We start from the raw sequence: 101,955 nt of genomic DNA on the forward strand, positions 1-101,955 counted from the left end.
CCGGGGCAGGGGCGGCTACACTGCTTTTGCCGCCCCTGCCCAGTCCTAAGCGTTAATAATCACGCGGCCTTTTCCAGGTCCTTCTTCCAGTTACCCTTGGCGGCGAGGCTGTTCATCTCGGCGCGGTGGGTGAATTCGCGCTGGCCGGCGGCGACGTTTTCCTGCTTGCCGCTCCAGGCCTTGAGCGCGCTGTCCTGCAGGGCGCGGCCGTAGGAGAAGGTGACGAACCAGGGCAGGCCGCCGGTGGCATTGATCGCCGAAAGGTGGGCTGTTGCTTCTTCGGTCGTCTGGCCACCGGAGAGGAAGGCGATGCCGGGAACGGCTGATGGAACGGTCGCCTTCAACACCTTGACAGTGCGTTCGGCAACTTCCGCGACCGAGGCCTTGCGGGCGTTCTTGCCGTCGATCACCATGTTCGGCTTCAGGATCATGCCTTCGAGGTTGACGCGGGCATCGGCGAGTTCCTCGAAGACGATGCGCAGCGTGAACTCGGTTACTTCGGCGCAGCGGTCGATATTGTGGTCGCCCGGTTTGCCGTCCATCAGGCATTCCGGCTCGACGATCGGAACGATCCCGGCCTCCTGGCAAAGTGCGGCATAACGAGCAAGCGCCTGAGCGTTGGCGCGGACGGAACCGCGGGTCGGCAAGGTCGACGAGATGGCGATGACGCCGCGCCACTTGGCGAAGCGGGCGCCGGCTTCATAATATCTGGCAAGTCGCTCGCCGAGGCCATCAAGGCCTTCGGTGATGGTTTCAGCGGGATATTTGGCCATCGGCTTGGCGCCGGTATCGACCTTGATGCCTGGAATGGCGCCGGCAGCGCGGATGATATCGACGAAAGGCGTGCCGTCCGCGGCCTTCTGGAACAGGGTCTCTTCGAAGAGGATGACGCCGGAGATATATTTCTTCATCGCTTCGTCGGAGCGGAAGAGCATTTCGCGATAGTCGCGCCGGCTGGTTTCGGTCGATTCGAGATTGATCGCGTCGAAACGCTTCTTGATGGTGGAGGTCGATTCATCGGCGGCGAGCAGTCCCCGGCCGCCCGTAACCATCTGCACTGCAATGTCTTCCACTCGTTCGCTCATTTCGTTCTCTCCACAACAATAAACATCGGCACTTCAGGAATATAGAACGCGGATAACAGAAGTTTATAGGGAGGAAAATGGAAGGCTAAGTCATTGAAACGATTGAATTCAATTCAATCGTTTGAAAGTTGGGATTTTTTTCGTCCCCTGAGCAAAAGACCGCGGAAGCTTCTTTTCTTCCGCGGTCTATCCACATGTAAAATCTGCGAAATCAGTCTTGCGGATTATTTTGCAGCGTTGAGGACCGCGACGCCGGGAAGCTCTTTGCCTTCCATCCATTCGAGGAAGGCGCCGCCGGCGGTCGAAACATAGGTGAAATCGTCGGCAACGCCGGCATGGTTGAGCGCCGAGACCGTATCGCCGCCGCCGGCAACGGAGGTGAGCTTGCCGGCTACCGTGCGCCCAGCAGCGTATTTCGCGGCAGCGACGGTTGCGGCATCGAAGGGTTCGATCTCGAAGGCGCCGAGCGGGCCGTTCCAGACCAGGGTTGCGGCGCGCTCGATCCAGGCGTTGATGGCCTCGACGGATTTCGGGCCGACATCGAGCACCATGGCGTCGGCGGGAATGGCGTTAATATCGACCGTCTCGTTGGCGGCGCCTGCCTTGAACTCGCGGGCGATCACGCCATCCTCCGGCAGGATGATGGCGCAGCCGGCGGTGGCGGCCTCGATCATGATCTGCTTGGCGGTTTCGGCGAGATCATGTTCGCAGAGCGACTTGCCGACATTGGTGCCGCGAGCGGCGATGAAGGTATTGGCCATGCCGCCGCCGATGACGAGCGCATCGACCTTCTTCACGAGGTTCATCAAGAGGTCGATCTTGGTGGAGACCTTGGCGCCGCCGACGATCGCGACGACAGGGCGAGCCGGATCGCCGAGACCCTTTTCCAGCGCCTCCAGCTCTGCCTGCATGGTGCGGCCGGCATAGGCCGGCAGGTGGTGGGCAAGACCCTCGGTCGAGGCATGGGCGCGGTGGGCGGCCGAGAAGGCGTCGTTGACATAAATATCGCCGTTGGCGGCAAGCGCCTTGGTGAGGTCGGGGTCGTTCTTTTCTTCGCCTTTGTGGAAGCGGGTGTTTTCCAGAAGCAGGATATCGCCGTCATTCATCGCAGCAACGGCGGAGGCGGCGGCCTCGCCAATGCAATCGGAGGCCGTCAGCACGGCATGATCAAGCACTTCCTCGACGGAAGGGGCGATCAGCGACAGCGACAGCTCCGGCGAAGGGCCATCCTTCGGCCGGCCAAAATGAGCCAGCAGGATCACCTTGGCACCCTTTTCGGACAATTCCATGATCGTTGGCGCCACACGCTCGATGCGCGTCGTATCGGTGACCTTGCCGTCTTTCACCGGGACGTTGAGGTCGACGCGGACGAGAACGCGCTTGCCGCGGATGTCGGAAAGATCGTCGAGGGTCTTGAAAGAAGGCATGGGGAGGATCCTGTCGTGGTTGGCGAAAGTTGCGCCGAACATAGCAAGGATCATTCGAGACGCAAGGCGTTCAACGGCCGTTTTCGCGTGTGCCTTCGTCGCGTCCGGCCGGCGCTTTCGGCGTGCTTTCGGAGGCCTTGGTTTCCCGGTTCCGGCGTCCGTTCAGTCGGTCGCGGATGCGCTGGGTGATGTCCTTGAGATTGATGAAGATCGGCAGCGTAATTGCCGGTTCGACTGCTTCGAGCGACATGCCGACGGAGGTGATGTGGTCGTGCTCGTCGAGATCGCGGACGATGAGGATGATCGAGCCGAGGCGGACGCGGTCGGCATAATCGGCCTTGCCGCCGAGGCGCTGCCGCATCAATTCGGCGATCGTCAGGCCCTTTTCGGATTCGTTGAGCAGGCCCGGGCCATAGGCGGCGTCGAGATCGGCGGCGGGGCGGGCGGGGGAGAGCGCGAAGGCTCCGAAGAATTCGGCATCGTCGTCATCCACCGGCGCCCGGCTGGCGAAGAGACGGTCGAGCAGCCGGGAATAGCTCGGCACGATGAAGAGGTAGACAAGATCGTGCTCGCGCAGCCGCCCGGCATATTGGTAGCGCATCGACTTGCCGTCGCGGATGACGAGCGAGGGTGTCGCCCAGCGCGGAATACGCTCGCCGCGCAGCACCGGGCTATCCTTGATGACGCGGTAGGAGAGCAACTCGTGGTTGGCCGCCCCAGGCAGGTCGACCTCGACCTTATCGACGGCGCCGATGCGCGGCGGAATGATCAGCCCGAGCTTCTTGGCGACGGGCTTGATCGTCCAGCCCTGGAGAAGCAACGAGACCAGCACGATGATGAAGGCGGTGTTGAAATAGATCTGGCCGTTCTCAAGCCCGCCGAGGATCGGCATGATGGCAAGCAGAATGGAGACGGCGCCGCGCAGGCCGACCCAAGCGACGAAGCCGATTTCCTGCTGGGTATAATCGAAGGGAAGCAGTGACAGCCAGACTGCCAACGGTCGGGCGACGAAGATCAGGAAGAGAGCGAGCAGGATGGCGGGCACGATGATGACAGGAAATTGCGACGGCGTGGCGAGCAGGCCGAGCACCAGGAACATGATGATCTGCGCCAGCCAGGTCATGCCGTCCTGGAAGCGTTTGATAGTTCCGATCGCCTGCATCTTGCGGTTCCCGGCGTAGATGCCGGCGACATAGACGGCGAGGAAGCCGCTGCCGCCGACCGCGCCGGTGAAGGAGAAGACGAGAAGAGCGAGCGCCAGCACGAAGATCGGCGTCAGGCCGCGATCGGTATCGAGCTTGCTGACGATCAGCACGATCATCATGCCGCCGAGCAGGCCGAGAATGACGCCGAGGCCCATCTGCTGCACGAACATGGCGAGCATGCCGATATTGATGCCGGCGTAACGCTCGCCGCTCGCCAGCACCTCGACAAGGGCGATGGTGAGGAAGATCGCCATCGGATCATTGGTGCCGGATTCCACTTCCAGCGTCGAGCGCACCTTGTCGCGGATGTTGATGCCGCCGATGCGCAACAGGAAGAAAACGGCGGCGGCATCCGTCGATGCGACGATCGAGCCGAGCAGCAGACCTTCCAGCCAGGTGAAATTCAACAGCCACATGGCGGCCAAGGCAAAGAGCGAGGCAGTGATCAGCACACCGACGGAGGCGAGCGCCAGAGAGGGCACGGCCGCCAGCCGAAAGGCCTGCATAGGCGTGCCAAAGCCGGAATCGAAGAGGATCACGGCCAGCGCAATGGAACCGAGAATATAGGCAAGGTAATTGTTGCTGAACTCGATGCCGAGGCCATCGACGCCGGCCGCAAGGCCGATCATCAGGAAGAGCAGCAGCAGGGGGGCGCCGAAACGGAAGGCGAGCAGGCTCGAAAAAGCGGCAAGAAGCACGAGCGCCGTCGAGACCAGCACCACGATATAGAACGCTTCCATGCCCACCCCTTTCCATCGACTGCTTCGCGAACACAGCCGCCCCGGCCGATCCGCCTTATTTCAAACCCTCCCTCACGCGCGATCCATCAGTAAACGGCAAAACGTCAGAGAAGGGTAGGCCTTGCGGCTTAACCTCGTCGCGATGCTGCTTCATGCTGCTGAACGGCTGCCGGACGGCCAACCGACACGGATGCTACGGGAGAAACTCTCTATAAAGAATGTATAGGAAAATCAGGCGAGAGCAGGGCAAAAGAGACAGGCACGGATTTTTCCTGCCGGTATCTGCGAATGGCAACAGGATAAGACACGCTCCTCCTTTCACGCGGCCCGTTTGCCTTGTCCAATGACGGGAAGAATGGATTGCAGGCGCGGATGCGGAGAGTTGGGAAAATGAACGCGGAGATTTTTCAATATCGGGTAGGACATGCCGGCCGCCCAGCGAGAGCAGCCGGCTGTCGTTTTGTGCCGGCAGCGACCGGCCCTTGCTCTGCTATCCCAACACTGCCTGAAGCACGACGATGGCAAGAAACGAGAGGCCAATGAACGCGGCAACCCAGATGACCAGACGATTAGCCTTTGCCAGCACGGCGGGTCTGACGTCCCGCTTGGGGTGAAACCGCTGCCGCCGTTTCAGGGTGGTGTGGGACAAGCGTTTTTGTGCCTCTACCATTTGTCACCTCCACTTGGCTCATTTTAGCCATTGTGCAGTGCTGTGCACTTCCTCAATCTAGCACGCTTGGCCAGCGGATTGCCAACCCGTGATCCATCCTTGCGGCCAGGGAATTCGTCGACGATGGTTTCGCGCAGGGACGCCTATCGAATTCGAACCCGAGGCAGCCTCAACTGCACCGCCATCCTGTCCTGCGAACGGCGGCGTCATATCGAACCCGTCGCTTCGATATGACGTCGAAACCGAAAAAAGATGCGGATTGTGGTCAGTCTTCTGTGTCCTCGCCCTCGTCGGTCAGATCCGCGACCGGGACCAGGAACACGACGAACTCGTCCTCGATGGTCCGTTCGGGATCGTCGTCGAATTCATAGGCGTGCTCGACTTCGCTTGCTTCCTCGGTGGTCGCCTTGCGCAAGCTCAGGGCCGCTTTGCGGTCCCACAGGGGCTTGCCTTCGGATTCCAGGATGGTCAGATCGTCGCGAAAGTCTTCCGCCTCGAAGAAATGCGTCGCTTCCTCGTGATTTTCCGAGCGAAAACTGGCAACGGCGCGGCCGGCGATTTCAACGGTAAAGTAATCCATCCATCTCTCTCATTTTCATGCGGACGACAGTGCTGCCGCACGGTATTGGCGTGGCCGCGCCTGGCCGGTGGCCAATGCGCGAGGAAACTGGGCATTTCGAATGTCCAGGGTGATGTATTCTAGCAGATCTCATCCGGGCGATGGACGAAAAGATGCCGGAGCGGTTCAGCTTCTCATCGAAGCGCAGAACCGCTCCAACTTTTTGTTTACGCAACTCCGGACGGAAAACCGCTTCGCACTTTTCCTGGGGTTGCTCTGGTGCGGGGAAGGCCGGTTTTGTTCGGAGGCACGGCAACAAAAAGCGGGCTCAGATGAGCTTGGCGAAAGCGACTGCCGTGTCGGACATGCGGCTGGAGAAGCCCCACTCGTTGTCGTACCAGGACAGGACGCGCACGAAGCTTCCTTCCATGACCTTGGTCTGATCGGTTGCGAAGATCGAGGAGTGGCTGTCGTGGTTGAAGTCGCGGGAGACGAGCGGCTCGTCGGTGTAGCCGAGGATGCCCTTCAGCTTGCCGTTTGCAGCAGCCTGGATGGCTTCATTGATTTCGCCAACGCTGGTCGCCCTCTTGGCGACGAACTTGAAGTCGACGACGGAAACGTTCGGGGTCGGAACGCGGATCGAGGTGCCGTCGAGCTTGCCCTTCAGATGCGGCAGAACGAGGCCGACTGCCTTGGCTGCGCCCGTCGAGGTCGGGATCATGGAAAGGGCGGCCGCGCGGGCGCGATACAGGTCCTTGTGCATCGTGTCGAGCGTCGGCTGGTCACCGGTGTAGGAGTGGATGGTCGTCATGAAGCCGTGGTCGATGCCGACGGCGTCGTCGAGAACCTTCACGACCGGCACCAGGCAGTTGGTGGTGCAGGACGCGTTGGAGATGACCAAGTGCTCCTTGGTGAGCTGGTCATGGTTGACGCCGAAGACGACCGTCAGGTCAGCGCCATCGGCGGGCGCCGAGACGATGACGCGCTTGGCACCAGCCGTCAGGTGGGCGGCAGCCTTGTCGCGGGCGGTGAAGATGCCGGTGCATTCCATCGCGATGTCGACGCCGAGTTCGCGGTGCGGAAGCGTTGCCGGATCCTTGATCGCCGTGACCTTGATCGGCTTGCCGTTGCCGACGATCATCGAGTCGCCCTCGACCTTCACCGTTGCCGGGAAGCGGCCGTGGATCGAGTCGTAGCGCAGCAGGTGGGCGTTGGTTTCAACCGGGCCGAGATCGTTGATGGCGACGACTTCGATGTCGGTGCGGCCGGATTCGACGATGGCGCGAAGGACGTTGCGGCCGATGCGGCCGAAACCGTTGATGGCAACCTTGACTGTCATGTTCATTCACTCCCGATAGAGTAGGGCCCGATAGGTGAGGGCCTGGAATTGAGGAGATGGAGAGCGCCTCAAGGCGCCCTCATTAAAGCTTTGCTTCCGCGGCCGCAACGACGGCGTCGGCGGTGATGCCGAAATGCTTGTAGACTTCCTTGACCGGGCCGGAAGCGCCGAAGCTCTTCATGCCGATGAAAGTGCCTTCCGGTCCGATGAACGCATCCCAGCCTTCGCGAACGGCGGCTTCGACGGCGATCTTGACCGGCGAGTTGCCGAGGATTTGCTTGCGATAGGCTTCCGGCTGCTCGAAGAACAGTTCCGTGCAGGGGACCGATACAACGCGGACGGTGACGCCCTTGGCTTCGAGTGCCGTACGAGCCGCAACGGCGATTTCGACTTCGGAGCCGGAGGCGAAGATCGTCACCTTGGCGTCGGCATTGCCGGCGAGCACATAGGCGCCCTGTTCGCAAAGGTTCTTTTCGCTGTATTCGGTGCGGGCTGCGAGCAGGTTCTGGCGCGTCAGAGCAAGGCCCGAAGGACGGTTGTGCGTCTTGATGGCGATCTGCCAGCATTCCGCCGTTTCCGTGGCATCGGCCGGGCGGAAGACCATCAGATTCGGGATGGCACGCAGACCGGCGAGCTGTTCGACGGGCTGGTGCGTCGGGCCGTCTTCGCCGACGCCGATCGAGTCATGCGTCAGGACGTGAATGACGCGGATGCCCATCAGCGACGCAAGGCGGATCGGCGGGCGGCAATAATCCGAGAAGATCAGGAAGCCGCCGCTGTAGGGGATGAGGCCGCCATGCAGCGCAATGCCGTTCATGGCAGACGCCATGCCATGCTCGCGGATGCCCCAATGCATGTAACGACCGGCGAAATCCGTCGGGGTGATCGAATGCATCTGGCTGGTCTTGGTGTTGTTCGACGGAGTCAGGTCGGCGGAGCCGCCGAGCGTTTCCGGCAGGAAGCCGTTGATGACCTCGAGCGCGTCCTCCGAAGCCTTGCGGGTGGCAACCGTCGGCTTGGTCTCGGCGAGCTTCTTCTTGTATGCGCTGATCGCGGCGTCGAAGCCTTCCGGCAGCTCGCCTGCCATGCGGCGGGTGAACTCGGCCCTGGCCGGAGCCTTGGCGAGGCCGTCTTCCCAGGACTTGACGAGCTCGACGGAGCGGGCGCCGGCTGCACGCCAGCTGTCAAGGACATCAGACGGGATGACGAAGGCTTCGGCTTCCCAGTTCAGCGCCTTGCGGGTGGCAGCGATTTCCTCGGCGCCGAGCGGGTTGCCGTGGACCTTGTGGGTGCCCTGCTTGTTCGGGGCGCCGAAGCCGATGATCGTCTTGCAGGCGATGAAGGTCGGGCGGTCGGACTTGTGGGCAGCTTCGATCGCGGCGGCGATAGCGGCCTGATCGTGACCGTCGATCTCGATCGTGTTCCAGTGAACGGCCTTGAAGCGGGCGATCTGATCGGTGGAATCCGACAGCGACACGGCGCCGTCGATGGTGATCGAGTTGTTGTCCCAGAACAGAACGAGCTTGTTGAGCTTCAGGTGGCCGGCGAGCGCGATGGCTTCATGGCTGATGCCCTCCATCAGGCAGCCGTCGCCGCAGATCGCATAGGTATAGTGATCCTGGAGATCGGAGCCGAACTCCTCGCGCAGCTTGCGTTCGGCAATCGCCATGCCGACGGAATTGGCAATACCCTGGCCGAGCGGCCCGGTGGTCGTTTCGATGCCGGTCGCGTGACCATATTCCGGATGGCCGGCGGTCTTCGAGCCGAGCTGACGGAACTGCTTCAGATCTTCGATCGTCATGTCAGGATAGCCGGTCAGATACAGCACCGAATAGAGCAGCATCGAGCCATGGCCGGCCGACAGCACGAAGCGATCGCGGTTCGGCCAGTGCGGCTTCTTCGGATCGAACTTCAGATATTTGGTGAACAGGACCGTTGCCACGTCAGCCATGCCCATCGGCATGCCCGGGTGGCCGGAGTTCGCCTTTTCAACGGCGTCCATGGCGAGAAAACGGATCGCATTCGCCATCCGGTCGTGTTGTTCGGGAGAGGTCATGGCTTTTCCGCAAGTTCCGGGTGTCGGGGGATGGCCTCGAGCCTCCAAGACCATCGAGTGAAAGCGGCAGAGACATAGCAGTTGGGACGGGCAAGTCAATAAATGGCGGGCCAAATCCGGGCGGGCAGCGGCGATTTTTGACATTTGATCGCGCGATTGTACAAATGACGAATTTGATGCGACGAGCATGTGGAAAACGCTCATCCACAGGATAGGCTGGCGGACAAGTGACAGGATTTATTGACGGGCCGTCGGCGAGCTGCATATCCTTTTGAAATCGCAGGATCGGCGCGGCGTGCCGATTCGCGGATCCTGCGCGGGAATCGGAAAGACATGATGCCCACAGGCAAAACCATGGAAGCAGCGCTCAACGAATTGAGACAGGCGATTTCGAGCCTCGAAAACGCCGTCGACATGCGCGTCGAGCGGCAGCGCGAGCAGGGCGAGATCGAGGGCGAGGTGCGGCGCGTGCACGCCGACCGTTCGCGGCTGGCGCAGGAGCTCGATCAGGCCGAATTCCGCGCCAACCGGCTGGAAGAGGTCAATCGCGAGGTATCGCGGCGGCTAGTGACGGCGATGGAAACGATCCGCGCAGTTCTGGATCGCTGATAGAAAGAGTTTGGCATGGCGCAGGTGACTGTAACGATCGACGGCAAGGCCTATCGCATGGCCTGCGAGGAAGGGCAGGAGGATCACCTGACCGATCTCGCCACCCGTTTCGACCGCTATGTCGGCCATCTCAAGGACCAGTTCGGCGAAATCGGCGATCTCAGGATCACCGTCATGGCCGGCATCATGATCGTGGACGAGATTGCCGAGCTGACGCGCCGCGTGGCCGGATTGGAATCCGAGCTCGAGTCGCTACGCGGCAATCGCGATACGGTGCTTGCCGCGACCGCCCGGACCGAAGAAAATCTTGCGGCAGCGCTGAGCGAGGTGTCGAGCCGCATCCGCGGCATCACCGACAAGCTGAATGGCCGGTCCGCCCCGGAACTCAATTGATCTCAATTAAATAGGGGCGGCCTTCCGTCGCCACTGGCGCGTCAGCGCAAACAACCTTATATATCGCCATGCGGTCTGCGCCTCTCGACAGGAACCACAATCCCTGGGGCCATACTCGATCCAAAGGGAGCTGTCCCTGGCCAGGCCCGTGGGCCTGGACACACGGCGCCCACCTACGTTTGTAGGCACCCAGGATCGTAAACATCCATCGGTGGTCGTGGATCGCACCCTTCCCTTTTATCGTCGGCAGGGATCCCGGATATGGCGGGCGAACGCGCGGCTTCCGCGTCCGCCCTTGTCAGTGCGCGACTACTTCTTCAGACCTGGAAGGGTGACCTGAAAGACCTGGAACATGGTGTCGACGTCGGCACCGCCGTCCGCCTTGTAGGCTGCACCCACCCGGAAACCATCCTGCGTCAAGAAGTCGTTGTCATTGGCGACGAACAGGAAGTAGTCGTCCGGCAGGTTCGGGTCGAGAACGCTCGCAAGCCCCATGGCTTCCCATTTTTCCGACAGATTGTTCTTGTCGTTCGGCGCGCCGTTGTGCAGGCCGAAGCGGGCAAGCTCGGCCTTGTCGTTGAGATCGATGAAGGGTGTCAGCGTCGCCGGCGTCAGCGAGGGATCGACGACGCCCTTCGGCGCGATCGGCTTGCCGGCGTCGAAATCGCTGCCGGCGATGTCGGTCGCGGCGGAAACGTCGACAATACCGACCTTGCGGTAGAGCGAGGTGTCACCCTTCAGGCCCTGGCCGTTGCCGCTGTCGCGGGCGAGCATCAGAAAGGTCTTGTCGGAAAGAGCGACGATTTCGCTCTCCGCGGCGATCGTCGTCTTGTCCTTGGCGTCCTTGAAGACCGGCAGCGGCACGACATATTCGTGCACCAGTTTCAGATGATCGGGATCGGCGGCGTCATAGATCATGGCGCGGGTATTTTGGCGGGTCGAGCCGGAATCGCCGCCGTCCTGGCGGGCAGCCGACTGCAGCACTGATATGATGAACTTGCCGTCCGGCGTCATCGCCATGCCTTCGAGACCCTGGTTGTTCTGGCGGCCGGTCTCCGGATCCTTCGGGTCCGGCGCGGATGCGCCGGGGCCGGGATTGTTGGAGGCGAAGCTCAGCGCGCCCTTGCGCATCGGCAAAAGCGCTTTCGGCGGCTGGGTGGCAGACAGCAGGTGGCCGTCGGCCGAGAAGTGATAGATATAAGGGCCATATTCGTCGCTGACGAACATGGTGCCGTCGGCCATGCGGATGATGGCTTCATTGTCGAGCGCGATCTTGCCGTTCGTCGCCTGCGGCAGCGGCGGAAAATCGCCGGCAGCGGGGCGGACGCCGGATTCCGGGTCGAGACCCGTCATGTCGCCCCCCTTGTCGTCGATGAAGAGCGTGGAATCGACGAGCTTTGCGTCGACGCCAGACTGTTCCTTGCCGGCCTCGGGTGCCGCACCCGGAGCGGTGGGTGTCAGGCCGATCGAGATGGTGTTCAGGCGGGGCCGATAGTCGACGGTGCCAACGGCGTTGTAACCGCGGTCGGGCAGCAGGTAGAGCGTGCCCTTGTAGCTGGCGCCGTCGCGACTCCAGGAGGCAGGATCGACTGCCATGCCCGAGCCGGAACCGAAAGTCTCGCCGAATTTGTCACGCTGGTTGGCCGGGATACGCCCGATGCCGACCAGGCCCTTGTTGACGAAGGTGAGGCCACCGACGGTGGCGGAATTCTCGGCACTTGCGACGGCCGGAATGGCGGCGGATGCGGCGAGAACCGCGGCGAACAGCCGCGATGCGTATGGTCTGACATTCTTCATGGAAATACCCTCCCGGTCAAAAGCGCTCTCGAAACGGTTTCCGCCCGCAGGCTGGACACCGCTTCAAATGACACCCCGGCCTGGATTCGATTTCCCGATGGCACAACATGCCCTGGATTTCGTCGCCCCATATCCCCGGCAGACGGTCTATGACGGGATCATGATATCTAGATGACACTTACTTCTCAGTGAAAGCGTCGTGCTGAAGAGGATCTCAGCTTTCGGCTATCCGCATTCCAGCTCGCTGCTCTATCCGACCGGATAGGGCCCTTCGGCAAAGATTTCGTCGTGGTAGCCTTTGGAGCCGATATCCAGTGCCAAGGGGCTTCGCCATTCCCTGTGGTCGCGCAGGCAATCGAGCACGAAACGGAAATCATATCGCGGCTGCCAGCCGAGGTCCCGTCTTGCGCGTTCGTTGACATAGACACGGTCGAGCGCCGGAAACATTTTCCAGCCGCGTGACGCGTAGAGGGCGCCTGCACCCGGGAACAGCCGTTCGACGACATGAGGCGCGTTATGCCTGATCGCGGCAAGATCGCTCGCCGAAAACGGCGTCGTGGCGGAGACGATGTAGCGGCCAAAGCCGATTGCCGGTGCCTTTTCCAGCGCCAGCAGATGGGCGCCGACCACATCGCTGATGTCGACGCGGCGGTGAAGAAGCTCGTTGGCCTGGGCATTCTCCGCCGAATATCTGTTTCGAATGGCGGGATCGTCGTCGTTTTCGGGAAAGAAGCGCGACGTCCTGAGAATGACCACCGGCAGGCCGGATTTGCGGGCAAAGAGTTCGCACAGGCCTTCGGCGGCGAGTTTCGTTACGCCGTAGATGTTTTTTGCGACGGGAAGCACGTCCTCGGTCACCCATGCCGCCGGTTCGCCGGCAACCGGCGTCAATGCCGCGCCGAAGGTGCTGGTGGTGCTGGTGAAGACGAAGCTCGCGACGCCTGCGGCGGTCGCCTCTTCGAGCAGGTGCAGAGCGCCGGCGATATTGGTGTCGAGGAAATCGTAATTGCCGTGGGTCGCTACATGCGGCTTGTGCAGCGTCGCGGCATGGATGACGTGGCTGATGCCTGACATCGCCTGCCGGACGAAGGCGCGATCACTGATCGAGCCGACCATGTCGGTGAAAGCCGAGGGCTTGATATCGATGCCGCGCACCCAGCGGCTTTCCGCCCTCAGGGTTCGCATCAGCGCCTCGCCGAGATGGCCAGCACTTCCGGTCACCAGTATCGTCATCACATCGTCTCCTAACCGTTCGGCGGCGGACGCTATAAAGACTAAGGTTTCCAGACAACGCATAAATTATGCATGGGAATGCAGGAAAGCTGCAGGCTCAGCCGATGGTCGTGACGAGACGGCCGGCGCTGCCATCGGAAAGCATGATCCTTTCCCAGGTCACGCGGCCGGCGGCGATCGGCAGCAGAGCATTGCCGTTGGCGCCGGTATCGAGGGTCAGCGACGAGAGCTTACCCGTGTGCCAGCCGCGCTCCTCCAGCGACTGCTCTGCGGCGGCGATCTCGGCGGAGGCGTAGGAGAACAGAGAACGGCCGAGAAAGGCGCCGAGCGGCGCCCGCCACTCCGCCTGCCGCGGGCGGGAGGCGGAGAGCAGCCGGTGGGTGCGGTCGCAGATCAGATGCACCGGCCGGACGGAATCCTCGACCAGCCGCTTCAGCGCCGCATCGACTGCTGCATGTCGCGGCGAGGCGAAAATCCGTTCCAGCTTGCCGGCCGTTTCGGGTGATAGGGCGAGCTGATCGCGCTCCCAGCGTGAGATCGTCGCCTGGTTGACGCCGAGGAGCTCGGCGAGATGTCCTTGCTTCATGCTGCGCAGCAGCCGCATGCGGCGTATGCCGGCTCCCGATATCGTCATCCGTCTGATCCCGTGCCGTTTTTGCCAGCATAAGGCTTCGGCGGACCGGGCGGCAAGGCGGTTTGACGCCGGGTCATTATTCAGGCTGACCTTCCAGGTCGCCTTTCAGCCGGTCGAGGATAGAGAGCGCATGGCCGGCATAGGCGCTGATCCAGCGGTCATAGATATGCTTGATCGGCAGGTTGTTCAGGTGGTTCCAGCGCTCGCGGCCCTCCTTCCTGGCGATGACCAGGTCGGCCTCCTCCAGCACCTTCAGATGCTGCATCACCGTGCAGCGGTCCATCTGCGGAAACATCTCGCAGAGGGTCCCTGTGGTTCGGGGGGCATCCTTGAGCAGATCGAGGATTTCGCGGCGGCGATGATGCGCCAGCGCCTTGAAGACAGGATCGTCGGTTGATTCGCTTGACATGTTATGTTTTTATAACATAATGAAGCCAAGTACAACGGAAACAGCCACAATGGAGAAGAGGAGAAGTGTCATGTCTCTCGGAATCCGCGTTTCCGGCCGCATCGGCCGCCCCGTCGCAGAGGTGTTCGATGCCGTCGTCAATCCGAAGAAGCTCAGCAGCTATTTCACCACGATTGGCGGGGCGAGCGCGCCGCTCGTGAAGGGCACGACGGTGACCTGGTGGAAGGATGCGCCGGTCGAGGTGGTCGAACTGGTGCCGGAAAGTCGCATCGTGCTGCGCTGGGATGGCGGCACCGGCGAGGACGAAGCAAGGTACAAGACGCTGGTCGAGATGAACTTCAAGCCGTTGGAAGACGGCGGCACCTTGGTGACCATTGCCGAGACCGGCTGGCGCGAAGACAATGCAGGCCGGCGCGGCACCTATCTCAATTGCGAAGGCTGGACGCAGATGCTTTGCTGCATGAAGGCTTTTGTCGAATATGGCATCAATCTGCGCGAGGGCATGTTCCTCAGCGAAATGAAGGGTGAGCCGGCCAGCGCGCCGGACATTTGACAGGACGTCGGTCTCAAGGAGGTCAGTGGCGCAATCGTCGCATTCGCCAATATCACCGAGACTTCGCTTGCCTGTCACACTGCGGGTGCTAATTTCCGGATTCGATACTTCATTTCGGTTTCCAGGAGATTCATTATGCAGCTTGGCATGGTTGGTTTGGGCCGCATGGGCAATTATATGGTCCAGCGCTTGATGCGAGGCGGTCACGAATGCGTCGTCTACGACGCCAGGCCGGAAAGCGTTGCCGAGCTCGCAGGCCTCGGTGCGACCGGCAGTGCTTCGCTCCAGGAATTCGTCTCGAAGCTCACCCATCCACGCGCCATCTGGCTGATGCTGCCGGCGGCGATCGTCGACAAGGTGCTGGCGAGCCTGGTGCCGCTGCTTGAGAATGGCGATATCGTCATTGACGGCGGAAACTCTTATTACCATGACGACATCCGCCGCGGCGCCGACCTCATCACCAAGGGCATCCACTATGTCGATGTCGGCACAAGCGGCGGCGTCTTCGGCCTCGAGCGCGGCTATTGCCTGATGATCGGCGGCGAGAAGGGTATCGTCGAACACCTTTCCCCGATCTTCGCGACGCTGGCACCCGGCGTCGGCAAGACGGAAGCCTCGCCGAACCGGAGCGTTGAAGCGGCTGCGGCCAGCACCGCGGAGCAGGGTTACCTGCATTGCGGTCCGCATGGCGCCGGTCATTTCGTCAAGATGGTGCATAACGGCATCGAATATGGCCTGATGGCCGCCTATGCCGAAGGCATCAACATCCTGAAACACGCCAATATCGGCGCAGCCTCGCATGAGACCGATGCGGAAACCGCGCCGCTCGCCCATCCGGAACATTTCCAATACGACTTCAACCTTCAGGATGTCGCCGAAGTCTGGCGCCGCGGCAGCGTCATCACCTCCTGGCTGCTCGATCTCACGGCCGATGCGCTGCATGCTGACCCCGCACTATCGAAATATGCCGGCCGCGTTTCGGACAGCGGCGAAGGCCGCTGGACGATCATGGCGGCAATCGACGAAAGCGTGCCGACGCCGGTGCTGAGCGCTGCGCTCTACGGTCGCTTCTCCTCGCGCGACAATGACGAATTCGCGAACAAGGTGCTGTCGGCGATGCGTGCGGGCTTCGGCGGCCACGTGGAAAAACCGGCCACGAAATCCTGAAGGCAAGCGACTTCACTCACCGTTCCGACAAAGCCGTCATCCTGAAAGCGAGCGCGGTTTCGTTCGAGGCGGCGGCGACGTTGATCTTTCCTAGCCATCGGTATGGTTTCCCTACTGCTTGCTGGCGGCAACGGTCGCGAGTATCCATTGCAAAGTGTCGGCGCTGCTTTGCACAAGCGACCGACATTTCATTGGAGGCGGTCATGGAGCGTGGCATGGCAGGGGGCTTGAAGGCCGTCATATCAGGCATACTGGCATTGCTTGCGCTTTTTTCGGCGGTTTCGCCTGTCTTTTCCCAGACGCCGCCGGCGCAAGTGTCGGCCGCGGCCGCCCCGCCGGCCGAAGTGCGTCAGATGATGGAGCTCATGCAGACTCCTCAGGTCAAACAATGGATGTCGACGCAAATGGCGACGGCGCCCGCGAGCGATTCGGCGGCCAGCGACCAGATGTCGGTGCTGTCAGGTCTGCTCCAGCACGCTCGCCGGCACGTCTCGATGGTCTCCGACGCGGCGATGACGCTGCCCTCGCAGGTCGGCCATGCTTCCTCGCTGTTCTTCGGTGAAATCGCCGCCACCGGATGGTCGCGCATGGTGGCGCAGTTTCTGGCGATTTTCCTGCTCGGCACCATCGTCGAGCGCATTGCCCGCTATGCCTTCCGCCGCCGCCGCCAGGCGGCGCAGATGGCGGGCATGCATCTCGCCCCGCGCGTCATACCGGCGCTGATCTTCGCAGTGGCGACGGCGCTTGCTCTTCTCAGCGTCAGCTGGCCGCCGGTCAGCCAGAGCATCGCGATCGTTTGCGTTGTCGCGCTTGTGGTCCAGCGCTTCACGATTTGTCTCGGCGGCGTACTGGTCGATCTCATCGGGCTTGCGCGGGTGGAGGAAGAACGGCAGGGTATCACTGATCCGATCATGCCGGCGCGCGCGGTTGCATTCTTCTGGTATCGGCGCTGTGCGACTTTCGTCATCTATTTCATTTTCGGCTGGGCGGTGATCCAGTCGATGGAGCCGCTCCGTTATTCCCCGAGTGTGCGGCTCCTCGTCGGCTACATCCTGGGCATCGGCCTGCTGCTGATCGCCATCGAGGCGGTCTGGTCGCGGCCGCATAAGGACGAGAAGCGTGGTCACGGGACCTCCTGGGCGCTCACCGTCTATTTCCTGTTGCTCTGGAGCCTCTGGGTCGCAGGCTTCAACTGGCTGCTCTGGCTCGGCATTTACGTACTGCTGCTGCCGCGCGTGCTTGCCGTCTCGACGATTGCGGTAAAATCGCTGCAGCAGACCGAAGCGAGCTTCCTTGCCACGCGCCGCATTGCAGCCGTGCTGCTCGACCGTGGCGTGCGGGCGCTGATCATTGCCGTTGCCGCCATCTGGCTTGGGCATATGCTCGGCGTCGGCGCCGATACCATGGCCGCGGGCGAAACGATGATCGACAAGATCGCGCGCGGCGTGATCGGCGGCATCGTCATCCTGCTTGCCGCCGATCTGCTCTGGCATGTCATCAAGGCCTATATCGACGGCAAGCTGCTCGATTCATCCGTGGATGGCGGAGCAACGGATGAGGAGAAGGCCAAGCGCGCGCGGATACAGACGCTGCTGCCGATCTTCCGCAATATTCTCGCCGTCGTGATCGCCGTCATTGCCGTTCTGATGGTGCTCTCCGGCCTCGGTATCGAGATCGGGCCGCTGATCGCCGGCGCCGGTGTCGTCGGCGTCGCAGTCGGTTTTGGCGCGCAGACGATCGTCAAAGACGTCATCAGCGGCATGTTCTATCTCTGGGACGATGCCTTCCGCATCGGCGAATATATCGAAAGCGGCAGCCACAAGGGCGTGGTCGAGGCCTTCAGCCTACGCTCGGTGAAGCTCAGGCATCATCGCGGGCCCCTGACGACTGTACCCTTCGGTGAACTCGGCGCAGTGAAGAACCTCAATCGCGACTGGACGATCGACAAGATCAGCCTCAACGTCAAATACGACACCGATCTCGTCAAGGCGAAGAAGGTGATCAAGCAGATCGGCCAGACGCTGCTCGAAAATCCGGAATTCGGTCCTCATATCATCGAGACGCTGAAGATGAAGGGTGTCGAGCAGTTCGGCGAATTCGCGATCGAAATCCGGCTGTCGATGATGACGAAGCCTGGCGAGCAATTCGTCATCCGCCGCAATGCGCTGGCGATGATCCGCAATGCCTTCCAGGAAAACAGTATCGAATTCGCCGTGCCGACGGTGCAGGTGGCAGGCGATCGCGACGCGGAGGTGGATGCTGCCGTCGCGCGCTACGCCGCCCATGCGCGGGCGGGCGGCGAGCCGGCGGCGTGAACCGCCTCACATCGCGCCGGCGGCTGCGATCAGCAGGCCGCCGATGATCGCCATGTTGGTTTTCCAGGTATTGATCGCGCTGTCGCGTGCCGTTCCCTGCATGTCCCAGAAATTCAGCAGCATGACCGTGGCGGCCAGCGTGAAGATGATGAGACCGAATGCCGCTGCCGCGACAAAAAGGCCGAGCATCAGCAGGATGCCGGCGACGATCTGGAACATGCTGCCCAAGACCAGCACCCATTTTGCAAAAGGGACGCCGCGGGTTTCGATCGCCTCGGTCAGCGGCACGATAACGAAAAAATGATGAATGCCGCCAGCGACATAGAGGCCGCCCAGCAGCAGACGTCCGAGGGCAAGCATCACGAAGGCCGGACCATCCTGCATATCGAACCATTCTCCCGTGTCTCAATTCTCCGTCGAGCGCAAGGCTCTGCCGAAGCTTACTAAAATGCAATGCGCCGCGACGCCTGCCAGCGCAAATTCGCCCCAATTGAGGATGATGGAGGCGCAGGCGGCGGGGCTGGGGTTGCGGCGGCATGGCTTCATAGAGCTTATATGCCGCTCATGTTACGTCTTTCGAAATGATTCCCGCCAAGCTGGAAGTTGCAGCAGGGTACGAGATGTCGGGGCACGGCAATTTGGAAGAGATGGAAGAAACGGACGGGTTTTCTTTTCGCGGGCTTTTCAGGCGTTACAGAACGCCGTTGATGGCAGCCGCGTCACTGGTGGTCTTCTGCCTCGTCGGTTACGCGATTATGCAGCTTACCAACGAGGTGCGTTATGACGACGTCGTCGGTGCGCTGGCGGCGACCAGGCCGAGCGCGATCCTGCTTGCGCTGTTCTTCACGGCGCTCAGTTTCCTCTCGCTGATCTTCTACGATCTCAACGCCATCGAGTACATCGGCAAGAAGCTGCCCTTTCCGCATGTGGCGCTGACGGCGTTCAGCGCCTATGCCGTCGGCAATACTGCCGGTTTCGGCGCGCTTTCGGGCGGCGCGATCCGCTACCGCGCCTATACGCGCCTCGGGCTCTCGCCGGAGGATATCGGCCGAATCATCGCCTTCGTCACGCTGTCCTTCGGACTGGGTCTTGCGGGCGTCGCGGCGATCGCCCTCATCGTCATCGCCGACGAAATCGGCCCGCTCGTCGGCGTGAGCCCCTTCCTTCTGCGGCTGATCGCCGGTTCGATCGTCGCCATTCTGGGCGCGGTGATGATTATCGGCCGTGACGGGCGTGTGCTCGATCTTGGCCCCGTCGCAATCCGCCTGCCGGATTCGCGTACCTGGTCGCGCCAGTTCCTCGTCACCGCCTTCGATATCGCCGCCTCGGCGTCGGTGCTCTACGTGCTGCTGCCGCAGACGGCAATCGGCTGGCCGGTCTTCCTCGCCGTCTATGCGATCGCCGTCGGTCTCGGCGTGCTCAGCCATGTTCCGGCCGGGCTCGGCGTGTTCGAGACCGTGATCATCGCCTCGCTCGGCAGCGCGGTGAACATCGATGCCGTGCTCGGATCGCTGGTGCTCTACAGGCTGGTCTACCATGTGCTGCCGCTGTTGATCGCCGTGCTCGCGGTCTCGGCGGCGGAGCTGCGTCGTTTCGTCGACCATCCGGCCGCCTCCAGTATGCGACGTATCGGCGGGCGACTGATGCCGCAGCTGCTGTCGGCTCTCGCGCTGCTGCTCGGCGTCATGCTGGTGTTTTCGAGCGTCACGCCGACGCCGGACCAGAACCTCGAATTCCTCTCCAACTATCTGCCGCTGCCGATGGTCGAAGGGGCACATTTCCTCTCCAGCCTGCTGGGGCTGGCGCTCGTCGTCGCCGCGCGCGGCCTCGGCCAGCGGCTCGACGGCGCCTGGTGGGTGGCCGTGTTCTCGGCGCTTGCTGCGTTGACTTTGTCGCTGCTGAAGGCGATCGCGCTCGTCGAAGCCGCTTTTCTCGCCTTCCTCATCTTCGGGCTCTTCGTCAGCCGCCGGCTCTTTACCCGCCAGGCCTCGCTGCTCAACCAGGCGCTGACTGCGTCCTGGTTGATGGCGATCGCCGTGATCGTCGTCGGCGCCGTCGTCATCCTGCTCTTCGTCTATCGCGACGTCGAATACAGCAACCAGCTCTGGTGGCAGTTCGAATTTACGGCCGAAGCGCCGCGCGGGCTGCGCGCCGTACTCGGCATCACCATCATCTCGTCGGCGATCGCCGTCTTCAGCCTGCTCCGGCCGGCGAGCTTCCGGCCGGAGCAGGCGACGGACGAGGCGCTGGTGCGTGCCGTCGAGATCGTCATGAAGCAGGGCAACGCCGATGCCAATCTGGTGCGCATGGGCGACAAGAGCATCATGTTTTCGGAAAACGGCGAAGCCTTCATCATGTATGGCCGGCAGGGCCGCTCCTGGATCGCGCTGTTCGATCCGGTCGGCGACCATCGCGCCGTGCAGGAACTCGTCTGGCGTTTCGTCGAAGCGGCGCGTGCCGCTGGCTGCCGGGCCGTGTTCTACCAGATATCGCCCGCGTTGCTGTCCCATTGCGCCGATGCCGGCCTTCGCGCCTTCAAGCTCGGCGAACTGGCGGTGGCCGATCTGAGGACCTTCGAGATGAAGGGCGGCAAATGGGCAAACCTTCGCCAGACGGCAAGCCGCGCCCAGCGCGACGGGCTGGAATTCGCCGTCGTCGAACCGCAGGACGTGTCTTCCGTCATCGATGAACTAGCCGCCGTTTCGACGGCCTGGCTCGAGCTTCACAATGCCAAGGAAAAGGGCTTCTCGCTCGGCGCCTTCGATTCCGATTATGTCTCCTCGCAGCCGGTCGGCATCCTGAAAAAGGACGGCAGGATCGTCGCCTTCGCCAATATCCTCGTGACCGAATCCAGACAGGAGGGCACGATCGATCTCATGCGCTTCTCGCCGGACGCGCCGAAAGGCTCGATGGATTTTCTCTTCGTGCAGATCATGGAATATCTGCGAGGGCAGGGTTTTACCCACTTCAATCTCGGCATGGCGCCGCTCTCCGGCATGTCGAAACGCGAGGCGGCGCCCGTCTGGGACCGCATCGGCAGCACCGTCTTCGAACACGGCGAGCGCTTCTATAACTTCAAAGGCCTTCGGGCATTCAAATCCAAGTTTCATCCGCACTGGCAACCGCGCTATCTTGCGGTCTCCGGAGGGGGCAATCCGATGATCGCGTTGATGGACGCGACATTTCTGATTGGGGGCGGATTGAAAGGGGTAGTGAGAAAATGATCAGGACAATCCTTCTTGCCACGGCATGCGCCTGCATGCTCGCGGCCGCACCGGCTGATGCCGCCGAGGAAACCACGCAAAGCTTCGAAACCGGGCTCATCCCGTCGCCGCACATCTTCCTGCCGGAAGGGGAGGTGAAGGGCACGGTGATGCTGATCTCGGATGCCGCCGGCTGGGGCGACTATGAGAAGGCCGAAGCCGACAGGTTGGTCGCCGAAGGCGCCGTCGTCATCGGCGTCGACTTTCCATCCTATATCCAGGCGCTCAGCCGGTACGACGTCAGCCTCAACGACGGCTGTGTCTACATGGTGTCGGACATCGAATCGCTCAGCCAGCAGGTGCAGCGCGCGACCGGCAACAACGCCTATCACCTGCCAATCGTCGCCGGCATCGGCGAGGGCGGGACCTTGGCGCTGGCGATCGCCGCGCAAACGCCGGATGCGACGATCGGCCAGACACTTGCCGTTAATCCGGTCGCCGGCATTCCGCTTGCCCAGGCGCTTTGCACGCCGGCGTCCAAGCAAGTGGTCGGCGAACGCACCGTATATGGCCTCAGCGACGGCGTCCTGCCGGACCCGATCATTACCGTCTTCACGCCTGATGCCAACAAGGATGGCCGGGCACATGCCGAGGCGCTGAAGAAGGTCCATGACGCGATCGAGATCCGCGACTCCACCGACGATGCGCAGACGGCGTTTGCCGATACGCTCGACGATCTCGTCACTGCCTCCGGCGCCTTCGGCAACCCGCTTGGCCTGCCGCTGGCTGTGCTCGAGGCGACCCCCGCCTTCGATACGATGGCGGTGATCTATTCTGGCGACGGCGGCTGGCGCGACATCGACAAGGAGGTCGGCGGCACGCTGCAGAAGGAAGGTATTCCGGTCGTTGGCGTCGATTCGCTCCACTATTTCTGGTCGGAGCGCAAGCCGGACGAGACCGCCGCCGATCTTTCGAAGATCATCGATTTCTACCGCAAGCAGTGGAAGGTGAAGCATGTGCTGCTCGTCGGTTATTCCTTCGGTGCCGATGTCGTGCCCGCCACCTACCAGCTCCTCAAGCCAGCCGAAAAGTCGGCGGTGGCGCAATTGTCGCTGCTGTCGCTTTCGCACGAAGTCGACTACGTCATCTCCGTTCTCGGCTGGCTCGGCCAGAAGACGGAAGGCGCGGGAGGCGATCCCGTCGGCGATCTGAAGAACATCGATCCGAAGCTCGTGCAATGCATCTACGGCAAGGACGATGATGATGATGTCGCCTGTCCGGCGCTGAAAGATAGCGGCGCCGAGGTCATCGAACTGCCCGGCGATCATCACTTCGACGAGAATTACGACCTTCTCACGAAGACGATCATCGACGGCCTGAAGAGACGACTGCAGGACTAAAGCGCAGCGCGTCCGATAGGACGCTAAGGTCGCTTTAACACTTTGAAATCAGCGCATCAGCGTTTCTTCGTTCCAGCCGAGCGCGGTGAGTTCCGTGCCACGAAACCGCGCATCGTCGGCAACGATGAATTCGTCGAGTTGCGGCGGAGCGACGCTGGTGCCGGAGAGCATCGCATGCACCTGGCCGCGATGATGGGTCTGGTGCTGGAAGAGGTGACCGATCACGTCTTCCATCCGCTCTTCTTGGATGCGGGCGCCGCGATGGAGGCTGATGGTCGAGGTGAGCCTCTGCGGCGTCAGGGCCTCGCAAAGTGCCACCAGGCGCTGATCGACCCTCGCCTGTGCTTCTGCCAGCGAGGAAACGTCATCGAATGGTTCGTCGGCCTCGAAGGCCTTGAGCCCGAGCGTTCCGCCTTCCAGGCCGTCGACATAGAACCAATCGACCGTGATGATGTGGTTCAAGGTTTCCTTGATCGAGGGGAAGAAGCTGGTGCGCGGCGCTTCGAATTCGCCGGGCTTCAATGTCGCGCAGGCTTGAAGCAGCCGGCGGTTGGCAAGGGCGTTGTTGTAGGCAAGTTTTCGGAATGGCCTGACAGGATCGAAGGTCGGCATCGGCGCATCTCCTCTTTAAGCGCTTTTGGCTACAGCGCCGCGCGCCTTTTGAGGCGCGCAAAAGACGCTGTAACACCTTGAATTGCTTGCATCAGTTCTTGTCATCGAGATCGCCGTCCCGCCAGACGAGATGACGTGGCGCAATGGGCAGGCTCTCGATTTCATCGGCGATGAAATAGGGCGGGATGTCGAGTGTGGTCAGGGCACTACGCGTTGCTGGCACCCATTTGAATTCGAGATAGTTGTCGCCGTCCTCGATCCGATGGATGATTTCGCCCGGCCGGAAGGGGAATTCCGCCGGGATGTCCATCAGATAATAGAGGCCGAGTTCATGCCAGTCGCGCTGTTCGTAGTGGAAAAAATTCTCGACGATCCACAGCAGGCGGAAGACAGTGACTTCGACGCCCAGTTCCTCCACCATCTCTCGTTTGAGCGTTTCCTCCGACGTCTCGCCGATTTCCGCCCTGCCGCCTGGAAAGGTCCAGAAGGGTTCATGCACGGCGCGATGAACGAGCACGTGGCCATCGCGAAAGCCGAGGCCGGCGATGCGATAGTTGAAACGCTCAGCGCCCGCATTCAGGCGGATGAGAGTGCGCTTGGTCATGCCATTCTTATCCAAGATCGATCACGACAATTTCCGGCGGCACGCCGAAGCGGACCGGTGCAATCGAGCAGCCGAGGCCACCGGAAACGATGATATTACGCCCCTCCTCGATCATATGGCCATAGGCGTAGCGATTGCCGTATCGCGAGGGCACGATCGGTGAACGGCCGAGGAGACGGATCTGTCCGCCATGGGTGTGGCCCGATAGCGTCAGCGAGACGCGCTCGGGCACGCGCGGAAAGATATCGGGTTCATGGGCAAGCAGGATGACGGGCGCATCGTCCGTCACCTGAGCCATCGTTCCATCGAGATCGTCGAGGCCGAGCATCTGCGTGCGGCCCCACTTCCGGCCCGGCAGCAGCGCCAGTTGATCCTCGAGGCCTGCCAGCCAAAAGCCGCGGCCATCCTTTTCGAGCCGAACGGCGCGGTTGCCATAGACCGGAATGCCCACGTCGGCGAGGGCTCGGTGTCCGAATGTTTCCATCCCGCCGTTCTTCTGAGCGGTCCTGTCCTCCCACCAATCGTGGTTACCCATGATCGCATGGACGCCGAGAGGGGCCTGCAAGGTGGCGAGCGCCTTCGACCATTGGCTCGAATGCACGTACTGCGTCACCATGTTCATACCCGCAGCGTAATCGCCGAGCAGGACGGTGATGTCGCCTTCGAGTTCATTCGCCCTGTGGCAGATCGCGGCAATGCGGCTTGCCGACATCCAGGGTTCACAGGCATGGAGATCGGCGAGCGCGACGACGCGCAGCTTGAGCCCTGGCGTCCAGCCCGGCGGCGTCAGCTGGTAGTGGGTGATGGCGAGACGCGCGAGCGGTTCATAAGCGAAGGCATAACCACCGAGCGACATGACGCCTGCGACACTGCCGCCGAGAACCTTGAAAAATCCGCGGCGGGTGATCACTCAATTGTCCTCCTGGAACAGCCGGAACTGCGCAGCCTCCATATCCTTAGGTGGTTGCATTCCCAGATGTTTCCACGCGATTGCGGTCAGAACACGGCCGCGTGGCGTGCGCTGAATGAAACCCTGCTGGATCATGTAGGGCTCGATGATGTCCTCGATCGCGTCGCGCGGCTCGGAAAGGCCGGCGGCAATGGTTTCGATGCCGACCGGGCCGCCGCCGAAATTGACGGCGATCATGTTGAGGTAACGTTTGTCGAGCTGGTCGAAGCCGACATTGTCGACCAGCAGGCGGGTCAGCGCCTCGTCGGCGATCTCGCGGGTGACGGCCTCTGCCCTTGCCACCTCGGCAAAGTCGCGCACACGCCGCAACAGCCGGCCGGCGATGCGCGGGGTGCCACGGGCGCGTCTTGCGATCTCGCGGGCGCCCTCCTCGGTGATCGGCAGGTTCATCAGCCGCGCGCCACGGCGCACGATCAGTTCCAGCTCCTCGACTGTGTAGAAGCTCAGGCGCACCGGAATGCCAAAGCGGTCGCGCAGCGGCGTCGTCAACAGGCCAAGGCGGGTGGTGGCCGCCACCAGCGTGAATTTCGACAGGTCGATCTTCACCGAGCGAGCCGCAGGGCCTTCCCCGATGATGAGGTCGAGTTGGAAATCTTCCATGGCCGGATAGAGGATTTCCTCGACGGCGGGGTTGAGGCGATGGATCTCGTCGATGAAGAGCACGTCGCGCTCCTCGAGATTGGTGAGCAGGGCAGCGAGATCGCCGGCCTTGGCGATCACCGGGCCCGACGTCGAGCGGAAGTTGACGCCGAGCTCTTTGGCCATGATCTGCGCCAGCGTCGTTTTGCCGAGGCCTGGCGGACCGACGAAGAGCACATGGTCCAGCGCTTCGCCTCGGTTTTTCGCCGCCTCGATGAAGACCTTGAGATTGGCGCGCGCTTCCGCCTGGCCGGTGAACTCGTCCAGCGATTGCGGGCGCAACGTGATATCAAGGTCTTCGCCCCGCTTTTCCGGCGATATCAGGCGGGCGGATTCGCTCATGTCAAAAGTTCCATTCCAGGTATGGTTTTTGCGGCTTGGGCATCGAATGTCCTGGTTGTCACGCAGCCCGCATCACGATTACGAAGGGCGATGAAGACATCTGCAAATTCTGCATTCGTCCGCACCATGATTGCGAGCGTCTCCTCGACTACTCTTTCATCTTCAAGGATCAGGTCGGCCGAGTCCAACAAGTCCGAAATCGCCTCCATGATCTGTTCTCTCTTCAGCTTGATCCGTTGTCTCAAGAACCAGGCGCATTCCATCAGCGTGATGCAACTGATATAGCCGGGTGCCGTATCGGACAGGCTCGCGAAGAGCGTTGTGACCTTCTCCGTCTGGACGACATCGTCCTTCAGGAGGAAGCGCAGCATAATATTGGTGTCGAGGCCAATCATCTTGCACTAGTCGCGTGATCGGCGATGGCTTCCCCAATCGCCTCGTCCATTTCCGTCAAAGTGATCGTCGGTCGGTTCGGATCGTGAAACTTGCCTGCAAGGTCGATGGCGCGTTTGTTCTTGGCTTTCATGATGATTTCGCCATCGCGATTGATGTAGCGGATCCTGTCGCCGGACTTCAGATTCAGCAATTCACGAACTTCAGCCGGAATTGTTGTCTGGCCCTTCGATGTCATCGTACCGTAGTAGATATTCATGCGGATCTCCTTACCATTCAAGTTTAGTAAGGAATAGCGATATATTCAAGGAAATCACCGCGCCAGCTCTTTCAATCCCAGCCTGATCAGTTTGGCGCTGTCGGCGCCATCGCCCGCCGCCTTCATTGCCGCGGCAACCGCATTCGCGGCCTGGTCGCGGGAATAGCCGAGGTTGGTCAGTGCGGACACCGCATCGGCGACGGGTGCTGCCGCGACGCCTTCACCGAGTTCCTGCTTGAGAGCGATATTGATCGCTTCGCCGGCAAAGGCCGGCGCCCGGTTCTTGAGCTCGGTGACAAGACGCATCGCCACTTTCGGACCGACGCCCGGCGCACGCGAGACGGCGGCGCGGTCCTGCAGGGCGATCGCATTGGCGAGTTCGCCTGGCGTCAACGTCGAGAGCACGGCGAGCGCCACCTTGGCACCGACGCCCTGGACGCTCTGGAGCAGGTTGAACCATTCCCGCTCCAGCGCGGTCATGAAGCCGAAGAGCCTCAGCTGGTCCTCACGCACATAGGTTTCGATAAACAGCACGCAGGCCTCGCCGGCCGAGCCGAGCTTGGACAGGGTGCGGGCCGAGCAATGGGCGACGTAGCAGACGCCGTGCACATCGACGAGCACATAGTCTTCGCCGATCTCGTCTATGGTGCCTTTCAGCTTGCCGATCATGGGTCGGGTCTCTCAGCAGATGGGAACAAGTCAAGTATAGATTAACCGGCCAGTGCCTGGCGCATCCGGTTGCTGCCGCGATTGTGCGCATGGCAGATGGCGATCGCCAAGGCGTCGGCGGCGTCGTCGCCCTTGAATTCGACTTTCGGCATCAGGATCTTCAACATCATATGGATCTGGTGCTTTTCGCCATGGCCGACACCGATGACGGCCTTCTTGACGGCGTTCGGGGCATATTCGGAGACCGGCAGCCCGGCACGTGCCGGCACCAGCATGGCGATGCCACGGGCCTGGCCAAGCTTCAGGGTTGCCACCGCATCCTTGTTGACGAAGGTCTGTTCGACGGCGGCTTCATCCGGCTTATAGCTGTGGACCATCTCCGCCAGGCCGTCGTGCAGCTGGCAGAGACGGGAGGCAAGGTCCATGTCTCCATCAGAGGTCACGGTTCCAGATGCCACAAACCGCAGGGAATTGCCTGATGTGTCGATCACTCCCCAGCCGGTGCGACGAAGCCCGGGATCGATGCCGACGATGCGAATCGTATTTTGCATGGTTCAACCTATAGCGATTGCGAAATAAGTGCCATCGATATGTGAACAAAACAAAAACGTTCCTGAATTTCGGCCCTGCCATTTACCGCGAATTAAAACAGATGCCTGAATTCTAGTCATCGAATACGAGAGGGGCTTCTTTTGGCAAAGAGTTAAGCCTCCGATGTTCTGTTTACAGGTCAGTAGATCAGGCATGCGCTGCGTGCCCGCGCTGGCAGGCGCGTTCAGAAGGGGTTCGTTGTACATGGCTCAGAGATTTCAGTCCCTGTCCTTCAAGGTCATCGTCACGTTCATTCTGATGACCGTGCTGTCCATCGCGGTCATCGATGTGCTTGCCTATTTCGCCAGCAGCCGCATTTCCGACGAGCAGGCGCTGAAGGCCAAGGAAAGTGTGCTGATTTTTCGCGGCGACATGCTGCAGGACCAGCTGACGCAGCTTGAAAACCAAGCAAATTCCATCGCGCGCATCGAGGCGCTGCAGATGTCGATCACCAATCTGAAGAGCGGCTGGAAGACCATCGAGAAGACCGCGGGCGATGCCCGCGCCGAACTGAAGAAGGTTTTCATAGCAGGCAACCCCAACCCCGCCGACCAGCGCGAGAAGCTCATCAAGCCGGAAGGGCCGAGCGGCTTTTATTATTCGAGCCACGAGAAGACGCAGGGCGAAGTCGCCCGCGACCTCGAGGATACCGCCTTCAGCGATCTGCTGATTGTCGATCTCGAGGGCACCGTTCTCTATTCCTATAAGAAGGAAGACGACTTCGCCGAGAACCTGAAGTCGGATGCCTGGAAGAGGACCGGCGCCGGCATCGCATTCGCCAAGGCGATCGAGAATACCGCCAAGGCGACCGATGATGCAGCGCCGACAGGCTTTTCCGGCCTTCGTGTCGATGCCGGCAGCGGCAAGTCGGCGATCTTTTATGCCGTGCCGATCGTCAAGCTTGGAGCGGCCAAGGGCGTCATTCTCTTCAAGGTGCGCGACGAGATCGTCACCGGCATCCTCGCCAAGGGCATCGTCCAGGGCAGCACGGCGCGGGCGGCGATCGTCTCCGGCGATGGCTCCGCCGTCGGCCTCGACGCGAGCGGCAAGCTTGCGACGCTCGATACGACGCCCTTCACCTTCATCAAGAGCGCGCTTGCCAGTTCGGCGATGACGGTTGCCGATTTCAGCCGGGCGGACGGCGCGGCCCGCGCCTATGTCCGCGGTATCGACTATCGCGGCGACCGTTTCCTCGTGGCCGAGAGCGTGCTTCTGAGCGAGCTCAATGCCGGCTCGATCGAGATCGCCACCCTGCTGACGATGATTGGCGTCGGCGTGCTCGTCGTCATGGCGATCGCGACCGGGCTCGTCACCAATTTCCTGTTTTCGCCGCTTGCGCGGCTTGCCGGCGTCACCCGCGATGTCGCCGACGGCAAGCTCGACAGCGAGATCGGCAGCCTGAACCGCAAGGACGAGATCGGCACGATGGCCAACGCGCTCGACCGCTTCCGCCACTCGCTGATCGAAAGCCGCGAGCTCGAAGCTGCCAGCGAAGAGACCCGCCTGCAGGCCGAGCACGACCGCCAGCAGAATCTGGCCGAGCGTGAGGCCGAGGCCAAGACGCTGCAGCAGGTGGTCGAGGCGATTGACGAGGGCCTGCATCATCTGGCGAACGGCGATCTCGCCTACCAGATCGATACGCGCTTCCCGAACGAGCTCGAAAGCCTGCGGGTCAATTTCAACGAGGCGCTGGCGACGCTCAGCGAAACCATGACGGCAATCGGCGGCAACTCCATGGCGGTGCGCGCCGGCTCCGAGGAGATGCGCACCGGCGCCGACGAGCTTGCCGGGCGCACCGAGCGCCAGGCCGGCTCGATCACCGAGACGGCAAATGCGATCAGCGCCATCACCCAGTCGGTCCGCCGGCAGATCGAGCGAGCCGAACAGGCCGAGCGCATCGCCCGCGACGCCAAGAAGGAGACGACGGGTTCCGGCCAGATCATGCGCGAGACGATCGCGGCGATGGAGGCAATCCAGGCCTCCTCGCGCCAGATCAACACGATCATCTCAGTCATTGACGACATCGCCTTCCAGACCAACCTCCTGGCCCTCAATGCCGGTGTTGAGGCAGCGCGCGCCGGTGAATCCGGCAAGGGTTTCGCCGTCGTCGCCATGGAAGTGCGCGAGCTGGCCCAGCGCTCATCGAGTGCGGCCAAGGAGATCTCCAGCCTGCTGCAGAAATCGACGCATGAGGTCGAAAGCGGCGTTACGCTTGTGGAAAAAGCGGGCGTTGCGCTGACGGGCATCGGCGCCCATGTCGAGGCGATCAATGGGCAGATCAACGAGATCATGGGTGCGACCCGCGAGGAGGCCAATACACTGCGTGAGATCAATAGCGCCGTCGCAGAACTCGACACGATGACGCAACAGAACGCCTCGATGGTCGAGGAGACGACGGCGGCGATCCACCGGCTGGCGACGGAAGCCCTGGAAATGGACCGCCAGCTCGACAATTTCACGCTACCGCATAGCCATCACAAGCAGAGCGCCGAGGTGCATGTGCTGCGCCGTCAGCGGTAAGCCACACCTTTCCACATTGCATAAGGGTCGCGCTCGCGCGGCCTTTTTTGTTGCGTCCATGGTTTGGAATGGCGCCGGCGCGAACCTACATAGACGGCATCGTCCAACTGCCCGGCAGGTTTCCCATGGTTCCCTTCTCCATACTCGACCTTTCCCCCGTTGCCGAAGGCAGCACCGTGCACCAGTCCCTCAAGGCCTCGGCGCGAATGGCTGTGAAGGCCGAGGAGTTCGGTTACAAGCGCTTCTGGCTTGCTGAACATCACGGCATGCCGGGGATCGCCAGCGCTGCCACATCAGTCGTCATCGGCCATGTCGGGGCCGCGACAAAGCGCATCCGCATCGGCTCCGGCGGCATCATGCTGCCCAATCACTCGCCGCTCGTCATCGCCGAGCAGTTCGGTACGCTGGAGGCACTCTTCCCCGGCCGTATCGATCTCGGCCTCGGGCGCGCGCCGGGAACCGACATGCGCACGGCACAGGCGCTGCGGCGCAACCTCGAGGCCGGTGCAAACAGCTTCCCGAACGACGTGGTGGAGCTGCAGCAACTCCTCGATACGCCGGTCGAGAACCAGGCGATCCTCGCAGTTCCCGGCAATGGTTCACATATCCCGATCTGGCTGCTCGGCTCCAGTCTCTACAGCGCCCAGCTCGCCGCCATGCTCGGGCTTCCCTATGCCTTCGCCTCGCATTTCGCGCCCGACATGCTGCTCGATGCGATCGCGATCTACCGTGACCGCTTCCAGCCCTCGGCGACGCTCGACAAGCCGCATGTGATGGTCGGCGTCATGGGGGCGGTGGCGGCGACGGACGAGGAGGCGCGCTACCATTTCACCTCCGCCCAGCAGCAATTCGTCAATCTGCGCCGCAATGTCCGCGGCCCGTTCCCACGTCCGGTGACCGATATGGGGGATTTCTGGTCGCCGATGGAGAAGATGAATGTCGAACACACGTTGCGTTATGCCGTGGTAGGTTCGCCGAAGACGGCGGAGGCGAAACTGACTGAGTTTCTGCGGGAAACGCAGGCCGACGAGGTGATCATCTCGATGCCGATCCACGACATTGAGGCGCGGCTGACATCGGTGGAACTATTCGCAGGGCTGGGGAGCTTTATGCGAGCCGCCGCTTAGAACAGGATGATTTTAGACCGGGTCGGCCTAAAATCTGAATCCTGTTCTACATTATATATCAGAGCATGATGTCGTCCGAAAACCGCCCACACTTTTCGGTATCATGCTCTAGGATCTACGCAAGGAGCACTCTGACGGCGCCACCTTTCCGGTAAGAAAAAACCCGGCGTTGCAGCCGGGTTTTTATTTTTGACATCTGCCTGAGGAGATCAGGCCGAGAGCTTCGCCAGCACTTCTTCCGAGACTTCGAAGTTGGAATAGACGTTCTGCACGTCGTCATCGTCTTCCAGGCTGTCGATGAGCTTCATCAGTGACTGGGCTTTTTCTTCGTCCACCGGCACGTTGTTCTGGGCGCGCCAGACGGCCTTGACGGTTTCGGCTTCGCCGAGGCTCGATTCCAGCGCTTTCGCCACTTCGCCGAGGGCTTCGAAGCCGCAGGTGATGTAGTGGCCGTCTTCGTCGGTCTCGACGTCGTCGGCGCCAGCTTCGATTGCGGCTTCCATCACCTTGTCGGCATCGCCGACGGAAAGCTTGTAGGTGATTTCGCCGACATGGTCGAAGGAGAAGGAAACGGAACCGGTTTCGCCGAGAGCGCCGCCGGCCTTGGTGAAGCTCGAGCGGACGTTGGAGGCGGTGCGGTTGCGGTTGTCGGTCAGAGCCTCGACGATGATCGCCGTGCCACCGGGGCCGTAGCCCTCATAGCGGACTTCGTCATAATTTTCGCCGTCAGCGCCGGCTGCCTTCTTGATGGCGCGGTCGATATTGTCCTTCGGCATGGACTGGGCCTTGGCGTTCTGGATCGCCAGGCGAAGGCGGGCGTTCATCGTCGGGTCGGGCAGGCCGGCCTTGGCGGCAACGGTGATTTCGCGCGCAAGCTTGGAGAACATTTTCGACCGCACGGCATCCTGACGGCCTTTGCGGTGCATGATGTTTTTAAACTGTGAATGGCCAGCCATGGCACCCCTGTCCACGTCTCATTGTTCGGAATGGGCCGCCTTATAAGAGCGAAACGGCACCCGTTCAAGGAAAAAGCAGTTCGGAACAAAGGCGAGGGGATGGCGTTTCAATCGAACTCCATCCAACGGAAAGGAACGGTCATGGCAAGTCTCAGCGAGGCGCAGGAACATCCAGCACGTCAGCTCTGGGATCAGGTCAACGATGTCCATGCCGGCATGCTCGGAATTTCCGGACTGGATATGCACATGCAGCCGATGGCGCCGCATGCCGATCCCACCACCAACACCATCTGGTTCTACACCAAGACCGATGCCGACATCGTGCGCGCCATCAAGCCCGGCAGCCGCGCGCATTTCTGTGTCGTCGGTAAGGATCACGACTATCACGCCTGCCTCGCCGGTGTGATTGAGGTGCATCCTGACCCTTCCAAGATCGAGGAATATTGGAGCTCGATCGTCGCAGCCTGGTATGACGGCGGCAAGAAGGACCCCAAGCTCACCATGCTGTCCCTCCATGTCGACGATGCGGAGATCTGGGTTTCCACAGGCAACAAGCTGAAATTCGGCTGGGAGATCGCCAAGGCCAATCTCGACGATGACAAGATGCCGGATGTCGGAATCAAGCGTCACCTGCAGTTCGCTTGACGCGCAGTGCCCCTGCATAATTCCTTAAATCGGAATCGATTTAAGGATAAAATTATGCAGCAATTCAAAGTGCTACAGCGTCCTTTGCGCGTCTGAAAAGACGCGCGGCGCTGTAGAAGGAAAACCGCCGGGCCTTTTACTGCACGCCCTTCAGCACATAGATCAGCGGCTTTTTCGGCAGAGTGCGCATGGAGACGATGATACTGGCATCGGGCGCATTGGCGACGTCGAAATCCTTGCCGAACATCGAGACGAAGGCTTCGACTGGCGGGCCGCGTCGGTGCATCGGCAGGATCAACGACGAGCGTAGCCGCTTGATGACGCGGCTCATGCTGTCGGCGCCCATCGTCAGGCCACCGTCGACGGGGACCATGACGACGTCGAGGCGGCCAATCTCGGTATAATGGGCATCTGTCAGCTCGTAGTGCAGGTGGCCGAGATGGCCGATGCACAGGCCAGCGATCTCGAAGATAAATATGGAGTTGCCGTTCTCATGCGCGCCGCCGAGGCCGTAGCTGAAGCGGATATCCGTCGTAACGTTGCGGATATAGGCATCGCCGACGACGAGATTGATGTTGGCCTTTTCGCCCGGAAACTCGCTCCACCCATGCAGCACGTGCTTGATGCCGAGATCGGGGGTCAGGGTATAGTGGGTCGTGTGCGCTTTGTTCATGGTCACGACATCGGGCATCGTCGCCGGCCTGTACCAGCCATTATAGTCTGTCGCGATGACGATGCCGCCCGGGGTCTCGATCTCGAAGGTGGAATGGCCGAGGAAGGTCAGTTTGACGTCCTCGCCCTCGGAAACGGCAGGCATCAGCGGCGGGGCGCCGGAGAAACTTGCGAAGGTCACCTTGGGGATGGTTTGCGCGATCGCCTGGCACTGGCTGACCGGTGGCCGCTGCTCTTGTGCCCCGGCAAGATCGGGCGCGGCGAAGGCCGCAAGGCATGCGATAGCGAGGATAAGATACCGCGGCTTCATGCCACCCCTCCGGCGCTCCATCACCTTCAACCGGCGCATAACCCGGAAAATCGATTCCGATTTGGGGTTATACCCGAGTGGCGGGGAGGATGCGGCATGATGCCGCAGGGGTCCAGACGGCGGGTTCTCACAATTGCGTGTTGGACGGCCGCTCGTCGCCTGTTACCGCCAGAACTCCGGCATCGTTTCGGCCAGCCGCGGTCCGAGCCGGAGCGGCGCGATCTTTTCTGCAAGTCCTGTCGTATCCGAGATCTCCACGCCGACGCCGCAGATCGTCGCGGGGCCGTTCGCGGCTTCCATGCGGCCCTTTGGCATCTTGGAGATGAAGCGGTTGAGCGGCTCCTCCTTGTCCATGCCGAGAGAGGAGTCGTAGTCGCCGCACATGCCGGCATCCGACATATAGGCGGTGCCGCCGTTCAGGATCTGTGCGTCGGCCGTCGGTACATGCGTGTGGGTGCCGACGACGAAGCTGGCGCGGCCGTCGACAAAATGGCCGAAACACTGCTTCTCGCTGGTCGCCTCAGCATGGAAATCGAAGATGATCGCATCGGCCTGCTCCTTCAGCGGGCAGGCGTCGAGGATGACCTCCGCCGATTTGAAGGGGTCGTCGAGTTCGGGATGCATGAAGACCCGGCCCATGACGTTGGCGACGAGCACGCGCGCTCCGTTTCTGGCATAGAAAAGGCCGGAGCCACGGCCGGGCGTGCCTTGGGGATAGTTGGCGGGACGCAAGAACTGATCGTGCCGGCCGGCAAAAGCGACGGCTTCCTTCTGGTCCCAGACGTGGTTGCCTGTCGTCACCACATCGGCGCCGGCATTGATCGTTTCCAGAAAGATGTCCTCAGTGATGCCGAAGCCGCCGGCGGCATTCTCGCCGTTGACGATGACGAAATCGAGCTTGAGGTCGGAAACCAGGCCGGGAAGACGGTCCCAGACCGCCGTGCGTCCCGTCTTGCCGACCATGTCACCCAGAAAAAGCAGCCGCATTCCCTATCCAATCCAAGAGGCAAAAAAGCGAAGGCCGCTTTCTGTCAGGATGGCATCCAGGCTTATGTCGTGCGGCTCAGCGGGCACATGTGCCACTTCCTGGCAGTCGAATGCAATGCCGATCAGCTTCGGATGCAGGCCTTTTTGCCTTAGCCGGCTGATGGCGCGGTCGTAGTGGCCGGCGCCGTAGCCGATGCGGTGGCCGCTGATATCGAAGGCCGAAAGCGGCACCAGCATGATCTCGGGATCAAGAATGGCGGCATTTGCGTCCGGGCCGACCGTGCCGAAACCGGTGTCGACGAGGGGCGCACCTTCCGCCAGCTCGCGAAAGACGATGGTCTGCCGGTCAAGGATCGCCGGCACGCAGAGCCGCGCACCGCGCACGGCAAAGCGCGACATCAGCGGCCTGAGATCGGCTTCCGAACGGATCGGTAGGAAGCCGGAGACGATGGTACCCAGCGCAAAACCGACGGCCTCGCCGGCATGTTCGGCCATTGCGAGGCTTTTGGAGGCGCGTTTCTCGGCGGGGATGGCGTCGCGTGCGGACAGCCGTTCGTTGCGCAGCTGCGCTTTCAATTCTTTCGCGGTCATTCGATCTGCCGGTTCTGAGAGATTTACCCGAGCATAGACGGCTGGATGTCCGATGCAAATGCCGGATGCGACGGTATCACGCGCGTTTCACGCCTCGTCCGACGGCGGCTGCGGATCGTCAGACGACGATGCTTGTCGGTATTATCGTGGCGCCGATGGAGAAGCCTGCCATATCAGGAACAGCATTGGCTCCGGCCTGCCGGTCTTGCTGCCGCAACTCGCGCATCGCCTTTTCGAGCACTTGCTTGAGTTCGCGCACCACCGCCTTGAACTCTTCCATCGTTTCGCGATCATCGGCCGAAATGCCCGAAAATTTCGGGGCATCCTCAGCGACGCTCGCATAGGCGTTGCGGGCGTTGGTGGCGGCGTCCGGTTCCTGCGAGCCGGTCTCGCCGGCCGCAGTTTCTCCTGCGGTATCCGTCAGCGCAGCATCGGTCCCGCTGGTTGCGACGGCGGCAGCACCCGTGGCTGCCTCCATCGAAACCGCTGTTGCCGGGCTGCCGGTCGCGACAGCCGATGCGAATTCGGAGGCGGCGGTGCCGACCTTGCGCGCCAGTTCGGCGGCCAGCCGGGCGACTACCTCAGGAGCCATGTTGGAGCTGCGCAGCATCTCCAATTGCTGTTTTGCTTCTTCGAGCTTGCGTTGCGCCTTCGCCTTGGCCTCGTCTCCCGAGTTCGCCAAGGTCTGGCGCATCTGCTGCAGCGCCTGGGTGGCGCGCTGCAGCTTCAGCACGCCTTGATCGGTCTCGCTTCCGGCGACTGAAATGGCTGCCGTCGAAGACGTGCCGCGCAAGATGATGGAGGCAGACGTGGTTGCGACCTGCATGGACAATCCCCCGATTTTTAATCGGGCCCCCGATTGCAATTCGGGCGCATTCTGTAACGTCAGACTTGCGTGGACCTGTGTCTTGGCGATTGGGGAAGCGCGGCGGCCAGCTGCTGCATCGTCTCCTCGAATAGAGGCGCTCCGCCGGGTGCCCAGCCGAGCGCGCGGATTTTCGCCGTGCTCATGGGGATGAGCGCGGCGCCATCGGCAGGGGCCGGCAGCGTGTGCCGACAGCCCGTCTCGCGGCGGATGGGCGAAAGGATATCGCGTGTGTCGACTGACATGTCCGAGACGTTGAAGACCTCGCCGGAGATGCGGGTGCTTTCCGTCTCCAGCATGAGCCTTACCGCCCGACCGAGGTCGCGGCCGTGAACTTCCGTTCCCCGACGGGCAACAACCGGCCGGCCGGCGAGGTAATCGGCGATGAGGCCGTCCCATTTGTTCGGCGAGAGATCGCCATAGACGCCGGTTGCCCTCAAGCTTACGCCGGCAAAACCCGGCGTGGAGAGGTGGTCAAGCGCGCGTTCGGCATCGAGCTTGACCTGGCCGTAAAGTGTTTCTGGCTTGGCCAGCATCGTCTCCGTCAGTTCGGTTCCCTCGGGATGTTCGCCATAGGCGGCGCGGCTGGACAGGAAGACGCAGCGGCGCGTGCCGGCGCGTTTGGCGGCTTCGAAAAGCCGGACGGTGCCATCGAGGTTCAACCTGTGGAAGGTCTTCGGATCGTCGCCCTCGCCGCCACGATATTTGCCCGGAACATGGCTGAAGGCGGCGTGGACGAAGAAGTAAGCGTCGTCGAAGACGTCGATCTGATCCTTGTCGGGATCGAGCGAAAGCGCCGCGAACTCGACCGGGCGAGAGAAGAGGCGAGGCAGCGGCGCGCGGCGCCCGCCGACGATCACCTGATATCCGGCGGCCAGCAGTTCCTCGACGACATACCGGCCGACGAGACCCGTTCCACCCGACACCAGTACCTTCATGCTGCCCCTTCCGGATTGTCCAGCGCCGAGATCTCAGGCACATCGCCGCCATCGTGGAAACGGTGCCACAGATCGATCAAAGGTTGTAGTCGCGCTGCCTTGGGATGATCCTTTTCCCACGGTTTTTCATACTGGTAGTGCAGGATCGAAATGCTCTTCCAGTCCCAAAGCTCCGGCATGGTGAACCATACATATTGCAGCATGTTGAAATAAACCGGCAGGCCGTGCCAATCCGGGAAGAACGTCTCGAGAAAGGTCTGATCGGTGCGCCGCCAGAAGGCGTCCCGCCTGTCGAGCCTTTCGAGCATGTGCCGGAATGTGTCATGCGAGGGCGTCGCGACGAAAACGCCGGAATTCATGCGGCGGAAGTCGGCGAGGCATTCGTAGACATTGGGGGCGGCTGACAATTCCGGATAGAGGAAGAGCCTGTCGACGTTCTTCAACACGAGGGCGTCGGCGTCGATGAAGACGCAGCGCTGGTATTCGACGAGCTGCCAGAGCCTGAGCTTGCAGAAGTTGTCGAGCGGCGAATGGAAATCCGGTTTGCGACCCTTGGTGAAAGGAGCTGTCGAATGGAGCTGGCCACGCGCATGGCGTTCGTTGAAGGCGGCAGACAGCGGCAGGTGCTCGACCGCGATCAGCCGGCAGTCGAGTGCTTTCAGGGGCAAAAGGGCGGCCGCATCGACGCCGCTGGTGTGGAGAATGACGATGTCAGCCCCGGTGCCGGTTCGGCGCAAGGAGCGGGCAAGCGCGGTTGCGCCCATGGCGTAGTCGGCATTGGTGACGAGTGTGACATAAGCGAAACGGGCGGGGATGCCGCTGGCGCTCGTCATATTGCGGCGCTCACGAGACGGATTTCAGCCGCTTGCCTTCCGGATCGTGATTGATCGTCGCGGCGATGTCCTTGGTCCAGGCGGAGACGGCCGGAACGCGGGCGCGGTCGACGCGATAGGCGAATTTCTTGGCGACGTCGACGATTTCGCCGAGCAGGCCTGCTTCCAGCGTGATCGGGTCGAGGCCGAGATCGCGGAATTTTTCGTTCCGGACGATCAGCTCGTTTTCTGCGGCTTCCTTGCGCGGGTTGGGCAACCAGGCAATGTTGGCGCCGCTCATCCTGGCGATCATCTCGGCGAGGTCGCGCACCCGGTGGGTTTCCGTCATCTGGTTGAAGATCTCGACGCGGGCGCCGCGCGCCGGCGGATTTTTCAGCGCCAGTTCGATGCAGCGCACCGAATCCTGGATATGGATGAAGGCACGGGTCTGACCACCGGTGCCGTGCACCGTCAGCGGATAGCCGATTGCCGCCTGGATGAGGAAGCGATTCAGCACCGTGCCGTAATCGCCGTCGTAGTCGAAACGGTTGATCAGCTGCGCATGGCGGCGCGTCTGCTCGGTATGCGTGCCCCAGACGATGCCCTGGTGCAGATCGGTGACCCTCAGGCCATCATTCTTTGCATAGAACTGGAAGAGAAGCTGATCCAGGCACTTGGTCATGTGATAGATCGAGCCGGGATTGGAGGGGTAGAGGATTTCCTGGTTGACCGTCTCGCCGTCTGAAGTTTCGATGCCGACCGGCAGGTAACCTTCGGGGATCGCCGCGCCGACCGTCGAATAGCCGTAGACGCCCATGGTGCCGAGATGGATGAGATGGGCATCGAGATTGAGTTCCGTCAGCGCGTTCAGCAGGTTGTGCGTGGCGCTGACATTGTTGTTGACGGTGTAGTTCTTGTGGCGGTCGCTCTTCATCGAATAGGGCGCGGCCCGCTGTTCGGCGAAATGGATGACGGCATCCGGGCGGTGTTCGGAGAGCCAATTCTTCAGGAGTTCGTAATCCTTGGCGAGATCGATCAGATTGAAGTGGATGCGGCGTCCGGTTTCGGCATGCCAGATGCGGGTACGTTCCTGGATCGAATCCATCGGGGTCAGCGACTGAACGCCAAGTTCGGTGTCGATCCAGCGGCGCGAGAGATTGTCGAGGATATGGACGTCGTGACCGACATCGGAGAGATGCAGCGAGGTTGGCCAACCAATGAAACCGTCTCCGCCCATAACCGCAATCTTCATCGCATCGTCTCCTGATTGGTCGCTCATTATCGGGAATAGTTAGGAATTGTGACAATCATTCAATGCTTGCCTGTCCGGAAGCGTTGCGCCAAACAGGGCACCTTAGTTTGGAGAAAATTATGACGGAACGCCCTTTTTCCATTTCGGGAGAGCTGACGGAAGCCGGACACCGCCTCGTTCAGCGGGTCTATTATGAAGATACTGACTTTTCCGGCCTGGTCTATCACGCCCGCTACCTGCATTTCCTGGAGCGCGGCCGTACCGATTATCTGCGCTGCCTCGGCGTCGAGCAGCGCGAACTCGTCAGCGCCGATGAGGAGGGCCTCGTTTTCGTTGTCCACCGCATGGAGATCGACTTCAAGAGCCCGGCGCGCATGGACGATGTGCTGACGATCCTGACACACACGGAGAAAGCCGGCGGCGCCAAGATGGTGCTCAATCAGCAGATCCGCTCGGGCGAGACGCTGCTGATCGCCGCCAAGGTGATCATCGCCGTCATCAACGCCCGGGGGCGGCCAAGGCGGTTGCCGGAAACACTGGCAGCGAAATTCCTGGAAGGCAGCATGCCGCTATAGGCCGAATTGCCGAAAAATCGGACCTTGTCAAAACTTGAACTTTATGTGAAGGAATTCCCGCGCCGCAGGATGAGCGCTCTTTCGGCAGCCGGACCTTGCTCCGGTCAAGTAATCCATGGAACGAAATCTTCCAAATACAGGCTTACTGTCACAGTCCGGCACTAACGATCTATTAACCATAATGGTGTCTTACTGGGAAAGTCGGAGTTTGTGCGGTGCACGCCTTCCTTTGACCAAATTTGACGGCAAGAAGGCGGAAGATGAGCTTGGAAGTTTGACCAGGGCTTTGGGCGGCGGCCGCCGGACACTTCTTGCGAGATCAGTTTGTGCCGCCCGGTCCAGCACCGGGCGTTTGGATTCGGGGATTTTGGATCAATGGAACAAGTAGGATTGGCAGCAGCAACGACGGACGTCAGCCTCTGGTCGCTTTTCATGCAGGCCGGCATCGTCGTCAAGCTCGTGATGCTCGGGCTTATCGCGGCCTCTGTGTGGACGTGGGCTATCGTCATCGACAAATACCTGGCCTATGGCCGCGCGCGGCGCCAGTTCGACAAGTTCGAGCAGGTGTTCTGGTCGGGCCAGTCGCTGGAAGAACTCTACCGCTCGCTGTCGGAACGCAACAATACCGGTCTGGCGGCGATCTTCGTGGCTGCCATGCGCGAGTGGAAGAAATCCTTCGAACGCGGCGCCCGCTCGCCGATCGGCCTGCAGATGCGTATCGACCGCGCGATGGACGTGACGCTCGCCCGTGAGACCGAATTTCTCGGCGCTCGCCTCGGATCGCTCGCGACCATCGGTTCGGCCGGTCCGTTCATCGGTCTGTTCGGCACGGTCGTCGGCATCATGACCTCGTTCCAGGCAATCGCCGGTTCGAAGTCGACCAACCTTGCGGTCGTCGCGCCCGGTATCGCCGAAGCGCTGCTTGCCACTGCGATCGGCCTCGTCGCCGCTATCCCGGCAGTTATCGCCTACAACAAGTTCTCTGCCGATGCCGGCAAGCTCTCGGGCCGAATGGAAGGTTTCGCGGATGAATTCTCCGCCATACTTTCGCGCCAGATCGACGAGAAACTGCAGCCGCGCGCTGCCGCTCAGTAACCAACGGAGTATTCTCACATGGGTATGGCTGTTGGAGGCAATGGCGGCGGGGGCGGCGGACGCCGCCGTCGCGGCGGTCGGAACAGGGCCGTGATCTCCGAAATCAACGTGACGCCGCTCGTCGACGTCATGCTGGTGCTTTTGATCATCTTCATGGTCGCGGCACCGATGATGACCGTCGGCGTGCCGATCGACCTGCCGGAAACGCAGGCCAAGGCGCTGAATTCGGAGACGCAGCCTATCACCATCTCCGTCAAGAATGACGGCGAGGTGTTCCTGCAGGAAACACCGATCCCGGCCGCGGAGATCGCCGCCAAGCTCGAGGCGATCGCCACAACCGGTTATAACGAACGTATCTTCGTGCGCGGCGACGCGACCGCGCCTTATGGCGTCATCGCCGACGTCATGGCCCGTATCCAGGGTGCAGGCTTCAAGAATATCGGCCTCGTGACGCAGCAGAAGAAGGACCAATAGCGCGCAAAATGAAGGCCAGTGTCATCACATCTGCTGTTTTGCACGGCCTGGTGCTCACCTGGGCGATGGTGTCGCTTAGCGCTCCGGAATCCTTCAAGGTGGAGGATTTCGAGGCGATGCCGGTCGATCTGGTGCCGGTGGAATCCATTACCCAGATGCAGCAAGGCGACAAGAAGGCTCCGAAGAAGGAGACTTCCGCGCCCGTGCCGACGACACGGCCGCCGATCGCACAGCCCGCCGAGAATGCCGGCGACAACAATGTCGATCTGAAGACGCCGCCGGTTCCGAACGCCAAGCCGAGCAATAGCGAAGCGGCCGCAGCGAATTCGAGCGAAAAGCCGATGCCGAAGACCGATCCGGTCCCGAACGATGTCAAGGATATCGTCAAGGAGGAAACGGAAGTCGAGCAGCCGAAGCAGGTCGCCTCCATTCCACCGCCGAAGCCTGTCGAAGTGACGCCGCCGAAGCCTGAGGAAAAACCGCCGGAAGAGCAGGCCAAGCCTGAGGAACCGCCGAAGCCCGATGCCGAGGCGCTGCCGGACAATGTGCCGACGCCTGTCGCCAAACCGCAGGTGAAGCCGCCGGAACCACAGAAACCCGCCGAAAAGCCGCCGGAAAAAACCCCGGACCAGCCGAAGACTGCCGAGAAGCCGACTGACAAGAAGAAGGCCGATCAGAAGCAGGAAATGGCGAAATCGGCTTCGTCGATGAAAAGCGATTTCAATGCCGATGAGGTTGCGGCGTTGCTGAACAAAACCGATCCTTCCGCAGGCGGTGCGAAGCGCTCGACCCAGGAGGCATCGCTGGGTGCGAAGAAGAGCAATGGTGGCTCGAAACTCAGCCAAAGCGAAGAAGATGCGATGCGCAGCTTGATCGAGGGTAATTGGCTTGTGACGCCCGGAATGGAAGGCCTTTCCGGCATGGTCATCAAAGTGCACATGAAGCTCGACAAAGACGGCAACATTATCGGCCAGCCGGAAGTCGAGTCGTCGGGCGGCAGCAGCAGCGACTCTACACGCCGCGCGTTGGAAGGCGGTGCTTATAGAGCTGTCATGAAGTCTGCACCCTTCTCGACGCTTCCGAAGGACAAGTATGACGCCTGGAATGAGGTCGAGCTTAACTTCGATCCAAGCAGCATGGGAATCTAGATGCTGATGGACCTGTCCCATGGCAACCAGTCTTTTGCAGCCGTCATCGTGCTCGGCGCGATTCTGGCCTGTGCTTCTGAAGCGTTGGCGCAGTCGACCAGCGCGGAGATTTCCGACAAACCGGCCATGGACTTGCGCCAGGCAGTCCTTCCTTATTTCAATGCTCCTTCGGGGCAGGTGGAGGGCGCCAAGGTCGCAGTTAAGATTCGCATAAGGCTCGACAAGACCGGCGCGATTGTTGGCTCGCCCGAGGTGGAAGCCATCGGCGGCAGTGAAGCTGCTCGGAAAAGCCTGTCGGCTGCGGCTCTCCGCGCGGTGCTGCGTTCATCGCCGTTCACCATGCTTCCGAAAGAGAAATACGAATCCTGGAAGGAAGTCGTCTTGCGCTTCGAACCCAGCGATCCGACTCCATAGATGCTGAAAGGCTGTTTGGTATGACAAAGTGTTCTTTTTTTCGCGCCATTTTGGTCGCAGCCGGTCTGATGACCGCTGCCGTCTTCGCGACGCCGGCCAACGCGCTCGTCACCCTCGACATCCGAAAGGGTAACGTCCAACCGCTGCCGATTGCGGTGACCGACTTTCTGCAGGGTGATATGGGTGCGCAGGTCTCCCAGGTCATCGCTGCCGACCTGCAGCGCTCCGGCTTGTTTGCCCCGATCAGCAAGACCGCCTTCATCGAGAAGATAACGAACCCCGATGCCGCGCCGCGTTTCGAAGACTGGAAGGTCATCAATGCCCAGGCGCTGGTCACCGGTCGGGTCACCCAGGAAGCCGATGGCCGCCTTCGTGCCGAATTCCGTCTCTGGGACCCGTTTGCCGGCCAGCAGATGACCGGGCAGCAGTTCTATACCCAGCCTGAGAACTGGCGGCGTGTTGCCCACATCATCGCCGATGCGATCTATAAGCAGATCACCGGTGAGGAAGGCTATTTCGACACTCGCGTCGTCTTCGTCTCGGAATCCGGCACCAAGCAGCAGCGCAAGCGCCAGCTCGCGATCATGGACCAGGACGGCTTCAACATCCGCATGCTGACCGATGGCAGCGATCTCGTTCTGACACCGCGCTTCTCGCCGAGCCGGCAGGAAGTCACCTACATGTCCTTTGCCAACCAGCAGCCGCGCGTCTACCTGCTGCAGCTCGAAACCGGGCAGCGCGAGGTCGTCGGCAATTTCCCGGGCATGACCTTCTCGCCGCGCTTTTCGCCGGACGGACAGAAGGTGATCATGAGCCTGCAGCAGGAAGGCAATTCCAACATCTATACGATGGACCTGCGCTCGCGCACGACGACGCGGTTGACCTCGACGGCTGCGATCGACACCTCGCCCTCCTATTCGCCTGACGGAGCGCGTGTCAGCTTCGAAAGCGACCGCGGCGGAAAGCCGCAGATCTACGTGATGAATGCCGATGGCTCGGGCCAGACCCGTATTTCCTTCGGCGACGGATCCTATTCGACGCCGGTCTGGTCGCCGCGCGGCGATCTCATCGCCTTCACCAAACAGGCCGGCGGCAAATTCTCGATCGGCGTGATGAAACCGGATGGTTCGGGCGAACGCATCCTGACGACTGGCTTCCACAATGAGGGCCCGACCTGGGCGCCGAACGGCCGCGTCCTGATGTTCTTCCGCCAGGCGGCAGGGTCGGGCGGTCCGCAGCTCTATTCGATCGATCTGACCGGTTACAACGAGCAGCTTGTGAAGACGCCGACCTACGGTTCCGACCCGGCCTGGTCACCTCTTCTGGAGTAGGCGATGCACTGCCGCCTTCATGTCGCCCCAAAGTCATGGAAACCGGGCGGCTACGGGACAAATCAGTAAATCGTTAACCATAATCTTTGAGGGGCGGTTAACCGAGTGCGGTTACTGTCCGGAAACCCTGATGAAATCGCAAGGAGACCGGCCATGAGCCGAATTCATACCCCGGCAATGAGCCGCATGCAGAATTTCGCCCGCAACCCCGTCATGATCGCGCTTATCGCCGGCCTCGCGCTCGCAAGCTGCGCCAAGAAGCCGCCGAACAGCGCCGGCGACCTCGGCCTCGGCACCGGTGCTGGTGGGGCTGCAACGCCGGGCTCTGCCCAGGACTTCACGGTCAATGTCGGCGACCGCATCTTCTTCGATACCGACTCCTCGTCGATCCGCGCCGATGCTTCGCAGACGCTCGACCGTCAGGCCCAGTGGCTCGCCCGCTACCCGAACTACCAGATTACCGTCGAAGGCCATGCCGACGAACGCGGCACGCGCGAATATAACCTCGCGCTCGGCGCCCGCCGTGCGGCTGCCGCCAAGGACTATCTCGCTTCGCGCGGCGTCCCGGCGCAGCGCCTGAAGACGATTTCCTACGGCAAGGAACGTCCGGTCGCCGTCTGCGACGATATTTCCTGCTGGTCGCAGAACCGCCGCGCGGTTACCGTGCTTGGCGGCGCCGGCATGTAATTGCCGAGCAACAATTCGCTTTTTCGACGGGCGGTCCCATCAGGGCCCGCCTTTTCTTTTTGACCACACTTTGGCCAGACTCCGTTGCTTTTTGAAAGCAATTGGAAAAATCTCCTGTTCGTGCCATCGAGGTGCGAAGAATCACTGGGACAGGACGATACATATGAAGAAACTTGTCGTGGCAGGCATGCTGTGCCTCGCGGCTGTGACCGGAAGCGAACGAGCGGCCTATTCCGCCTCGTTCTTCGGGCTACATCTCGGCGGCCGATCCGCGGAAAACCAGGCGACGCCGCCTGTTGTCAAGGTGCAGAGCGGCGACGCGGAGGTCCGCGTGCAGCAGCTCGAAGAGCAACTGCGGCAGTTGAACGGCCGGATCGAAGAGATGAGCTTTCAGCTTCTGCAGATGCAGGAGACGATCCGCAAACAGCAGGAAGACAATGAATTCCGCTTCCAGCAGCTCGAAAAGACGGGCGGCGCCGGAGGTGCCACCAAGGCTCCTGTCAAGAAGAGCGAGACCGATGCCGCTCCGGCCGCCTCCGGCGGCGACGACATCGCCAAGGTAATTCAAGCACCGCAGGGAGCCGAAACGGCTCCCTCCACCAGCGTGCCGGAGAATGGCGGCGTCGGCCAGCCGCCGAAGGAGCTCGGCTCGATCGATTTCGATCAGAGCGGCAATCCGATCGGTGGAAGCGTCGACGAAAATGCCACAATCGGTTCCGGGCCGATTCCCGATGCCAACACCAAAACGCCGCAGCAGACCGCCTCGCTCGGCAGCGAAGCCGACCAGTACAAGGCCGCCTATGGCCACGTGCTGTCCGGCGATTACAGCACGGCCGAACAGGAATTCACGCAGTATATCACCCGCTACCCGAGCAGCGCGCGGTCGGCGGACGCCAATTTCTGGCTCGGCGAAGCGCTTTATTCGCAGGGTAAGTACAATGAGGCGGCCAAGACCTTCCTCAATGCGCACCAGAAATACGGTACATCGGAAAAGGCGCCGGAAATGCTGCTGAAGCTCGGCATGTCGCTTGCCGCCCTCGACAATACCGAGACGGCCTGTGCGACACTGCGCGAAGTGTCGAAGCGTTATCCGAAGGCGTCGCGTGCCGTCATAAGCAAGGTTGCGAGCGAACAGAAGCGCCTCGCCTGCTAAGGTCTTCCGGAATGTCTCCGGAAGCAACATCGCCTCAACTGGCGATCCATCAGTTTCTCACGTCGCTTCAAAGCCCTGCGCGTATTCTCGTCGCGATATCAGGCGGCAGCGATTCCACCGGCCTGCTTCTTCTTCTCGATCAAGCCGCGAAGGCCGCGCCCCATCTCAAGATTTCGCTTTGCGCTGCGACCGTCGATCATGCGTTGCGCGCCGGCTCCGCAGACGAGGCGCGTGAAGTCGCAGCCCTCTGCGCATCGCTCGGCATTCCCCACATCATCATGATCTGGCAGGGCGACAAGCCGACAACCGGCATCATGGCTGCGGCCCGAGAGGCACGTTATGGCTTGCTTGCGACCGCCACCACAGACTTCAAAGCCGATCTCATCGTCACGGGGCATACACTCGACGACCAGCGCGAAACACTGCAGATGCGTGGGATGCGAACAGAGCAGGTTTCGACCGGTATTGCAGATGCAGTGCTCTTTGACCGGCGTTTCTGGATTTTACGTCCGCTTCTTTTTTCCACCCGGGCGGATATCCGCGCTTTCCTGAAAGAGCGGGGCGTGCCGTGGATCGACGATCCCAGCAACGAGGATATAACGTACGAGCGCGTGCGGATCCGCCGGCAGCATTCGGCCGATGTAGGCATGGAGAAGGATATCAGCGCGGCCTGGGAGGAGCGGCTGGCACTGTCGTCCAGAGGAGCCGAATGGCTGGATCGCCATTTCCGGCTTCACGGTGGCCTGCTCGGGCAGGTAATGCCTGACGGGTTGCGGCTGGATCGCGCAGTCCTCGATTATGCACTAGCCCGTCTGGCAGCCGTTTTCGGTGGTCAGCCGTTTGCGCCGGGGAGGGGGCATATGGAGCGTATCCTTGCATTTGCCACCGGCAGCAAGCCGGGACGCATGACCGCCGGCAGGGTCGTGTTCGATCTGCGGCATGACGGGCTCTATCTGGCGCGCGAGAGCCGGGGGATATCGCCGCTGGCATTGCGGCCGGGCGAGGCCGGGGTTTGGGATGGCAGGTTTTATGCGCGCAATGGGTCGGCCGCATCAATTGAAATCCAAGCCGCTGCTGCACACGCGCAAGACACATCACGCTTTCTTGAGCCAATCACCGCGCAGACGCGCGGTGATTGGATTCCGGTGATGAGCACAGAGTGTATGCAGCGCTTTCCCAAGAGCGCATGGAAGCGCGCTATCGCTTCGGCGCCGGTGTTATCCGCCGAAGAGAGCCTTTTATCTGAGGAAACCGCCCGCATGGTCGAACTAACACCCTATTTCGCACCCTTCGACCGCTTTTTGACACGATTTGACTTCATCTTTGCCAATAGGCTTTCGGCGGTTTTCGCGACGGCGCCCTATGCGAGGCTGCCTTTAAGAAGTATTGACGGAAAAACCATCTGACTTGGGGGATCGCCTTGGCAACGGCACGGCGCAACCCTATGTTAGAAACGAATAAGACGGTCGCCATGAGGCGGCTGTTCCATGCTGGGGAGTTCAATGAACCCTAACTTACGTAATTTCGCCTTGTGGGCGATCATAGCGCTTCTGCTGATCGCCCTTTTCAGTATGTTTCAGACGGCGCCGGCGCAGACGGGCTCCCGCGAAATCCCTTATTCGCAGTTTCTGCGTGAGGTCGATGCGGGCCGCGTGAAGGATGTCGTGGTGACGGGCAACCGTCTCTCCGGAAGCTATGTTGAAAATGGCACCACCTTCCAGACCTATTCACCGGTGATCGACGACAGTCTGCTCGATCGCCTGCAGTCGAAGAATGTCCTTGTTTCCGCCCGTCCTGAAACGGACGGCTCTTCGGGTTTCCTCAGCTATCTCGGCACGCTTTTGCCGATGCTTCTGATTCTCGGCGTCTGGCTGTTCTTCATGCGGCAGATGCAAGGCGGCTCACGCGGCGCAATGGGCTTCGGCAAGTCCAAGGCCAAGCTTTTGACTGAAGCGCATGGCCGCGTGACTTTCGAAGACGTCGCCGGTGTCGACGAGGCCAAGCAGGATCTCGAGGAAATCGTCGAATTCCTGCGTGATCCGCAGAAGTTCCAGCGTCTTGGCGGCAAGATCCCGCGCGGCGTGCTGCTCGTCGGCCCTCCGGGCACCGGCAAGACGCTGCTCGCCCGATCGGTCGCCGGCGAAGCCAATGTGCCCTTCTTCACCATTTCGGGCTCCGACTTCGTCGAAATGTTCGTCGGCGTCGGCGCAAGCCGCGTGCGCGATATGTTCGAGCAGGCGAAGAAGAATGCGCCCTGCATCATCTTCATCGACGAAATCGATGCCGTCGGCCGCCATCGCGGCGCCGGTCTCGGCGGCGGCAATGACGAACGCGAGCAGACGCTGAACCAGCTGCTGGTCGAAATGGACGGCTTCGAGGCGAATGAAGGCGTGATCCTGATCGCCGCCACCAACCGCCCCGACGTGCTCGATCCTGCGCTGCTGCGTCCCGGCCGTTTCGACCGTCAGGTCGTCGTGCCGAACCCCGACATCGTCGGCCGCGAGCGTATCCTCAAGGTGCATGCGCGCAACGTTCCGCTGGCGCCGAATGTCGATCTCAAGATTCTCGCCCGCGGCACGCCCGGTTTCTCCGGCGCCGACCTGATGAACCTTGTCAACGAAGCCGCCCTGATGGCCGCCCGCCGCAATAAGCGCGTCGTCACCATGCAGGAATTCGAAGACGCCAAAGATAAGATCATGATGGGCGCCGAGCGCCGTTCTTCGGCGATGACCGAGGCGGAAAAGAAGCTCACCGCTTACCATGAGGCCGGTCACGCCATCACCGCGCTCAATGTCGCCGTCGCCGATCCGTTGCACAAGGCGACGATCATTCCGCGCGGCCGTGCGCTCGGCATGGTCATGCAGCTTCCCGAGGGCGATCGCTACTCGATGAGCTACAAGTGGATGGTCTCGCGTCTTTGCATCATGATGGGTGGCCGCGTTGCCGAGGAGCTCACCTTCGGCAAAGAGAACATCACGTCGGGTGCCTCTTCCGACATCGAGCAGGCGACCAAGCTTGCCCGCGCCATGGTCACGCAGTGGGGCTTCTCCGACCAGCTCGGTCAGGTCGCCTATGGCGAGAACCAGCAGGAGGTCTTCCTCGGCCATTCGGTTTCGCAGTCGAAGAATGTTTCGGAAGCAACCGCGCAGAAGATCGACAACGAAGTGCGCCGCCTGATCGACGAAGCCTATACCCAGGCCCGCACGATCCTGACGGAAAAGCACGACGAATTCGTCGCTCTTGCCGAAGGTCTGCTCGAATACGAGACGCTGACCGGCGAAGAGATCAAGGCGCTGATCCGCGGTGAAAAGCCTTCTCGCGATCTCGGTGATGATTCGCCGCCGMGCCGCGGCTCGGCCGTTCCGAAGGCCGGCGCACGGCCAGCCACCAAGGGTGACGAGCCCGAAGGCGGCCTCGAACCGCAGCCGCATTGAACAGCGGCACCAATCCGAACAAGGCCGGATTTCCGAAGTGGGGGATCCGGCCTTTTCTATTGGTAACGGGATATAATCATTTTTCTTGCTAATTTACGTGCTGATCGCCGCATTTTGTGGCATTCCGCTGAATTGAGGCAAGCATGAATCACGCTCGTGGATTGACGACGTTCCACTGAAGCCGGATTCGCTTGGAACGGTGCGCTGCCTTGAATGGCGCGCGGAAAGCGCAGGAGTGCAGATGAAAAGACGCTATTTCGGTACGGACGGCATTCGTGGCCAATCCAACGTCTTCCCGATGACGCCGGATCTCGCCATGCGGGTCGGCATTGCCGCCGGCACGATCTTCCGCCGTGGCAACCATCGCCATCGCGTCGTTATCGGCAAGGATACGCGCCTTTCCGGCTATATGCTTGAGAACGCCATGGTCGCGGGCTTCACGGCTGCCGGCCTCGACGCCTTCATTCTGGGCCCGATCCCGACACCAGCTGTTGCCATGCTGACGCGCTCGCTGCGCGCCGATCTCGGCGTGATGATCTCGGCGTCGCACAATCCTTACGAGGATAACGGCATCAAGCTCTTCGGCCCTGACGGTTACAAGCTGTCCGACGACATCGAGGCCGAGATCGAGGATCTTCTCGAAAAGGATCTGAATGCGCAGCTTGCCAAATCCGATGATATCGGCCGCGCCAAGCGCGTCGACGGGGTGCATGACCGCTATATCGAACATGCCAAGCGCACGCTGCCGCGCGACGTGACGCTGCAGGGTCTGAGGATCGCGATCGATTGCGCCAATGGTGCTGCCTACAAGGTGGCACCCGCCGTGCTCTGGGAGCTCGGCGCCGAGGTCGTCACAATCGGCAACGAGCCGAACGGCACCAACATCAATCTCAATTGCGGCTCCACCAGCCCCGTCGCGCTGCAGAAGAAGGTCGACGAGGTGCGCGCCGATATCGGCATAGCGCTCGATGGCGATGCCGACCGCGTCATCATCGTCGATGAAAACGGCTCGATCGTCGACGGCGACCAGCTGATGGCCGTTATCGCCGAGAGCTGGGCCGAGAGCCAGCAACTGCGCGGCAACGGTATCGTCGCCACCGTCATGTCCAATCTCGGCCTCGAGCGCTTCCTCGACGAGCGCGGCATGGCGCTTGCCCGCACGCGGGTCGGTGACCGCTACGTGGTCGAGCATATGCGCCAGCACAATTACAATGTCGGCGGCGAGCAGTCCGGCCATATCGTGCTTTCGGATTACGGCACGACCGGCGACGGTCTCGTCGCGGCGCTGCAGATCCTGGCCGCGGTCAAGCGCACCGGCCGGACCGTCAGCGAGGTCTGCCGTCGCTTCGAGCCGGTACCGCAGCTCCTGCGCAATGTCCGCATCAGTGGCGGCAAGCCGCTGGAGGATATCCAGGTGCAGAAGGCGATCGCCGATGCCGAAGCCGAACTGGCCAGGAACGGCCGCCTCGTCATCCGCCCCTCGGGCACCGAGCCGCTGATCCGCGTCATGGCCGAGGGCGACGACCGCGCCCAGATCGAGCGCATCGTTAACGAGCTGATCGGCACGATCTCGAACGTCCGGACCGCCGCCTGATTTTTTAGGGACGAAATTTCAAAAGTCGGTACGTAGGTGCCGGCTTTTTCGCTGTTGGCGCCTTTGGTTCGAAGATCCGCTCCGGACGGACTTCCCGCCGAAACCTTTCCGCCCTTCCGAAGACAACATGTCAGTGACTTGCCAGCTTGCTTCCGGTAGGGAGCAAGCGTCGGCAACTGCACCATGTCGGGCGCGGTGAGCACTGAGGCGGCGTCCGCGGAGATCTGCCGATATCTTTGGCGACAGCGCTGTCAACCTCCACACGCGGATGCTACACGGCGGCGTTTGCATTCAAAGGAAATATCATGAAAAAATTGGTGCGCCTGCTGCTGACGATCGCTCTCGTATTCGTCGTCTTTATTGGTTTCCGGTGGTATCGCTACATCAGCAACACCGACAGCCCTTACGATGAAATCGGCATCACGCTCAACAATGCCATGCCAGGCCCGATCAATGCCTGGGGCTGTGCCCAGCTGAAAACGACCTTTGGCACCTCCTTGCCACCGTACGGCTGCGCCGCCGAAAACGCGACGCAATGGAAGTAACAGCAGGATTCGCCGAGTGGAGCAGCCGATCCATCTGACGGCGAAGGTAATCGACTTAACCATTTGACAGCAGCGGACTTCATGGCGTTGCAGCTGGCGGTCTTCGGCAAGTGCGGCGGCTGCCAGCCTTCGGCCGACCTTCACCATGTCGAGGAACTTGCTGCCAATCTTTCTCTTAACGTTTCTTCCTATTTATAGTTAAGCAGCTTTTAACGTTTCCCATTCATTATCCATACGAAGCGTACCAGATTGGCAGCGACTGAGCCTGCCGACGCAACGGATTTTGGAGTGGGATCCATGAAAAGAAGCTTGTCCGGCATCTTCGCCGCATTGTTGATCGCGACAAACGCCTATTCCGCGGACCTCGCCCCTGCCGAGCCTATCCCGGAGCAGCCGCCTGAGGTGACGGTCACCGAAGCGACCGGCTGGTACCTGCGCGGCGATGTCGGCTATGCCTTCACCGATCTGCGCGGCGCCCGCTATTTCCAGGGCAGCAACGCAACGGAAGTCGATTTCGACGACGCCGATCTGGATGATGCATGGACCATCGGCGGCGGTGTCGGTTATCAGATCAACAGCTATCTGCGCACCGATCTGACCTTCGACTATCTCACCCAGGCGGATTTCAAGGGCTCGACAGTCGGGCAGTGCGGCTTTCCTCTGGTGGACTGCACCTCGAGCGACCGCTCCTCGCTGACAGCCTATACGCTGCTCGCCAACGCCTATGTCGATCTCGGCACCTACGGCTACGTCACGCCTTATGTCGGCGCCGGTATCGGTGGTTCCTATGTGAAATGGAAGAACCTGCGCAACGTCGCCTGCGCCGATGACGGCAGCTTCTGCGACGACCAGGTCACCCACGGCGGCAAGGGCAACTGGCGCTTCACCTACGCCCTCATGGCCGGCGCTTCGATCGACGTGACCTGCAACATCAAGGCCGATGTCGGCTACCGTTACCTGCATATCGATGGCGGCAACATGTTCGGCTATGCCGAAAATGGCGGCCCGGGCCGCGACAAGGGTCTCAGCGCCCACGAAGCTCGCGTCGGCGCCCGTTATCTCTTCGGCGGCTGCGCCCAGGCGAGCTATGAACCACCGCCGGAAATCCCACTGCAGCAGCCTGTCTACAAGTAAATTTGATCGCCTGACACCAGAAGCCGCCCCCAACCGGGCGGCTTTTTGCATTGTGGCCGCCCTACCGCCCTGCGTCAAAATATGTTCCGCCCGCGACACTTCGATCTTGACTATGACGTGTCGGATCCATACACACGGCGGCGGGACACCCTTCCCCAACGAAGGGCTTTCTATCTGAGAGGATAGCATCATGGCGAAGACCGCAAAGCCGGACATCCGTCCGCACAATACCCATTTCTCTTCTGGCCCTTGCTCGAAGCGCCCCGGTTGGTCGCTCGAAGCCCTTTCCGACGCGGCCCTTGGCCGTTCGCACCGCGCGAAGGTCGGCAAGGCCAAGCTCAAGCAGGCCATCGACCTTACCCGTGAAATTCTTGAAGTGCCGGCGGATTACCGCATCGGCATCGTTCCGGCGTCCGACACCGGGGCCGTCGAAATGGCGCTCTGGTCGCTGCTCGGCGAACGTGGCGTCGACATGCTCGCCTGGGAAAGCTTCGGCGCCGGCTGGGTCACCGATGTCGTCAAGCAGCTGAAGCTCAAGGATGTGCGCAAGCTCGAAGCCGGTTACGGCGAGCTTCCCGATCTCTCCGCCGTCGATTTCGACCGCGACGTCGTCTTCACCTGGAACGGCACAACCTCGGGCGTGCGCGTTCCGAATGCCGATTTCATCCCGGCCGACCGCAAGGGCCTGACGATCTGCGACGCCACTTCGGCGGCTTTCGCACAGGAACTCGATTTCGCCAAGCTCGATGTCGTCACCTTCTCCTGGCAGAAGGTTCTGGGCGGCGAGGGTGCGCACGGCGTCATCATTCTTTCGCCGCGCGCCGTCGAGCGTCTGGTCACCTACACGCCGGCCTGGCCGCTGCCGAAAATCTTCCGCATGACCTCGGGCGGCAAGCTGACGGAAGGCATCTTCCAGGGCGAGACGATCAACACGCCGTCGATGCTCTGCGTCGAGGACTATATCGATGCGCTTGTCTGGGCCAAGCAACTCGGCGGCCTCAAGGGGCTGATCGCGCGTGCCGATGCCAATGCCAAGGTCATAAACGACTTCGTTGAGGCAAACGACTGGATCGCCAATCTCGCCGTCAAGGCGGAAACGGCCTCCAACACCTCCGTTTGCCTGAAGATCGTCGACAAGGACATCGCAGCCCTCGATGACGACGGCCAGGCGAATTTCGCCAAGGGTCTGGTCGGCCTCCTGGAAAAGGAAGGTGTCGCCTATGACGTCGGCCATTACCGCGACGCGCCGTCCGGCCTGCGCATCTGGGCCGGCGCCACGATCGAGGCATCCGACATGCAGAAGCTGATGCCCTGGCTTTCCTGGGCCTTCGAGACGCAGAAGGCGCAGCTTAATCAGGCTGCCGCCTGAGGTGATCGCATCCGGCTCCGCCATAGGGCGGAGCCCAGCATTCCTGATTCATTCATCGCTGAACACTTTTGAAGGAGGCCCTCATGGCACCTCGCGTTCTCGTATCCGACGAATTGTCGGAAACCGCCGTCCAGATCTTCCGCGACCGCGGCGTCGAAGTCGATTTCGAACCGCAGCTCGGCAAGGACAAAGACCGTCTGCTCGAAGTCATCGGCAAGTATGATGGCCTGGCCATCCGCTCTGCCACCAAGGTGACGGAAAAGATCATTGAGGGGGCGACGAACCTCAAGGTCGTCGGCCGTGCCGGCATCGGCGTCGACAATGTCGATATCCCGGCCGCCTCGCGCCGCGGGATCATCGTCATGAACACCCCCTTCGGCAACTCGATCACGACAGCCGAACACGCGATCGCGCTGATGTTCGCCGTCGCCCGCCAGCTTCCGGCAGCCGATACCTCGACGCAGGCCGGCAAGTGGGAGAAGTCGAAGTTCATGGGCGTCGAGATCACCGGCAAGACGCTCGGCGTCATCGGCGCCGGCAATATCGGCTCGATCGTCTGTGCCCGCGCTATCGGCCTGAAGATGCACGTCGTCGCTTACGATCCGTTCCTGTCCAAGGAGCGCGCCGAGGAGATGGGCGTCACCAAAGTCGAACTTGAAGAGCTTTTCGCCCGGGCCGATTTCATCACGCTGCATGTGCCGATGACCGACAAGACGCGCGGCATCCTCAACAAGGAAGCGCTGGCAAAGACCAAGCCCGGCGTGCGCATCATCAACTGCGCCCGCGGTGGCCTGGTCGATGAGGCAGCGCTTGCCGAAGCAATCAAGTCGGGCCATGTCGCGGGTGCCGCCTTCGACGTGTTCGAGGTCGAGCCCGCCAAGGAAAGCCCGCTCTTCGGCCTGCCGAACGTCGTCTGCACGCCGCATCTCGGCGCCTCGACGACCGAGGCGCAAGAGAACGTCGCTTTGCAGGTGGCCGAACAGATGGCGGATTACCTCGTCAATGGTGCGGTCTCCAACGCTATCAACATGCCGTCGATCACGGCCGAGGAAGCGCCGATCCTGAAGCCCTTCATCCGCCTTGCCGATGTTCTCGGCGCCTTCGTCGGCCAGGTCACCGAAGAGCCGATCAAGGAAATCGAAATCCTCTATGACGGCATCACTGCCAACATGAACACGCGGGCGCTGACGAGTGCTGTGCTCGCCGGCCTCATCCGTCCGCAGGTCGCCGACGTCAACATGGTTTCGGCGCCGATCATGATCAAGGAAAAGGGCATCGTGCTTTCCGAGGTCAAGCGCGACAAAACCGGCGTCTTCGACGGCTACATCAAGTTGACGGTCACGACCGAAAGCATGACGCGCTCGGTCGCCGGCACGGTGTTTTCGGACGGCAAGCCGCGCTTCATCCAGATCAAGGGTATCAACCTCGATGCCGATGTCGGCTCGCACATGATTTACATCACCAATACCGACGTTCCCGGCATGATCGGCTTCATCGGCACGACGCTTGGTGCTGCCGGCGTCAACATCGCCAACTTCCAGCTCGGCCGGGACAAGCAGGGCGGCGACGCCATCGCGCTGCTCTATGTCGACGGCAAGGTTGATGACGCCGTGCTTGCTGAGTTGACCGCCCACCAGGCGGTTCGCCAGGCAAAGCCGCTGACCTTCAATATCGACTGAGTTTTTCCTCCCGAGGAAATGAAAAACCCGGCGCTGGAAACGGCGCCGGGTTTTTTCGTGTCAGGAACCGATGAATCTTAAAGCGCGTCGCGCTTTAAATCTTTTTTTGATGCATGTCGTGGTCCCAAAACCGATGCACACTTTTGGGCGGCATGCATTAGTGGTGCCGGCGTTTGCGGCGGAGGATTTTGCCGAAACGGGCGACATCGTCTTCAGCCTTCGTGCGGTGAAGGAAGGCGAGCCTGCTGTCGTCGAGGCCCTGAAAGAATTCGTCCCAGGAAATCTCTTCCGGTTCCGAGGAAAAATCGACGCGGACGGTTTCGCTGTCCGGTGCGTTCTCGATTCGGGCGGGATGGCCTCCGCGCGCCTCGATCCAATGTCTGATTCTGCTGTAGTCCGTCGTCGTGCCGAACCTGCCCATGAAACCCTCCTCAGCAATTCGAATGCGACATCGATCACCCGCAACGCACGATCGACGGAATTGTTCCAGGACGCCAAAATTATTTTATCGAGAGCCGAGATCGTGACAGCAGGCCGCCGCTTTGCACATTCTGAAGGCGGAAGCCTAAAGTTTAACCCTAAGTATGATTCTGATTTTATTTAACTTTTCTCGGTATATCTCTGGCATCGGCATCAACCGCACGCGAATTTCCATGGCCCCCTTGCAGAAGACCGAGCAGACCGAAGCATTAAACGACGACTTCCGGTCATTGTTTGCAACGCATCCCTCGCCGATGTGGGTCTATGATCCGGCATCGCTGCGCTTTCTTATCGTCAACGAGGCGGCGGCAGCACTTTACGGCTACGGCGCGGACGAATACCGGCGCATGACGGTTCTGGATATCCGCCCTGAGCATGAGCGGGAACGGATGGTCGACGCCGTCAGCGGCCGTACCGACATGGAAAAGGCGGAGCGTTGGGTTCACCTCAAGGCGAGCGGCGAGACCTTCGAAGTGCTGACCTATGGCCGAGAAGTGCGTTTCGAGGGCCGAGCGGCAATCCTGGCGATCGTGCAGGACCGCACCGAGGTCAATGCCGCCAGACGCCAGATCAGCGATACGCGCTCGCTTCTCGACAGCATCGTCGACAACCTGCCAGTCGGCGTCTTCGTCAAGGACATGGAAGCGGACGGGCTTTACGTTCTCTTCAACGAGGCCTGCGGCGACATTGTGGGCATGAGGGCGGAGCACGTGGTCGGCCGAACCGACCGGGCGCTGTTTCCCCCCAGTCAGACAGACGCCTTCCGCGAGCAGGATCGCCGGGCCTTCGAAGCCAATACGGCGATCAGCTTCGAGGAGAGCATGCTGCGCGCCGATGGTGTGCCGCGCCTCCTGCGCACCGTCAAGCGCGCCCTGCCGACGCCGGAGGGCCAAGCGCCGCGTTATCTGCTCGGCATCTCGCAGGACGTGACGGAGGAGCGCTCCGTCGAGGCAAAGCTTGCCCATCTCGCCATGCATGATCCGCTCACCGGCCTGCCGAACCGGGCGGCATTTTCCAAGCATATCAACCGGCGGGCGGTCGAGGCGACCGCCGACAGCCCGATCGCATTGCTTTATATCGACGTCGATCACTTCAAGCATATCAACGACAGCAAGGGACATGCCGCTGGCGACGCGCTGCTTTGCCAAGTATCGGGGCGGCTGCTGCAGCTGTCGGAGGAGGGCGATCTCGTCGCCCGCCTCGGCGGCGACGAATTCGCCGTCGTACTGGAGCTCGACGAGCCGGAGCGGGCCGGGCGTTTTGCGCAACGGCTGCTCAAGGCGCTGAGCCGTGCCTTCGATCTCGACGGCGCCCGGGAGCATGTCACCTGCAGCATCGGCATCGCCTTGGCACCGGATCATGCCGGCGACGCGGACGTGCTGATGCGGCATGCGGATCTGGCGCTCTATGCCGCCAAGGAGAGCGGGCGGTCGACCTATCGCTTCTACGAGGCGGAGATGCGGCTTGCAGCCGAGCGCCGGCACGTGATGACCGCCGAACTGTGGGAGGCGCTGGAGAAGCGCCAGTTCGAACTGCACTACCAGCCGATCGTGCAGCTCGACAATGACGGCATCGGCGGCTTCGAGGCGCTGATCCGCTGGCGCCATCCCAAGCGCGGGCTGGTGGCGCCGATGGAATTCATTCCGCTCGCCGAGGAGACCGGCCTCATCGTGCCGATCGGCGACTGGGTGATCCGGGAAGCCTGCCGCGCGGCCGCCGGTTGGCCCGCGCATCTGAGGATCGCCGTTAATCTCTCCGTCAGCCAGTTTCGGCATGCGAGCCTGCTTTCGACCGTGGTCGCGGCGCTCGACGAGACGGGCCTCAATGCCGACCGGCTTGAAATCGAAATCACCGAGTCCGTATTCCTGACTGATGCCGACCAAAGCCTGCCGCGGCTGCGCGCATTGAAGGAGCTCGGTGTTCGCATCGCCATCGACGATTTCGGCACCGGTTATTCGTCGCTGAGCTATCTCAGGTCCTTCCCCTTCGACAAGATCAAGCTCGACCGCAGCTTCGTTTCGGGCATTGAGACGGATGCCGGCAATCTCGCCATCGTGCGCGCCGTCGTCGGCATCGGTTCCGGCTTCAACGCGACGACGCTGGCCGAAGGGATCGAGACAGAAGAGCAGTTGCAGAAGCTGCGCGCCGAAGGTTTCAGTGAGGTGCAGGGCTATCTGCTCGGCCGGCCGATGCCGCAGCACGAGGCAGAGGCGCTGATCCACGGCCGCGCTCTGAAGGCGGCTTCGTCACGCAGATAGAGTCGTTTAAGCGACAGCTGGGAGTGGGGTCCGAGGAAATGCGTGCCGCCGGATGCCATCAAGCATTCGTCATTTTGAGAAAGGTGGGCGAAGCCGCATAATTGTCGTGGGCTGGAAAGGAGGATGTTTATGAAACGCTTTTCATTCTCGATGATCGGACTGGCGCTCGTAACCGCCATCATCGCCAATCCGGGCATTGCATTCGCCTGCAACAAGCTGATCGGCACCTGAGCCGCACCCCCCGCTTCCAAGGCGCGGCTTTGGCTGCGCCTTCTCTTCACGCGGGAATGCGAAAAATCGGTGCCCGAAGGCTGCCCCTTGCGCCCAAGGACAATCCTTTCTATATCGGTGCCTCATCGAAAGACGGCGGCCGATCCCGCCGGAGATCAGCAATCCGCCGCAATTGCAGCGCAAGGGCGGATCGTGACCGCGCAGAATTGGCACCATCGTTGAACACACTGGATTTTGACAAGAAGCCGGAAGAGACCCGTGTCGTCGTCGCCATGTCGGGCGGCGTCGATTCATCCGTTGTCGCTGGCCTTCTCAAACAGCAGGGTTACGACGTTCTCGGCATTACGCTGCAGCTTTACGATCATGGCGCCGCTGTTCACCGCGCCGGCTCCTGCTGCGCCGGCCAGGATATCGACGATGCGCGCCGCGTTTGCGAAACACTCGGCATCCCGCATTACGTGCTCGATTATGAAAAGCGATTTCGCGAGACCGTGATCAACCCCTTCGCCGAAAGCTATGTGGCGGGCGAAACGCCGATCCCTTGCGTTTCCTGCAACCAGACCGTCAAATTCGCCGATCTTCTGGCGACCGCCAAGGAGCTCGGTGCCGATGCACTGGCGACCGGCCACTATATCCGCTCGGGACCGAACCCTTCGCCCGAAAATCCCGGCCGCCGCGCGCTTTTCCGCCCTGCCGATGCCGACCGCGACCAGAGCTATTTCCTCTTCGCCACGACGCAGGAACAGATCGATTATCTCCGCTTTCCCCTGGGCGGCCTGCCGAAGGCCGAGACCCGCAGGCTCGCCGAAGAGATGGGCCTCGTCGTTGCCAAGAAGGCCGACAGCCAGGACATCTGCTTCGTGCCGCAGGGCAAATATTCCGACGTCATCACCAAGCTGAAGCCGAATGCGGCGCTCGCCGGCGAGATCGTCCATCTCGACGGCCGCGTGCTCGGCACCCATGAGGGCATTCTGCACTTCACGATCGGCCAGCGCCGCGGCATCGGCATCGCCACCGGCGAGCCGCTCTACGTCGTCTTTCTCGACGCCCGCTCGCGCCGCGTCATCGTCGGACCGAAGGAGGCGCTGGAAACGCACCGCGTCTACCTGCGCGACGTCAACTGGCTGGGCGACGAGACGCTTGCGGAAGCCGCCTCCGGCAAGGGCTTTGCCTGCTACGCCAAGGTCCGCTCGACACGGGCGCCGGCACCCGCCGTGCTGCATGTCGATGCAACAGGCACCTATGTCGATCTGACGGTCGGCGAGGCGGGCATCGCGCCCGGCCAGGCCTGCGCGCTTTATTCCGCCCCCGGCGACAACGCCCGCGTCTTCGGCGGCGGTTTCATCGAACGTTCCGAGCGCGAACCTTCGGCGGAAGCCTGCCTGAAGGCCCTCTTGGCCAGCCCGGTCGCCGCCTGAAACCGATAGGTAACGACGGCCGGCAAAGCCCACCGTTTTTCTCGATCATGCGCTTGACACAAAGCCGAAGCGCACCTTATAAGCCGCTCATCCCACGAACCGGCATCGCTTCGCGAGCGGGTATCGTTGACCAGTGGCGGAGTAGCTCAGTAGGTCAGAGCAGAGGAATCATAATCCTTGTGTCGGGGGTTCAAATCCCTCCTCCGCTACCATCTCCTTATTGCAGAATTAGCGATTTTTTCGGCTCGATTTTGAGCCGGTTCCTAAGGCCGTGGTAGCACATTGATCGCAGCGTCAAACGTCGCGGCGAGGGGACAAAAGCAGTTCGACCTCCTGCAGCATTTCCGCCAGCGCCGAGGACAGGCCTATCTGTAGAGCGTCAAAAGCAATACAGGCATCTTCGTCGCCCAAAGGTGGGATGCGACAGCGATAATAATAGCCCATACGGCAAGCGAGAACATGACCGCCGCTAACCTCATCCCGACTGGTTGCATCATTTCCTCCATCCCAGCATAACCGTGCCTCCTCGCACGATCCCATGCTAGCAAGACGCAACCCGGTCAGCTATCGCAAGATATTGGTATCAGATAGCCACAGCAGAGAGCGCTTGGCGAAGATGCAAAGATTTCGGCGATACGACGCCCCTTTCCCCCTCCGTCAAACGATGAAATGAAAGTTGTCGTATCGCGCGCCATAATAATCCGGGCCGCTCGTCTCTGTGATGACGGGCTCCGTGTCGAGCACGAGATAGTCGATGTCGCCGTAGGCGCTGAGATCGATCACTTGCGGGTCATGAATGCTGTCGGCGGTGACGTTGACCGTGACCAAGAATACGGTATCGCCGTTCAGCTTACCTTCGATCGTCAGAACGTTGTCATAGTCCGATGTGCCGTTTGCGACACTGAATTGCTCGATCTGAAAGTGACCGCCATCGGCGGCTTGGATGGGTGTCCAGAACACGCCGCCTGACAGATAATGGTTGCCGTCGGCTTCCTTCTGTACCGTTGCGTCGTCACCATCGTGCCAAGCACCCCAATCAAAGCCCTTGTAGCCCGTCGGGAAGTCGTATTTGCCGACATCCTCGAAATTGACGAATACGTCGCCATGTTCCGGCAAGTCGACCGCGATGTTGAGCAAGCCGAAATCGGTGGCGCCTTTGCCATCCGAGATCTTGAAGTTGAACTGGTCGACGAGTTGGTCTCCCGGGCCGAGCGCTGATACCACCGGGTTGGAATGATCGAGTTCATACGTGTAGTTGCCGTTGGAATAGACGGTCAGCGTGCCGTATTTTCCCTCGACTGTGGTGGTCGTGGCGGGCCCGTTCGGATCGGCCGGTTGCGGAATGCGTTGTCCATTGACGAAGTTGAGACGCACCTGATCTCCGTCGGCATCCACCGAACTGGTATTGTCCAGGATGTTGCCGTCGATCGGGTTGTCGATGTTGAAAATAGGCTGGTATACATCACCTGCGACCGGCTTGTGGTTTGCCATTTCTACCTCCCGTGTGATTTTCTGCTCGACTATGCAACCCTATCGGGTATCTGGCAACCAAAATTGAGGGAGCGTCAGAGCAATTCCGCCCGTCAACGCCACACATTCCGGTCGATTACAGCTCAACCGCACAAGTAGAGGGAGCGGCATAAACGTCGATCCTGATTATGAACCAGGATTTACGTCTGATCTTACGTTGCTGCCGCTTCATCGATCATGGTGTTTCTCGCCTTTTCAGGCGATCCATCAATTCGGCCAGCGGAAAACTTTCAGGCAGGATAACAATGACAGGTCAATCATGACGTCGTCATGACGATATACTGCATGAATTGCTCGGCGCGCCAAGAGCAATCTTGAAGGCGAAAGGGGAGCAATTAGCAGAGCCCGAGCTTCTGCCGATCACCCCATCAATGCAGGCCGCCGACCCCGAGCAGGCTCTCGACAGCCTCGTGATCGCTGGTGAGGCTCTGCGGCGTTCCGGTCCAGGCCAGTCTGCCGCGTTCGAGAATGACGACCTGATCGGCGAAATCGAGCGCGCTCTGGATGCGCTGTTCGACCAGCACGATGGTCATGTCTCCTGTCTTGGCGAGGTCGGCGAAGGCAGCCATCAATTCCTCGCAGATAACGGGCGCAAGGCCCTCCAGCGGTTCGTCGAGCAACAGGACGGAAGGGCGGCCGAGAATGGTGCGGGCCGTGGAGAGCATCTGCTGCTCGCCGCCGGAGAGCTGGCTGCCGAGATTGCGGCGGCGCTCCTTCAGGCGCGGGAACATCGCATAGGCTTCCTCCAGCGCCGTCTTCGGTCGCGCCTTCAAGCCAACGAAAAGGTTTTCTTCGACTGTCAGCGTTGGGAAGATGCAGCGTGCCTGCGGCACATATCCGAGGCCCTTATGCGCGCGCGTGGCGCTCGGTGCTGCGCTGACATCCGAACCGCCGAGGCGGATGCTGCCCTCGTATCGCCTGGTCTGGCCGGCAAGCGTTGCGAGCAGCGTGGTCTTGCCCATGCCGTTGCGGCCGAGCACGGCAAGCCGGGCGCCTGCCGGCACGGAGAAGGAAATGCCTTCGAGCACTCTTGTTGGCCCATATCCGGCCGACAGATTTTCGACCTCAAGCGATATGGCTGGCATTGGCATAGCTCCCGAGATAGGCCTCGCGCACGCGCGCATCCTTGGTGACGTCTTGAGGCAGGCCGTCGAAGATGATCGCGCCTGATGCAAGCACGATGACGCGTTTGGCAAAACGGAAGACGAGGTCCATGTCGTGTTCGATCATCAGCACGGCGAGATCGGCAGGCAGATCGGCCAGCGCCTGCTCGATGCGGCCGGTATCGCTTTGCGGCACGCCGGCTGCCGGCTCGTCGAGCAGCAGCACCTTCGGCTTCAGCGCCAGCGCTACGGCGATCTCGAGAAGCCGCTGCTGGCCATAGGCGATCTCGCTGACCTTGCGATGCATCAGGAAAGCCAGTCCGAGCTTTCCAAGGAGATCGTCGACCTCTGCCATGACATCGGGCATACGCAGGAAATTGCCGAACATGCGCCCGGTCTTCCCGTCGCGTTGAAGGACGGCAAGTCCCACATGTTCGGCCGGCGTCATGTCCTGGAAGAGCCGCGTCACCTGAAAGGAGCGGACAAGGCCGCGTCTGACCCTGCCGATCGCGTTGACCTTCGTCACCACCTCGCCGCCGAGGCGAACCTCGCCGGAATCGGGAGAGAGATTACCGGTCACGAGGTTGACGAAGGTGGTCTTGCCGGCGCCGTTCGGGCCGATCAACGCGATGCGATCGCCTGGGGACATCGTGAGCGAGACATCATTGGTGACGGCAAGGCCGCCGAAGGCTTTCTTGAGATTGGCGACTTCGAAGACCGGGCTCATGAGCGTTGCTCCCTGCGGCGGCTAACGAAGGCTGCTGATGTGCCATAGAGACCTTTCGGCGCAATGAGCACGACGGCGATCAGCAGCGCGCCGACCATGGTCAGCCAATGGAAGGGATTGGCGGCGGAGACATAGTCCTCGAAGAGCATGAAGATGACAGTGCCGGAGAGCGCCCCGAAGAGAGAACCGGTTCCGCCGAGCACCAGCATAACAAGCGCTTCGGCCGACTGCGTGAAAGACAGGCTGTCGAGGCCGACGACCTGTGTCGAAATCGCATTCAAGGCGCCGCCGACACCGGCAACGGCGCCGGAGATCGCGTACATCCTGATCAGAGCGGCCTTCGGCGAAGCGCCCATGGCGCGGATGCGCAGCGGATCCTGCTTGATGGCGTGGCAGAGCATGCCGAAGGGCGAGCGGACCAGGAATCGTAGCAGCACAAAGACGATCAGCAGCAGCGCCATTCCGAAGAAGAAGGCGGTGTGACCGTAAAGATCGAATTCGAAGAGGCCGAAGACCGGGTCCGGCGCGATGCCGGAAAGTCCATCGCTGCCGCCTGTCCAAGACGAGGCCTTGTTGGCGAATTCATGGAAGAGGTTGATCAGGGCAATCGACAGCACCAGCTGCGGCAATCCATGTGCACGCAGGATGATGGCGCCGCAGAGCAGCCCGGCAAGCGCGCCGCCTGTGATGCCGGCCAGCATCATCAGCAGCGGGTCATTGATGCCGTAATGCGCCGACAGGATCCCGGCGGCATAGGCGCCGGAGCCGAAAAGTGCGGCATGGCCGAGCGTTGCGACGCCGCAATAACCGGTCACCAGATCGAGCGACAGGACGAGCAGCGCGATCGTGATCATCCGTGTCAAAAGGGCGAGATTGTCGGGGAAGGCAAAATAGCCGATCGCGGCAATGGCTATGATGACCGCTATTCCGGCGAGATCGCGGCTGATGAATCCGCGCCGATGCTGGAGACGTTGGTTTTCGTCGTTCATGACAAGCGCCATCTTATTTCGCCCTTCCGGCAAGGCCGCGTGGGAAGACGCAGATGATTGCGATCACGGCGAGATAGAAGAAGAATTCGCCGAATTCCGGCATCAGATACCGCCCGGTCGTATCGATCGCGCCCAGCAGCAGACAGGCAATCAGCGCGCCCGGAATGGAACCCGCGCCGCCGACGGAGACGACGACCAGGAAGGTGACCATGTAGCGCAGCGCATAATAGGGTTCGACGGGCAGGAGTTCGGCGCCGACCACGCCACCGAAGGCGGCAAGCCCGACGGCAACGGCAAAGCTCACCGCATAGATGATCTCGGTGCGCACGCCGAGTGCCGCAGCCATTGCCGCATCATCGACGGAGGCGCGCAGCTTGACGCCGAAGCTGGTCCTGTCGATCGCGAACCAGAGGGCGAGCGCCACAGCCAGGCCGCAGAGGATGACGAAAAGCCGGTGAACGGGAATGGTGCGGAAGCCGAGATCGGCCGATCCCTGCAGCGCACCGGCAAGCGGTATGGTCTTCAGCGTTGGCCCCATCATATAATTGGCGATGCCGATGACGCAGAAGGTGATGCCGATCGTCATCAGCACCTGGGTCAGTTCCGGCGCGCCATAGATCCGGCGGAAGAGAAAACGCTCGATCGGAATGGCGACGATGATGGTGATGACAACGGCGGCGATGACTGCCGTGGCATAACCAAGGCCGAGGTCGCGGGCGACATAGGAGGCGATATAGCCGCCGATCATCGCGAAAGCGCCGTGAGCGAGGTTAACGACACGCATCAGCCCCATGGTCACCGAAAGGCCGATCGATATGACGAAGAGCACCATGCCATAGGCAAAGGCATCGACGGCTATGCTGAAGACTGTCTGCATGGGGATACCTTGCTTCGATGCGACGGGCTCGACGCCTTCGGGCAGCTCCGGAGAGATCGGAAGTCTGCCCGAAGCACTGCCCAAGCCCGTCGCATGCTGTGATGCTCGATGTTACTTGACGGCCGCCAGGCCCGGATCGCCCTGCTTCTCGAAGGTCTGGACTTCCTTGTTGATGTAGGTCCCGTCATCCGCCTTGGTGACTTCGCGCAGATAGATGTTCTGTGTGATGTGGCGGCTTTCGGGATCGATCGAAACCGGCCCGCGCGGGCTGGTCCAGGCAAGGCCCTTGACCGCATCGACGGCCTTTTCAGCATCCTGCTTGCCGCCCGTCGCCTCGATCATCTTGTAGATGACATACATGCCGTCATAGGAGCTGACCGCGGGGAAGGAGAGTTCGGCCTTGTTGCCGATCGCTTTGGTCGCCGCCTCGACGAAAGCCTTGTTCTCCGGAGAATCGTGCGACACGGCATAGTGGAAGGTCGTCTGGATGCCGAGTGCCGCATCGCCGAGCGCCGGCAGATCGGATTCCTGGGTCAGATCGCCCGGCGCGAAGAACTTGATGCCGGCCGTCTTCAGGCCATTGTCGTTGTAAGCCTTGACGAAGCCGAGTGTCGTCGGACCTGACGGCAGGAAGGCGAAGACGCCCTCAGCGCCGGAATCCTTGATGCGCTGCATGATCGGGCTGAAATCGTTGGTCGCAAGCGGCATGCGGATTGCCTCGACCACCTGACCTCCGGCCTTTTCGAAGCCGGCCTTGAAGGCATTCTCGGCGTCGATGCCGGGGCCGTAATCGCTGACGACCGAAATCACCTTCTTGACGCCGGCATCGAAGGCGACCTTGGCGATCGGCGTCGAGGTCTGCCAGGTGGTAAACGAGGTGCGGACGACAAGCGGGCTCTTGGTGACGATCGCCGAGGTGGCGGCGTTCATGATGACCATCGGCACGTTGCCCTGCTTCAGGATTGGCGTCACCGCCATCGCATCGGGGGTGAAATAGAAGCCGGCCAGATACTGGACCTTCTCCTTGACGATCAGTTCCTGCGCCAGGGCCTTGGATTGGGCGGGATCGGCCTGCGGCACGTCGCGATAGACGATCTCGACCGTGTCGCTGCCGACCTTGTTGCCGTTGACCGCCATATAGGCGTCGATGCCGGCCTTGAAGTTCTTGCCCTGCAGCGCGAACGGACCGGAGAACGGGCCGATGACGCCGACCTTGATGGTGTCTGCATAGGCCGTGCCGCTGAGCACGACGGCCGCAACGGCGGCCAGAAATAGCTTCTTCATTCTCTCTCTCCCTTTTTGGCGCACTCCCGCGCCGTATTCGCTAGCCGCCCAAAATTGAGCGTTAGCTTGTCATGCGAAATGGTGATGTAAAATGAAATAAATGCCGTAATCCATGACCTAGCGATTATGATTGTGCATCGAAGATGCGGAATTATCCTCGTCTCAGAATGGTAATCCCACATAATTCTCCGCGAGCGCCGTCGAGGCGGCGCGGGAATGGGTGAGATAGTCGAGCTCCGCCTCCTGGATTTTCTGGTCGAAATCACCGGTATCGGGAAAACGATGCATCATCGTCGTCATCCACCAGGAAAACCGCACGGCTTTCCACACACGGGCGAGCGCCTTCTGCGAGTAAGCGTCAATGCCACTATTCGAGCCTTCGCGGTAATGCTCGATCAGCCCGGAGAAAAGGTAATGGACGTCGCTGGCGGCAAGGTTCAATCCCTTGGCCCCGGTCGGCGGGACGATATGGGCAGCGTCGCCGACCAGGAAAAGCCGGCCGAAACGCATCGGTTCGGCAACGAAGGAGCGCAGCGGCGCAATCGATTTCTCGAAGGACGGCGCGGTCGCCAATGCCTCGGCATGATGCGTCGGCAGCCGCCGTCTCAATTCGTCCCAGAAGCGATCGTCGCTCCAGTCCTCGATCTTCTCGTCGAGCGTACATTGGATGTAGTAGCGGCTGCGGGTGGCCGAGCGCATCGAACAGAGCGCAAAGCCCCTTGGATGGTTGGCGTAGATCAGCTCATGGCTGACGGGCGCCACGTCGGCCAGGACCCCCAGCCAGCCGAAGGGATAGACCTTCTCGAAAATCCTGATCGCGCGTTCCGGGACGGCCTTGCGGCTGGCGCCGTGAAACCCGTCGCAGCCGGCGATGAAGTCACAATCGATGCGCTTGGCAACACCGTCTTTCACATAGGTGACGAAGGGAGAAGGGCCGTCGAAGTCGTGCGGCGCGACATCGACTGCATCGTAGATCGATAAGGAGCCGCTTACTTCGCGCCGCTCCATGAGATCGCGCGTCACTTCGGTCTGTCCGTAGACGGTGACGCGCCTGCCGCCGGTCAATTCGTGAAGGTCGATGCGATGGTCGCGTCCGTCGAAGGCCAGCGAGAAACCGTCATGCGGCAGCCCCTCGGCATGCAGCCTCGCGCCTGATTTGGCCTGATCCAGCAGCCCGACGGTGCCTTCCTCCAGAACGCCGGCACGAACCCGGCCGAGGATGTAATCCTTGTTCACACGATCGAGGATGACATTGTCGATGCCGGCTTCGGTCAGAAGCTGGCCGAGCAGCAGGCCGGATGGCCCCGAACCGATGATGGCGACCTGACTTCGCAAATGCTGCCTCCCTGCATTTTTGCGTTTTGCCAGATTCTGCCGTGCCGCGCTTGCCGCAGCAATGGACATCCCAACCTAAAAATTGCACTAATCGAACATTGGTGCGGGAGGAGCCCCATGAGCAGACATATCCCTACCTACGAACTCTACGGCGAAAAGACCGGGCGAGAACCGGATTTTTGGGTGCATTGCGAAACAATTCGCTCCCGCAGCAGTTTGCATCACTGGGAGATCCGTCCGCACCGCCACGAGAGTTTCTTTCAGATATTGTACATCGAAAGCGGTTCGGGTGATGCGATCTTCGGCGAAATAAGCCACGCTATCCGTCCGCCCGCCATCATCACCGTGCCGCCCGGGCTTAATCACGGCTTTCGTTTTTCACGCGATATCGACGGCCTGGTGATCACCCTGTTGAGATCCCATCTCAGCCATCCGCCCGGCGACCGAAGCCAGCTCGGCGAATGGCTGGCGGCGCCGCATCTGACGCCGCTCGATCCCGATCATGCCGAGGCCGTCTATGTCATGCAGACGTTGAAGCGGCTGGGCGACGAATTCGAAAACCGCCGCAGCGGCCGCAATGAGGCGTTGGCCGCCTATGTCGCCCTGGCGCTACGGCTGACGGCAAGGATTTCCCATGAGGGGAATACGCATGAACTTCCGCTCAACGAGAACGAGCGGCGGATGGAAATACTGAGCGAGCTCATTCAGCAGCATTTTCGATCGCACAAGCCCGCGTCTTTCTATGCCAGAGAGCTTGGGGTTTCGCCGACGCATCTCACCCGCATCGTCCGGTCGATGACCGGCAACACTCCCCACGAACTGATCGCCGGTAAGCTCGTCGAAGAGGCGAAACGCCAGCTCGTTTTTACGCTGGGCAGCGTTCAGGAGATCGGGTTTCGGCTCGGCTTTGCCGATCCCGCCTATTTCTCGCGCTTCTTTTTTAAGTATACGGGAGAAACGCCGCGGGTCTGGCGAATGAAGGAAAAAGTCCGGCTCGAACGTGCATAGGGTTTCGGCATTCCGGGTGCGACGCGTTCGCGGAGGGTCGCCCGGTGGGGATCGCCTTACCAGGCTTCGACGCCGTCTTCCGTGTTGCGGGGGCGTTCGTCGGTGCGGGTCTCGTATGCCTCGCGTTCCCCAGCTGGCTTGACGGTATCGGCTGAGCCATCCGGCCGGGCTTCGGGCGTCATGTAGAAAGCGAGCGCCTTTTCCAGCCGGGCGGCGGTGAGCGTGGCAGCGAAACCCTTCATGTCGTTTCCTCGGTCAGTGGCTTAGAGCTTTCCCAAGACACATAGCCTACGATATGGCCATTCTGGAACAGCGCCCTGATCGTTTTCACCAACTTTAGACCGTCGCTTGACGATTGCTCCCGCCGGATAATCTTCTCCGACCAGGTCCGCGCGACTCTGTTTGGTTTTGGCTTCACGCCGTCGGCCATGTCCAGTTCCGCACAATCTCGCTGTAGATGCCTTCGAGATAGGTGTTGGCGACCATGCCCGGCCCGCCATGGCCGGGGCCGCACATGTAGATGATATCGAGGTCGCGGGCGCGGATCAGGCGGTTCAGATGCGCATAGATGAAGTTGAGGCCGGGTGTCGTGCCCCAATGGCCGAGCAGGCGGGGCTTGATGTGCTCTGGTTTCAGCGGCTCGCGCAGCAGCGGATTGGACAGCAGATAGATCTGGCCGATGGAGAGATAATTGGCGGCGCGCCAATAGCGGTCGATCAGAGTGAGTTCGGCATCGGTAAGAGCGGCGGTCGAGACATGCTTTTCCATGGGTTTCTCCCGTTCGAAAATGTCTTCAACGTCAATTCTACCGGCGGATGCCGGCAAGCTGTTGATCTGGATCACCCGCCGCGAAGAAGAGACAGCGCCTCGTCAGCGATGACCTGTTCCTCATCGGTGGCGATGACATGGGTGGCGATGCGGCTTTCCCTGGTGCTGATCGTAAAATCATTGGCGGCATTGGCCTTTTCGTCGATTGCAAGGCCAAGCCAAGACAGCCGCTTGGCCACGCCGGCGCGGATCTCCGGTTGATGTTCGCCGATGCCGGCGGTGAAGACGATGGCGTCAAGCCCCTTCAGCGTTGCCGCCATGCGGCCGATTTCGCCGGCAATGCGCAGCGTGAAGAGGTCGATCGCCTGGCGCGCCTGCGGCCGGCCGTCCTTCAACAGCTCGCGTGTATCGGCGCTGATGCCGGAGACGCCAAGCAGGCCGGATCGGTGATAGAGCAGGTCTTCGATCTCCTCGAAGGACTGTTTCCTCTGACCGGCCAGATGCAAGATGACGCCGGGATCGAGCCAGCCGGGGCGCGTCGCCATCGGGATGCCATCGAGCGTCGAAAAGCCCATGCTGCAATCGCGGCTGATGCCGCCATCCAATGCACAGAGGCTCGCGCCGCTGCCGAGATGGGCGACGACCACCTTTGCCGCGCGCGGCGCCTTGCGGCGAAGCTCTCCGGCGATGTATTTATAGGAAAGGCCGTGGAAGCCGTAACGCTTGATGCCCTCGTCATGCAGCGCGCGGGGAATGGCGAAGCGGCGAACGAGATCGTCCTGCGTGGAGTGGAAGGCGGTGTCGAAGGAGGCGGTCTGGGCAAGATGCGGTTTCAGATGCTTGAGCGCGCGGATGAAACGCAGCGCCTGCGGTTGGTGCAAGGGCGCAAGCGGGGTCAGCGCATCGATGGCATCGATTGCGGTGGCGTCGAGGGCGATCGCCCTGGTGAAGCGGTCGCCGCCATGGACGACGCGGTGGCCGGCAGCGTGCGCGGCGGTCATGTCGAAATGATCGGCGAGAAGCGCGAAAGTCTCATCGATGACGCCGTGCAGATCTTCTGTCACCTCGGCCTTCATCGGAATCTCGAAGGTCTGCGGCCCTTTCGTCAGGCCGAGCGACAGCGGTTCGGCGCGGAAATCGATCACGCCCTTGCCGATGCGCCGTGCCTTGCCGCCGTCTATCGCGAAGATGCCGATCTTAACGGTCGAGGAGCCGGTGTTGAAGGTCAGCAGCAGGCCGGTCGATGACATGTCTTCTAAGACTCCGCGCGGGTGTGAGATGACCGAACTTAGCGTCGGATGTCCAGGCGGGAAGGATTTATTCGCTCGGGGCGCGCTTTGTTGCTGCATAGACAACCATCGTCCGCCGCTTGGGATCATAACGCGGCATCTTTTATGGAGGCGAGGGTACCAGGCGCATCACCGTCAATATCGTCGGACATCAGTGCTTACGGGCGGTTCTGACGCTGCCGGCCTCGATCGCGATCGCCTTCGTGCTCTTCGTGATCATGCGTCAGGTTTTTTAGGGCGTCCCGTCAGGCCGTGGAGGCCAGGCTGGCATTGCGATCGCTGATGAAGATGCCCGCCTCGGCGGCGGGCATCGCCTTGCCGAAGAGATAGCCCTGGCCGATGTCGCAGCCGAGCTGCAGCAGGAAGGCGAGCTGGCCGTGCTCCTCGATGCCTTCCGCAGTCGTCTTGATGTTGAGGCTCCTGCCGAGGCCGAGCATGGCGCGGACGATCTTTTCCTGGCGTTCTTCGTCGCGATAGGTGGCGATGAAGCTTTTGTCGATCTTGATCTTGTCGAATCGATAGCGGGCGAGCTGGGCGAGGCTCGAATAGCCCGTGCCGAAATCGTCGAGTGCGATCTGGATGCCGGCGGCATGCAGTTCGTCGAGAATGAGGGCGGCGACGGCGGGATCCTGGATCAGCGCGTTTTCGGTGATCTCCACTTCCAGGCGCTGCGGTGGCAGCCGGCTTGCCGAAAGCACCTTGAGAATGCGCGACGTCAGCAATCTGTCTTCCATCTGCACCGGCGAGACGTTGAAGGACAACGTCACATGCTCCGGCCAGGTGAGGGCGTCGCTGCAGGCCTGGGCAAGAAGATCCTCGAACAATGCGGTGATCATGCCGGTTTCCTCGGCGATATCGATGAAGACCGGCGGCGGGATGTTGACGCCGTCGTCGCCGATCCAGCGCGCCAGCGCCTCGAAGCCGCAGAGCTGGCCGGTCTTCAGGTCGATCAGCGGCTGATAGAAGGGCTTGATCGCCTTGTTGGAGATTGCGGCGCGCAGCCTGGTTTCCAACGCGGCGCGTTCCGTAACTTTGTCCTGCATCGAAGGTTCGAAGACGAAATAATGGTTGGGCCCGCGTGATTTCGCCTCGTACATGGCGAGGTCGGCACGGTGGGCGGCATCTTCCAGCGGTTCGGCTTCCTCGACCCAGCGGTCATAGCCGACGCTAGCGCCGACTTCGACGGCAAAACCATCGATATGGATCGGCCGGGTGACGGCCTGGATCAGCAGCCTGGCAAAACGCTCCTCGCGCTGCGCCGTCAGGGCGAAGGCGACGATGATGAATTCGTCGCCGCCGAAGCGGTAGACGCAATCGGCATTGCCGAGCGCGCAGATGCGTCTGGCAACCTCGATCAACAGGATGTCGCCGCCCTTGTGGCCGACGAGGTCATTGACCTTCTTGAAGCCGTCGAGGTCGACGGAGAAGATGGTGACGTTGCGGTCCCACTCCTCGATCTCCGCCTCGTCGTCCTTGATCGGCCGTGAGAGGATCTTGCGCTCGAAGGCGTAGCGGTTCGGCAGCTTGGTCAGATGGTCGTGGGTTGCGGTCCAATCGGCCTTCGACTGGGCGGTGGCGCGCAGTTCCATTTCCTTACGCAGATCGGTGATGCGCAGGACCGAATAGATGAAGCTCATGGCGCCGGCGATGCCGAGCGCCAGAACGAGCTTGTCGGCGCCGTACTCGCCGAAGCCGATCATGAAGGAGACCAGGCTGTCGTCGAGCTGCAACAGCGTGCCGAGGAGCCAGAGGGTTACCCCAAATCCGACGATCGACACGCATTGCCTTCCGGCCCTGCTTTGGAAAAACACCGGCATTATGCCTTCTCCATCTCCCACCATTCGCGGAGATATCACGAAAGTCTGAATGTTTGTTGAAACCAGAAGGCGAATTATCGGAGGCAGCAGCCTATTGCTGTGCCGCTGAGAGACCGACGGGCTTGGGGGAATCTGGGCGTCGTCGTGGGCGATCCCGGTTCAGGAGACCAGTCGACGCGGGAAAGAACGAAGGCGAGCGTGCTAATGCATCGCTCGCCCTTTCTCGTGCTTCAGGCGGTGGCGATCAGCAGCGGAACGCTGACGATGAGACCAACCAGAACCGTGACTGTGGCGAGACGCATGTAACGCAGCCGTCGCGTGCGCTCGCCACTCCAATCATATGTCATTCTTCCATCTCCTTGGGACAAGGAAGTAGTCCCCGCGAAACCGGGTTCAACAGAGATGACGCGATTTGCTTGTGCAAGGCTGGATAAGAATCAGCAGTTTCTAATGCTGGAAGCGCAGCGACCAGCGCAGTCCTTTGCTGGTCATGCGAACGATGGCGAGCGGCTCGACGTCGCTCAGCCAGAAAGAGGAGAGCGGCGCCTGAAGCACATGGGTGACCGCCGCCCGGATGACGGCCGCGTGGCTGACGGCGATCACATGGCCGCCGAGGGCGGATTCACTGTCCATCCAGCCGGCGACGCGGGTGCGCAGATCAACAAAGCTCTCGCCGCCATGCGGGGCCGCTTCCGGATCGCTCATCCAGGCCATGAGGTTCTCCGGCTCTTCGGCCTCTATCGCCGCGATCGACCTGCCGGCCCACCGGCCATGGTCGCAGTCACGAAGTGCGAGGTCTATCCTGGCTTCGAGGTGGAGCGCTTCCGCTGTCTGGCGGGCACGCAAAGCGGGGCTCATGGCAATGCGGTCGGCGCGCGGCGGGGCGGCCATTTTGCCGGCTTCTTCCGCCGCCTTGCCTTCCAGCGGTTCGTCGAGCGGGAACAGCGCCTTGCGGTTCGCCGTCGTCGCGCCGTGGCAGATCCAGGTGAGGCGCGTGTTCACGGTCGTTCTGATCTCCCGGAATGCGGCTCCGGCGCCGCGCGTCTTTTCGAGAGGCGCAAGGGACGCTGTAGCAGTTTGAATGGCTCCATAATCTATCCCTGAATCAATTCCGATTTAAGGAATTATGCAGCAGGACGCCTCTCTGCCGGCTTGTGAAGTTTCGTTGACAGTCTCTTCGGCGTGCAGATATAACCGTGCTGTTGCGGGTTTGGAAGCCGGTGTAAGTCCGGCGCGGTCGCGCCACTGTGACCAGCGTGTCGAAAGTTCTTCGCGCTGGAAGTCAGACCCTACTGCACAAGCACTCTTTCGACTGAACGCGTCATTCCCGGAGGAATATATGTCTGACACCACTTTCGCGCCCGTTGCGGTACCGGCGCCGATCCCTGTAGGCGAGATCCTGCCCTGGGCGATCTTTGGCGGCCTGCTGATGCTGATCGTCCTCTATTTCGTCGGCACCGAGGAAGGCGCGATGGCGCTGTTCAACGGCATGTATGTGCACGAATTCGTGCATGACGGCCGCCATCTCCTCGGCTTTCCCTGCCACTAAAGCGCGTCGCGATCTTTCAGATTCGCTCGTGTCGCTTTAGGTTTTCGTTATTACGCATGTCGTTATCGCAAAACCGCTGCACACTTTTGCGCGACATGCTTTAAGGGAGTTCCTGACATGGTTGGAAACCTTCTGCTTCGCGGCATGCTCGCGGGCCTGATTGCTGGCATCCTCGTTTTCGCTTTCGCCCATACTTTCGGTGAGCCGCTGGTCGATGCGGCGATCGCCTTCGAGGAGGCAAGCGCCCAGGCGGCCGGCGAAGCTGCCGAACCTGAAATCGTCAGTCGCGCCACGCAGGCCGGTCTCGGCCTTTTCACCGGCGTCATGGCCTACAGCGTCGCTGTCGGCGGGCTCTTCGCACTTGCCTTCGCTTTCGTACACGGCCGTTTCAGCAGCCTTTCGGCGCGTGGCACCTCAGCCGTCATCGCCATTGCCGCCTTCGTGGCGATCGTCATCGTTCCCAGTATCAAGTATCCGGCCAACCCGCCGGCGGTGGGCAATCCCGACACGATCGGCGTCAGGACCGAGTTGTTCTTCCTGATGATCGTCGTCTCGCTCGCAGCCCTGATTGCCGCGGTGGCGCTGTCTCGCCGCCTTTCCCAGCGCTTCGGTCTCTGGAACGGCGCGATCATCGCCGGCATGGTCTATCTCGTCTTCATCGGCGTCGTGCTCTATCTGCTGCCGCCGATCAACGAGGTGCCGGAGAACTTCTCGGCGATGGTGCTCTGGCGGTTCCGCACGACCTCGCTTGGCATGCATGTGATCCTCTGGGCAGCCTTGGGGCTGGCCTTCGGAGCGCTTGCCGAAAAGCGGCTTGCAGTTAAGGGCGGGCAACGAGGTCGGCCGGCAACGGCATTTCACTGAAAGCGTCAAAGGGCGCCGCTTTGCCGGCGTCCTGAACTTTGGGAGCTAGCCCGACTTTTTCGAGCGAGTATGAAAAGCAGCAGAACCACACCAATCCTGTCGGCGGCGTTAATCACGGCCGCCTTTTTGTGTGTGGTTGCCGGAAGCGCTTCTGCTCATAGCCGTAGCGATGGCGGCAGCCATGCGGGCCTCAATATCCCCGAGATTTCCCATGGCGAGATGGCTGTCATGTCTGACTATCGCAGTGGGATTATCGACCTTGCATCCCGCGCAGTCGATACGAACGAGCCGTTCCGGCGCGTTCTGAACTATGCCGAAATCCAGTATTCCTACTGCCTATGGGGCCGGATGCCGGGCAGTGTGACCGATGAGCAAAGCCCGTTCAACGAATGCGCCCATGCCTATCTCGCGGCGGCCAAGGCGGTCTTGCTTTCGATGCGTGAGATGCCGCGGGAGAGAGCTGCGGCGGATGAAATTATTTCCGCGGTCGATGCCGATATGGTGCGGCGCGGTCTTGCGCTCATCACCTGTCGATTAAGCGGCGAGGCCTTCAACACCGCTGACATCATCAAGCCACGCTGGAGCGGGATACCATTCCATGCCGCCAGCATGGCGTCGATGACGGGGCTTGCCTCCTTGTTCGGCCTTGGCGTGTTTGCGCTTCGCCGTTTCTCGCGGCCGAAAGCTCAATCGTCGGAATAGCGCTGCTCGCGCCAGGGATCGCCATAGATGTGATAACCGTTCTTTTCCCAGAAGCCGGCCTGGTCGGCGGGCATCAGCTCGATGCGGCGCAGCCATTTGGCGCTTTTCCAGAAATAGAGATGCGGCACGACGAGGCGCATCGGGCCGCCGTGATCCGGTGTCAGCGGCAGGCCTTCCCAAGCGGTGGCAAGGATCGCATCCTCGGCGGCGAAATCGGCCAGCGGCAGGTTGGTGGTATAGCCGTCATAACTTGTCAGCATGACGTAAGCCGCTTCGGGCTTGGGCATGGCGAGATCAAGCAGATCGCGCGTCGAAACGCCCTTCCATTTGTTGTCGTAGCGCGACCACGTGGTGACGCAGTGGATGTCGCTGACCTTGGTGCTCTGCTCGATCGCCTGAAAGGCGGCCCAGGTGAGGGTGAGCGGCGTTTCGATAAGGCCGCGCACGTCAAGCCGCCAGGAATCTGTGGAGACAACAGGCTGCTGGCCGAGATCGAGCACCGGCCAGTTCTTGACAAGGTGCTGGCCGGGCGGCAGGCGCTCGGCTTCGGGACGGCTGATGCGGCCGGTCAGGAACTTGCCCTCGGCCGCCCAACGGCGCTTGGATGTGGTGAGCTTGCTGTCGGCGGGCGTCTGGTCGTCGCTCATGGGCGGGGCCTCCTTGCGGTGCAGCAATAGGACATCCGCCCCTGCCGGGTGTCAAGTTTCGGCAGGCCCTTGGAAATCCCTGTCCACCCCATAGAGCGCCGCGCGTCCGGCAGGGAGCGCTAAGGACGCTCTATCACTTTGAATTGGCGCATAATCCTTTCCGAAAATCGATTCCGATTTTCGGGGTTATGCGTTAACTTGAGCCGTCGGGTATGCCTCGCTGGGGAGTGGAGGCAGAAAGGGGAGGAGCCGGATCTGTCTTCGAGATATCGTGCGATAGCGGCTTTGCTGGTGGTGCCGCTGATCATCTTCGCCTTCTTCACTTATGGGAGCGCGATTGCGACGCGCGCCTATATGGAGGAGGCTTCGGCACAGGCAGGAACGGCGCTGCGGCTTGCCGTTTCGGCACTCAGCGGCCATCTCAACCGCTACGAGGCGCTGCCGGCGCTGATCGCCGATCACGACGACATCAAGGAATTGGTGAGCGCGCCCGAGGATGCGGCGCTGCGCGATGCGGCTAATCTCTATCTCAAGGAGATCAACGGGCTGCTGAAATCCTCTGACATCTATGTGGTCAAGCCGGATGGAGAGACGATCGCTGCCAGCAATTACGATGGGCCCGGAAGCTTCGTTGGACAGAATTTCAGCTACAGGCCCTATTTCCAGGATGCGATCGAAGGCCGGCAGGCGCGCTTCTACGCGCTCGGCACCACCTCGTTGAAACGCGGCTATTATTTCGCTGCGCCGATCCGGACCGGTGCGGATATTCGCGGCGTCATCGTCTTCAAGGTCGATATTGATATGATCGAATCCTCCTGGGGCGGCGGCGAATACAAGATCTTCGTCTCCGATCCCGAGGGCATCATCTTCATGTCCGGCAGCCCGGAATGGCTTTACGGCGCGATCCTGCCGCTGACGGCGGACCGCATCGCACGCACGGAGGCCTCGCGGCGCTATGCCAATGCCAGGCTGGCGGCGCTGCCAGTGACGCGACATCACTTCGAGCAGCATGAGCTGATGACGCTGGCCGGCGAGCGCGACTCGAGCGAATATCTGGTGCTCTCGCATTATATGCCGGCCGAGGACTGGACGGTGAACGTGCTGATGGAGACGAGTTCCATCCGCGCCCAGGCGCGCACGGCGCTTGCCGCCGTGTTTCTTATTCTCTGCATTGCAGGGCTTACGGTGGCCGTCCTTCGCCAGCGGCGGGCGCGGCTTGCCGAGCGCATGCAGTTGCAAGCGGAGGCCCGCAACGAACTGGAACAGCGCGTCGAGGAGCGCACGGCCGATCTTGCGCGCGTCAACAGCCGCATCGAGGAGGAGATCGCCGAACGGCGGCTGACCGAACAGCAGCTCCGCCAGACACAAGCCGACCTCATCCAGGCGGGCAAGCTTGCCGGCCTCGGGCAGATGTCGGCTGCCCTTTCGCACGAGTTCAACCAGCCGCTCGCCGCCGCCAAGACCTATACGGACAGTGCCTCCGTCCTCATCGACCGTGGGCGGACGGAGGAGGCGCGGGATAATATCCGGCGGATCGGTGGGCTGATCGACCGCATGGCTGCGATCAGCCGGCACCTGCGCAACTTCGCCCGCAAGCCGAACGAGAAGCTCGGGTCGGTGTCTCTCGACGAGGCGATGCATGATACGCTCGAGATCATTGCCTGGCGGCTGAAGGCGGCGGACGCCGAACTCCTGCTGGATCTCGGGCCGCGTCCGCCGGTTGTGCGCGCCGGTTCGGTGCGTCTGCAGCAGGTGCTGGTGAATGTGATTTCCAACGCGGCCGATGCGGTGGAAGGGCTGGATGACAGACGCATCGAGGTTTCGGCCTTCGAGGAGGCCGGCAAGGTGGTGCTGACAGTGCGGGACCATGGGCCCGGCGTGCCGGCGGCGATCGCCGAGCGTATCTTCGATCCCTTCTTCACGACAAAGGGTGTCGGCAAGGGGCTCGGCCTCGGGCTTTCGATCTCCTACAACATCATCAAGGATTTCGGCGGCAGCCTTGCTGCTGCCAATCATCCCGAAGGGGGGGCGGTGTTCCGCATCGAGCTGCAATCGGCGGCAGGGCTGATGCCGGAGGCGGCGGAATGAACGATGCGAAGATCCTGCTGGTCGACGACGAGGAGGAACTGCGCCGCTCGACGGCGCAGGCGCTGGAGCTCTCCGGCTTCAGCGTCGAGACCTATTCGAACGGCGATCATGTGCTGGAGCTGATCGGCTACAGCTTCCCCGGCGTGGTCGTCAGTGACATCCGCATGCCGGGCATCGACGGCATGACGCTGATGCAGAAGATCCGCGAGCTCGACCCGGAGGTGCCGGTCATTCTCGTCACCGGGCACGGCGATGTGCAGCTTGCGGTGAAGGCGATGCGCGAAGGCGCCTATGATTTCATCGAGAAGCCGTTCACGCCCGAGATGCTCGCCGGCGTCATCCGCCGGGCGATGGAGCGGCGCGGCCTCGTGCTCGAAAACCGGCTGTTGAAAGCGGTCGCCGGCAAGCGCGACGATATCGAGGCGCGGCTGCCGGGTCGCACGCAGGTGATGGTGGATTTGCGCTACCGCATCCGGGCGATCGGGGCGAGCGATGCCGATACGCTTATCGTCGGAGAAACGGGTGCCGGCAAGGAGGTTGTGGCGCGTGCGCTCCACGACATCAGCGCTCGGGCGAGCCGGCCGTTTATCGCGATCAATTGCGCCGCACTGCCGGCAAACCTGATCGAGAGCGAGCTTTTCGGCCATGAGGTGGGGGCCTTTCCGGGTGCGGTGAGGCCGCGTTACGGAAAATTCGAACATGGGCGCGGCGGCACGATCCTGCTCGATGAGATCGGCTCAATGCCCTTCGACCTGCAGGCGAAGTTTCTGCGGGTGCTGCAGGAACGGGTAATCTCACGGCTCGGATCGAACGAAGTGGTGGCGCTCGACGTGCGCTTCATCGCGACGAGCAAGGTCGATCTGGAGGCGGAGGTGGCGGCGGGGCGTTTTCGCGCCGACCTCTTCTATCGGCTGAATGTCGCGACGCTGCACGTGCCGTCGCTGTCGCAGCGGCGGGCGGATGTTCCGCTGCTTTTCCTGCAGCTGGTGCGGGAAGCGGCGGCCCGCTATGGCCGCGACGAGATGGCCGTGCCGCCGGACGTGATCTCCGATATCGCTCAGCGCGACTGGCCCGGCAATGTGCGTGAATTGAGGAACGCCGCAGACCGTCTGGTCCTCGGTCTCGACAATGGCGGGCGCCAAGCCGAGGAGGCGACCGGGCTTGCTGAGCGTGTCGCCGAATTCGAACGAGGGGTCATTGCCAGCGCGCTGGTGGCCCATGGAGGCAGCCTCAGGCCGGTCTATGAGTCGCTCGGCATTTCCCGGAAGACGCTCTACGAAAAGATGCAGAAATATGGTCTCGACAAGCGGATGCTGACCACCGAAAGTTAGCCATTTTCGGAAGGAGCATGCTTTTCGAAGTGACGATTCCGGCGGCTGGCTGCGCATTCTCTCCAACCTCAAGGCGCTGATCGAGACCGGCGAAGTGGTACTGCCTCAGAAAAGTAAGGGTGTGGCTACAGTGTGATGGGTGGATTTCCACCCATCACACTGCCTGTTTGTTTCCGAATCGACCCATGCTGCATCGCACTGTCGCAAAAACGTCTTTCGAAAGCGGCTGTAATGATTGCGGGTCGATTTTTCCCGGCGGCAAATAGGTGATCCGAACCGGCGCGGAGGATGTGTCGGCGGGCTTGCTTATTTCATCAGGGAGGAAACGATGAAAATTCTGAAGGCCATGCTCGGCCTGACCGCGGCTGCTGCGGTCTCTGTTCTCGCCAGCGTCGCTTCGGCGCAGACCTATCCCGAGCGCACCATCACCATGGTCGTGCCCTTTGCGGCCGGCGGCCCGACCGATACCGTCGCGCGCCTGGTCGCCGAATCCATGTCGAAGGATCTCGGCCAGCAGATCGTCGTCGAAAATGTCGGTGGCGCGGGCGGCACGCTCGGCGCCGGCCGCGTGGCGAATGCCGATCCCGACGGTTATACCATCCTGCTGCACCATATCGGCATGGCGACCAGCGCCACGCTCTACCGCAAGCTTGCCTATGACACGCTCGGCGCCTTCGACTATGTCGGCCTCGTCACCGAGGTGCCGATGACGATCGTTGCCCGCAAGGACATGGAGCCGGCCGACCTCAAGGGGCTGATCGATTACATCAAGGCCAATAAGGACAAGGTAACGGTCGCCAATGCCGGAATCGGTGCGGCCTCGCATCTCTGCGGCATGATGTTCATGAGCGCCATCCAGACGCCGCTGACGACCGTTCCCTACAAGGGCACCGGCCCTGCCATGACCGATCTGCTCGGCGGCCAGGTCGACGTCATGTGCGACCAGACGACCAACACGACGAAGCAGATCCAGGGCGGCACGATCAAGGCCTATGCCGTGACCTCGCCCAAACGCCTCGACGTAATGAAGGACATTCCGACTGCCGTCGAAGCCGGCCTGCCGGGTTTCGAAGTCGGTATCTGGCACGGCATCTATACGCCGAAGGGCACGCCGGCTGAGATCAACGAACGTCTGTCGAAGTCGCTGCAGGTGGCGCTGAAGGATCCGAATGTCGGCGCCCGCTTCGCCGAGCTCGGCACGACGCCATCCTCCGACGCTGATGCGACGCCGGCTGCGCTGAAAGCCAAGCTCGAGAGCGAGATCGCCCGCTGGAAAACCGTGATCGAGGCTGCCGGCGAATATGCCGACTGAGGATTATCCTCGTCCAGGACATGCCGGATGAGCCCTTCACTCTAACCCTCTCCCCGCATGCGGGGAGAGGGTGCCGGCAGGCGGATGAGGGGCAATCGCATCAGCAGCGCATCACGAACCATCTCCAACCCCAGGAGACACCATGAAATCCATCAGTTTCGATACCACCAATGCGATCTGCGGCGCGCTTTTCGTCGCGACCGGTGCTTTCTTCGCCATCCAGTCGCTGGGGCTCGACCTCGGCACGACAGTGCGCATGGGGCCTGGTTATTTTCCCCTGGTGCTGGCCGGCGTGCTCGTGCTTCTCGGCGCGATCATCTTCATTCAGGCTCTCCGCGTAGAGGGCGAGCCGATCGACCCGTTTGCCTGGCGCGGCATGCTCTTCATTCTGCCGGCACCGGTGTTCTTCGGCTTGACGGTGCGGGGGCTAGGTTTTGCGCCGTCACTGTTCTTCACCGCCTTCATCGCCTGCTTCGCATCGCAAAAGATGAACCTGTTCTTCGCGATCATCCTCTCGCTGCTGCTGACGATCTTTTCGGTGGCGGTCTTCAGCTATGGGCTCGGCTTGCCGTTCGAGCGCTTCGGCCCCTGGGTCCGGTTCTAGGAGACGATGATGGATCTTTTCAGCAATCTCGCGCTCGGCTTTGCGACGGCCGGAACTCCGGAAAACCTGTTCTTCTGCCTGATCGGCGTGCTGCTCGGCACGCTGATAGGCGTGCTGCCCGGCATCGGCGCCACGGCGACGATCGCCATGCTCTTGCCGATCACCTTCCAGCTCGAGCCGGTCTCCTCGCTCATCATGCTCGCCGGCATCTATTACGGCGCGCAGTATGGTGGTTCCACGACGGCGATCCTGATCAACATGCCGGGCGAATCCTCTTCGGCCGTCACCGCGATCGACGGTTACCAGATGGCCCGCAAGGGCAGGGCGGGGGCAGCGCTTGCGATCGCGGCGCTCGGCTCGTTCTTCGCCGGCACCGTGTCGACCTTTCTCGTCGCGATCTTCGCGCCGCCTCTCACCGCAATCGCGCTGCAATTCGGTTCGGCGGAATATTTCTCGCTGATGATCGTCGGCCTTGTTTCCTCGATCGCTCTCGCGCACGGCTCTGTCGTCAAGGCGCTGGCGATGGTGGCGCTCGGGCTGCTGCTCGGTCTCGTCGGTACCGACATCTATACCGGCACGCCGCGCTTCACGCTCGGTATCCGCGAATATGCCGATGGGCTGAACTTCGTGGCGCTCGCCGTCGGCGTCTTCGGGGTTGCGGAAATCCTGCGCAACCTCGAGGGCGAGTCGACACGCACGGTGCTGATGGCCAAGGTGTCCGGCCTTTTGCCGTCTCGCCAGGAATTCAAGGAGATGATCGCACCCGTCATTCGAGGCACGGCGATCGGTTCGGCGCTCGGCATCCTGCCGGGCGGTGGCGCCATCCTTGCCTCCTTCGCCTCCTATACGGTGGAAAAGCGGATGTCGAAGACGCCGGAGGAGTTCGGCAAGGGTGCGGTTGCGGGCGTCGCAGGGCCGGAATCGGCAAACAATGCCGGTGCGCAAACCTCGTTCATTCCGCTCCTGACGCTCGGCATTCCGGCCAATCCCGTCATGGCGCTGATGATCGGCGCGATGATCATCCAGGGCATCGTGCCCGGTCCGAACGTCGCCACCGAGCAGCCGGCGCTGTTCTGGGGCATCATCGCCTCGATGTGGATCGGCAACCTGATGCTGGTCATCCTCAACCTGCCGCTGATCGGGCTCTGGGTGAAGCTCTTGACCGTGCCTTACTACGTGCTCTTCCCCGTCATCATGGCTTTCTGCTCGATCGGGGTCTACAGCGTCAACGCCAACGTCTACGATCTCTATGCCGTCGCCTTCTTCGGGCTCATCGGCTATGTGCTGGCAAAGCTTCGTTGCGAACCGGCGCCGCTCTTGCTCGGCTTCGTGCTTGGGCCGCTACTCGAAGAGAACCTCCGGCGCGCCATGATCCTGTCGCGTGGTGATCCGACGACCTTCGTCACGCGGCCGATCAGTGCCATTCTTCTGGCCATTGCGGTTGCCGTGCTGATCGTCGTCTTCCTGCCGAGCGTCAAGAAGAAGCGCGAGGAGGTGTTCGTCGAGGAGGCGTAGAGCATGATGCCGAAAAGTGTGAGCGGTTTTCGGACGACATCATGCTCTAACTCGTTAATTGAGAACGGGATTCAGATTTTTGGCCCGGCCTAAAATCATCCTGTTCTGGGGTTGAACTTGTGGGCCGTTTGATAAACAAGGAATGATCTGATGCGGGCGCCGGTTGGGCGCCCGTTTCGCATGACAGGATATCCAGGCCCCAGGACCATTGCCCGATGAGCATTCCCGCCCGGATCAAGGACGATCTGCCGTTTCTGACCTCCCTGCGCCGCGACCTGCACGCGCATCCCGAACTCGGTTTCGAGGAGGAGCGTACCGCCGGCATCGTCGCGAGGCTTCTCGAAGAAGCTGGTATCACGGTGCATCCCGGCCTCGGCGGCACCGGCGTGGTCGGCACGCTACAGCTCGGCAACGGCTCGCGCAGGATCGGGCTGCGTGCCGATATGGATGCGCTTGCCATGCCTGAAATGGCAGAGCGGCCTTATAAATCGACCGCGCCCGGCAAGATGCATGCCTGCGGCCATGACGGCCATACGGCGATGCTCCTCGGCGCTGCGCGGCATCTTGCTGCGACGCGGAATTTTTCCGGCACGGTGCATTTCATCTTCCAGCCGGCCGAAGAAGGGCGAGGCGGAGCAAGGCGCATGGTCGAGGAGGGGCTGTTTAAGCTTTTTCCCTGCGATGCCGTCTACGGGCTGCATAACATGCCTGGGCTTGCGGTCGATGAGATCGCCGTGGTCGAGGGACCGCAGCTTGCCTCCTCCGACAGCTGGCGCATGACCTTCCGCGGGACCGGCACGCATGGCGCCAAGCCACATCTCGGCCGCGATCCGATCACGGCTGCCGGCACATTCCTGTCATCGCTGCAGACGATCGTCGGACGGGTGGTCGATCCGCTGCAGCCGGCCGTCGTCAGCGCCTGTTTCCTGCGGGCGGGCGACCCGAAGGCGCTGAACGTCATTCCTGATATCGTCGAGATCGGCGGGACGGCGCGGGCCTATTCGCCTGATGTGCGTAATCAGCTGGAGACCGAGATCGGACGACTGGCGCAGGGTAGTGCAGCCATGTACGACATCACCGTGGACTATGCATTCGAACGGCGGATTCCGCCTGTCATCAATGACGCGGATGCGACCATGCGGGCGCTCGCGGCCGCCGGCTCGGTGTTTGGCGGGAAGGTGCAGACAAGTTTTCCGCCGTCGACGGCGGGCGACGATTTCGCCTTCTTCGCCCAGAATGCGCCGGGCTGTTACGTCTGGCTCGGCAACGGCCCGGCGGTGGACGGCGCGCTGCATCACAACACGGCCTATGATTTCAACGATGAAGCGCTTGGTTATGGGGCGGCTTACTGGGTGGCGTTGGTCGAGCGGGAATTGAAGGTCTAGCTGGAGTTTGAGGTGGCGGGGACGCACGCCCCTTTATATATGGTCTGTGCGTCTCGGCTTACATAACCTCCAGCACCGGACTCTCAAGCACTTTCCCCGTCACCACATCGGCAATTCCCCGATCCGTCTGGTGCGGGCCGGCATTGCAGGCGAGCGTTGCGCCGAAGCAGGCCTTGAAGACCCGATAGGGTGGTTTCCAGTCGACAATCTTTTCCATGGCCTTGCGGATGCCGACGAAGGCCAAGGCGGTCTCCTTCAGCGATGCATCCGTCACCAGGCCGGAGAGCGGCAGCCGCAGGATCGCCTCGATTCGGCCGTCCTTGGCGACCGCCATGCCACCGCCGGCTGATATGACGGCGTTGGCGGCGAGCGTCATGTCGCGCGCATTGCCGCCAAAGACGGTGAGGTTGTGGCTGTCATGCGAAACAGTGGTACAGAAGGCGCCGCGCCATTCACCCCAGCCGGTGAGGAAGCCGATACGCGGGGTACCATCGGCTTTGCCGTGGCGATGGGCGACGGCGATCATGGCGCTGCCCGCCGGCGGAACGACGAAACCGTCCCTGACCTCGGTTTCGGCCTCGCCCCATTGCGTGAAGCGCGGGCGGTCGATGGTGGCGACGCGGACGCGCTCGTCCTTCGCCGGAATGCGGAAATCATTCTCAGTCAGCGGCGGCAGCTTCACCGAATTGACAAGCGGCGCCGTATCAATCTGCTGGACGGCAGCCTGCATGCTGCCGTTGCGGGCAGCGATGCGGCCACCTGATATGACCAGCCGTGCCCGGAATTCCATGAGGTCGTCGAAGAGCACGATGTCGGCGCGGCGGCCGGCGGCGACGAGGCCGAGATCGGTGCGCTTCAGACGTTGTGCGGCATTGAAAGTCGCGGCACGGATGGCCCATTCCGGCTTCATGCCGTAGCGCACCAAGCGCCTGATGACGTCGTCGAGGCCACCATCTTCCTGGAGTTCGTCGGGAAAGACGTCGTCAGTGCAGAGCGTGACGGTCGGAGGCAGGTGACCGAGACCGTTCAACACATCGACGAACTCCTTCAGCAGATGGTCGTGCGAGCCGCGCAGCTCGATCGTCAGGCCGGCGGTAAGCTTGGCGAGGAGATCGGCACCGGAGGTAAGTTCGTGGTCGGAGGTGATGCCCGATGCCATGAAGGCGTTGAGATCGGCGCCTTCGAGGCCGCGGGCATGGCCGCAGACGAGCTTGCCGGCGGCGAGGCCGGCATTGACGATGGCCGCCATGCGCGGATCGCCGTCGATGACGCCGCGCATGTTCATCACTTCGGCGATGCCGTCGACGGCGGAGGAGCGCAGCATCTCGGCGACGACGGAGGCATCGAAATCGGCGCCGGCAAGTTCCAGGCCCGGTGCGGAGGGCACGCAGGAGGGCGCGAGCAGGATCATGCGCAGCGGCAGGCAGCGCGCCGCCTCGATCGCCCAGCGCACGCCGTCGAGCCCGTGGACGTTGCCGAATTCATGCGGATCCCAGACGATCGTGGTGACGCCGCGCGGCAGGACGGCGCTTGCATATTCGGCCGGTGTCACCATCGAACTTTCGATGTGCATGTGCGTGTCGATCAGGCCGGGCGTCAGGATACTGCCCGAAGCATTGATGATCTCGACGGCATCCGTGCGGCTTGCCGGGGCATGGACGCTTGATATCAGCGCGCCGACGAGGCCAATATCGGCTTCCCGGATCAGGCCTGTCACCGCATCGAGCAACCGGCCACCGGTGATCAGCATGTCGAAAGGGGCGTCGCCGCGCGCAGCAGTGACGGCGCGGGCGCGCAAGGCGGGATCATTGAGATCGGCGGGTTCCTGACGAGGGGTGGCGGTCATTTGCGGGCCTCGTTGACCAAAGCGGCGAGAATGATGACACGCGCCATGTCGGCATCGATGTCGGCGGCGAATTGGGCATTGAAGGTCGCATGCGTGGCGCGGGTCTCGACGACGGTGCGGCCACGGGTGAGGGCACCTTGCAGCTCGACGTCGATACGCGCGGGGCGGAAGCTGACGATATCTGGAGTGACGAAGGCGACCGCGGCGGAAGGGTCGTAGATCGCCATGGCAGAGCGGCCGCGGCTGGTGCCGATGCGGATATAACCCGAAAACATATCGGCGATGAGTTCGGCATTGACACCGCCGGCATGGCGCACCGGCTCGGCATCCTCGGGTCTTGCCAGCACCTTGCGGCAGAGGTCGAGATCGACCATGCGCAGCGGCAAGCCGTGGGCGATGACGATCGACAGGGCTTCGGGATCGGCGAGCGCATTGAATTCGGCGGAGGCCGTATGGTTGCCTGATGTGACGCCGCCGCCCATCCAGACGAGTTCGGTGATACGGGCGGCAAGATCGGGTCGGGCAAGCGCCACGGCGGCGATGTTGGTGAGCGGGCCGAGCGCCAGGATGCGGTGCTGGCCTTTGCGCTCCAGCCAGCCGCAGAGTGCTGCGAAGGCATCGCTTTCGGCAAGGGCAGCCGCCTGCGGCAGGCTCTTGCCTGATGTCGGGATGCCGGTTTCGCCAAGGATCGCCTGAGCGGTTTCGAGCTTGCCGAGAACAGGCATGGCGCGACCCGTGTGGATGGGGAATTTCCAGCCGAAGGCACTGGCTGCACCTGCGGCATTCATTCTCACCTGCGGCAGCGGCGTATTGCCGAAGACCAGTGATACGCCGTCGATCTCGAATTCAGACTGTACGACCACCAGAATGGCGGCGATATCGTCGAAGCCCATGTCTGTGTCGATCCAAACGCCCATGATTTCACCCGAACCGTTTGAGGGATGCCGCGCCGGCAACCGGCAGATCGAAGGCGAGCGAGGTATCGAGGAGGAGTGCTGCCGAGGCAATGAAAGCTTTTTTCATCTTACATATTCTCCATCTCTGAAGTCTTTTGTGCCGGTTTCGCAGGCCCGGATGATTGGCGGACGATCAGCTGCATGGCGACGCGTTCAATCTTCGCGGTAACGAGCACGCCCTCCCGGATGCCGCTTGTTTTTATCGTATCCACCAGCGCCGACACGGCAATTTCGGCAATCCTATCCATGTCCATCCGGACCGTCGTCAGCGACGGCGTAACAACAGGCGACCAGATGAGGTCATCGAAGCCGGTGACACTGACATCGGCGGGAATGTTGATGCCAGCTTGCTGCAACTCCGTCAGTGCCCGCAACGCCTGCAGGTCGGAGAGGGCGGCAAAGGCGGTGAAACCCTGCCTGACTTTTTCGGCGAGGCCGAGCGGGCAGCCACTGCCGTTCTCCTGCTCCAGCCGGTCGATCCACAGGGTTTCCGAATGCATGCCCGGGCGCAGGCCGGAGCGGATGCCGCCGGTACGGTCATTCTGGACGTTGGATTCCTGATTGTTGCCGATGATGAGGACACGGCGATGGCCGAGGCCCGCGAGATGGCCGGCGATTTCGAGCCCGCCCTGCCAGTGGTCGGCAGCAACGGTGTTTCCAGGCGTCGAGGGAGTGTCAATGATGGCGACCGGACAGGCAGCGGCTGAAATGCGGGTGGCGCGACGGGGAATGATGACCATGCCGTCGACGCCGCGCTCGACTAGCCGGTTGATCGCCTCGGTCTGTGTGGCGACATCGCCGCGGGAGTCGGCGATCAGCACGCCGTATCCGGCGGCGGAGGCGGCGAATTCGATCGCCTGCGCGATCTTCGGGAATAGCGGGTTAGCGATATCGGGCAGCACCAGGCCGAGAACGCCGCTGCGGCCGGTCCGCAACGCCCGGCCGGCCTGGCTCGGGACGTAACCCAATTCGGCTGCGTGCTCGCGGATTCGTTCGACCAGTTGGCCGGAGACCCGGCCCTTGCCGGAAAGCGCGTTGGAGACCGTCGCGACGGAGACGCCGAGCGACGTCGCAATCCTGCTGAGGTTCGGTCCCGGGCACGATGGAGGCATATTTGGGGCGTTCTGATTAAACGATTAATCAAGGCCATACATTAGCTCTTTCTGCTTGTCGATTCTAAATTCATCCTCTGCGCAATTATCTGGCGGCGGAATTCAGCGGCTACGAAAAAGCCCCGCGAGACGATCGCGGGGCTCAGTATTTCCAGAAAGGTCAAACGCCGGTCAGCTCTTGGCGGGCTTCACTGGCGCGGTGGTTTTGCCGCCGGGGGCGAAACCGCCGCCGATCGCGATGTTCAGCGAGACATAGTCTTTGGCCATCTGCTGGACGGATGCGGCAAGGCTTGCCTGGGCGAGCGAAACCTGGCGCTGCGCGTCAAGAACGTCGAGCAGCGAGGAGGCGCCGTCCTTGTAGGATGCTGTGGAAAGTTCGAGCGTTTCCTGCGTGGTCTTCACCTGGGCCTGAAGTGCCGCGACCGTTTGAGCGTCACGCCGGACGGCCGAAAGCGCGTTTTCGACCTGCTCGACTGCGGTCAGCACTGTCGACTTCCAGTTGAGGTAGGCCGTGGCGGCATCGGACTGCGCCGACTTGACGTTGGCGCGCAGGCGACCGCCGTCGAAGATCGGCAGGTTGAGGGTCGGACCGAAGGACCAGGGGGTCAGGCCGCCATGGATGCCGCGCTGGTTGATGTAGGATGGCGAGATCGAGCCGCTGAGCGAGATGCTCGGATAGAGCTGCGCCTGGGCAACACCGATATTGGCCGTTGCGGCGGCGAGATCACGCTCGGCGACCCGGATGTCGGGACGGTTGCGGATCAGGTCTGCCGGAATGCCGGAGGTGATGCCGCCGCGGAATACCGGCTGACCGGAGCCCTTCAGCAATTCATCGACAAGAGCCGAAGCCGGGAGGCCGAGCAGCGTGGCGATGTGATGGGCTGATATGCGAATATTGGTTTCGAGGCCGGGAATTTCGGCGAGCGTCGACTGGACGAGACCTTCGGCCTGAACGACGTCAAGACGCGAGGCGGCGCCAGCTTCAAGCTGGAACTTGGTCAGTTCGTAGGTTTCCTGGCGAGACTTCAGGTTGGCCTTCGAAAGCGCCAGGCGCTGCTGAAAGAAGCGAACGTCGATATAGCTCGAGACAAGGTCCTGAATGAGGGTCAGCCTGGCAACGTCAGCCGATGCGTAAGCGGAATCGAGCGAGGCAAGCGCGCTCTCCGTATTGCGCTTGTAAAGCCCGAAGAGATCGAGCAGCCAGCTCAGCTGGACGTCGCCGGCACTGGTGTTGCGCGTGTCGAGCTGCGTGCGCAGCTCGCCCTTCTGGCCGCTGACCGTCTGCGAGGCGCCGACCATCAGGCTCGGCAGGCCGCCAGCGCCGGCGGTGGTGACGTTTGCGGAAGCTGCATTGATTCTTTCGATCGCCTGCTGAACTGTCAGGTTCTGATCGAGGCCGGCCTTGACGTAGCCGTTCAGTCTTGAATCCTTGAAGGCGGTCCACCATGCTGCAGTAGCAACATCGCCATCACTCTTGGTCCCACCCTCTCCGAATTTGGCGGGCAGCGGCATCTCAGGAGGAACATGATCCGGGCCCACAACGCAGCCCGACAACAATAACAATAATGCCGGTGTGGCAAAACGAAGAGATACCATTCATTTCATCCTGTACTCGAGCAAGTCAATTCTTGTCCAAAGCTTCATGCTTCACTATCGGCCGCCGCGCCTCGTTCTACCAAAAACACCATTCCGAAGCAGTCGGGCGCAATGTAGCAACGGCAACTGCATTATCACAGTGCATTTATATCACAGTCCTGCCGCATTTTTACCGCGTGTGGCAAAGATGCGTCGAATGACGACGAAAAACGACGGCACGAAGAAAATTCCGAGCATCGTCGCCGCCAGCATCCCGCCGAGAACGCCAATGCCGATGGCATTCTGTGCCGCCGAGCCCGCGCCTGTCGCGATCGCCAGCGGCACGACGCCGAGAATGAAGGCAAGCGAAGTCATGATGATCGGCCGCAGGCGTAATCTCGCTGCTTCCAATGTCGCCTCGTAGAGCCCCATGCCGCTTTCCATACGATCCTTGGCGAATTCGACGATCAGGATCGCGTTCTTCGCCGCCAGCCCGATAGTGGTGAGCAGGCCGACCTTGAAATAGACGTCGTTCGCCTGGCCGAAGAGGGTTGCCGCCGTCAGTGCCCCGAGAATACCGACGGGTACCGCCATGATCACCGAGAAAGGGATCGACCAGCTTTCGTAAAGCGCAGCCAGGCAGAGGAAGACGACGAGAACCGAGATCGCATAGAGCATCGGTGCCTGCGAACCGGAAAGGCGCTCCTGATAGGATATGCCCTGCCAGGCGACCGTATAACCGCCGCCGAGTTCATTGGTCAGGGCTTCCATTTCGTTCATCGCATCGCCGGAGGAAACTCCGGGAGCGGACGCGCCGTCGAGCGGAATTGCACTGACGGCGTTGAAGCGGGCAAGCGAGGGCGCGCCCTTCACCCACTCCGTGCGGGTAAAGGCGGAGAAGGGCACCATTTCGCCGTCATTGTTGCGGGCGTACCAGTGGTTGAGGTCGCTCGGCTGCATGCGGAAGGGCGCATCGCCCTCGACGTAGACCGGCTTGATCTCGCCATTCAGCGTGAAGTCGTTGACGTCGCGGCCGGTGAAGATGATCGACAACATCGAGTTGACCGAGGCGATGTCGACGCCCATGGCGCCGATCTTCTCCTGATCCAGCACGATGCGCATCTGCGGCTCGACTTCCTTGTTGCTGCTGCGCAGCGCCACGATCTTGCCCGACGTGTTGCCCATCTGGATCAGCCGCTTGGAGGCTGCCGTCAGGGCGTCGTTGCCGTGGCCGCCGGTATCGACGAGATACATCGAGAAGCCGCTCGACACGCCAAGCCCCTGGATCGCCGGCGGGAGCAGCGCGAAGACCTGCGCCTCGCGGATCGCAAAGAAGCTGCGCAGCGCACGGTTGACGACCGATTGGGCGCTCAGCGTCGGATCGGTGCGCTGTGCGAAATCCTTCAGTTTGGTGAAGACGATGGCGCTGTTCTGGCCGGAACCGCTGAAGCCGAAGCCGAGCGCGCCGAAGACGGAATCGACGGCGTCCTTCTCGTTTTCACGATAATATTTCTCGACCTTCTCGACGACCGCCTGGGTCTGCTGCGTGGTCGAACCCGGCGGCGTGGTGACGATGGTCAGCAGCACGCCCTGGTCTTCCTGCGGCAGGAAGGAGCTCGGCAGGCGGGTGAAGAGATAAGCGCAGCCGGCGCCGACCAGAAGGAAGACCAGCATGACACGGATCGGCCGCTTCAGCAGATAGCCGATGGCGCTGATATAGCCGTTGGTCGAGCGCGTGAAGTTGCGGTTGAACCAGTCGCCGACACGGTGCTTCCTGTGTTCGCCGACCGGCTTCAGCATCGTGGCGCAAAGTGCGGGCGTCAGCACGAGGGCGACGAGCGCCGACAGCAGCATGGCCGAGACGATGGTGATCGAGAACTGGCGATAGATGATGCCGGTCGAACCACCGAAGAAGGCCATCGGAATGAAGACGGCAGTCAGGACGAGCGCAATGCCGACAATGGCGCCGGTGATCTCGCCCATCGATTTTTCCGTTGCCTCGAGCGGCGAGAGCTTTTCTTCGGACATGATGCGTTCGACGTTTTCGACGACGACGATGGCGTCGTCGACGAGAAGACCGATCGCCAGCACCATGGCGAACATCGTCAAGGTATTGATCGAGTAACCGGTGACCGCCAGCACCCCGAAGGTGCCGAGCAGCACCACGGGAACGGCAATCGTCGGGATCAGCGTCGCACGGAGATTCTGCAGGAAGACGAGCAGCACCACGAAGACGAGCACGATCGCCTCGATCAGCGTGTGCACGACCTTCTCGATCGACAGTTCCACGAAGGGCGTGGTGTCGTAGGGATAGGTGATCTCCACACCTGCCGGCAGACCGCGGCCGATGACCTCCAGGGCGGAGCGCACACGGGCAGCGGTATCGATTGCGTTGGCGCCGATCGCAAGGTTGACGGCAAAACCGGTCGATGGCTGGCCGTTGTACCGCGAACTACCGCCGTAGCTTTCCTGACCGATCTCGATGCGCGAGACGTCGCTCAGGCGCACCGTCGCGCCGTCCTTTTCGACCTTCAGGATGATGTGCTCGAAATCGGCGACGGTGGTCAGCTGGCTTTGAGCGGTGATGGTGACGTTGATCTGCTGGCCGGGGATCGTCGGCTGGGCACCGAGCGAGCCAACGGAGACCTGGGTGTTCTGCGCCTGGATGGCTGACGTCACGTCGCTCGGCGTCAACTGGTATTTCAGCAGCTTGAACGGATCGAGCCAGACGCGCATGGCGTATCCCGAACCGAAGACATTGATGCTGCCGACGCCTTCCAGGCGTTGGATCTGATCCTCGATCGAGGTCGACATGATGTTGCCGAGGTCGACGGAGTTGCGTTTGCCGTCGGTCGAAACAAGCGAGCCGACGAGAAGGATGCTCGAGGTCGAGCGGGTGACGCTGATGCCGGCATCGATGACGTCGCTTGGGAGCTGCGACTGAACCAGCTGCAGCTTGTTCTGCACCTGCACCTGGGCGATATCGGGGTCGGCGCTCGTCCCGAAGGTGAGCTGGATGCTGGCCGAACCCGTCGATGAGGTCGAGGTCATATAAGTGAGATCGTCGAGGCCGGTCATGCCATCCTCGATGATCGTCGTCACCGATTTCTCGACAGTCTCGGCGCTGGCGCCGCGATAGGTGGCGTTGATGCGAACCGTCGTCGGGGCGATGTCGGGATATTGCGAGATCGACAGCGTGAAGATCGCCAGCAGGCCGGCGAGCATGATGGTGATCGCAATGACCCAGGCGAAAATCGGACGTCGGATGAAAAACTTGGCCATCGGTTGTTCCTGTGCGACGAGACGGTGACGATGCGGGGCTTCAGCGATTACTTCGCTGTAGGCTTCTGTGCGTCACCGGCCGCGGGCTGCTCGGCAGGCACGACCACGCCGTTGTCATTGATCTTCATCGGGACCGGCTTCACCGGCATGCCGGAGGTGATCGATTGCAGGCCGCTGACGATCAACTGATCGCCGTCCTTGATGCCTTCGGTCACGAGCCAGGAATTGTTGGAGGGCGAGCTGTTCTCGAAGGCGCGGGTTTCGACCTTGCCGTCGGCGGAAACGAACTGTGCCGTCAGCCGGCCGTTGGCGTCACGGCTTGTCGCCAGCTGCGGGAGCGCATAACCGGCCTCGGCGCCAAGCTCGACGGTTGCGCGGACATACATGCCGGGCAGGACAATACGGTCGGGATTGGGAAAGAGCACGCGGATGATGAAGGTACCTGTGGTCTCGCTGACCACCTGCTTCGACATGTCCAGCTTGCCCTGCTGGTTGTATTCCTTGCCGTTTTCCAGGATCAGGTGGAAGACGACATTGGCTTCGCCCTTGATGTCCCCGGCGGTCATCGCATCACGCAGCTTCAGCAGGTTGGTGCTCGATTCCGTCAGCGAGATGTAGATCGGATCGAGCTGGCGGATCGTCGTCAGCGCCGTCGTCTGGTTGGCAGAGACGACGTTGCCGACGTTAACGGCCGTCTGGTCGATGATGCCATCGAAAGGGGCGACGATCCTGGTGTGGTCGAGGTCGATCTGTGCCGCGGAAAGCGCGGCCTTCGCCGACTCGACTTCGGCCTTGGCCTGGAGCAGCGTCGTCTTGGCTGTTTCGAATTCGATCTGGGTGGCGCCGCTGCCGACGAGGCGCTGATAACGGTCGAGATTGCTTTCAGCGCTCGGCACGCTGGCTTGCGCCTTGGAGATAGCCGCCTTGGCCTGCTCGACGATGGCGATATAGGGTGCATCCTCGATCTGGTAGAGAAGGTCGCCCTTCTTGATTTCGCCGCCTTCCTTGAAGGCGATCTCACGGATGAGGCCGCTGACCTGCGGCCGGATATCGGCTGTCTGAAATGTCTCGGCGCGGCCGGGCAGGATCGTGGTGATTGGGAACGTGCCCTTCGTCAGCGCAATCACGCCGACGGGGGCAGCCTGCTGTGCCGCGCCTGCGCCCGCATTGCCGGCCGGCTTGGAGCCATTGTCGCTGCAGGCGGCGAGAAGGGCTGCGAATGCCAGGGCCGAGGAGATGAGGAGGGCACGCCGTATCATGCTGAATTCCTGTGCGGTGGCAATCGCCGTTCAATCTACGAGCTCGGGCCTGCGGGCTCGGCTTGACCAAGCGCAGGCTTATATAAGCGTCAGGATTGAGTTCGCTCCAAATGCCGTTATCCGAATTTAAGAAAAGCTTTACGAAGTGACGTAATTCAGCAATCATCACTTAGCAAGCGCTATTTTGCAGTGCGGCATCGACGAAACACACGATTTTTTCGGCGCGGCGCACGAGCGTCTCCTTGTCGTCGCGGGCGATCAGGACAGGGTGCAGCACGCAGGCCAGGACGTCTGCGACGGTATGTGCCGCACTCCCGGCATCGCGGCAATGATAACGTCCCTCCGCCATGCCTTCGTGGATGATCTCGCCGAGCTTCGCTTCGATGCGGGCGCGATAGCGATTGCCGGCCTCGAGTTTGGCTTCAATCGTCGAGAGTACCATTTCGAAGATATAAGGGTTCTTCTGGATGTCCTGCAGGTGGCTCTCCAGCAGGCGCAGGATGAAGCGGAGCAGTTGTTCCCTCGGCGGCAGGTTCCCATCAAAGGCTGCGAAGCGCTCGGCAGCATCGTCGAGATGGCGTCCGGCGATCGCATCGACGAGCGCGACCTTGGAACGGAAATGCTTGAAGACATTGGCGGGCGACATGTGGAGCGCGCCGGCGATATCGGCGATCGACACAGCAACGAAGCCGCGCTCGCGAAACAGCATCTCCGCCATGGAGAGAATGTCCTCTCGCGTTTCCTCGGCCTTGCGTCTTGGCCTTCTTGTCATCTGTTCCCCGCCGGGCCGAGCCCGATACCCCTTTTTGCCAATGCTAGCGCATAAGCCCGAAAATCGGAATCGATTTTCGGAAAGGATTATGCGCCGATTCAAAGTGATAGAGCGTCCTTAGCGCGTCCTTTCGGGCGCGCGGCGTTCTAGCGCTATTGGACGAAATGCTGCAAGCCGATGATCGGCCCGGCGGCTTTCGTGTGCCGCGATTTCAAGGGAAATAGCGGGCGAGGTTGGTTCGGACACGGGCAAGCGGCGTCTCGCCGCTATTGTCGGGAACGAAGCGCTCACCGGTGATCGCCTCGTAGGCTTTGATGTAGACGGCCGAGGTCTGCTCGATCAGTTCGGCGGGGATTTCCGGGATCTCGTCCTTATAGGGATCGCAACGCTCCGCCACCCAGGCGCGGACGAAATCCTTGTCGAAACTTTCCGGGCGTTTTCCAGCGGCAAAGCTTGCCGGATAGCTTTCGGCAAGCCAGTAGCGACTGCTGTCCGGCGTATGGATCTCGTCGGCGAGGATAATGTTGCCGTCACCGTCGGTGCCGAACTCGTATTTGGTATCGACCAGGATCAGCCCGTTTTTCGCCGCCATCTCCTGGCCCCGAGCAAAGAGGGCGAGCGCATATGTCGACAGCGTCTGCCATTGCTCTTTCGTCAGAAGGCCACGCGTGACGATTTCGGCCGGCGTCAGCGGTTCATCGTGGCCGCCGTCGAATTCCTTGCTGGTCGGCGTGATGACAGGTTCGGGCAGGATCTGGTTGTCGCGCATGCCATCGGGCAGACGCATGCCGTACATCTCGCGCTCGCCCTTTTTATAAAGCGTCAGGATCGAGGTGCCGGTGGTGCCGGCGAGATAACCGCGCACGACGATCTCGACCGGCAGGATGTCGAGCCGCTTGCCGATGACCACATTCGGATCGGGATAGTCGAGAACGTGGTTCGGGCAGATGTCCTTCGTCGCCTCGAACCAGTAGCGCGCCGTCTGCGTCAGTACCTCGCCTTTATAGGGGATGCAGGTGAGAATGCGGTCGAAAGCGCTCAGCCGGTCGGTGCTGATAATGATGCGGCGTCCGTTCGGAAGATCGTAATTCTCGCGCACCTTGCCGCGATAATAGTTCGGCAATTCCGGGAAATGGGCTTCGGAGAGAATTCGCACGGCGCTCGACTGTCCTTAATTATTGGGTGAAGACTTCCTGCTCTAGTTTCATTGCTGGGGAAGTCAAGCCGATCGGGTAATGCATCACAGCCAGAACAGAGCGGTAAGAAGCAGGGCGAGGCCGTAACTTGTGACGGCAAGCGGCCAGCCGGCGCGCAGGAAATCGCCGAAGCGGTAGCCGCCGATGCCCATTGCCAGTGTGTTGTTGTGATGGCCGAAGGGCGTCAGGAAATCGAGGGAGGCGCCGGCGGCGACCGCGATCAGATAGGCGTCCGGCGCATGCCGGCCGGCTCTTGCGAATTCCAGAGCGATCGGGGTCAGGACGATCGCGACCGTCGCGTTGTTGACAAAAGGCGTCAATGCCATGGCGAGGAAGAGGATGAGGGCGATGCCGATGAGCGGATGGGTGATCGGCACGACGAGGCTGAGCCAGCTGGCGATGGTTTCGGCCGCTCCGGTGCTCGCCACCGCCTGGCCGATCGGGATCATCGCCGCGAGCATGATGATGATCGGCCAATTGAGATCGGCCATCGCCCGACGGATGTTCAGATGATTGAGCAGAGCGAGCACGAGTACGACGCCGGCAAAAGCGACGTCGGGACGCAGGCCGGCCGCGGAGGCGGCGACGCCACAGGCAAAGAGCGCGAAGGGCCGCCAGGAAAGGAGCGCCGGTTCGGCCGGTGCTGTCGAGGCGAGTGGCAGGCACTCGCTTTCCTCCAACGCTTCTGAAATCGCCGGGCGCGGCCCCTCCAGTGTCAATATATCGCCGATCGACAATTGCAGGTCGAGGAAGCGGCCCTCGATGCGTGGCGCGCGCATGGAAAGGGCGGTGACCGCGATGCCGCGACGGTGGAAGATTTCGAGCGAGCGGACGCGCGAACCGACCAACGTGCTTTCCGGCATGACGACGGCTTCGACATGGGTGAAATCCGGCTGCAGGCCATGCGGATGGGCATCGGCCATCAGCGCCTGCGTGGCGGCAAGGTCGGCAAAGACCGCATCGGCGCCCTCGGCAAGCAGCACGTCGCCCGGTTCGATCACCGACTGGTCGAGCGGACCGAAGACGAAATTATCGCCGCGGATCAGCGCGTGCGGCTTGATGCCGAAACGCACCGGGCAATCGGAAAGCCGCACGCCGATCAGTGGCGAGATATCAGGGATGTAACGCTCGACGACGACGCGGCGCGCGGCCGGGGAGGTCGTCACCGGTGTTTCGTCGGGCTCCGGAAACAGGCGCTGCACGCGAAAGGCGATGAGCAGAATTCCGGCGATGGCGACCGGCAGGCCGTCATAGGCGAAATCGAAGAAGCGAAAGCCGGTTCCGGTCGCCTTGGCGAGCCCATCGCTGACGAGCAGGTTGGCCGGGGTGCCGATCAGCGAAACGAGACCGCCGAGCAGGGCTGCGAACGAGACCGGCATGGCGAGCTGGCGGCGGGGGATTTTCAGGGTCGCGCCGAGGCGTAGCGCCACCGGCAAGGTGATCGCAAAGGCGCCGATATTGTTCATGAAGATGGACATGAAGCCGGCGAGTGCGGAAGTGCCGGCGATGACGGTGAAGTCGGAGGGTCTTGTGGCCGCGAAACGGGCGGCGAGACTGTCGAAGAGCCTAGCGCGCGCGAGCACCTGGACGATCAGCAGGATCTCGACGACGGTGATGACGACGGGACTGGCGAAGCCCGTGAAGATCTGGTCGGCGGGATAAAGGCCGAGCGCATAGCCGGCAAGCAGGCCGGCGATCGAGACCACCTCGATGCGGATGCGATCGAGCGAGGAGAGAGTGAGCATCGCCAGCAGAAGGATCAGCAGGGATGCTTGCTCGAACATGGGCGGGTCCGTTGTTTCATCGATCAGGCGGACTGTAATCGTTCCTCATGCGCTGTACAGAGGCGCCTTCAGGTCAGGATTGAACAATCCTCACATCTCGCGTCAGGCTGGTGGTGCCTGCCACCGGCCGGCGGCATTCCGCTCCAGAATGGGCGTTGCGAAGACGCTGACGGTACGCGCGATCCATTGTGGCCCGACGGCTGCGAGGCTGTCGCGCCACCGCTCCGATTGCAGCATGGCCGCACCGATGGCGACGGGTTCGATACCACAGGCCATCAGCAGACGCAGGCCGGCAACGATCGAGGCACCGCTGGAAATGACGTCATCGATGAGTGCGACGCGCCGTCCCTGAAGCAGCGGCAGCATGCGTGGATCGATATAGAGGCGTTTCTGCTGTGTCGGCGTGGTGATCGAAGACAGGGCAACGGAGAGTTCGTCGCGATACCAGAATTTGCGTGAGGTGCCGAGCGGAACATAGCGGTCATGGCCGAGCTTCTGCGCCACGGCGGCGGCCAGCGTCAGGCCGAGCGTCGGCAGGCCGGCGACGACATCGATGCGCATGGGCCTGATCTTTTCGGCGAGGCTTTCGGCAAGCGTATCGAGGACGAGGAAGCTCGCCTGGTTGACGATCAGCGAGGCGAGGGCGTGATTGCCATCCGCCAGCTCACGGATCGGCAGGCGAAGCTGACGGCCATCTTCGAGCGCGGCGACATAGAAAGAGGTGAATTCGCCATCGCCGGCAAAGGTGCCGGGCGGGTGGATCTCCTGCCAGAAATCGTGCAGCGTCATCTCCGTCACAGCAGTCAATTGCGTCTCGTCCTTTCCAAGCCGGTTCTCCGGCGTAGTGCCTGCAATTCCGGTTCGGTCAGCGCACGCACGGCGCCTTTCGGCAGTTCGCCGAGTTCAAGCCCGCCAATTGCGACGCGCACGAGGCGCAGGCATTCGGTTCCCAGCGCCTCCAGCATGCGGCGGATCTGGCGGTTGCGGCCTTCGTCGAGCTCGACCTCGATCCATGAATTCCTGTCGCCCTGGCGCAGGCGCCGCGCGGCGGTCGCCGTCAGCAACTCGCCGTCGTGGCGGATGCCCGATGTCATGGCGGCAATGTCCTCGTCGTCCATGATGCGGTCGATCTGGACATGATAGGTCTTCGTCACATGCGTGACCGGATCGAGCAGGATCTGGGCGAATTCGGTGTCGTTGGTGAAAAGCAGCAGGCCCTCGCTCGCTTTGTCGAGCCGGCCGACGGGAGAGAGATGCGGGATGTCGAAATCCCTGAGGCAATCATAGACCGTCGGCCTGCCTTCTGGATCGTGGCGGGTGGTGACGAGACCGCGGGGCTTGTTGAGCATCAGATAGATTTTCGCTTCGGCAGCGATGGCGAGGCCATCGATACTGATCCTTGCCGTGGCAAGATCGACCCATGCGGAGGTATCGCTGACGGTGCGGCCGTCGACCGCAACGCGATTTTCGGCAATCAGACGTTCGGCCTGCGTGCGGGAGCAATAACCGAGCTTGGAAAGGGCGCGGGGAAGGGTAACCCGCTTAGCCGCGGCGTTATCGGCGGGCTTTGTCCGCTCACGCGTCTTGTGCGGTGGGCGCCGCTCCCTCATCTGCCATCCTTGTCCTGCTTTTGGTGCCGCTTTCTTGCATGAACGGCGCAAGGATGCCAGCAAGGCAAATTAAAAACGAGGAGGAATGACAGGCGCCGCAAAAGAGGCTCAGCGCTTTGGGGTAAAGCGCCGTCACGGCTTTATAGGGTGGCGCTGCCTCAGCGGCAGGCCATGAAGCCGGCCAGTTCCTTACGGCTGACGACGATACCGGCGGCGGCCTTGACCGGGTCCGGATGTGTGTAGGACAGACTAGGCATTTCCGGCAAATCGAGTGCCTGGCGCATATTCATGATGCCGACCGCATAGCGGCCATTGGCGCTGTCGACGCTGACTTCGATTATGCAGTTGGCTCGCTTGTTTTCCATGGTAGTCCTCCCTTCGTTTTTTATGTTCCCATAGCTCACATTAAAAATTGGTTTTTGTAAGACATAAGCATTTACGCACCCTGCCGAAAAACGTTCGGCGGGTGCGTAAAAAACTAGTTTATGGGTCGGTATAGCGTGTTCAGCGCCACCATTGGCGTGGCTGGGGCTGTGGGCTGCCGGAAAGCAGGTATCCGGCGAGGAATCCGATTGCGCCTGCAAGCACCAGCGCAGTGGTCGTTGCGGCCGGATGCTCGCGGGCGGCGTCGGCGGCAGCGACGCCTTCGGCCCTGATCTGGGCGACAGCATTCTTTGCCCGAGGCAGGGCTTCGTCATAAGCCTTGCCGGCGCGGCCGCGCACTTCGTAATAGGCTTCGGCGCCCTGAGCGGAAATCATCTTCTGCAGGCGCGAGACTTCCTGCTGGAGTGCGGCAATGTCCTTGCTGACAGATGCTCTGATATCATCGGTATTGGCAGCCATGTTGGTCTCCTTCCTTCAATGGGAAAGACAACACCCAACTCGGTTATAGGTTCCGAAATCTCAGCCGCTGATTTGTGACGGAAATTTAAAGCTCGCCGGTTGGCGCCACTTTAATCCTCTGTTAACCATAAATCCGCGCAAGATCCTGTTTTTTCGCTATCTTTCGGTAGCTGGGAGCGACTTTCCGATGGATTTTTGACCAGTCGGTAAAGGAATTTTCGAGAATCCGCTCCGAAAACGCGTCCTGTGGATAATATCCATCAACAAAACACCAGCGGAATCAACCTGTTACAAAAATGTCAAAAAACTTTTGTTTGGTGTGTTGACTGTTTGGGAGGGTTAGTTCTATAAGCCCACTCACTGAACGAGGGCGGCGGCGCTGCTGGCGACGAAGTCTTTCGTTCTAAAGAAACTCAAGCGGATTAGCGG

91 protein-coding genes, 1 tRNA gene, 1 other RNA gene and 1 pseudogene are annotated in these 101,955 nt (G+C 61.5%); 39 read left to right on the forward strand and 55 right to left on the reverse strand.

What is annotated here, in order from left to right:
- Positions 1-59: 59 nt before the first annotated feature.
- From AC1D2N_RS25885 to tkt, 7 genes are all read right to left on the reverse strand, one after another.
- The gene (locus AC1D2N_RS25885; protein WP_018243473.1) at positions 60-1,085 is read right to left on the reverse strand and encodes a class I fructose-bisphosphate aldolase; all 1,026 of its coding nucleotides are present in this window, start codon (positions 1,083-1,085) and stop codon (positions 60-62) included.
- A 224-nt stretch (positions 1,086-1,309) separates the two neighbouring features.
- Complete coding sequence (locus AC1D2N_RS25890; RefSeq protein WP_028733506.1) at positions 1,310-2,512, reverse strand: phosphoglycerate kinase; 1,203 nt, start codon at positions 2,510-2,512, stop codon at positions 1,310-1,312.
- 70 nt (positions 2,513-2,582) lie between these two features.
- Complete coding sequence (locus AC1D2N_RS25895) at positions 2,583-4,457, reverse strand: potassium/proton antiporter (protein WP_026188519.1); 1,875 nt, start codon at positions 4,455-4,457, stop codon at positions 2,583-2,585.
- 490 nt (positions 4,458-4,947) lie between these two features.
- Entirely contained in the window at positions 4,948-5,127 is a 180-nt protein-coding gene (locus AC1D2N_RS25900; protein WP_018243470.1) for a hypothetical protein, read from the reverse strand.
- Positions 5,128-5,392: 265 nt separating this feature from the next.
- Entirely contained in the window at positions 5,393-5,707 is a 315-nt protein-coding gene (locus AC1D2N_RS25905; RefSeq protein WP_018243469.1) for a hypothetical protein, read from the reverse strand.
- Positions 5,708-6,014: 307 nt separating this feature from the next.
- Positions 6,015-7,025, reverse strand: a complete 1,011-nt coding sequence (gene gap / locus AC1D2N_RS25910; RefSeq protein WP_130758978.1) for a type I glyceraldehyde-3-phosphate dehydrogenase — start codon at positions 7,023-7,025, stop codon at positions 6,015-6,017.
- Between the two features lie 82 nt (positions 7,026-7,107).
- A complete protein-coding gene (gene tkt, locus AC1D2N_RS25915) occupies positions 7,108-9,081 on the reverse strand; it encodes a transketolase (protein ID WP_026230595.1) in 1,974 nt (657 codons plus the stop codon).
- Positions 9,082-9,414: 333 nt separating this feature from the next.
- Here tkt and AC1D2N_RS25920 point away from each other — a divergent pair, with 333 nt between their 5' ends.
- From AC1D2N_RS25920 to ssrS, 3 genes are all read left to right on the forward strand, one after another.
- On the forward strand, positions 9,415-9,690 hold the full coding sequence (locus AC1D2N_RS25920) for a DUF4164 domain-containing protein (protein ID WP_012758879.1): 276 nt from the start codon (positions 9,415-9,417) through the stop codon (positions 9,688-9,690).
- Between the two features lie 15 nt (positions 9,691-9,705).
- Entirely contained in the window at positions 9,706-10,083 is a 378-nt protein-coding gene (locus AC1D2N_RS25925) for a cell division protein ZapA (RefSeq protein WP_018243466.1), read from the forward strand.
- A 69-nt stretch (positions 10,084-10,152) separates the two neighbouring features.
- A non-coding RNA gene (gene ssrS, locus AC1D2N_RS25930) (6S RNA) lies at positions 10,153-10,311 on the forward strand.
- An 81-nt stretch (positions 10,312-10,392) separates the two neighbouring features.
- Here ssrS and AC1D2N_RS25935 read toward each other — a convergent pair.
- The 4 genes from AC1D2N_RS25935 to AC1D2N_RS25950 form a co-directional block, all read right to left on the reverse strand.
- Entirely contained in the window at positions 10,393-11,880 is a 1,488-nt protein-coding gene (locus tag AC1D2N_RS25935) for an esterase-like activity of phytase family protein (RefSeq protein ID WP_130759654.1), read from the reverse strand.
- 249 nt (positions 11,881-12,129) lie between these two features.
- A complete protein-coding gene (locus AC1D2N_RS25940) occupies positions 12,130-13,113 on the reverse strand; it encodes an NAD-dependent epimerase/dehydratase family protein (protein WP_130758976.1) in 984 nt (327 codons plus the stop codon).
- A gap of 97 nt (positions 13,114-13,210) precedes the next feature.
- Positions 13,211-13,747, reverse strand: coding sequence for a helix-turn-helix transcriptional regulator (locus tag AC1D2N_RS25945; RefSeq protein ID WP_130758975.1), 537 nt, complete (start codon positions 13,745-13,747; stop codon positions 13,211-13,213).
- Between the two features lie 76 nt (positions 13,748-13,823).
- Entirely contained in the window at positions 13,824-14,156 is a 333-nt protein-coding gene (locus tag AC1D2N_RS25950; RefSeq protein WP_130758974.1) for an ArsR/SmtB family transcription factor, read from the reverse strand.
- A gap of 70 nt (positions 14,157-14,226) precedes the next feature.
- Here AC1D2N_RS25950 and AC1D2N_RS25955 point away from each other — a divergent pair, with 70 nt between their 5' ends.
- The 3 genes from AC1D2N_RS25955 to AC1D2N_RS25965 all read left to right on the forward strand — a co-directional run bounded on the left by AC1D2N_RS25955 (position 14,227) and on the right by AC1D2N_RS25965 (position 18,191).
- Positions 14,227-14,709, forward strand: coding sequence for an SRPBCC domain-containing protein (locus AC1D2N_RS25955; RefSeq protein ID WP_130758973.1), 483 nt, complete (start codon positions 14,227-14,229; stop codon positions 14,707-14,709).
- Between the two features lie 135 nt (positions 14,710-14,844).
- Entirely contained in the window at positions 14,845-15,876 is a 1,032-nt protein-coding gene (gnd, locus tag AC1D2N_RS25960) for a phosphogluconate dehydrogenase (NAD(+)-dependent, decarboxylating) (protein WP_130758972.1), read from the forward strand.
- Between the two features lie 203 nt (positions 15,877-16,079).
- Complete coding sequence (locus AC1D2N_RS25965; protein WP_130758971.1) at positions 16,080-18,191, forward strand: mechanosensitive ion channel family protein; 2,112 nt, start codon at positions 16,080-16,082, stop codon at positions 18,189-18,191.
- A gap of 6 nt (positions 18,192-18,197) precedes the next feature.
- Here the strand turns inward: AC1D2N_RS25965 and AC1D2N_RS25970 are convergent, their stop codons facing one another.
- A complete protein-coding gene (locus AC1D2N_RS25970) occupies positions 18,198-18,575 on the reverse strand; it encodes a DoxX family protein (RefSeq protein ID WP_065278036.1) in 378 nt (125 codons plus the stop codon).
- A gap of 236 nt (positions 18,576-18,811) precedes the next feature.
- Between AC1D2N_RS25970 and mprF the strand changes: the two genes are divergently transcribed.
- Positions 18,812-21,415 carry a bifunctional lysylphosphatidylglycerol flippase/synthetase MprF gene (gene mprF, locus AC1D2N_RS25975; protein ID WP_130759091.1) on the forward strand — a complete coding sequence of 868 codons (2,604 nt, stop codon included), beginning with the start codon at positions 18,812-18,814 and terminating at the stop codon, positions 21,413-21,415.
- On the forward strand, positions 21,412-22,794 hold the full coding sequence (locus AC1D2N_RS25980; RefSeq protein WP_130758970.1) for an AcvB/VirJ family lysyl-phosphatidylglycerol hydrolase: 1,383 nt from the start codon (positions 21,412-21,414) through the stop codon (positions 22,792-22,794). Before mprF ends, AC1D2N_RS25980 begins: the two co-directional genes overlap by 4 nt.
- 48 nt (positions 22,795-22,842) lie before the next feature.
- Here the strand turns inward: AC1D2N_RS25980 and AC1D2N_RS25985 are convergent, their stop codons facing one another.
- From AC1D2N_RS25985 to ruvC, 8 genes are all read right to left on the reverse strand, one after another.
- Positions 22,843-23,406 (reverse strand): DinB family protein, encoded by a 564-nt coding sequence (locus tag AC1D2N_RS25985; protein WP_018243455.1) that lies wholly within the window; start codon positions 23,404-23,406, stop codon positions 22,843-22,845.
- Positions 23,407-23,497: 91 nt separating this feature from the next.
- On the reverse strand, positions 23,498-24,010 hold the full coding sequence (locus AC1D2N_RS25990; protein WP_018243454.1) for an NUDIX hydrolase: 513 nt from the start codon (positions 24,008-24,010) through the stop codon (positions 23,498-23,500).
- 7 nt (positions 24,011-24,017) lie between these two features.
- The gene (locus AC1D2N_RS25995; RefSeq protein WP_018243453.1) at positions 24,018-24,920 is read right to left on the reverse strand and encodes a metallophosphoesterase; all 903 of its coding nucleotides are present in this window, start codon (positions 24,918-24,920) and stop codon (positions 24,018-24,020) included.
- On the reverse strand, positions 24,921-25,961 hold the full coding sequence (gene ruvB, locus AC1D2N_RS26000; protein WP_017968121.1) for a Holliday junction branch migration DNA helicase RuvB: 1,041 nt from the start codon (positions 25,959-25,961) through the stop codon (positions 24,921-24,923). It abuts the gene before it with no gap.
- Positions 25,958-26,356, reverse strand: coding sequence for a PIN domain-containing protein (locus tag AC1D2N_RS26005; RefSeq protein WP_017968120.1), 399 nt, complete (start codon positions 26,354-26,356; stop codon positions 25,958-25,960). Before AC1D2N_RS26005 ends, ruvB begins: the two co-directional genes overlap by 4 nt.
- Entirely contained in the window at positions 26,353-26,613 is a 261-nt protein-coding gene (locus AC1D2N_RS26010; RefSeq protein ID WP_018445922.1) for an AbrB/MazE/SpoVT family DNA-binding domain-containing protein, read from the reverse strand. The genes AC1D2N_RS26005 and AC1D2N_RS26010 overlap by 4 nt, the downstream gene beginning before the upstream one ends.
- 54 nt (positions 26,614-26,667) lie before the next feature.
- Complete coding sequence (gene ruvA, locus AC1D2N_RS26015) at positions 26,668-27,282, reverse strand: Holliday junction branch migration protein RuvA (protein ID WP_018243450.1); 615 nt, start codon at positions 27,280-27,282, stop codon at positions 26,668-26,670.
- A gap of 41 nt (positions 27,283-27,323) precedes the next feature.
- Positions 27,324-27,833: a crossover junction endodeoxyribonuclease RuvC gene (gene ruvC, locus AC1D2N_RS26020; RefSeq protein ID WP_018243449.1), complete on the reverse strand. Its 510-nt coding sequence runs from the start codon at positions 27,831-27,833 to the stop codon at positions 27,324-27,326.
- A gap of 244 nt (positions 27,834-28,077) precedes the next feature.
- Between ruvC and AC1D2N_RS26025 the strand changes: the two genes are divergently transcribed.
- Together AC1D2N_RS26025 and AC1D2N_RS26030 are read left to right on the forward strand one after the other, a co-directional pair.
- A complete protein-coding gene (locus AC1D2N_RS26025; RefSeq protein WP_130758968.1) occupies positions 28,078-30,393 on the forward strand; it encodes a methyl-accepting chemotaxis protein in 2,316 nt (771 codons plus the stop codon).
- Positions 30,394-30,518: 125 nt separating this feature from the next.
- Positions 30,519-31,520 carry an LLM class flavin-dependent oxidoreductase gene (locus AC1D2N_RS26030; RefSeq protein ID WP_130759652.1) on the forward strand — a complete coding sequence of 334 codons (1,002 nt, stop codon included), beginning with the start codon at positions 30,519-30,521 and terminating at the stop codon, positions 31,518-31,520.
- 209 nt (positions 31,521-31,729) lie between these two features.
- Here the strand turns inward: AC1D2N_RS26030 and AC1D2N_RS26035 are convergent, their stop codons facing one another.
- A complete protein-coding gene (locus AC1D2N_RS26035; protein ID WP_018243446.1) occupies positions 31,730-32,476 on the reverse strand; it encodes a YebC/PmpR family DNA-binding transcriptional regulator in 747 nt (248 codons plus the stop codon).
- 141 nt (positions 32,477-32,617) lie between these two features.
- On the opposite strand from AC1D2N_RS26035, the gene AC1D2N_RS26040 reads away from it, so the two are divergent.
- The gene (locus AC1D2N_RS26040) at positions 32,618-33,121 is read left to right on the forward strand and encodes a pyridoxamine 5'-phosphate oxidase family protein (RefSeq protein WP_018445919.1); all 504 of its coding nucleotides are present in this window, start codon (positions 32,618-32,620) and stop codon (positions 33,119-33,121) included.
- A 136-nt stretch (positions 33,122-33,257) separates the two neighbouring features.
- Here AC1D2N_RS26040 and AC1D2N_RS26045 read toward each other — a convergent pair whose 3' ends face one another.
- The 7 genes from AC1D2N_RS26045 to AC1D2N_RS26075 all read right to left on the reverse strand — a co-directional run bounded on the left by AC1D2N_RS26045 (position 33,258) and on the right by AC1D2N_RS26075 (position 39,548).
- A complete protein-coding gene (locus AC1D2N_RS26045) occupies positions 33,258-34,103 on the reverse strand; it encodes an MBL fold metallo-hydrolase (RefSeq protein WP_130758966.1) in 846 nt (281 codons plus the stop codon).
- A 162-nt stretch (positions 34,104-34,265) separates the two neighbouring features.
- Positions 34,266-35,090, reverse strand: coding sequence for a TIGR00282 family metallophosphoesterase (locus AC1D2N_RS26050; protein ID WP_130758965.1), 825 nt, complete (start codon positions 35,088-35,090; stop codon positions 34,266-34,268).
- Positions 35,091-35,093: 3 nt separating this feature from the next.
- Positions 35,094-35,681, reverse strand: a complete 588-nt coding sequence (locus AC1D2N_RS26055) for a 5-formyltetrahydrofolate cyclo-ligase (RefSeq protein ID WP_130758964.1) — start codon at positions 35,679-35,681, stop codon at positions 35,094-35,096.
- Positions 35,682-35,799: 118 nt separating this feature from the next.
- The gene (locus AC1D2N_RS26060) at positions 35,800-36,507 is read right to left on the reverse strand and encodes a hypothetical protein (RefSeq protein ID WP_130758963.1); all 708 of its coding nucleotides are present in this window, start codon (positions 36,505-36,507) and stop codon (positions 35,800-35,802) included.
- Between the two features lie 59 nt (positions 36,508-36,566).
- On the reverse strand, positions 36,567-37,484 hold the full coding sequence (locus AC1D2N_RS26065; protein ID WP_130758962.1) for an NAD-dependent epimerase/dehydratase family protein: 918 nt from the start codon (positions 37,482-37,484) through the stop codon (positions 36,567-36,569).
- Complete coding sequence (locus AC1D2N_RS26070) at positions 37,481-38,317, reverse strand: glycosyltransferase (RefSeq protein WP_130758961.1); 837 nt, start codon at positions 38,315-38,317, stop codon at positions 37,481-37,483. The genes AC1D2N_RS26065 and AC1D2N_RS26070 overlap by 4 nt, the downstream gene beginning before the upstream one ends.
- 10 nt (positions 38,318-38,327) lie before the next feature.
- A complete protein-coding gene (locus AC1D2N_RS26075; RefSeq protein WP_130758960.1) occupies positions 38,328-39,548 on the reverse strand; it encodes an NAD-dependent epimerase/dehydratase family protein in 1,221 nt (406 codons plus the stop codon).
- A gap of 119 nt (positions 39,549-39,667) precedes the next feature.
- On the opposite strand from AC1D2N_RS26075, the gene ybgC reads away from it, so the two are divergent.
- The 15 genes from ybgC to serA all read left to right on the forward strand — a co-directional run bounded on the left by ybgC (position 39,668) and on the right by serA (position 56,180).
- Positions 39,668-40,123 carry a tol-pal system-associated acyl-CoA thioesterase gene (gene ybgC / locus AC1D2N_RS26080; protein ID WP_018243438.1) on the forward strand — a complete coding sequence of 152 codons (456 nt, stop codon included), beginning with the start codon at positions 39,668-39,670 and terminating at the stop codon, positions 40,121-40,123.
- Positions 40,124-40,498: 375 nt separating this feature from the next.
- Positions 40,499-41,218: a protein TolQ gene (tolQ, locus tag AC1D2N_RS26085; RefSeq protein WP_003542733.1), complete on the forward strand. Its 720-nt coding sequence runs from the start codon at positions 40,499-40,501 to the stop codon at positions 41,216-41,218.
- An 18-nt stretch (positions 41,219-41,236) separates the two neighbouring features.
- Positions 41,237-41,692 (forward strand): protein TolR, encoded by a 456-nt coding sequence (tolR, locus tag AC1D2N_RS26090; RefSeq protein ID WP_003542730.1) that lies wholly within the window; start codon positions 41,237-41,239, stop codon positions 41,690-41,692.
- A gap of 8 nt (positions 41,693-41,700) precedes the next feature.
- The gene (locus AC1D2N_RS26095) at positions 41,701-42,840 is read left to right on the forward strand and encodes a hypothetical protein (protein ID WP_130758959.1); all 1,140 of its coding nucleotides are present in this window, start codon (positions 41,701-41,703) and stop codon (positions 42,838-42,840) included.
- A complete protein-coding gene (locus AC1D2N_RS26100; protein WP_130758958.1) occupies positions 42,841-43,254 on the forward strand; it encodes an energy transducer TonB in 414 nt (137 codons plus the stop codon).
- A 20-nt stretch (positions 43,255-43,274) separates the two neighbouring features.
- Positions 43,275-44,585: a Tol-Pal system beta propeller repeat protein TolB gene (gene tolB / locus AC1D2N_RS26105; protein WP_130652995.1), complete on the forward strand. Its 1,311-nt coding sequence runs from the start codon at positions 43,275-43,277 to the stop codon at positions 44,583-44,585.
- Between the two features lie 153 nt (positions 44,586-44,738).
- Complete coding sequence (gene pal, locus AC1D2N_RS26110; RefSeq protein ID WP_018243435.1) at positions 44,739-45,272, forward strand: peptidoglycan-associated lipoprotein Pal; 534 nt, start codon at positions 44,739-44,741, stop codon at positions 45,270-45,272.
- A 163-nt stretch (positions 45,273-45,435) separates the two neighbouring features.
- Positions 45,436-46,425, forward strand: a complete 990-nt coding sequence (gene ybgF / locus AC1D2N_RS26115) for a tol-pal system protein YbgF (RefSeq protein WP_477982283.1) — start codon at positions 45,436-45,438, stop codon at positions 46,423-46,425.
- Between the two features lie 11 nt (positions 46,426-46,436).
- The gene (tilS, locus tag AC1D2N_RS26120; protein ID WP_477982285.1) at positions 46,437-47,831 is read left to right on the forward strand and encodes a tRNA lysidine(34) synthetase TilS; all 1,395 of its coding nucleotides are present in this window, start codon (positions 46,437-46,439) and stop codon (positions 47,829-47,831) included.
- A gap of 96 nt (positions 47,832-47,927) precedes the next feature.
- Complete coding sequence (ftsH, locus tag AC1D2N_RS26125; RefSeq protein ID WP_477982287.1) at positions 47,928-49,859, forward strand: ATP-dependent zinc metalloprotease FtsH; 1,932 nt, start codon at positions 47,928-47,930, stop codon at positions 49,857-49,859.
- Positions 49,860-50,100: 241 nt separating this feature from the next.
- Positions 50,101-51,453: a phosphoglucosamine mutase gene (gene glmM / locus AC1D2N_RS26130; RefSeq protein WP_018068990.1), complete on the forward strand. Its 1,353-nt coding sequence runs from the start codon at positions 50,101-50,103 to the stop codon at positions 51,451-51,453.
- A gap of 305 nt (positions 51,454-51,758) precedes the next feature.
- Positions 51,759-51,998, forward strand: coding sequence for a hypothetical protein (locus tag AC1D2N_RS26135; protein ID WP_130758955.1), 240 nt, complete (start codon positions 51,759-51,761; stop codon positions 51,996-51,998).
- A 297-nt stretch (positions 51,999-52,295) separates the two neighbouring features.
- Positions 52,296-53,132: an outer membrane protein gene (locus AC1D2N_RS26140; protein ID WP_032980655.1), complete on the forward strand. Its 837-nt coding sequence runs from the start codon at positions 52,296-52,298 to the stop codon at positions 53,130-53,132.
- Positions 53,133-53,322: 190 nt separating this feature from the next.
- Positions 53,323-54,501, forward strand: a complete 1,179-nt coding sequence (locus tag AC1D2N_RS26145; protein WP_130758954.1) for a phosphoserine transaminase — start codon at positions 53,323-53,325, stop codon at positions 54,499-54,501.
- A gap of 83 nt (positions 54,502-54,584) precedes the next feature.
- A complete protein-coding gene (gene serA / locus AC1D2N_RS26150) occupies positions 54,585-56,180 on the forward strand; it encodes a phosphoglycerate dehydrogenase (RefSeq protein ID WP_003542699.1) in 1,596 nt (531 codons plus the stop codon).
- A gap of 157 nt (positions 56,181-56,337) precedes the next feature.
- Here serA and AC1D2N_RS26155 read toward each other — a convergent pair whose 3' ends face one another.
- Positions 56,338-56,601 carry a hypothetical protein gene (locus tag AC1D2N_RS26155; RefSeq protein ID WP_130758953.1) on the reverse strand — a complete coding sequence of 88 codons (264 nt, stop codon included), beginning with the start codon at positions 56,599-56,601 and terminating at the stop codon, positions 56,338-56,340.
- A gap of 163 nt (positions 56,602-56,764) precedes the next feature.
- Between AC1D2N_RS26155 and AC1D2N_RS26160 the strand changes: the two genes are divergently transcribed.
- The 3 genes from AC1D2N_RS26160 (at position 56,765) to AC1D2N_RS26170 (ending at position 60,779) form a co-directional block, all read left to right on the forward strand.
- The gene (locus AC1D2N_RS26160; RefSeq protein ID WP_130758952.1) at positions 56,765-58,918 is read left to right on the forward strand and encodes a putative bifunctional diguanylate cyclase/phosphodiesterase; all 2,154 of its coding nucleotides are present in this window, start codon (positions 56,765-56,767) and stop codon (positions 58,916-58,918) included.
- A gap of 449 nt (positions 58,919-59,367) precedes the next feature.
- On the forward strand, positions 59,368-60,567 hold the full coding sequence (gene mnmA, locus AC1D2N_RS26165) for a tRNA 2-thiouridine(34) synthase MnmA (protein WP_047622668.1): 1,200 nt from the start codon (positions 59,368-59,370) through the stop codon (positions 60,565-60,567).
- Between the two features lie 135 nt (positions 60,568-60,702).
- Positions 60,703-60,779, forward strand: a tRNA-Met gene (locus tag AC1D2N_RS26170).
- Positions 60,780-61,224: 445 nt separating this feature from the next.
- On the opposite strand, the gene AC1D2N_RS26175 is transcribed toward AC1D2N_RS26170, so the two are convergent.
- The 7 genes from AC1D2N_RS26175 to pobA form a co-directional block, all read right to left on the reverse strand.
- Positions 61,225-62,058 carry a VCBS domain-containing protein gene (locus tag AC1D2N_RS26175; protein ID WP_018243426.1) on the reverse strand — a complete coding sequence of 278 codons (834 nt, stop codon included), beginning with the start codon at positions 62,056-62,058 and terminating at the stop codon, positions 61,225-61,227.
- A 407-nt stretch (positions 62,059-62,465) separates the two neighbouring features.
- Complete coding sequence (locus tag AC1D2N_RS26180; RefSeq protein WP_018243425.1) at positions 62,466-63,182, reverse strand: ABC transporter ATP-binding protein; 717 nt, start codon at positions 63,180-63,182, stop codon at positions 62,466-62,468.
- Positions 63,163-63,927 carry an ABC transporter ATP-binding protein gene (locus AC1D2N_RS26185; protein ID WP_018445894.1) on the reverse strand — a complete coding sequence of 255 codons (765 nt, stop codon included), beginning with the start codon at positions 63,925-63,927 and terminating at the stop codon, positions 63,163-63,165. Before AC1D2N_RS26185 ends, AC1D2N_RS26180 begins: the two co-directional genes overlap by 20 nt.
- On the reverse strand, positions 63,924-64,928 hold the full coding sequence (locus AC1D2N_RS26190) for a branched-chain amino acid ABC transporter permease (RefSeq protein WP_130758937.1): 1,005 nt from the start codon (positions 64,926-64,928) through the stop codon (positions 63,924-63,926). Before AC1D2N_RS26190 ends, AC1D2N_RS26185 begins: the two co-directional genes overlap by 4 nt.
- Before the next feature lies 1 nt (position 64,929).
- Entirely contained in the window at positions 64,930-65,793 is an 864-nt protein-coding gene (locus tag AC1D2N_RS26195; RefSeq protein WP_026230593.1) for a branched-chain amino acid ABC transporter permease, read from the reverse strand.
- A 111-nt stretch (positions 65,794-65,904) separates the two neighbouring features.
- A complete protein-coding gene (locus AC1D2N_RS26200; protein WP_028733480.1) occupies positions 65,905-67,077 on the reverse strand; it encodes an ABC transporter substrate-binding protein in 1,173 nt (390 codons plus the stop codon).
- Between the two features lie 162 nt (positions 67,078-67,239).
- Positions 67,240-68,412, reverse strand: coding sequence for a 4-hydroxybenzoate 3-monooxygenase (pobA, locus tag AC1D2N_RS26205; RefSeq protein WP_130758936.1), 1,173 nt, complete (start codon positions 68,410-68,412; stop codon positions 67,240-67,242).
- Positions 68,413-68,529: 117 nt separating this feature from the next.
- On the opposite strand from pobA, the gene AC1D2N_RS26210 reads away from it, so the two are divergent.
- Positions 68,530-69,420 carry a helix-turn-helix domain-containing protein gene (locus tag AC1D2N_RS26210; RefSeq protein ID WP_028733478.1) on the forward strand — a complete coding sequence of 297 codons (891 nt, stop codon included), beginning with the start codon at positions 68,530-68,532 and terminating at the stop codon, positions 69,418-69,420.
- Between the two features lie 56 nt (positions 69,421-69,476).
- Here the strand turns inward: AC1D2N_RS26210 and AC1D2N_RS26215 are convergent, their stop codons facing one another.
- The 5 genes and pseudogenes from AC1D2N_RS26215 to AC1D2N_RS26235 form a co-directional block, all read right to left on the reverse strand.
- Positions 69,477-69,662 carry a hypothetical protein gene (locus tag AC1D2N_RS26215; RefSeq protein ID WP_028733477.1) on the reverse strand — a complete coding sequence of 62 codons (186 nt, stop codon included), beginning with the start codon at positions 69,660-69,662 and terminating at the stop codon, positions 69,477-69,479.
- 202 nt (positions 69,663-69,864) lie between these two features.
- Positions 69,865-70,188 (reverse strand): annotated as a pseudogene (locus AC1D2N_RS26220) (phosphoketolase family protein); the annotation flags it as partial.
- 71 nt (positions 70,189-70,259) lie between these two features.
- A complete protein-coding gene (locus tag AC1D2N_RS26225) occupies positions 70,260-71,438 on the reverse strand; it encodes an acetate/propionate family kinase (protein ID WP_130758935.1) in 1,179 nt (392 codons plus the stop codon).
- A gap of 284 nt (positions 71,439-71,722) precedes the next feature.
- A complete protein-coding gene (locus AC1D2N_RS26230; protein WP_130758934.1) occupies positions 71,723-73,294 on the reverse strand; it encodes a putative bifunctional diguanylate cyclase/phosphodiesterase in 1,572 nt (523 codons plus the stop codon).
- A gap of 447 nt (positions 73,295-73,741) precedes the next feature.
- Positions 73,742-74,296, reverse strand: coding sequence for a histidine phosphatase family protein (locus tag AC1D2N_RS26235; RefSeq protein ID WP_130758933.1), 555 nt, complete (start codon positions 74,294-74,296; stop codon positions 73,742-73,744).
- A 337-nt stretch (positions 74,297-74,633) separates the two neighbouring features.
- Here AC1D2N_RS26235 and AC1D2N_RS26240 point away from each other — a divergent pair, with 337 nt between their 5' ends.
- The 3 genes from AC1D2N_RS26240 to AC1D2N_RS26250 all read left to right on the forward strand — a co-directional run bounded on the left by AC1D2N_RS26240 (position 74,634) and on the right by AC1D2N_RS26250 (position 76,409).
- A complete protein-coding gene (locus AC1D2N_RS26240; RefSeq protein WP_003542661.1) occupies positions 74,634-74,843 on the forward strand; it encodes a CbtB domain-containing protein in 210 nt (69 codons plus the stop codon).
- 117 nt (positions 74,844-74,960) lie between these two features.
- Positions 74,961-75,707: a CbtA family protein gene (locus AC1D2N_RS26245; protein ID WP_130758932.1), complete on the forward strand. Its 747-nt coding sequence runs from the start codon at positions 74,961-74,963 to the stop codon at positions 75,705-75,707.
- 69 nt (positions 75,708-75,776) lie between these two features.
- Positions 75,777-76,409 (forward strand): hypothetical protein, encoded by a 633-nt coding sequence (locus AC1D2N_RS26250; protein WP_130758931.1) that lies wholly within the window; start codon positions 75,777-75,779, stop codon positions 76,407-76,409.
- Here AC1D2N_RS26250 and AC1D2N_RS26255 read toward each other — a convergent pair.
- Complete coding sequence (locus tag AC1D2N_RS26255; RefSeq protein ID WP_112904890.1) at positions 76,394-77,056, reverse strand: sulfite oxidase-like oxidoreductase; 663 nt, start codon at positions 77,054-77,056, stop codon at positions 76,394-76,396. The genes AC1D2N_RS26250 and AC1D2N_RS26255 overlap by 16 nt on opposite strands.
- Positions 77,057-77,347: 291 nt before the next feature.
- On the opposite strand from AC1D2N_RS26255, the gene AC1D2N_RS26260 reads away from it, so the two are divergent.
- The 6 genes from AC1D2N_RS26260 to AC1D2N_RS26285 all read left to right on the forward strand — a co-directional run bounded on the left by AC1D2N_RS26260 (position 77,348) and on the right by AC1D2N_RS26285 (position 85,291).
- Positions 77,348-79,144, forward strand: coding sequence for a sensor histidine kinase (locus AC1D2N_RS26260; protein WP_315855463.1), 1,797 nt, complete (start codon positions 77,348-77,350; stop codon positions 79,142-79,144).
- Entirely contained in the window at positions 79,141-80,475 is a 1,335-nt protein-coding gene (locus AC1D2N_RS26265; protein ID WP_011653327.1) for a sigma-54-dependent transcriptional regulator, read from the forward strand. Before AC1D2N_RS26260 ends, AC1D2N_RS26265 begins: the two co-directional genes overlap by 4 nt.
- A gap of 328 nt (positions 80,476-80,803) precedes the next feature.
- On the forward strand, positions 80,804-81,787 hold the full coding sequence (locus AC1D2N_RS26270) for a tripartite tricarboxylate transporter substrate-binding protein (RefSeq protein ID WP_018243407.1): 984 nt from the start codon (positions 80,804-80,806) through the stop codon (positions 81,785-81,787).
- A gap of 142 nt (positions 81,788-81,929) precedes the next feature.
- Positions 81,930-82,391: a tripartite tricarboxylate transporter TctB family protein gene (locus AC1D2N_RS26275; protein WP_018445878.1), complete on the forward strand. Its 462-nt coding sequence runs from the start codon at positions 81,930-81,932 to the stop codon at positions 82,389-82,391.
- Between the two features lie 9 nt (positions 82,392-82,400).
- Positions 82,401-83,906 carry a tripartite tricarboxylate transporter permease gene (locus AC1D2N_RS26280; RefSeq protein ID WP_018243405.1) on the forward strand — a complete coding sequence of 502 codons (1,506 nt, stop codon included), beginning with the start codon at positions 82,401-82,403 and terminating at the stop codon, positions 83,904-83,906.
- Positions 83,907-84,121: 215 nt separating this feature from the next.
- Positions 84,122-85,291, forward strand: a complete 1,170-nt coding sequence (locus AC1D2N_RS26285) for a M20 aminoacylase family protein (RefSeq protein WP_130758930.1) — start codon at positions 84,122-84,124, stop codon at positions 85,289-85,291.
- A gap of 58 nt (positions 85,292-85,349) precedes the next feature.
- On the opposite strand, the gene AC1D2N_RS26290 is transcribed toward AC1D2N_RS26285, so the two are convergent.
- The 13 genes from AC1D2N_RS26290 to AC1D2N_RS26350 form a co-directional block, all read right to left on the reverse strand.
- Entirely contained in the window at positions 85,350-87,137 is a 1,788-nt protein-coding gene (locus tag AC1D2N_RS26290; protein WP_130758929.1) for an adenine deaminase, read from the reverse strand.
- Entirely contained in the window at positions 87,134-88,054 is a 921-nt protein-coding gene (locus tag AC1D2N_RS26295) for a nucleoside hydrolase (protein ID WP_130758928.1), read from the reverse strand. Before AC1D2N_RS26295 ends, AC1D2N_RS26290 begins: the two co-directional genes overlap by 4 nt.
- A 107-nt stretch (positions 88,055-88,161) precedes the next feature.
- Positions 88,162-89,205, reverse strand: coding sequence for a LacI family DNA-binding transcriptional regulator (locus AC1D2N_RS26300; RefSeq protein ID WP_130758927.1), 1,044 nt, complete (start codon positions 89,203-89,205; stop codon positions 88,162-88,164).
- Positions 89,206-89,376: 171 nt separating this feature from the next.
- A complete protein-coding gene (locus AC1D2N_RS26305) occupies positions 89,377-90,801 on the reverse strand; it encodes an efflux transporter outer membrane subunit (protein WP_477982297.1) in 1,425 nt (474 codons plus the stop codon).
- A gap of 150 nt (positions 90,802-90,951) precedes the next feature.
- Positions 90,952-94,062 carry an efflux RND transporter permease subunit gene (locus AC1D2N_RS26310; RefSeq protein WP_018445872.1) on the reverse strand — a complete coding sequence of 1,037 codons (3,111 nt, stop codon included), beginning with the start codon at positions 94,060-94,062 and terminating at the stop codon, positions 90,952-90,954.
- A gap of 47 nt (positions 94,063-94,109) precedes the next feature.
- On the reverse strand, positions 94,110-95,321 hold the full coding sequence (locus AC1D2N_RS26315) for an efflux RND transporter periplasmic adaptor subunit (protein ID WP_130758925.1): 1,212 nt from the start codon (positions 95,319-95,321) through the stop codon (positions 94,110-94,112).
- 169 nt (positions 95,322-95,490) lie between these two features.
- On the reverse strand, positions 95,491-96,093 hold the full coding sequence (locus tag AC1D2N_RS26320; RefSeq protein ID WP_018243395.1) for a TetR/AcrR family transcriptional regulator: 603 nt from the start codon (positions 96,091-96,093) through the stop codon (positions 95,491-95,493).
- A 211-nt stretch (positions 96,094-96,304) separates the two neighbouring features.
- Complete coding sequence (locus AC1D2N_RS26325) at positions 96,305-97,249, reverse strand: phosphoribosylaminoimidazolesuccinocarboxamide synthase (RefSeq protein WP_130758924.1); 945 nt, start codon at positions 97,247-97,249, stop codon at positions 96,305-96,307.
- Between the two features lie 84 nt (positions 97,250-97,333).
- Positions 97,334-99,073: an SLC13 family permease gene (locus AC1D2N_RS26330; protein ID WP_130758923.1), complete on the reverse strand. Its 1,740-nt coding sequence runs from the start codon at positions 99,071-99,073 to the stop codon at positions 97,334-97,336.
- Positions 99,074-99,175: 102 nt separating this feature from the next.
- Positions 99,176-99,862, reverse strand: a complete 687-nt coding sequence (locus AC1D2N_RS26335) for a phosphoribosyltransferase (RefSeq protein WP_130759090.1) — start codon at positions 99,860-99,862, stop codon at positions 99,176-99,178.
- 14 nt (positions 99,863-99,876) lie between these two features.
- Positions 99,877-100,683, reverse strand: a complete 807-nt coding sequence (locus AC1D2N_RS26340) for a pseudouridine synthase (RefSeq protein ID WP_018445866.1) — start codon at positions 100,681-100,683, stop codon at positions 99,877-99,879.
- A 158-nt stretch (positions 100,684-100,841) separates the two neighbouring features.
- Entirely contained in the window at positions 100,842-101,048 is a 207-nt protein-coding gene (locus AC1D2N_RS26345) for a hypothetical protein (protein WP_003542611.1), read from the reverse strand.
- Positions 101,049-101,187: 139 nt separating this feature from the next.
- On the reverse strand, positions 101,188-101,526 hold the full coding sequence (locus tag AC1D2N_RS26350) for a hypothetical protein (protein WP_018243390.1): 339 nt from the start codon (positions 101,524-101,526) through the stop codon (positions 101,188-101,190).
- Positions 101,527-101,955: the final 429 nt, after the last annotated feature.

This window comes from Rhizobium sp. P1_B8, from assembly GCF_056406515.1.

What these genes read in the sequence shown, in the direction of transcription:
- AC1D2N_RS25885 (WP_018243473.1), bottom strand. Translation starts at nt 1,085, where the DNA reads ATGAGCGAACGAGTGGAAGACATTGCAGTGCAGATGGTTACGGGCGGC.
- AC1D2N_RS25890 (WP_028733506.1), bottom strand. Translation starts at nt 2,512, where the DNA reads ATGCCTTCTTTCAAGACCCTCGACGATCTTTCCGACATCCGCGGCAAG.
- AC1D2N_RS25895 (WP_026188519.1), bottom strand. Translation starts at nt 4,457, where the DNA reads ATGGAAGCGTTCTATATCGTGGTGCTGGTCTCGACGGCGCTCGTGCTT.
- AC1D2N_RS25900 (WP_018243470.1), bottom strand. Translation starts at nt 5,127, where the DNA reads ATGGTAGAGGCACAAAAACGCTTGTCCCACACCACCCTGAAACGGCGG.
- AC1D2N_RS25905 (WP_018243469.1), bottom strand. Translation starts at nt 5,707, where the DNA reads ATGGATTACTTTACCGTTGAAATCGCCGGCCGCGCCGTTGCCAGTTTT.
- gap (WP_130758978.1), bottom strand. Translation starts at nt 7,025, where the DNA reads ATGACAGTCAAGGTTGCCATCAACGGTTTCGGCCGCATCGGCCGCAAC.
- tkt (WP_026230595.1), bottom strand. Translation starts at nt 9,081, where the DNA reads ATGACCTCTCCCGAACAACACGACCGGATGGCGAATGCGATCCGTTTT.
- AC1D2N_RS25920 (WP_012758879.1), top strand. Translation starts at nt 9,415, where the DNA reads ATGATGCCCACAGGCAAAACCATGGAAGCAGCGCTCAACGAATTGAGA.
- AC1D2N_RS25925 (WP_018243466.1), top strand. Translation starts at nt 9,706, where the DNA reads ATGGCGCAGGTGACTGTAACGATCGACGGCAAGGCCTATCGCATGGCC.
- AC1D2N_RS25935 (WP_130759654.1), bottom strand. Translation starts at nt 11,880, where the DNA reads ATGAAGAATGTCAGACCATACGCATCGCGGCTGTTCGCCGCGGTTCTC.
- AC1D2N_RS25940 (WP_130758976.1), bottom strand. Translation starts at nt 13,113, where the DNA reads ATGACGATACTGGTGACCGGAAGTGCTGGCCATCTCGGCGAGGCGCTG.
- AC1D2N_RS25945 (WP_130758975.1), bottom strand. Translation starts at nt 13,747, where the DNA reads ATGACGATATCGGGAGCCGGCATACGCCGCATGCGGCTGCTGCGCAGC.
- AC1D2N_RS25950 (WP_130758974.1), bottom strand. Translation starts at nt 14,156, where the DNA reads ATGTCAAGCGAATCAACCGACGATCCTGTCTTCAAGGCGCTGGCGCAT.
- AC1D2N_RS25955 (WP_130758973.1), top strand. Translation starts at nt 14,227, where the DNA reads ATGTCTCTCGGAATCCGCGTTTCCGGCCGCATCGGCCGCCCCGTCGCA.
- gnd (WP_130758972.1), top strand. Translation starts at nt 14,845, where the DNA reads ATGCAGCTTGGCATGGTTGGTTTGGGCCGCATGGGCAATTATATGGTC.
- AC1D2N_RS25965 (WP_130758971.1), top strand. Translation starts at nt 16,080, where the DNA reads ATGGAGCGTGGCATGGCAGGGGGCTTGAAGGCCGTCATATCAGGCATA.
- AC1D2N_RS25970 (WP_065278036.1), bottom strand. Translation starts at nt 18,575, where the DNA reads ATGCAGGATGGTCCGGCCTTCGTGATGCTTGCCCTCGGACGTCTGCTG.
- mprF (WP_130759091.1), top strand. Translation starts at nt 18,812, where the DNA reads ATGTCGGGGCACGGCAATTTGGAAGAGATGGAAGAAACGGACGGGTTT.
- AC1D2N_RS25980 (WP_130758970.1), top strand. Translation starts at nt 21,412, where the DNA reads ATGATCAGGACAATCCTTCTTGCCACGGCATGCGCCTGCATGCTCGCG.
- AC1D2N_RS25985 (WP_018243455.1), bottom strand. Translation starts at nt 23,406, where the DNA reads ATGCCGACCTTCGATCCTGTCAGGCCATTCCGAAAACTTGCCTACAAC.
- AC1D2N_RS25990 (WP_018243454.1), bottom strand. Translation starts at nt 24,010, where the DNA reads ATGACCAAGCGCACTCTCATCCGCCTGAATGCGGGCGCTGAGCGTTTC.
- ruvB (WP_017968121.1), bottom strand. Translation starts at nt 25,961, where the DNA reads ATGAGCGAATCCGCCCGCCTGATATCGCCGGAAAAGCGGGGCGAAGAC.
- AC1D2N_RS26005 (WP_017968120.1), bottom strand. Translation starts at nt 26,356, where the DNA reads ATGATTGGCCTCGACACCAATATTATGCTGCGCTTCCTCCTGAAGGAC.
- AC1D2N_RS26010 (WP_018445922.1), bottom strand. Translation starts at nt 26,613, where the DNA reads ATGAATATCTACTACGGTACGATGACATCGAAGGGCCAGACAACAATT.
- ruvA (WP_018243450.1), bottom strand. Translation starts at nt 27,282, where the DNA reads ATGATCGGCAAGCTGAAAGGCACCATAGACGAGATCGGCGAAGACTAT.
- ruvC (WP_018243449.1), bottom strand. Translation starts at nt 27,833, where the DNA reads ATGCAAAATACGATTCGCATCGTCGGCATCGATCCCGGGCTTCGTCGC.
- AC1D2N_RS26025 (WP_130758968.1), top strand. Translation starts at nt 28,078, where the DNA reads ATGGCTCAGAGATTTCAGTCCCTGTCCTTCAAGGTCATCGTCACGTTC.
- AC1D2N_RS26030 (WP_130759652.1), top strand. Translation starts at nt 30,519, where the DNA reads ATGGTTCCCTTCTCCATACTCGACCTTTCCCCCGTTGCCGAAGGCAGC.
- AC1D2N_RS26035 (WP_018243446.1), bottom strand. Translation starts at nt 32,476, where the DNA reads ATGGCTGGCCATTCACAGTTTAAAAACATCATGCACCGCAAAGGCCGT.
- AC1D2N_RS26040 (WP_018445919.1), top strand. Translation starts at nt 32,618, where the DNA reads ATGGCAAGTCTCAGCGAGGCGCAGGAACATCCAGCACGTCAGCTCTGG.
- AC1D2N_RS26045 (WP_130758966.1), bottom strand. Translation starts at nt 34,103, where the DNA reads ATGAAGCCGCGGTATCTTATCCTCGCTATCGCATGCCTTGCGGCCTTC.
- AC1D2N_RS26050 (WP_130758965.1), bottom strand. Translation starts at nt 35,090, where the DNA reads ATGCGGCTGCTTTTTCTGGGTGACATGGTCGGCAAGACGGGACGCACG.
- AC1D2N_RS26055 (WP_130758964.1), bottom strand. Translation starts at nt 35,681, where the DNA reads ATGACCGCGAAAGAATTGAAAGCGCAGCTGCGCAACGAACGGCTGTCC.
- AC1D2N_RS26060 (WP_130758963.1), bottom strand. Translation starts at nt 36,507, where the DNA reads ATGCAGGTCGCAACCACGTCTGCCTCCATCATCTTGCGCGGCACGTCT.
- AC1D2N_RS26065 (WP_130758962.1), bottom strand. Translation starts at nt 37,484, where the DNA reads ATGAAGGTACTGGTGTCGGGTGGAACGGGTCTCGTCGGCCGGTATGTC.
- AC1D2N_RS26070 (WP_130758961.1), bottom strand. Translation starts at nt 38,317, where the DNA reads ATGACGAGCGCCAGCGGCATCCCCGCCCGTTTCGCTTATGTCACACTC.
- AC1D2N_RS26075 (WP_130758960.1), bottom strand. Translation starts at nt 39,548, where the DNA reads ATGAAGATTGCGGTTATGGGCGGAGACGGTTTCATTGGTTGGCCAACC.
- ybgC (WP_018243438.1), top strand. Translation starts at nt 39,668, where the DNA reads ATGACGGAACGCCCTTTTTCCATTTCGGGAGAGCTGACGGAAGCCGGA.
- tolQ (WP_003542733.1), top strand. Translation starts at nt 40,499, where the DNA reads ATGGAACAAGTAGGATTGGCAGCAGCAACGACGGACGTCAGCCTCTGG.
- tolR (WP_003542730.1), top strand. Translation starts at nt 41,237, where the DNA reads ATGGGTATGGCTGTTGGAGGCAATGGCGGCGGGGGCGGCGGACGCCGC.
- AC1D2N_RS26095 (WP_130758959.1), top strand. Translation starts at nt 41,701, where the DNA reads ATGAAGGCCAGTGTCATCACATCTGCTGTTTTGCACGGCCTGGTGCTC.
- AC1D2N_RS26100 (WP_130758958.1), top strand. Translation starts at nt 42,841, where the DNA reads ATGCTGATGGACCTGTCCCATGGCAACCAGTCTTTTGCAGCCGTCATC.
- tolB (WP_130652995.1), top strand. Translation starts at nt 43,275, where the DNA reads ATGACAAAGTGTTCTTTTTTTCGCGCCATTTTGGTCGCAGCCGGTCTG.
- pal (WP_018243435.1), top strand. Translation starts at nt 44,739, where the DNA reads ATGAGCCGAATTCATACCCCGGCAATGAGCCGCATGCAGAATTTCGCC.
- ybgF (WP_477982283.1), top strand. Translation starts at nt 45,436, where the DNA reads ATGAAGAAACTTGTCGTGGCAGGCATGCTGTGCCTCGCGGCTGTGACC.
- tilS (WP_477982285.1), top strand. Translation starts at nt 46,437, where the DNA reads ATGTCTCCGGAAGCAACATCGCCTCAACTGGCGATCCATCAGTTTCTC.
- glmM (WP_018068990.1), top strand. Translation starts at nt 50,101, where the DNA reads ATGAAAAGACGCTATTTCGGTACGGACGGCATTCGTGGCCAATCCAAC.
- AC1D2N_RS26135 (WP_130758955.1), top strand. Translation starts at nt 51,759, where the DNA reads ATGAAAAAATTGGTGCGCCTGCTGCTGACGATCGCTCTCGTATTCGTC.
- AC1D2N_RS26140 (WP_032980655.1), top strand. Translation starts at nt 52,296, where the DNA reads ATGAAAAGAAGCTTGTCCGGCATCTTCGCCGCATTGTTGATCGCGACA.
- AC1D2N_RS26145 (WP_130758954.1), top strand. Translation starts at nt 53,323, where the DNA reads ATGGCGAAGACCGCAAAGCCGGACATCCGTCCGCACAATACCCATTTC.
- serA (WP_003542699.1), top strand. Translation starts at nt 54,585, where the DNA reads ATGGCACCTCGCGTTCTCGTATCCGACGAATTGTCGGAAACCGCCGTC.
- AC1D2N_RS26155 (WP_130758953.1), bottom strand. Translation starts at nt 56,601, where the DNA reads ATGGGCAGGTTCGGCACGACGACGGACTACAGCAGAATCAGACATTGG.
- AC1D2N_RS26160 (WP_130758952.1), top strand. Translation starts at nt 56,765, where the DNA reads ATGATTCTGATTTTATTTAACTTTTCTCGGTATATCTCTGGCATCGGC.
- AC1D2N_RS26175 (WP_018243426.1), bottom strand. Translation starts at nt 62,058, where the DNA reads ATGGCAAACCACAAGCCGGTCGCAGGTGATGTATACCAGCCTATTTTC.
- AC1D2N_RS26180 (WP_018243425.1), bottom strand. Translation starts at nt 63,182, where the DNA reads ATGCCAGCCATATCGCTTGAGGTCGAAAATCTGTCGGCCGGATATGGG.
- AC1D2N_RS26185 (WP_018445894.1), bottom strand. Translation starts at nt 63,927, where the DNA reads ATGAGCCCGGTCTTCGAAGTCGCCAATCTCAAGAAAGCCTTCGGCGGC.
- AC1D2N_RS26190 (WP_130758937.1), bottom strand. Translation starts at nt 64,928, where the DNA reads ATGGCGCTTGTCATGAACGACGAAAACCAACGTCTCCAGCATCGGCGC.
- AC1D2N_RS26195 (WP_026230593.1), bottom strand. Translation starts at nt 65,793, where the DNA reads ATGCAGACAGTCTTCAGCATAGCCGTCGATGCCTTTGCCTATGGCATG.
- AC1D2N_RS26200 (WP_028733480.1), bottom strand. Translation starts at nt 67,077, where the DNA reads ATGAAGAAGCTATTTCTGGCCGCCGTTGCGGCCGTCGTGCTCAGCGGC.
- AC1D2N_RS26210 (WP_028733478.1), top strand. Translation starts at nt 68,530, where the DNA reads ATGAGCAGACATATCCCTACCTACGAACTCTACGGCGAAAAGACCGGG.
- AC1D2N_RS26215 (WP_028733477.1), bottom strand. Translation starts at nt 69,662, where the DNA reads ATGAAGGGTTTCGCTGCCACGCTCACCGCCGCCCGGCTGGAAAAGGCG.
- AC1D2N_RS26225 (WP_130758935.1), bottom strand. Translation starts at nt 71,438, where the DNA reads ATGTCATCGACCGGCCTGCTGCTGACCTTCAACACCGGCTCCTCGACC.
- AC1D2N_RS26230 (WP_130758934.1), bottom strand. Translation starts at nt 73,294, where the DNA reads ATGCCGGTGTTTTTCCAAAGCAGGGCCGGAAGGCAATGCGTGTCGATC.
- AC1D2N_RS26240 (WP_003542661.1), top strand. Translation starts at nt 74,634, where the DNA reads ATGTCTGACACCACTTTCGCGCCCGTTGCGGTACCGGCGCCGATCCCT.
- AC1D2N_RS26245 (WP_130758932.1), top strand. Translation starts at nt 74,961, where the DNA reads ATGGTTGGAAACCTTCTGCTTCGCGGCATGCTCGCGGGCCTGATTGCT.
- AC1D2N_RS26250 (WP_130758931.1), top strand. Translation starts at nt 75,777, where the DNA reads ATGAAAAGCAGCAGAACCACACCAATCCTGTCGGCGGCGTTAATCACG.
- AC1D2N_RS26255 (WP_112904890.1), bottom strand. Translation starts at nt 77,056, where the DNA reads ATGAGCGACGACCAGACGCCCGCCGACAGCAAGCTCACCACATCCAAG.
- AC1D2N_RS26265 (WP_011653327.1), top strand. Translation starts at nt 79,141, where the DNA reads ATGAACGATGCGAAGATCCTGCTGGTCGACGACGAGGAGGAACTGCGC.
- AC1D2N_RS26270 (WP_018243407.1), top strand. Translation starts at nt 80,804, where the DNA reads ATGAAAATTCTGAAGGCCATGCTCGGCCTGACCGCGGCTGCTGCGGTC.
- AC1D2N_RS26275 (WP_018445878.1), top strand. Translation starts at nt 81,930, where the DNA reads ATGAAATCCATCAGTTTCGATACCACCAATGCGATCTGCGGCGCGCTT.
- AC1D2N_RS26280 (WP_018243405.1), top strand. Translation starts at nt 82,401, where the DNA reads ATGGATCTTTTCAGCAATCTCGCGCTCGGCTTTGCGACGGCCGGAACT.
- AC1D2N_RS26285 (WP_130758930.1), top strand. Translation starts at nt 84,122, where the DNA reads ATGAGCATTCCCGCCCGGATCAAGGACGATCTGCCGTTTCTGACCTCC.
- AC1D2N_RS26290 (WP_130758929.1), bottom strand. Translation starts at nt 87,137, where the DNA reads ATGACCGCCACCCCTCGTCAGGAACCCGCCGATCTCAATGATCCCGCC.
- AC1D2N_RS26295 (WP_130758928.1), bottom strand. Translation starts at nt 88,054, where the DNA reads ATGGGCGTTTGGATCGACACAGACATGGGCTTCGACGATATCGCCGCC.
- AC1D2N_RS26300 (WP_130758927.1), bottom strand. Translation starts at nt 89,205, where the DNA reads ATGCCTCCATCGTGCCCGGGACCGAACCTCAGCAGGATTGCGACGTCG.
- AC1D2N_RS26305 (WP_477982297.1), bottom strand. Translation starts at nt 90,801, where the DNA reads ATGGTATCTCTTCGTTTTGCCACACCGGCATTATTGTTATTGTTGTCG.
- AC1D2N_RS26310 (WP_018445872.1), bottom strand. Translation starts at nt 94,062, where the DNA reads ATGGCCAAGTTTTTCATCCGACGTCCGATTTTCGCCTGGGTCATTGCG.
- AC1D2N_RS26315 (WP_130758925.1), bottom strand. Translation starts at nt 95,321, where the DNA reads ATGATACGGCGTGCCCTCCTCATCTCCTCGGCCCTGGCATTCGCAGCC.
- AC1D2N_RS26320 (WP_018243395.1), bottom strand. Translation starts at nt 96,093, where the DNA reads ATGACAAGAAGGCCAAGACGCAAGGCCGAGGAAACGCGAGAGGACATT.
- AC1D2N_RS26330 (WP_130758923.1), bottom strand. Translation starts at nt 99,073, where the DNA reads ATGTTCGAGCAAGCATCCCTGCTGATCCTTCTGCTGGCGATGCTCACT.
- AC1D2N_RS26335 (WP_130759090.1), bottom strand. Translation starts at nt 99,862, where the DNA reads ATGACGCTGCACGATTTCTGGCAGGAGATCCACCCGCCCGGCACCTTT.
- AC1D2N_RS26340 (WP_018445866.1), bottom strand. Translation starts at nt 100,683, where the DNA reads ATGAGGGAGCGGCGCCCACCGCACAAGACGCGTGAGCGGACAAAGCCC.
- AC1D2N_RS26345 (WP_003542611.1), bottom strand. Translation starts at nt 101,048, where the DNA reads ATGGAAAACAAGCGAGCCAACTGCATAATCGAAGTCAGCGTCGACAGC.
- AC1D2N_RS26350 (WP_018243390.1), bottom strand. Translation starts at nt 101,526, where the DNA reads ATGGCTGCCAATACCGATGATATCAGAGCATCTGTCAGCAAGGACATT.